The 112,814-nt window shown below is 59.3% G+C and carries 106 protein-coding genes and 1 riboswitch (2 of these 107 running past the window's edge); of the genes, 66 read left to right on the forward strand and 40 right to left on the reverse strand.

The features are described 5' to 3' along the window. The 6 genes from JOE33_RS21010 to JOE33_RS21035 form a co-directional block, all read right to left on the reverse strand. On the reverse strand, positions 1–3,112 hold the 5' portion of the coding sequence (locus JOE33_RS21010; RefSeq protein WP_187625910.1) for an STY4851/ECs_5259 family protein. It extends 209 nt beyond the left edge of the window; only the first 3,112 of its 3,321 coding nucleotides appear in the window; the start codon lies at positions 3,110–3,112; its stop codon lies off the left edge, out of view. A gap of 463 nt (positions 3,113–3,575) precedes the next feature. Continuing rightward, the gene (locus tag JOE33_RS21015) at positions 3,576–4,823 is read right to left on the reverse strand and encodes a ribonucleotide-diphosphate reductase subunit beta (protein ID WP_002554639.1); all 1,248 of its coding nucleotides are present in this window, start codon (positions 4,821–4,823) and stop codon (positions 3,576–3,578) included. A 669-nt stretch (positions 4,824–5,492) separates the two neighbouring features. Then, entirely contained in the window at positions 5,493–6,062 is a 570-nt protein-coding gene (locus JOE33_RS21020; RefSeq protein WP_187625911.1) for a GNAT family N-acetyltransferase, read from the reverse strand. 99 nt (positions 6,063–6,161) lie between these two features. Then, complete coding sequence (locus tag JOE33_RS21025) at positions 6,162–6,809, reverse strand: BON domain-containing protein (protein WP_187625912.1); 648 nt, start codon at positions 6,807–6,809, stop codon at positions 6,162–6,164. Positions 6,810–6,938: 129 nt separating this feature from the next. After that, entirely contained in the window at positions 6,939–7,388 is a 450-nt protein-coding gene (locus tag JOE33_RS21030; protein ID WP_046236511.1) for a potassium channel family protein, read from the reverse strand. Between the two features lie 25 nt (positions 7,389–7,413). Then, positions 7,414–8,043: a helix-turn-helix domain-containing protein gene (locus JOE33_RS21035; protein ID WP_187625923.1), complete on the reverse strand. Its 630-nt coding sequence runs from the start codon at positions 8,041–8,043 to the stop codon at positions 7,414–7,416. A gap of 16 nt (positions 8,044–8,059) precedes the next feature. On the opposite strand from JOE33_RS21035, the gene JOE33_RS21040 reads away from it, so the two are divergent. Continuing rightward, positions 8,060–9,430, forward strand: coding sequence for a phosphoketolase family protein (locus JOE33_RS21040; RefSeq protein WP_338125270.1), 1,371 nt, complete (start codon positions 8,060–8,062; stop codon positions 9,428–9,430). Positions 9,431–9,553: 123 nt separating this feature from the next. Here JOE33_RS21040 and JOE33_RS21045 read toward each other — a convergent pair whose 3' ends face one another. Then, complete coding sequence (locus tag JOE33_RS21045) at positions 9,554–12,466, reverse strand: ribonucleoside-diphosphate reductase subunit alpha (protein WP_122529930.1); 2,913 nt, start codon at positions 12,464–12,466, stop codon at positions 9,554–9,556. 712 nt (positions 12,467–13,178) lie between these two features. Between JOE33_RS21045 and JOE33_RS21050 the strand changes: the two genes are divergently transcribed. The 3 genes from JOE33_RS21050 to fhuF are packed head-to-tail and all read left to right on the forward strand — an operon-like array spanning position 13,179 to position 16,235. Further along, complete coding sequence (locus JOE33_RS21050) at positions 13,179–13,916, forward strand: response regulator (RefSeq protein ID WP_187625913.1); 738 nt, start codon at positions 13,179–13,181, stop codon at positions 13,914–13,916. Positions 13,917–13,920: 4 nt separating this feature from the next. Then, positions 13,921–15,531, forward strand: coding sequence for an ATP-binding protein (locus tag JOE33_RS21055; protein WP_054993510.1), 1,611 nt, complete (start codon positions 13,921–13,923; stop codon positions 15,529–15,531). Continuing rightward, entirely contained in the window at positions 15,489–16,235 is a 747-nt protein-coding gene (gene fhuF, locus JOE33_RS21060; protein WP_122694938.1) for a siderophore-iron reductase FhuF, read from the forward strand. The genes JOE33_RS21055 and fhuF overlap by 43 nt, the downstream gene beginning before the upstream one ends. Here fhuF and JOE33_RS21065 read toward each other — a convergent pair whose 3' ends face one another. Continuing rightward, on the reverse strand, positions 16,236–16,961 hold the full coding sequence (locus JOE33_RS21065; protein ID WP_209924130.1) for a 4'-phosphopantetheinyl transferase superfamily protein: 726 nt from the start codon (positions 16,959–16,961) through the stop codon (positions 16,236–16,238). An 883-nt stretch (positions 16,962–17,844) separates the two neighbouring features. Here JOE33_RS21065 and JOE33_RS21070 point away from each other — a divergent pair. Next, positions 17,845–18,378, forward strand: a complete 534-nt coding sequence (locus tag JOE33_RS21070) for a transposase (RefSeq protein ID WP_010432345.1) — start codon at positions 17,845–17,847, stop codon at positions 18,376–18,378. Positions 18,379–18,594: 216 nt separating this feature from the next. On the opposite strand, the gene JOE33_RS21075 is transcribed toward JOE33_RS21070, so the two are convergent. Continuing rightward, complete coding sequence (locus tag JOE33_RS21075) at positions 18,595–19,383, reverse strand: dienelactone hydrolase family protein (RefSeq protein ID WP_032612255.1); 789 nt, start codon at positions 19,381–19,383, stop codon at positions 18,595–18,597. Positions 19,384–19,556: 173 nt separating this feature from the next. Here JOE33_RS21075 and JOE33_RS21080 point away from each other — a divergent pair, with 173 nt between their 5' ends. From JOE33_RS21080 to JOE33_RS21095, 4 genes are all read left to right on the forward strand, one after another. Beyond that, positions 19,557–19,907, forward strand: a complete 351-nt coding sequence (locus JOE33_RS21080; RefSeq protein WP_003407754.1) for a hypothetical protein — start codon at positions 19,557–19,559, stop codon at positions 19,905–19,907. Positions 19,908–19,934: 27 nt separating this feature from the next. Next, positions 19,935–20,612, forward strand: coding sequence for a response regulator (locus tag JOE33_RS21085; protein WP_003407750.1), 678 nt, complete (start codon positions 19,935–19,937; stop codon positions 20,610–20,612). Next, complete coding sequence (locus JOE33_RS21090) at positions 20,609–21,955, forward strand: ATP-binding protein (protein ID WP_010432355.1); 1,347 nt, start codon at positions 20,609–20,611, stop codon at positions 21,953–21,955. Before JOE33_RS21085 ends, JOE33_RS21090 begins: the two co-directional genes overlap by 4 nt. A gap of 393 nt (positions 21,956–22,348) precedes the next feature. After that, positions 22,349–23,701 carry a dicarboxylate/amino acid:cation symporter gene (locus JOE33_RS21095; protein WP_010437384.1) on the forward strand — a complete coding sequence of 451 codons (1,353 nt, stop codon included), beginning with the start codon at positions 22,349–22,351 and terminating at the stop codon, positions 23,699–23,701. Between the two features lie 67 nt (positions 23,702–23,768). Here JOE33_RS21095 and JOE33_RS21100 read toward each other — a convergent pair whose 3' ends face one another. After that, positions 23,769–24,263, reverse strand: coding sequence for a SprT family zinc-dependent metalloprotease (locus JOE33_RS21100; RefSeq protein WP_032612253.1), 495 nt, complete (start codon positions 24,261–24,263; stop codon positions 23,769–23,771). 194 nt (positions 24,264–24,457) lie between these two features. Here JOE33_RS21100 and ttcA point away from each other — a divergent pair, with 194 nt between their 5' ends. Beyond that, positions 24,458–25,282: a tRNA 2-thiocytidine(32) synthetase TtcA gene (gene ttcA / locus JOE33_RS21105; RefSeq protein WP_010437380.1), complete on the forward strand. Its 825-nt coding sequence runs from the start codon at positions 24,458–24,460 to the stop codon at positions 25,280–25,282. A 6-nt stretch (positions 25,283–25,288) separates the two neighbouring features. On the opposite strand, the gene JOE33_RS21110 is transcribed toward ttcA, so the two are convergent. The 3 genes from JOE33_RS21110 to arsC form a co-directional block, all read right to left on the reverse strand. Beyond that, positions 25,289–25,960, reverse strand: a complete 672-nt coding sequence (locus JOE33_RS21110; RefSeq protein WP_187625914.1) for a DNA-3-methyladenine glycosylase I — start codon at positions 25,958–25,960, stop codon at positions 25,289–25,291. A gap of 99 nt (positions 25,961–26,059) precedes the next feature. Beyond that, positions 26,060–26,665 (reverse strand): NAD(P)H:quinone oxidoreductase, encoded by a 606-nt coding sequence (wrbA, locus tag JOE33_RS21115; RefSeq protein ID WP_096101285.1) that lies wholly within the window; start codon positions 26,663–26,665, stop codon positions 26,060–26,062. Next, entirely contained in the window at positions 26,662–27,015 is a 354-nt protein-coding gene (arsC, locus tag JOE33_RS21120) for an arsenate reductase (glutaredoxin) (protein ID WP_096140460.1), read from the reverse strand. The genes wrbA and arsC overlap by 4 nt, the downstream gene beginning before the upstream one ends. A 129-nt stretch (positions 27,016–27,144) precedes the next feature. On the opposite strand from arsC, the gene JOE33_RS21125 reads away from it, so the two are divergent. Continuing rightward, the gene (locus JOE33_RS21125) at positions 27,145–27,612 is read left to right on the forward strand and encodes a TlpA disulfide reductase family protein (RefSeq protein WP_096140459.1); all 468 of its coding nucleotides are present in this window, start codon (positions 27,145–27,147) and stop codon (positions 27,610–27,612) included. Positions 27,613–27,906: 294 nt separating this feature from the next. Here the strand turns inward: JOE33_RS21125 and JOE33_RS21130 are convergent, their stop codons facing one another. The 3 genes from JOE33_RS21130 to JOE33_RS21140 form a co-directional block, all read right to left on the reverse strand. Then, complete coding sequence (locus JOE33_RS21130) at positions 27,907–28,314, reverse strand: META domain-containing protein (RefSeq protein WP_032612249.1); 408 nt, start codon at positions 28,312–28,314, stop codon at positions 27,907–27,909. Further along, on the reverse strand, positions 28,311–28,748 hold the full coding sequence (locus JOE33_RS21135) for a hypothetical protein (RefSeq protein WP_010427897.1): 438 nt from the start codon (positions 28,746–28,748) through the stop codon (positions 28,311–28,313). Before JOE33_RS21135 ends, JOE33_RS21130 begins: the two co-directional genes overlap by 4 nt. 80 nt (positions 28,749–28,828) lie before the next feature. After that, entirely contained in the window at positions 28,829–31,582 is a 2,754-nt protein-coding gene (locus JOE33_RS21140; protein WP_010427896.1) for a response regulator, read from the reverse strand. 251 nt (positions 31,583–31,833) lie between these two features. Between JOE33_RS21140 and cysM the strand changes: the two genes are divergently transcribed. From cysM to JOE33_RS21165, 5 genes are all read left to right on the forward strand, one after another. Beyond that, positions 31,834–32,736, forward strand: coding sequence for a cysteine synthase CysM (gene cysM / locus JOE33_RS21145; RefSeq protein ID WP_010427894.1), 903 nt, complete (start codon positions 31,834–31,836; stop codon positions 32,734–32,736). Continuing rightward, a complete protein-coding gene (gene rlmD / locus JOE33_RS21150) occupies positions 32,736–34,091 on the forward strand; it encodes a 23S rRNA (uracil(1939)-C(5))-methyltransferase RlmD (protein WP_010427892.1) in 1,356 nt (451 codons plus the stop codon). Before cysM ends, rlmD begins: the two co-directional genes overlap by 1 nt. Before the next feature lie 156 nt (positions 34,092–34,247). After that, entirely contained in the window at positions 34,248–36,491 is a 2,244-nt protein-coding gene (gene relA, locus JOE33_RS21155) for a GTP diphosphokinase (RefSeq protein WP_032612245.1), read from the forward strand. A 27-nt stretch (positions 36,492–36,518) separates the two neighbouring features. Further along, a complete protein-coding gene (mazG, locus tag JOE33_RS21160) occupies positions 36,519–37,352 on the forward strand; it encodes a nucleoside triphosphate pyrophosphohydrolase (RefSeq protein WP_187625915.1) in 834 nt (277 codons plus the stop codon). A 30-nt stretch (positions 37,353–37,382) separates the two neighbouring features. Beyond that, entirely contained in the window at positions 37,383–37,922 is a 540-nt protein-coding gene (locus JOE33_RS21165; protein WP_003314606.1) for a DUF2058 domain-containing protein, read from the forward strand. Positions 37,923–38,000: 78 nt separating this feature from the next. Here JOE33_RS21165 and JOE33_RS21170 read toward each other — a convergent pair whose 3' ends face one another. From JOE33_RS21170 to purM, 4 genes are all read right to left on the reverse strand, one after another. After that, positions 38,001–38,180 carry a hypothetical protein gene (locus JOE33_RS21170; protein ID WP_002554613.1) on the reverse strand — a complete coding sequence of 60 codons (180 nt, stop codon included), beginning with the start codon at positions 38,178–38,180 and terminating at the stop codon, positions 38,001–38,003. A gap of 818 nt (positions 38,181–38,998) precedes the next feature. Next, entirely contained in the window at positions 38,999–39,712 is a 714-nt protein-coding gene (locus JOE33_RS21175) for a DUF3108 domain-containing protein (RefSeq protein ID WP_003305121.1), read from the reverse strand. An 8-nt stretch (positions 39,713–39,720) separates the two neighbouring features. Then, entirely contained in the window at positions 39,721–40,371 is a 651-nt protein-coding gene (gene purN / locus JOE33_RS21180; protein WP_187625916.1) for a phosphoribosylglycinamide formyltransferase, read from the reverse strand. Continuing rightward, complete coding sequence (purM, locus tag JOE33_RS21185; RefSeq protein WP_010434124.1) at positions 40,371–41,429, reverse strand: phosphoribosylformylglycinamidine cyclo-ligase; 1,059 nt, start codon at positions 41,427–41,429, stop codon at positions 40,371–40,373. The genes purN and purM overlap by 1 nt, the downstream gene beginning before the upstream one ends. A gap of 341 nt (positions 41,430–41,770) precedes the next feature. Between purM and JOE33_RS21190 the strand changes: the two genes are divergently transcribed. From JOE33_RS21190 to JOE33_RS21215, 6 genes are all read left to right on the forward strand, one after another. After that, positions 41,771–42,874 (forward strand): DUF2066 domain-containing protein, encoded by a 1,104-nt coding sequence (locus JOE33_RS21190; protein ID WP_054993517.1) that lies wholly within the window; start codon positions 41,771–41,773, stop codon positions 42,872–42,874. 39 nt (positions 42,875–42,913) lie between these two features. Continuing rightward, the gene (locus JOE33_RS21195) at positions 42,914–43,987 is read left to right on the forward strand and encodes an AI-2E family transporter (RefSeq protein WP_032612236.1); all 1,074 of its coding nucleotides are present in this window, start codon (positions 42,914–42,916) and stop codon (positions 43,985–43,987) included. 216 nt (positions 43,988–44,203) lie between these two features. Beyond that, positions 44,204–44,908: a DnaA regulatory inactivator Hda gene (gene hda / locus JOE33_RS21200; protein ID WP_003381589.1), complete on the forward strand. Its 705-nt coding sequence runs from the start codon at positions 44,204–44,206 to the stop codon at positions 44,906–44,908. After that, a complete protein-coding gene (locus JOE33_RS21205) occupies positions 44,902–45,666 on the forward strand; it encodes an NAD-dependent deacylase (protein ID WP_187625917.1) in 765 nt (254 codons plus the stop codon). Before hda ends, JOE33_RS21205 begins: the two co-directional genes overlap by 7 nt. A 75-nt stretch (positions 45,667–45,741) precedes the next feature. Beyond that, positions 45,742–46,470, forward strand: coding sequence for a C40 family peptidase (locus JOE33_RS21210; RefSeq protein WP_010434134.1), 729 nt, complete (start codon positions 45,742–45,744; stop codon positions 46,468–46,470). Positions 46,471–46,559: 89 nt separating this feature from the next. Continuing rightward, complete coding sequence (locus tag JOE33_RS21215; protein ID WP_010434136.1) at positions 46,560–47,105, forward strand: C40 family peptidase; 546 nt, start codon at positions 46,560–46,562, stop codon at positions 47,103–47,105. Positions 47,106–47,263: 158 nt separating this feature from the next. On the opposite strand, the gene JOE33_RS21220 is transcribed toward JOE33_RS21215, so the two are convergent. Continuing rightward, the gene (locus JOE33_RS21220) at positions 47,264–48,592 is read right to left on the reverse strand and encodes a sorbosone dehydrogenase family protein (protein WP_187625918.1); all 1,329 of its coding nucleotides are present in this window, start codon (positions 48,590–48,592) and stop codon (positions 47,264–47,266) included. Positions 48,593–48,711: 119 nt separating this feature from the next. Then, positions 48,712–48,926, forward strand: a riboswitch (cobalamin riboswitch). Between the two features lie 90 nt (positions 48,927–49,016). Between JOE33_RS21220 and cobO the strand changes: the two genes are divergently transcribed. The 13 genes from cobO to JOE33_RS21280 all read left to right on the forward strand — a co-directional run bounded on the left by cobO (position 49,017) and on the right by JOE33_RS21280 (position 59,867). Next, entirely contained in the window at positions 49,017–49,628 is a 612-nt protein-coding gene (gene cobO, locus JOE33_RS21225; protein WP_010433526.1) for a cob(I)yrinic acid a,c-diamide adenosyltransferase, read from the forward strand. A gap of 25 nt (positions 49,629–49,653) precedes the next feature. After that, positions 49,654–50,949 carry a cobyrinate a,c-diamide synthase gene (locus JOE33_RS21230; RefSeq protein ID WP_187625919.1) on the forward strand — a complete coding sequence of 432 codons (1,296 nt, stop codon included), beginning with the start codon at positions 49,654–49,656 and terminating at the stop codon, positions 50,947–50,949. Further along, positions 50,946–51,596, forward strand: coding sequence for a 5,6-dimethylbenzimidazole synthase (gene bluB / locus JOE33_RS21235; RefSeq protein WP_187625920.1), 651 nt, complete (start codon positions 50,946–50,948; stop codon positions 51,594–51,596). The genes JOE33_RS21230 and bluB overlap by 4 nt, the downstream gene beginning before the upstream one ends. Further along, the gene (cbiB, locus tag JOE33_RS21240) at positions 51,593–52,501 is read left to right on the forward strand and encodes an adenosylcobinamide-phosphate synthase CbiB (protein WP_122590430.1); all 909 of its coding nucleotides are present in this window, start codon (positions 51,593–51,595) and stop codon (positions 52,499–52,501) included. The genes bluB and cbiB overlap by 4 nt, the downstream gene beginning before the upstream one ends. Next, positions 52,494–53,498 carry a threonine-phosphate decarboxylase CobD gene (cobD, locus tag JOE33_RS21245; RefSeq protein ID WP_010433540.1) on the forward strand — a complete coding sequence of 335 codons (1,005 nt, stop codon included), beginning with the start codon at positions 52,494–52,496 and terminating at the stop codon, positions 53,496–53,498. The genes cbiB and cobD overlap by 8 nt, the downstream gene beginning before the upstream one ends. Continuing rightward, entirely contained in the window at positions 53,495–54,955 is a 1,461-nt protein-coding gene (locus JOE33_RS21250) for a cobyric acid synthase (RefSeq protein WP_096125615.1), read from the forward strand. The genes cobD and JOE33_RS21250 overlap by 4 nt, the downstream gene beginning before the upstream one ends. Next, positions 54,956–55,477, forward strand: coding sequence for a bifunctional adenosylcobinamide kinase/adenosylcobinamide-phosphate guanylyltransferase (gene cobU, locus JOE33_RS21255; RefSeq protein ID WP_010433545.1), 522 nt, complete (start codon positions 54,956–54,958; stop codon positions 55,475–55,477). Then, positions 55,474–56,526, forward strand: coding sequence for a nicotinate-nucleotide--dimethylbenzimidazole phosphoribosyltransferase (gene cobT, locus JOE33_RS21260; RefSeq protein ID WP_054993522.1), 1,053 nt, complete (start codon positions 55,474–55,476; stop codon positions 56,524–56,526). The genes cobU and cobT overlap by 4 nt, the downstream gene beginning before the upstream one ends. Then, positions 56,523–57,095 (forward strand): alpha-ribazole phosphatase family protein, encoded by a 573-nt coding sequence (gene cobC, locus JOE33_RS21265; protein WP_209924131.1) that lies wholly within the window; start codon positions 56,523–56,525, stop codon positions 57,093–57,095. Before cobT ends, cobC begins: the two co-directional genes overlap by 4 nt. Before the next feature lies 1 nt (position 57,096). Then, positions 57,097–57,828: an adenosylcobinamide-GDP ribazoletransferase gene (locus JOE33_RS21270; protein ID WP_010433554.1), complete on the forward strand. Its 732-nt coding sequence runs from the start codon at positions 57,097–57,099 to the stop codon at positions 57,826–57,828. A gap of 107 nt (positions 57,829–57,935) precedes the next feature. Further along, positions 57,936–59,135 carry an MFS transporter gene (locus tag JOE33_RS21275; RefSeq protein ID WP_187625750.1) on the forward strand — a complete coding sequence of 400 codons (1,200 nt, stop codon included), beginning with the start codon at positions 57,936–57,938 and terminating at the stop codon, positions 59,133–59,135. Next, on the forward strand, positions 59,132–59,254 hold the full coding sequence (locus JOE33_RS26025; protein ID WP_003404263.1) for a hypothetical protein: 123 nt from the start codon (positions 59,132–59,134) through the stop codon (positions 59,252–59,254). Before JOE33_RS21275 ends, JOE33_RS26025 begins: the two co-directional genes overlap by 4 nt. A gap of 61 nt (positions 59,255–59,315) precedes the next feature. Further along, positions 59,316–59,867: a glutathione peroxidase gene (locus tag JOE33_RS21280; RefSeq protein WP_187625748.1), complete on the forward strand. Its 552-nt coding sequence runs from the start codon at positions 59,316–59,318 to the stop codon at positions 59,865–59,867. Positions 59,868–60,124: 257 nt separating this feature from the next. Here the strand turns inward: JOE33_RS21280 and JOE33_RS21285 are convergent, their stop codons facing one another. The 3 genes from JOE33_RS21285 to JOE33_RS21295 all read right to left on the reverse strand — a co-directional run bounded on the left by JOE33_RS21285 (position 60,125) and on the right by JOE33_RS21295 (position 62,653). Further along, the gene (locus JOE33_RS21285; RefSeq protein WP_033832659.1) at positions 60,125–61,399 is read right to left on the reverse strand and encodes an outer membrane protein transport protein; all 1,275 of its coding nucleotides are present in this window, start codon (positions 61,397–61,399) and stop codon (positions 60,125–60,127) included. A 248-nt stretch (positions 61,400–61,647) separates the two neighbouring features. Then, positions 61,648–61,866 (reverse strand): hypothetical protein, encoded by a 219-nt coding sequence (locus JOE33_RS21290; RefSeq protein ID WP_002554588.1) that lies wholly within the window; start codon positions 61,864–61,866, stop codon positions 61,648–61,650. A 481-nt stretch (positions 61,867–62,347) separates the two neighbouring features. Next, positions 62,348–62,653 (reverse strand): hypothetical protein, encoded by a 306-nt coding sequence (locus JOE33_RS21295; protein ID WP_010433566.1) that lies wholly within the window; start codon positions 62,651–62,653, stop codon positions 62,348–62,350. A gap of 751 nt (positions 62,654–63,404) precedes the next feature. Between JOE33_RS21295 and rmuC the strand changes: the two genes are divergently transcribed. Together rmuC and JOE33_RS26030 are read left to right on the forward strand one after the other, a co-directional pair. Then, complete coding sequence (rmuC, locus tag JOE33_RS21300) at positions 63,405–64,769, forward strand: DNA recombination protein RmuC (RefSeq protein WP_187625749.1); 1,365 nt, start codon at positions 63,405–63,407, stop codon at positions 64,767–64,769. A gap of 199 nt (positions 64,770–64,968) precedes the next feature. Next, positions 64,969–65,091, forward strand: coding sequence for a PA1414 family protein (locus JOE33_RS26030; RefSeq protein WP_003418154.1), 123 nt, complete (start codon positions 64,969–64,971; stop codon positions 65,089–65,091). Positions 65,092–65,177: 86 nt separating this feature from the next. On the opposite strand, the gene JOE33_RS21305 is transcribed toward JOE33_RS26030, so the two are convergent. Continuing rightward, positions 65,178–65,474, reverse strand: a complete 297-nt coding sequence (locus JOE33_RS21305) for a hypothetical protein (RefSeq protein WP_096102227.1) — start codon at positions 65,472–65,474, stop codon at positions 65,178–65,180. 225 nt (positions 65,475–65,699) lie between these two features. On the opposite strand from JOE33_RS21305, the gene JOE33_RS21310 reads away from it, so the two are divergent. Continuing rightward, positions 65,700–66,299, forward strand: coding sequence for a DTW domain-containing protein (locus JOE33_RS21310; protein ID WP_096125609.1), 600 nt, complete (start codon positions 65,700–65,702; stop codon positions 66,297–66,299). 100 nt (positions 66,300–66,399) lie between these two features. Beyond that, the gene (locus JOE33_RS21315; RefSeq protein WP_187625747.1) at positions 66,400–67,359 is read left to right on the forward strand and encodes a DMT family transporter; all 960 of its coding nucleotides are present in this window, start codon (positions 66,400–66,402) and stop codon (positions 67,357–67,359) included. Positions 67,360–67,379: 20 nt separating this feature from the next. Here JOE33_RS21315 and JOE33_RS21320 read toward each other — a convergent pair whose 3' ends face one another. Next, positions 67,380–67,994, reverse strand: coding sequence for an NAD(P)H-dependent oxidoreductase (locus tag JOE33_RS21320; RefSeq protein ID WP_011268572.1), 615 nt, complete (start codon positions 67,992–67,994; stop codon positions 67,380–67,382). Beyond that, a complete protein-coding gene (locus JOE33_RS21325) occupies positions 67,987–69,381 on the reverse strand; it encodes a class II fumarate hydratase (RefSeq protein ID WP_003342769.1) in 1,395 nt (464 codons plus the stop codon). The genes JOE33_RS21320 and JOE33_RS21325 overlap by 8 nt, the downstream gene beginning before the upstream one ends. 169 nt (positions 69,382–69,550) lie before the next feature. Here JOE33_RS21325 and JOE33_RS21330 point away from each other — a divergent pair, with 169 nt between their 5' ends. The 7 genes from JOE33_RS21330 to JOE33_RS21360 all read left to right on the forward strand — a co-directional run bounded on the left by JOE33_RS21330 (position 69,551) and on the right by JOE33_RS21360 (position 77,368). Continuing rightward, a complete protein-coding gene (locus tag JOE33_RS21330; protein WP_003314637.1) occupies positions 69,551–70,078 on the forward strand; it encodes a DUF2059 domain-containing protein in 528 nt (175 codons plus the stop codon). Between the two features lie 15 nt (positions 70,079–70,093). Then, positions 70,094–70,387, forward strand: coding sequence for a BolA/IbaG family iron-sulfur metabolism protein (locus tag JOE33_RS21335; RefSeq protein WP_002554579.1), 294 nt, complete (start codon positions 70,094–70,096; stop codon positions 70,385–70,387). A gap of 187 nt (positions 70,388–70,574) precedes the next feature. After that, a complete protein-coding gene (locus tag JOE33_RS21340; protein ID WP_163031873.1) occupies positions 70,575–71,513 on the forward strand; it encodes a rhodanese-related sulfurtransferase in 939 nt (312 codons plus the stop codon). Between the two features lie 3 nt (positions 71,514–71,516). Further along, complete coding sequence (locus tag JOE33_RS21345) at positions 71,517–72,149, forward strand: DsbA family protein (protein ID WP_122694951.1); 633 nt, start codon at positions 71,517–71,519, stop codon at positions 72,147–72,149. Next, positions 72,142–73,968, forward strand: a complete 1,827-nt coding sequence (locus tag JOE33_RS21350; RefSeq protein ID WP_122694952.1) for an ABC transporter ATP-binding protein — start codon at positions 72,142–72,144, stop codon at positions 73,966–73,968. The genes JOE33_RS21345 and JOE33_RS21350 overlap by 8 nt, the downstream gene beginning before the upstream one ends. Before the next feature lie 123 nt (positions 73,969–74,091). Beyond that, positions 74,092–76,554 carry an EAL domain-containing protein gene (locus tag JOE33_RS21355; RefSeq protein WP_122694953.1) on the forward strand — a complete coding sequence of 821 codons (2,463 nt, stop codon included), beginning with the start codon at positions 74,092–74,094 and terminating at the stop codon, positions 76,552–76,554. A gap of 31 nt (positions 76,555–76,585) precedes the next feature. Next, positions 76,586–77,368, forward strand: a complete 783-nt coding sequence (locus tag JOE33_RS21360; RefSeq protein WP_187625746.1) for an iron-containing redox enzyme family protein — start codon at positions 76,586–76,588, stop codon at positions 77,366–77,368. Positions 77,369–77,395: 27 nt separating this feature from the next. On the opposite strand, the gene JOE33_RS21365 is transcribed toward JOE33_RS21360, so the two are convergent. The 5 genes from JOE33_RS21365 to JOE33_RS21385 form a co-directional block, all read right to left on the reverse strand. Then, positions 77,396–78,322 carry a GGDEF domain-containing protein gene (locus tag JOE33_RS21365; protein ID WP_010433601.1) on the reverse strand — a complete coding sequence of 309 codons (927 nt, stop codon included), beginning with the start codon at positions 78,320–78,322 and terminating at the stop codon, positions 77,396–77,398. A gap of 207 nt (positions 78,323–78,529) precedes the next feature. After that, positions 78,530–79,270, reverse strand: coding sequence for a YciK family oxidoreductase (locus JOE33_RS21370; RefSeq protein ID WP_010433604.1), 741 nt, complete (start codon positions 79,268–79,270; stop codon positions 78,530–78,532). A 12-nt stretch (positions 79,271–79,282) separates the two neighbouring features. Then, positions 79,283–79,954 carry an N-acetylmuramic acid 6-phosphate phosphatase MupP gene (mupP, locus tag JOE33_RS21375; RefSeq protein WP_010433607.1) on the reverse strand — a complete coding sequence of 224 codons (672 nt, stop codon included), beginning with the start codon at positions 79,952–79,954 and terminating at the stop codon, positions 79,283–79,285. A gap of 3 nt (positions 79,955–79,957) precedes the next feature. Beyond that, complete coding sequence (ubiG, locus tag JOE33_RS21380) at positions 79,958–80,656, reverse strand: bifunctional 2-polyprenyl-6-hydroxyphenol methylase/3-demethylubiquinol 3-O-methyltransferase UbiG (protein ID WP_187625745.1); 699 nt, start codon at positions 80,654–80,656, stop codon at positions 79,958–79,960. Positions 80,657–80,741: 85 nt separating this feature from the next. Further along, complete coding sequence (locus JOE33_RS21385) at positions 80,742–82,073, reverse strand: TRZ/ATZ family hydrolase (protein ID WP_122694955.1); 1,332 nt, start codon at positions 82,071–82,073, stop codon at positions 80,742–80,744. A 120-nt stretch (positions 82,074–82,193) separates the two neighbouring features. On the opposite strand from JOE33_RS21385, the gene mtnA reads away from it, so the two are divergent. The 14 genes from mtnA to JOE33_RS21455 all read left to right on the forward strand — a co-directional run bounded on the left by mtnA (position 82,194) and on the right by JOE33_RS21455 (position 100,491). Continuing rightward, the gene (gene mtnA, locus JOE33_RS21390; protein WP_187625744.1) at positions 82,194–83,270 is read left to right on the forward strand and encodes an S-methyl-5-thioribose-1-phosphate isomerase; all 1,077 of its coding nucleotides are present in this window, start codon (positions 82,194–82,196) and stop codon (positions 83,268–83,270) included. 304 nt (positions 83,271–83,574) lie between these two features. Next, a complete protein-coding gene (gyrA, locus tag JOE33_RS21395) occupies positions 83,575–86,355 on the forward strand; it encodes a DNA gyrase subunit A (RefSeq protein ID WP_010433620.1) in 2,781 nt (926 codons plus the stop codon). Positions 86,356–86,559: 204 nt separating this feature from the next. Then, positions 86,560–87,645: a 3-phosphoserine/phosphohydroxythreonine transaminase gene (gene serC / locus JOE33_RS21400; protein ID WP_003393775.1), complete on the forward strand. Its 1,086-nt coding sequence runs from the start codon at positions 86,560–86,562 to the stop codon at positions 87,643–87,645. Continuing rightward, a complete protein-coding gene (gene pheA / locus JOE33_RS21405) occupies positions 87,645–88,739 on the forward strand; it encodes a prephenate dehydratase (RefSeq protein ID WP_010433626.1) in 1,095 nt (364 codons plus the stop codon). The genes serC and pheA overlap by 1 nt, the downstream gene beginning before the upstream one ends. Positions 88,740–88,796: 57 nt before the next feature. After that, entirely contained in the window at positions 88,797–90,401 is a 1,605-nt protein-coding gene (locus JOE33_RS21410) for a prephenate dehydrogenase/arogenate dehydrogenase family protein (protein ID WP_010433628.1), read from the forward strand. After that, positions 90,398–91,087: a (d)CMP kinase gene (gene cmk, locus JOE33_RS21415; RefSeq protein ID WP_187625743.1), complete on the forward strand. Its 690-nt coding sequence runs from the start codon at positions 90,398–90,400 to the stop codon at positions 91,085–91,087. The genes JOE33_RS21410 and cmk overlap by 4 nt, the downstream gene beginning before the upstream one ends. A 121-nt stretch (positions 91,088–91,208) precedes the next feature. Then, positions 91,209–92,900 carry a 30S ribosomal protein S1 gene (gene rpsA / locus JOE33_RS21420; protein ID WP_002554562.1) on the forward strand — a complete coding sequence of 564 codons (1,692 nt, stop codon included), beginning with the start codon at positions 91,209–91,211 and terminating at the stop codon, positions 92,898–92,900. Positions 92,901–93,221: 321 nt separating this feature from the next. Further along, positions 93,222–93,518, forward strand: a complete 297-nt coding sequence (gene ihfB / locus JOE33_RS21425) for an integration host factor subunit beta (protein WP_002554561.1) — start codon at positions 93,222–93,224, stop codon at positions 93,516–93,518. Positions 93,519–93,542: 24 nt separating this feature from the next. Continuing rightward, positions 93,543–93,785, forward strand: a complete 243-nt coding sequence (locus tag JOE33_RS21430; protein WP_010433633.1) for a lipopolysaccharide assembly protein LapA domain-containing protein — start codon at positions 93,543–93,545, stop codon at positions 93,783–93,785. A 409-nt stretch (positions 93,786–94,194) separates the two neighbouring features. Next, complete coding sequence (locus JOE33_RS21435; protein ID WP_122694958.1) at positions 94,195–95,637, forward strand: MBL fold metallo-hydrolase; 1,443 nt, start codon at positions 94,195–94,197, stop codon at positions 95,635–95,637. A 250-nt stretch (positions 95,638–95,887) separates the two neighbouring features. Then, positions 95,888–96,868: an SDR family oxidoreductase gene (locus tag JOE33_RS21440; protein WP_122590411.1), complete on the forward strand. Its 981-nt coding sequence runs from the start codon at positions 95,888–95,890 to the stop codon at positions 96,866–96,868. Further along, positions 96,861–97,871: a glycosyltransferase family 4 protein gene (locus JOE33_RS21445; RefSeq protein ID WP_122578679.1), complete on the forward strand. Its 1,011-nt coding sequence runs from the start codon at positions 96,861–96,863 to the stop codon at positions 97,869–97,871. Before JOE33_RS21440 ends, JOE33_RS21445 begins: the two co-directional genes overlap by 8 nt. Positions 97,872–97,974: 103 nt before the next feature. Further along, complete coding sequence (locus JOE33_RS21450; protein ID WP_025991003.1) at positions 97,975–99,969, forward strand: nucleoside-diphosphate sugar epimerase/dehydratase; 1,995 nt, start codon at positions 97,975–97,977, stop codon at positions 99,967–99,969. Positions 99,970–100,128: 159 nt separating this feature from the next. Beyond that, complete coding sequence (locus tag JOE33_RS21455; RefSeq protein WP_122578677.1) at positions 100,129–100,491, forward strand: helix-hairpin-helix domain-containing protein; 363 nt, start codon at positions 100,129–100,131, stop codon at positions 100,489–100,491. Positions 100,492–100,592: 101 nt separating this feature from the next. On the opposite strand, the gene JOE33_RS21460 is transcribed toward JOE33_RS21455, so the two are convergent. Both JOE33_RS21460 and JOE33_RS21465 read right to left on the reverse strand, forming a co-directional pair. Continuing rightward, positions 100,593–101,162: a TetR/AcrR family transcriptional regulator gene (locus JOE33_RS21460; protein WP_010433648.1), complete on the reverse strand. Its 570-nt coding sequence runs from the start codon at positions 101,160–101,162 to the stop codon at positions 100,593–100,595. Between the two features lie 120 nt (positions 101,163–101,282). Next, the gene (locus tag JOE33_RS21465; protein WP_122694960.1) at positions 101,283–102,074 is read right to left on the reverse strand and encodes a TlpA disulfide reductase family protein; all 792 of its coding nucleotides are present in this window, start codon (positions 102,072–102,074) and stop codon (positions 101,283–101,285) included. Between the two features lie 414 nt (positions 102,075–102,488). Between JOE33_RS21465 and JOE33_RS21470 the strand changes: the two genes are divergently transcribed. After that, positions 102,489–103,766 carry an aromatic amino acid transport family protein gene (locus JOE33_RS21470; RefSeq protein WP_122694961.1) on the forward strand — a complete coding sequence of 426 codons (1,278 nt, stop codon included), beginning with the start codon at positions 102,489–102,491 and terminating at the stop codon, positions 103,764–103,766. A gap of 72 nt (positions 103,767–103,838) precedes the next feature. On the opposite strand, the gene JOE33_RS21475 is transcribed toward JOE33_RS21470, so the two are convergent. The 3 genes from JOE33_RS21475 to JOE33_RS21485 form a co-directional block, all read right to left on the reverse strand. After that, complete coding sequence (locus JOE33_RS21475; RefSeq protein WP_002554553.1) at positions 103,839–104,045, reverse strand: hypothetical protein; 207 nt, start codon at positions 104,043–104,045, stop codon at positions 103,839–103,841. A 123-nt stretch (positions 104,046–104,168) separates the two neighbouring features. After that, positions 104,169–104,651 carry an elongation factor GreAB gene (locus tag JOE33_RS21480; protein ID WP_010433657.1) on the reverse strand — a complete coding sequence of 161 codons (483 nt, stop codon included), beginning with the start codon at positions 104,649–104,651 and terminating at the stop codon, positions 104,169–104,171. Between the two features lie 3 nt (positions 104,652–104,654). Further along, on the reverse strand, positions 104,655–105,053 hold the full coding sequence (locus tag JOE33_RS21485; RefSeq protein WP_010433661.1) for a hypothetical protein: 399 nt from the start codon (positions 105,051–105,053) through the stop codon (positions 104,655–104,657). A 266-nt stretch (positions 105,054–105,319) separates the two neighbouring features. On the opposite strand from JOE33_RS21485, the gene JOE33_RS21490 reads away from it, so the two are divergent. From JOE33_RS21490 to JOE33_RS21505, 4 genes are all read left to right on the forward strand, one after another. Continuing rightward, a complete protein-coding gene (locus tag JOE33_RS21490; protein ID WP_010433664.1) occupies positions 105,320–106,729 on the forward strand; it encodes an AAA family ATPase in 1,410 nt (469 codons plus the stop codon). Positions 106,730–106,731: 2 nt separating this feature from the next. Beyond that, on the forward strand, positions 106,732–108,060 hold the full coding sequence (locus tag JOE33_RS21495; protein ID WP_122694963.1) for a hypothetical protein: 1,329 nt from the start codon (positions 106,732–106,734) through the stop codon (positions 108,058–108,060). A 145-nt stretch (positions 108,061–108,205) separates the two neighbouring features. Further along, positions 108,206–109,342 (forward strand): elongation factor P maturation arginine rhamnosyltransferase EarP, encoded by a 1,137-nt coding sequence (gene earP, locus JOE33_RS21500; protein WP_122529964.1) that lies wholly within the window; start codon positions 108,206–108,208, stop codon positions 109,340–109,342. A gap of 99 nt (positions 109,343–109,441) precedes the next feature. Then, positions 109,442–110,011: an elongation factor P gene (locus JOE33_RS21505; protein WP_003373297.1), complete on the forward strand. Its 570-nt coding sequence runs from the start codon at positions 109,442–109,444 to the stop codon at positions 110,009–110,011. Between the two features lie 102 nt (positions 110,012–110,113). On the opposite strand, the gene JOE33_RS21510 is transcribed toward JOE33_RS21505, so the two are convergent. Then, the gene (locus JOE33_RS21510) at positions 110,114–110,533 is read right to left on the reverse strand and encodes an organic hydroperoxide resistance protein (RefSeq protein ID WP_032612183.1); all 420 of its coding nucleotides are present in this window, start codon (positions 110,531–110,533) and stop codon (positions 110,114–110,116) included. A 228-nt stretch (positions 110,534–110,761) separates the two neighbouring features. Then, a complete protein-coding gene (locus JOE33_RS21515) occupies positions 110,762–111,235 on the reverse strand; it encodes a MarR family transcriptional regulator (protein WP_010433678.1) in 474 nt (157 codons plus the stop codon). A 188-nt stretch (positions 111,236–111,423) separates the two neighbouring features. Here JOE33_RS21515 and JOE33_RS21520 point away from each other — a divergent pair, with 188 nt between their 5' ends. Continuing rightward, positions 111,424–112,170, forward strand: a complete 747-nt coding sequence (locus tag JOE33_RS21520) for a sulfite exporter TauE/SafE family protein (protein ID WP_054993559.1) — start codon at positions 111,424–111,426, stop codon at positions 112,168–112,170. On the opposite strand, the gene JOE33_RS21525 is transcribed toward JOE33_RS21520, so the two are convergent. Continuing rightward, positions 112,160–112,814 carry the 3' portion of a LysR family transcriptional regulator gene (locus JOE33_RS21525; RefSeq protein WP_010433683.1) on the reverse strand. It continues 200 nt past the right edge of the window, so 655 of the gene's 855 nt are visible here — the last part of the coding sequence; the start codon falls outside the window, past its right edge — the gene reads right to left on this strand; the stop codon is at positions 112,160–112,162. The genes JOE33_RS21520 and JOE33_RS21525 overlap by 11 nt on opposite strands.

Genomic DNA, 112,814 nt, shown 5'->3' on the forward strand with positions numbered 1-112,814 from the left:
GGGTGATCTCTCTCAAGAATGCAGGTATCGGATTCTGAAAGAGCCAGCTAGTCAATTCTGCAGTAAGATCGGTAGGCCACTGTCTGTCGGTAGCGTGTTGTTGGCGTAAGGCTTGATTCCAGCCTGGTACCACCAATTGAGGAGGGATTTTGGTCAGACTGCTTTTATTGCCAGTACTTAAGTAGTCGCCCAAATAATCAAAGCCGGAAACCACAAGTCGCAACACGGCCGCGCGATTCGTTTCAAGGTTCTTGATAAGAATCTCCGGCAAGCCACATGCTATCAGTCCTTGTAAAAATCGTGCATGTGCTTCGGCCCAAATTGGGAGAGGGATTGCTTCCCAGATCACCGCCAGCTCATCGCGAATTCGAGCGCAGAACGCTTCGTCCATTTCTAGTCGGAGCACCGCGAACGCCAACGCCTCTGGTTGCTTTGACAGTGCTTTCCAGCTTTCAAATGAGGACAACGGCAGGTGCGCGTAATGTTGCTTCAAATCCGCTAAATATTGCCAACCACTGTGTCCGAACTCTTTTGCCATAACGGTGATTTGTTGACTGATAGCGTTTGGGTTGGTTTTTGGGTGGAAAACCTGTGTCGCTCTGTGCAAGGAAAAAACTTGATTTTGAATTTCAGTAATCGACGAATCCGACACGAACAGTGCAGGGCGAAATTGAGTTTTACTATCTTTGGCTGGATAGATTAGCCATGGGCCGTCACGTTGCACGGTGTTGGGTAAAATAAATCGCCCGGTGCTAACAGCCTGGCTCTTGAGATCCTCAATTTTGACTGGCGCTTGTTTAGGATCAGAAAGTAACATTGCTTCAACTTCTGTGTCATTCAAAATTGTCGCGTTACTTATTTCGCAGATCGTGAATGTGTCTCGACTTTCCCATTGTAAGCGGCCGTTGTACCGTCTGATATTCAGGCTGAGCGCACGCTGTTCGGTTTCTAAGGTTAGCTTAATAAACGCATCTTGTTCGTCGACAGCTCCCAGCATTTGAAGCATGTCATTTTGGTAGCTAAACAAATTTAGCAGCGTGGGCGATGAGCCTACTTTGATCTCATATTGCCGTTTTGGATGTGGCAGCGCCTCGCACACCAGTTCCAATAGCATGTAGAAACTTTGCCCTTGAGTTTGTCCTGAGGTCAATGCGATGCGATGACCTATCAGCTCAGGAAACGTAAGCTCGTGTGCTCGTGAGGGCCGGTCGTCTGGTCCAATGAGCCTTGCTCCTTGGTACGGATATGGCAGACGAAGCAGCAGGGGCTGATTGCTATTTTTCTTGTCGATCTCCAGCGCAAAACCAGCAGGAGGTGTGTCGGACAGATGAACAAGGCTGAAAGTGGTTACGGAGTGATCAGACTCCAGTCGCTTCGCCATTAGCAGCGCACTGTCGATTTTCAAGTCAAGCTGGAGCGCACCTTTGACCTGCAGTCGAGCAGGTTTTTCGGTGGTTTCTGGAAGCAACGAGGTACTGAATTCTTTGGGTAGGACCGCAAAGCGGCGTGTTAAAAGCGTTTTTCCCGTGCGGCTTTTCAGGGTGTAATGAACGACCCCTAACGGTCCAGCACGGCGAAGAGTGTCCAAGGGTTGCCCATTAGCAAATTCTAGAATATCGCCCAAACCAAATTCATAGTATTCGGGCAACTCCAGTCGTGGCCAACCCAAATATACAACACCTGGGTTACTGTCATAGAGTCCCTGAACACCGGCCAGAGCGGGCTTTCGGTGCTCGTTTTGATTTTTATTTAATTCGATTTGATAGAGATCAGGGCCGTTTTGGAGCGATAAATTGGCCCGTAGATCCAGCCAGTGACCGCTCTCTTTGTCGGTAGTGAGCAGCGATGGTGTAAGACCGTCTGATGAAAAACTAAATTTGGTCGGAATGCGAATACGTGCGGACTCACCAGCGACACCGCAAGAAGATGTTCCGACCAATTGCCAGTAATCATCCCGCTGCTCAAAAATCAACGGCGTTTCTTCGTAATCCAACTCGCTGCCGTCGAATTGGTAACATTGAACAACTCGTCCATTGTCGAGTAAGCGCAGCGTGACAGGTTCGCCTAACCGGCGACGCTCTACCGATGTTGACGGGTTTGAGAAGCGGACCGTTAGACGAGACTCGTTCAGCTGGGCATACACCGCAGGCCCACGAGCTAAAATGTGCTCACCTTCGTAATAGGCTTGATCGAGCCGAGTGCTACCTAACTGCTGGGCATCAATGTTAAATGAGTGTTCCTTTGGCAAGGCCAGCTCTGTCCTGATCCTCCAGTCCGGTAGTGTGCCTAATAGAAAATGCTCGCAGGTGAATGCTCTGGCTTGAATAAGCGCCTCTTTTCTATCAAGCCGCTGCTTGCCAGCATCATGTAGCCAATCATTAATCAGGCCTCTAGCGTTAGTTTCATCAAGAGGAATTGGAAAGGCTTCTGTCCACTCAGGAGCGACTTTATCCAGGTAAGCAGCAGGATCTTTCTGATCCTTTAACGGGTATTGCGCCGCTAGATACATCAACTGTTCAACAATGCCGGCAAGCAGCTGTCTGGTTTCTAGATTTCGAAAGGAAATTGGCAATTCCTCTTCGTGCGCGGCAATTAGGTCAGCAGTTGTTCGGTGGCTGCTCCCTGCACTGAAGAGATTAATACCTCGATTGACTGCTTTGCCAAAGCCATGCGATTCCTTTTGAACTAGGGGCCAAGGTAACCCACCTTCTGCGAAAAGGGACCCTAGCCAATCTCTGCCGTTTTCACGGTACCGAATAGGGCGTTTCCAGTATTCCAGTCCTTTGCTGGTCAAGGTTGCATGCTTATTGTGTGAAAGTGAGACGGCTAACTCGCTTTCAGCGCCTGACCAGGACCATGAGCTGTTGTAATTTCTACGGTACTGCTCACTTACGAATAAACAAAAACATGCTCCCAGGTGTATGGACTGGACTGGACTGGACGCTAGGCGAAGGTACTTTTGAAGTAAGTCGCGTAGGGATGCGTACTCTTGTTCGGACAGCTGGTAGCTGTATAGAGGTTTGCCGTTAGGTCCTTTGAATAGCTCGCGGGTGAGCAAAAACTCGCTAAGCCAGGCTTTTATGGGATTTACAACAGTAGTGAACACGGTCATTGACGCAAATCCTTATGCTGAAAATTCAAAAGCGTGCAACGCAGTGCAGACCGTTGACGACGCCTACAGCTGCACCAGCCCAGTTTTTGAGACGGGTATCACTGTGCCATCTTGACGAATCGCCGTCGACATTTGAATTTTGATAGGCCGGAGCCTTCAATCGGCATTTCTGCTCGCAACAACGCCGCTGTTCATTCGGCTGACGATGTTCAAGGCAGCGAGCTATGTCAGCAATAGAGTCTATCGTTAATGCGATATCGCGGTTAGCACCCTCTGGACATGGATGGTTGCCTTGGATGATTTACAGATACAGACGCCAGTATTCTTCCTGAATCAACCGAGTGAAGTCTCATGTTTCCGCCGAAACAAAAAAGGGCTGCCACTTGGCAACCCTTTTCGCAGAAACCATTTCATGCAGGATGAAATGGCTTCAGGTCTTGATACGGTTCTACAAGCGAGGCCATCAATCCCAGCTCAACGCCCCACCAGTCTGATACTCAATCACTCTCGTCTCAAAGAAATTCTTCTCTTTCTTCAGGTCCATGATCTCGCTCATCCAAGGGAACGGGTTGGTCGTCCCTGGATACTCTTCCTTCAAGCCAATCTGGCTCAAACGACGGTTAGCGATGAATTTCAGGTAGTCCTCCATCATCGCTGCGTTCATGCCGAGTACGCCGCGGGGCATGGTGTCGCGGGCGTATTCGATTTCCAGCTGGGTGCCTTGCAGGATCATCTGCGTGGCTTCTTCTTTCATCTCGGCATCCCACAGGTGCGGGTTTTCGATTTTGATCTGGTTGATCACGTCGATGCCGAAGTTCAGGTGCATGGACTCGTCGCGCAGGATGTACTGGAACTGCTCGGCGACGCCGGTCATCTTGTTGCGGCGGCCCATGGAGAGGATCTGGGTGAAGCCGCAGTAGAAGAAGATGCCTTCCAGTACGCAGTAGTAGGCGATCAGGTTGCGCAGCAGCTCTTTGTCGGTTTCGACGGTGCCGGTTTCGAACTTCGGATCGGAGATCGAACGGGTGTACTTCAGGCCCCAGGCTGCTTTTTTAGCGACCGATGGGATCTCGTGGTACATGTTGAAGATCTCGCCTTCATCCATGGCCAGCGATTCGATGCAGTACTGGTAGGCGTGGGTGTGGATCGCCTCTTCGAAGGCCTGGCGCAGGATGTACTGGCGGCACTCCGGGTTGGTGATCAGGCGGTACACGGCCAGCACCAGGTTGTTGGCAACCAGCGAGTCGGCAGTGGAGAAGAAGCCCAGGTTGCGCATGACGATGCGGCGCTCGTCGTCGGTCAGGCCTTCCGGGTTTTTCCAGAGGGCGATGTCGGCGGTCATGTTGACTTCTTGCGGCATCCAGTGGTTTGCGCAACCGTCCAGGTACTTCTGCCAGGCCCAGTCGTACTTGAAAGGTACGAGCTGGTTGAGGTCGGCGCGGCAGTTGATCATCATTTTTTCATCAACGGCGACGCGGGCGCTGGCGCCTTCGAGTTCGGCCAGGCCTTCAGCGACGTCCAGTGCGTCCAGCGCTTTCTTGGCGCGGATCAGGGCAGCGGAGTCGGCGGCGGTTACTGCGCGGGCTTCCTGTGCAGCCAGGCCACCGGCGCTGTCGAGGCGGTCCATGTTGGCTTCGTTGGCATGACCGGCGTTGGTCGCTTTGGCGACTACTTCGCCGTCTTCCTTATCGAATTCGTCCCAGCTCAGCATGGTGTACGTCTCCTGCCTGAGGGGTTGCCTGTGGCACCCCTGTTGGATTTTCAAAGTATGGGCTGCCAGCGTCGCGCTGAACGTGCGCTGGCAATGGAATTTTTTACTCGGGGTCTGTTGTCGCGATCGGCCGGCTTATGAGTGTGCCGGTCGCTCTTTGAATGTGCTGCCGAGGCTGTGCCTCACAGGCGAGCAGATCGAAAACTCGAGGTTGCTTTCAGACAAGCCAGGTTTGCTTTTGCAAATGGTCATTTGAGTACCCTTGAGCGAGCGCGGATTATACAGATTTTCTCCGGCTCTTGTGCGTGCGTGACTGACTTTGATGCGGGAATTACACCTGTTTTTCGATAATCTCGCCGTCCGGTGAACCGGCTCGTGAATGCGCGATGTCGAGGCGTAAATCCCTTATGTAGTGTTTTTTTAGAATCTGGGGCGCAGCATATAGTGATGCGAGAATTGCTGCAATCGGCCCGGCAAGGAGATTCGAGGTCATCCTTCAGGATGTGATGTGCGTCAATGCATCCCTGCTGCATGCAGATCGGGGGCTGTGAAGGACAAGGGCTGATCGCAGGCATGGGATCGGCCTGAATGACAGGCGACGAATGGTTATGGGCGGTGCAATTGTGCATCGCTCATAACCGGCGCGTTGGTCATGTCTGACGTGCTCGCTCACAGCGCCAGAATATACTCATGAAAAACTCTGGGCCCGTGTTGTTCATCCTTGAAACGGGTGAAGCCTATGCTCGTGGCCAGCCCGTCCATAGCCAGATTTCCGGACGTGTCCATCGACGATATTTTGCTGAAACCCTCACTCGTCGCCGTTTCCATGAGGTGCCTCATCAACGCTGTCGCCACGCCGCGACGTTGCCAGCTTTCGGAAACCGCAATGGCAAACTCGCAATGAGCGTCGCCTTCATAGGCACCGTAGCGCGCTACGCCGATTTCGGTCAGCTCATCGTTTTCAAAGGCCAGTGCGATGTAGGCCACGCGATTGTGCAAATCGACGTCCATAAGTTGATCGTGCACTTTTGCGTATTTGCTGAACGACCCCAGAAAGCGAAAATGCGCCATGCCCTTTCCCAGGTCATTCAGGAAGGAGAACTCCCGGTCGCGGTCTTTATCGACCAACTGACGAATCAGCATCGGGGTGCCATCGCGTAGCTTCTCGACCCAGAACCCGTCGACCAGATCGTCAGTGTCTTCGTTGAAGCGTTTGAGGATGTCTGCTGTGTAGGGCATGCGAGTAGCTCCGGATGAACGAGGGGAATGTCCATTGCAGCCTGGTCCGGCCAACGCACCGCGGTTATCGGCTCGCTAAACCGGTCTGCAGACAGTCGGTCAATTGATGAGCAGATGGTTGTCCACGTTCTTTACACTTGGCACTGCCCAGGCGGCATGTTCGACCGCTTTGCGTTCACGCCAGCGGTGAACGTAGCCTTCGAGCTTCACTTGATTGCCTTCGGCGGTAACGCGAATTGTGCTGGCATCCAGCTCCGAGCTTCGTGCCAGGGCCTGCTCGATCAGTGTCTTGATGTCCAGGGCTGCGGCTTGGGGTTTGACGATCAGGCTGTTGTCGAGGCCAGTGACCCCACCAAGGGTGTTGATGGCTTTTTGTGCGGCTTCTTTCTGGTATTGCCACTCCACATCGCCCTCAAGCGTTACACGTCCCTGCTGCACTTTGACCTGTATGGCCAGGTCGGGCGATATCGCGTTCCAGCGAATCAGGTCCAGACAGCGCGCTGCGATCACACTGTCGTCGATGTAGAGATCACTCGGTACCCGCACTTCGAGTTCCTCAGCCACAGCTCTTACGCCTTTGACGCTTTTGACTGCGCGCTCGGCCGCGTTTTTTTCTGCGAAGGTTTTCACATGCCCGCTGAGGACCACCACGCCGTTATCTATCGCAACGCCAATCGCGCCAGCATCGATGTGAGGCAGAAATTCAAGCTCGTCCAGTATCGTTCTGCGTAACGTCAGGTCGTTCATGCTGAGTACTCTGATGATTGACGATGCGGCTGTTTATGAGTGCCGCAGTCACGCCATTGAATACCCTTCTGCAGGTCAAACATTGAGTTTTGTCAGTTAAAGCGCGTTGCAGCACAACGGCCCGTCTGCTTATCGTCTTCGCTCCACGCGGTTGGCGTGTGTGCCCCAGTACTTCTGCATCTCGATAAACAAGAAGGAAGCCGTCCAGGTGATGAGCACCAGCCCTGTCAGGGCTTCGAGTCCTGTGAGGTATTTGAGCGGGCCAGTGGGCGTGATGTCGCCGAAACCGATGGTGGTGAACGTGGTGAACGAGAAGTACACAGAATCCATGAAACTGCCGTCGAAGTTGCCCGTCAGGCGACCGAGTGAGTCGGAGCGGTTCATCAGGTAATACCCTAGTGCGAATATCCAGACTTCGACGGCGTGGGCGGCCAGCGCGCCCAAGACGCCGAACACCATCCTGAACCGGTGCCAGAGAATCAGTCTGGGCATCAGCCCGTTCAGGCGCAGCAGGCATTCGTAATGAACAATGACCACCGTGGTGATGATCAGAATATTGATCAGTGTGATGGCGATCATCGGAGGATTTCCCGCCCAGGCTGATTCACAGGCTTTTTGCGCGGTAGCTGCACCCGTGGATCAATGCCTGCAGGCGGTGCAGGTCGAGGATTTCTACCTGGCGTCCGGAAATACTGACGATGTGCAGACTGCGCAGATTGGCGATGGCGCGACAGATGGTTTCAAGTCTTAGCCCAAGGTAGGAGCCAATGTCTTCCCGGGTCATGCGCAACACGAACGCCGTGGCCGAATAACCTCGGCTGGTCATTCGGCCTGACAGGTTGAGCAGGAAGGCGGCCATGCGTTCTTCGGCGTTGAGGTTGCGCAAGAGCAGCAACATCTCATGGTCGCGGACGATCTCTTTGCTCAGTACGCGATTGAGGTTGTGTTGCAGTGAGGGCAGTTCTCGCGACAGCTGTTCAAGATGGGTGAAGCGAATAGGGCACACTTCGCTGTCTTCCAGCGCAATGGCGTCGCACACGTGGCGGTTATCGCTGATTGCGTCGCAGCCCAGCAACTCTCCCGACATCTGAAAACCGATCAGTTGGTCCCGCCCGTCCTGTGAAGAGATCGTGGTTTTGAAAAAACCGAAACGCACCGCGTAGAGCGACCGCAACGGATCACCCGCGTGATAAAGCGCCGCGCCTTTCTTCACCTTGACGGGCTGAGGAATGATTGCGGATAAACGATCCGTGTCTGTATGGGGCGCCGTACCTTACGTGAACGGCGGACGCGTGCTGGTGGCGCTGGACCTGCCGAACTTTGCCGACTATGGACTGGAAGTGCCGGGCCCCGGTCAGGTCATCGCCGAAGCACCACGTCGGCTGGGCGAATACCTGCGTGATGTGATGCGCAATAACCCGCACAACTTTCGTGTCTTCGGGCCTGACGAGACCAACTCCAACCGACTCAACGCCGTGTTCGAAGCCAGCAACCGCACTGCACCAGGCCCGTGTCTGGAGATTGACGATCACCTGGCAAGCGATGGTCGGGTGATGGAGGTGCTCAGTGAACACCTGTGTGAAGGATGGCTGGAGGGTTATCTGCTCACCGGTCGACACGGTATGTGGTCGACCTACGAGGCGTTCGCCCAAGTGGTCGACTCGATGGTCACCCAGCATGCCAAATGGTTGCAGCAGAGCCGCGAGTTTGCCTGGCGTCGCCCGCTGGCCTCACTCAACATTCTGATCAGCAGCCATGCCTGGCGTAACGATCACAATGGTTTCAGCCATCAGTCCACCGGGTTCGTCGACAACGTCTTGCAGCGCCGAGCCGACGTGGTGAGGGTGTATTACCCGCCGGATTCCAATTGCCTGGTCAACGTTTTCGACCATTGTCTGCGCAGCCGCAACTACATAAACGTTGTGACCTGCGGCAAGCAACCGGACTTTCAATGGCTGGACTTCGACGCGGCGCTCAAACATTGCTCGCAAGGGGCGTCGATCTGGGACTTCGCAGGCAGTGACGACAGTGAGACGCCGGATGTCGTGCTGGGCTGTGCGGGCGATGTACCGACCACCGAAGCAGTGGCGGCAGCCTGGTTGCTGCAAAAACACGTTCCGGGTATTCGCGTGAGGCTGGTCAATGTCGTCGACCTGGGCATTCTGAGCGCCCCTGAAGATCGGCCTCATGGCATGGACCATGTGTCGTTCGAGGCCTTGTTTACCCGTGACGCGCCGGTGATGTTCGCCTTTCACGGTTCGACCTGGGTGATCCATTCCATGGTTCATGGCCGCGCCAACGAGGCGCGCTTTCATGTCCGTGGTTTCAGTGATCGTGGGACCACGACGACGCCATTCGACATGGTGGTGCTCAATCGCCTTAGCCGTTATCAGCTGGCCATCGACGCATTGAGCCACGTACCGCGTTTACGCGCGCAGAGTCTGGATGCGGTGCATTTTTTCGAAAGTCAGTTACGCAAGCATCACACCTGGATACGCGAACACTTCGAAGACATTCCGGAGATTCGCAATTGGTGCTGGACAGCCGATTTCAGCGAATCGCAGACGCCTCCGCCATTGGCCAGGGGGCACAGCCGAGGGCAGACGTTTACGGATGCGTGAGTGGTTGCGTGAACGAGTGGACGTGTTGCGCAACGGCGGGGAGCCGTTTGAAGGCGGTTGAGGGCGGGGCAGTTTGCCCCCACGTTGGCATTACCAACGTGGGGGCAAGTCAGGCGTTAACGGTTACTGGCAAGCCTCACAATCCGGCTCGTCGATTGCGCAAGCCTTTGGCACTGGGGCCGGGCCGGCCGGTGCTGCTTCGGTTGGACGCGGGGCGGTGATCGCCGAGTCGTCCGGGCCGTGGCCGCCGCTCGATACTGCGTTGAGCTTGCCGGTGTTGACGGTGGACTTCTCGGTGCTGGTCGCGGCCAGGGCACGGAGGTAGTAGGTGGTTTTCAGACCACGGTACCAAGCCATGCGGTAGGTCACGTCCAGCTTCTTGCCCGAGGCGCCAGCGATGTACAGGTTCAGCGACTGAGCCTGGTCGATCCACTTCTGACGACGGCTTGCCGCGTCGACGATCCACTTGGTGTCCACTTCGAAGGCAGTCGCGTAAAGCTCCTTGAGCTCCTGCGGGATGCGCTCGATCTGCTGTACCGAACCGTCGTAGTACTTCAGGTCGTTGATCATGACCGAGTCCCACAGGTCGCGAGCCTTGAGGTCGCGTACCAGGTACGGGTTGATCACGGTGAATTCGCCGGACAGGTTCGATTTCACGTAGAGGTTCTGATAAGTCGGTTCGATCGACTGCGACACGCCAGTGATGTTGGCGATGGTGGCGGTCGGTGCGATGGCCATGATGTTCGAGTTACGGATACCTTTCTGCACACGGGCACGAACCGGCGCCCAGTCCAGGGTTTCCTTCAGGTCGACGCTGATGTACTTCTCGCCACGCTGCTCGATCAGGATCTGTTGCGAATCCAGCGGCAGGATGCCTTTGGACCACAGCGAACCCTGGAACGTCTCGTAGGCACCGCGCTCGTCGGCCAGGTCGCAGGACGCCTGGATCGCGTAGTAGCTGACCGCTTCCATGGAGGTGTCGGCGAACTGCACGGCAGCATCGGAACCGTACGGGATGTGCTGCAGGTACAGCGCGTCCTGGAAGCCCATGATGCCCAGGCCGACCGGACGGTGGCGCAGGTTGGAGTTCTTGGCCTGCGGTACCGAGTAGTAGTTGATGTCGATCACGTTATCGAGCATGCGCACGGCTACATCGACAGTGCGCTTGAGCTTGTCGGTGTCCAGCTTGCCGTCGACGATGTGGTTCGGCAGGTTGATCGAGCCCAGGTTGCAGACCGCGATCTCGTCCTTGTTGGTGTTCAGGGTGATCTCGGTGCACAGGTTCGAGCTGTGAACCACGCCCACGTGCTGCTGCGGGCTGCGCAGGTTGCACGGGTCCTTGAAGGTCAGCCAAGGGTGGCCGGTTTCGAACAGCATCGAGAGCATCTTGCGCCACAGATCCTTGGCCTGGATGGTCTTGAACAGTTTGATCTTGCCCGGGTATTCGGTCAGCGCTTCGTAGTACTCGTAACGCTCCTGGAAGGCCTTGCCGGTCAGGTCGTGCAGGTCCGGTACTTCGGATGGCGAGAACAGGGTCCACGGGCCGTCGTCGAAGACGCGCTTCATGAACAGGTCAGGGATCCAGTTGGCGGTGTTCATGTCGTGGGTACGACGACGGTCATCACCGGTGTTCTTGCGCAGCTCGATGAACTCTTCGATGTCCATGTGCCAGGTTTCCAGGTAGGCACAGACAGCGCCCTTGCGCTTGCCGCCCTGGTTGACCGCAACGGCGGTGTCGTTGACCACTTTCAGGAAGGGTACGACGCCTTGTGACTTGCCGTTGGTGCCCTTGATGTACGAGCCCAGCGCACGAACCGGTGTCCAGTCGTTGCCCAGGCCGCCTGCGAATTTGGACAGCATGGCGTTGTCGTGGATCGCGTGGTAGATGCCCGACAGGTCATCCGGCACGGTGGTCAGGTAGCAGCTGGACAGCTGTGGACGCAGGGTACCGGCGTTGAACAGCGTCGGGGTCGACGACATGTAGTCGAACGACGACAGCAGGTTGTAGAACTCGATGGCGCGGTCTTCACGGGCTTTCTCTTCGATTGCCAGGCCCATGGCCACGCGCATGAAGAAGATCTGCGGCAATTCGAAACGCACGCCATCCTTGTGGATGAAGTAACGGTCGTACAGGGTTTGCAGGCCCAGGTAGGTGAACTGCTGATCGCGCTCGTGGTTGATCGCCTTGCCGAGTTTTTCGAGGTCGAATTCGGCCAGCACAGGGTTGAGCAGTTCGAACTTGATACCGGCGGTGACGTAGGCAGGCAGCGCCTTGGCGTACAGGTCGGCCATTTCGTGGTGGGTGGCGCTGTCGGCGACACCGAGGAAACCCAGGCCTTCGGCGCGCAGGGTGTCCATCAGCAGGCGGGCGGTGACGAACGAGTAGTTCGGCTCGCGCTCGACCAGGGTACGGGCGGTCATCACCAGCGCGGTGTTGACGTCTTTCAGCGCCACGCCGTCGTACAGGTTTTTCAGGGTTTCGGTCTGGATCAGGTCGGCGTCGACTTCAGCCAGGCCTTCGCACGCTTCGGTGACGATGGTGTTCAGACGACCCATGTCCAGCGGCGCAAAGCTGCCGTCGGCGCGGGTGATGCGGATCGACGGGTGAGCCTGGACGTGCTCTTCGGGGGCACGAACGGCACGCTCCTTGGCGCGCGAGTCACGGTAGATGACGTAGTCGCGAGCCACTTTCTGCTCGCCGGCACGCATCAGCGCCAGTTCGACCTGATCCTGGATTTCTTCGATGTGGATTGTGCCGCCCGAAGGCATGCGACGCTTGAACGTGGCGCTGACCTGTTCGGTCAGGCGGGCAACGGTGTCATGGATGCGCGACGAGGCAGCAGCATTGCCGCCTTCAACTGCAAGAAACGCCTTGGTGATGGCAACGGTGATCTTGTCGTCCGTGTAGGGAACGACAGTACCGTTACGCTTGATCACGCGCAGTTGACCGGGGGCAGTGGCAGACAGATCCTGCTGGGTCTGGCTTGCCTGCGGCGCGCCGGTCGGCGAGTTCTCGCGAGTTGTGTCTGTTTGCATGTGTGACTCCACGTTCTTTAAGTTTGTTCGGGCATTGCTGCCCACCATTTCGTTTAGAGCAGTCAGTCGCAAAAGGCGACTGGAAGGCTCCAAAACGAAGGTGAAAGCGGGGTCTGTCACCGCTTCCAGGTTTTGAAGCCAAAAAGGACCGGGCTATGCCCGATCCTTCGAAAATCTGATCAAGAGTGCGGTTTCGATGTTGCAAAACGTATACGGGACAGCTCTGGTTCACGCGCGAGCGTCTTGGTGCCTAAACTGGCTTGAAGTTCAACCCCTCAGACGCAACAAAAATGCTTGAAATTCCCATTTGAGTTGTGCTGGCGTTTTTGTTCAAAACCCCACATGTAGGGTGTGTCTCGTCGTCGGGCTACAAGATAATGCGTTTTGGACATGAATTGCAACGCACCGCTTGTGGATAAAGTGTGTGTAGTTTGTGTATGAATCGCACACCATGCGTGTAGGCCGCATAACTACTGGATCGTGACCGTTTGTCACCGATTTCTGTAGGCACTGGCGATGCACTGCTGATTTTTGAGGGCGCGAACCCTATCACAAAAAAACATAGCTGCAAGGCCGATCTGGCATGTCATGTGCTACGCCGCATGCAGTGCGTGTGATCCGCGCGAGGGTTGCTACACTCGCCTGCGACGTGGTGCCGCAACCCCTGCGTTTCAAAAACAAAAAGCGGTCGATAACGACAAGGAAGATTGCTGTGGAGCCACACACCTGGCATGTGCTGATCGTCGAGGATGACCAGCGACTGGCCGAACTGACCAGCGATTACCTGCAGAACCACGGCCTGCGCGTGAGCATCGAAGGCGACGGCGCGCTGGCGGCGGCGCGGATCATCGCCGAGCAGCCGGATCTGGTGATTCTCGACCTGATGCTGCCCGGCGAAGACGGTTTCAGCATCTGCCGCCGCGTGCGTGACCGCTACGACGGGCCGATTCTGATGCTCACCGCGCGCACCGATGACACCGACCATATAGAAGGGCTCGACACCGGCGCCGACGACTTCGTCTGCAAACCGGTGCATCCGCGCGTGCTGTTGGCACGTATCAAAGCCTTGCTGCGCCGCAGTGAAGCGCCGCATGTGCCGGCCGCCGAACTGCGCCGTCTGGTGTTCGGCCCGTTGGTGGTGGACAACGCATTGCGTGAGGCCTGGCTGCGCGAGCAGAGCATTGAGCTGACCGGTGCCGAGTTCGACCTGCTGTGGCTGCTGGTGGCCAATGCCGGGCGCACGCTGTCCCGCGAAGAGATCTTCACCGCGCTGCGCGGCGTGGGGTATGACGGGCAGGATCGCTCCATCGATGTGCGCATCTCGCGTATTCGCCCGAAAATCGGCGACGATCCCATTCATCCGCGTCTGATCAAGACCGTGCGCAGCAAGGGCTATCTGTTTGTGCCCGAAGCGGCGCAGGACATGAGCGGCCACGTGTTCAGCGGCTGACCTGATGAATTCGATCTTTCTGCGCATCTACGGTGGCGTACTGGGCGTGTTGGTGCTGGTCGCGCTGCTCGGCGTGTTGGCCCTGCATGTGCTCAATCAGTCGCGCGGCGAGCAGTACCGCGAGCGCCTGGCTCATGGCACCTTTACGATCATGGCCGACAATCTGGTGCCGCTCGATGGCATCGAACGGCGTCGCGCCCTGGCGATCTGGGAGCGCCTGCTGGGCATTCCCCTGAGCCTGCAAAGCCTTGAACAGGCCCACCTCGACAGCAGCGCGCTGGGGCAACTGGCGCGCGGCAAGGTGGTGGTCGAACAGATCGGGCCGCACGCTGCCAGGGTTTACCGTCAGTTGAGCGACAAGGAGCCGCTGCTGCTGACCGGCGAAGTGCAGCAGATCACCGAACAATTGGCGCGGGCCACTATTTACCTGCTGATCGATGAACTGGTGCGCTTTCCGGTCGACGAGCAACCGGCGCGCCTGCAGGCCCTGCGTAGCGACAAAGGGTTCGGTTTCGATCTGCACTTGCTGGCGCTGGATCAGGCGGATCTGGACGATGACCAGCGTCGCCGCGTCTATGAGGGCGATACGGTCATGGCGCTGGGCAAGGGCGGCGATTCGATCCGCGTGCTGGCCGGGATCGTCGACACCAACTGGGTGCTGGAAATCGGCCCGCTGTACCAGATGAACCCTTATCCGCTGCATTGGCTGCTGCTGATCGCCTTGATGGGCCTGTGCCTGATCGGTCTGGTGGTGTACTTGCTGGTGCGGCGTCTGGAGCGCCGCGTGCTGGAACTGGAAGCGGCGGCCACGCAAATTGCCCGGGGCAGCCTGCAAACCCGCGTGCCGACCGAGGGCTCCGACTCGGTGGGGCGTGTGGCAGCGGCGTTCAACAGCATGGCTGAGCACTTGCAGCGCTCATTGATGATCCAGCGCGAACTGGTGCGCGCCGTGTCTCACGAATTGCGCACGCCGGTGGCGCGTCTGCGTTTCGGTCTGGAGATGGTCAGCGACGCCGCGACTCCCGAGGCGCGGCGCAAATACATGCGCGGCATGGACAGCGATATCCAGGACCTCGACAAGCTGGTCGATGAGATGCTCACCTACGCGCGTCTTGAGCAAGGCGCGCCGACCCTGAATTTCCAGCGTGTCGATCTGGATGCGCTGATCGATCAGGTAATCGCCGAACTGGCGCCATTGCGTGCCGATGTACGGGTTTCGAGGGGCGAATGCCGGAGGGCCGAAGACGGTGAGGCTGCCTGGGTCGAAGGCGAGCCGCGCTATCTGCACCGCGCCGTGCAGAACCTGGTGAGCAACGCGCTGCGCCATGCCGAGAACGAGGTGCGTATCAGCTATCGGCTGGAGGCGCAGCAGTGCCGTATCGACGTGGACGACGATGGTCCTGGCGTGCCGGAGCAGGCCTGGGAGCAGATTTTCACGCCGTTCATGCGCATCGATGACAGCCGCACCCGAGCCTCGGGCGGGCATGGGCTGGGCCTGTCGATCGTGCGGCGGATCATCCATTGGCACGAAGGCCGCGCGCTGATCGGGCATAGCGTCAGCCTGGGCGGGGCATGCTTCAGCCTGGCCTGGCCGCGCACGCAGGTGCCGCGTTGAGCTTGCCGTTGTTTGCCGGGCCATTTGCGCGGTTCGGGCAGACATTGCTGACGGCGGATGATGCGCGCCCGGCGGTGACATTGCCTGATCTGCTGCACCCCGAGCGTCTTGATCAACTGCTGCTGAGTGTCTACGGGCCGCAACTGATGCCCGGTCAATTGCCGGTGCTGGTGTCGCAGTGGGCCAAGTTTTACTTCATGCAACTGATTCCGCCGGTGCTGGTGGCCAGCCTGGTGCATGACTGGCATTGGCCGTTGCAGCTGGAGCAGGTGGCGCTGGCGCTGGATGAGCGCGGCGTGCCGAGCGGTATCAGGCTGACGGGGGAGGGACGCGTCTGGCGGGGTATCCCGGTTGATCCGTTTCAGCGCTTTGCCGGGTTGCTCGATGACAATCTGCAGCCCTTTATTACCTCGCTGAGCGCTTATGGTGGACTGCCTGCCGCGGTGTTATGGAGCAGCGCCGGGGATTACCTGGAAGGCTGCCTTGCGCAGCTGGCCACCTGCAGTGACGTGTCGCTGGCTGCGGGGCTGGCGTTGTTAAGCGAGAGGAAAAGGCCGGACGGGCCGGCCAATCCTCTGTTTCAGGCCGTGCGTTATGTGCCGCAGGCGCAAGGTGGTGAACCACGCAGGCAACGGCGTGTGTGCTGCCTGAGTCATCGGGTCGAGTGGGTTGGGCGTTGCGAGCATTGTCCGCTGCCCGGCTGATCAACCTTCGACGGCGACCAGGCTCAACAGGTGATCGTCCTGCACACTGAACTGACCGTCCAGCTCTTTGCCCGCATGCCACTCGCTGGACAGATCGATCAGCAGCTTGAGTCGGGCGTGGCCGTCGGCGGACCATTCCAGCAGTTGCGCGTCTTCGAAGTAGAAGCGCTTGTGCACGATGGGGTAGAGCGCCTTGAACAGCGCTTCCTTGATCGAAAAGGTCAGGGTCACGCGCAATGCGATCTGATCTTCCGGACCCGTCGCCATCTCTGCCAGCTCGGCCGCCGTCAGAATTTCCCCGGCCAGCCGCGAGGCGCGGTCGTGGCTAAGCAGGTTTTCCGTGTCCAGCCCCAGCCCGCGCCACTGCTGCTTATGCGCAACCACGGCGGCGGCCCAGCCGGTGCTGTGAGTGATCGACCCGCAGACATCCGCGGGCCAGATCGGCGCGCGGTCTTCACCCACTGCAGGAACGTGCAAACGGCCATCCAGCTGACGCATGGCTTCGCGAGCGCAGAGACGACCGGCAAGGAATTCAGTCTGACGCTTGGCGACCGAGCGCTGAATGCTCGCGGGCATCTGTAGCTCACAACGCTGAAAGTCGCCGTCGACCAGCTTGAGCGGATCAAAACGCCCACTCACCAGCACCGCCCCCGGCAATGCTTGCGGCAACGGCCAATGCCGGATCAGTTCCGGGCAGCAGACGGGAAGGTGGGATAGTCGAGTCATGGACGGCATTTTGCCGGGGGAATGGGTTGGAGGGAAGGGCACAGTAACTATCTTGCCGATGCTCCGCGTCGTCATGCCTTTCCGGACGCTCCGTTTCCTCTTGACGACGCAGAGCGTCGAGCACTGCATTCCCAGGCTGGAGCGTAGGGAACGATCATCGCAACTATCGTGCGGCGCTCCGCGTCGCATGCCTTTCCGGACGCTCCGCGTCCTCTTGACGACGCAGAGCGTCGAGCACTGCATTCCCACGCTGGAGCGTGCGGAACGATAATCTCAACTATCGTGCGACGCTCCGCGTCGCATGCCGTTCCGGACGCTCTGCGTCCTCTTGACGACGCGGAGCGTCGAGCACTGCATTCCCAGGCTGGAGCGTAGGGAACGATCATCGCAACTATCGTGCGGCGCTCCGCGTCGCATGCCGTTCCGGACGCTCCGCGTCCTCTTGACGACGCAGAGCGTCGAGCACTGCATTCCCACGCCGGAGCGTGAGGAACGATGATCGCAACTATCGTGCGGCGCTCCGCGTCGCATGCTGTTCTGGACGCTCCGCGTCCTCTTGACGACGCAGAGCGTCGAGACCTGCATTCCCGCGCTGGAGCGTGCGGAACGATCATCGCAACTATCGTACGACGCTCTGCGTCGCATGCTGTTCTGGACGCTCCGCGTCCTCTTGACGACGCAGAGCGTCGAGACCTGCATTCCCGCGCTGGAGCGTGCGGAACGATCATCGCAACTATCGTACGACGCTCTGCGTCGCATGCCTTTCTGGACGCTCCGCGTCCTCTCAACGATGCAGAGCAAAAAAACTGGTCACACTTTCATTATTTCCACGTACTCGGTCGGACGGTACCTTTCGCGCCTCTGATGATTCAAGGATGAACACATGGGCCGGAGTCGATACACCATCACCGAACCTGAAAAGCCTCACTTCCTGACCTGCACAGTGGTGGAGTGGTTACCGCTTTTTACCCGGCCTGTTCTGGTAGACATTCTGTTGAACGCCTGGCGCTATCAACAGGCTCATGAGGGACTGCAGCTCTTCGGGTATGTCGTTCTGGAAAACCACTTGCACTTCGTGGCCCAGGCGCCCGCCTTGGACAAATGTGTGAGCAGTTTCAAGTCGTTTACGGCTCGACGGATAATCGACGCTCTTGAGAGCGCCAATGCCGAGAGCACGTTGGAGCGCCTGCGGTTCGTCAAGCGCATGCACAAGACCGACAGGGTTTATCAGATTTGGCAGGAAGGGGCTCATGCCGAGCTTGTGTGGAATGAAAAGGTTATGCGGCAGAAGCTCGATTACATTCACCATAACCCGGTAAAGAGAGGTTATGTGGATGTCGGTGAGCATTGGAGGTACTCCAGCGCTCGTGATTATGAAGGGCAGCGCGGTCTGATCGATATTCAGCGCTGGTATTGACGCATTGTTGCGACGCAGAGCGTGCGGAACGAGATATCAACTATCGTGCGACGCTCTGCGTCGTCATGCCTTTCCGGACGCTCCGCGTCCTCTTTGCGACGCAGAGCGTCGAGCACTGCATTCCCACGCTGGAGCGTGAGGAACGATGATCTCGACTATCGTGCCGATGCTCTGCGTCCTCCCAGGTTCGGGTGGACGCGGAGTGTCAGCTGTCGCTCAACCAAATATCTTCTTGAAAAACACTTTCATGTCCGCCCAGGAGCTCTCATCGGCGGCTTTGCTGTAGCCGATGTCCGGGCCGCCGTGTTCGCCGTGGCTCAGGCGGTCGGCGTCCGGGTTGCTGAAACCGTGTTTGGCGCCGTCGATGCTGACGAATTTGTAGTCGGCCTTGGCGTCGTCCATTTCCTTCTTGAACGCAGTGACGTTTTCAGGGGTGACCATGCTGTCCTTGGCACCGTGCTCGACCAGCATTGGCACCTTGATGCCCGGTTTCGCCGGTGTATTGGTGACCAGTGCGCCGTGGAAGCTCACCACGCCCAGCAGCGGTTCACCGCGGCGTGCCGCATCGAGCACGATCTTGCCGCCGAAGCAGTAACCGATCGCTGCGATCTTTTTCGGATCGGTCTGTGGCTGCTTTTTCAGTTGCTCCAGCCCGGCGTCAAAGCGCTTGTCGGCGGCATCGCTGTCCTTCAGAGCGGCCTGCATGAAAGCCATCGCGTCTTTCGGGTGCTCGGTGTTCTTGCCTTCGCCGTACATGTCGATGGCCATCGCGCTGTAACCCAGCGCAGCCAGGTCGCGGGCGCGGCGCTTGGCGTAGTCGTTCAGGCCCCACCATTCGTGAACCACCAGGACGCCGGGGCGCGGGCCTTTTATAGCGTCGTCGTAAGCGTAGTAGCCCACCAGCTTGGTGCCGTCGGCACTTTTATAATCGATCTGCTCGGTCTTGATCGCCGCCTGGGCGAGGCCGGTCAGGCCCATCATGATCATTGCAATCCACACACGCATGGTCAGCTCCTTGTTGATGTTTTGAAGTGGCAAACAACGATAGCCGATTCTGCTGCCTTGGGTGTGGATGACTGTTCAGCGCCGGTTCATGCAGTGTTCAGTCGGGGTTCAGCCCGGCGCGATTACTGTTGCCCCATACCTTGACAGCGTCCCCGAGCGCAAAAGGAGTCGATATGTTGAATCTCAACAAGTTTTTCCTGGCCCTGGCTTTTCTGGGCGGCAGTGCTGCGGTGCAGGCGGGTGATGGTCGACTTGATGTGGCCCGTATCGAGTTCAGCAAGACCAGCGAAAGGCTTGACGATACCAATAGCTGGGGACACGCACTCGGGGAGCAGGCGCATTCCAACGTCTCGGTGGGGACGCTTTATTCGCCACCGGTTTACGGCAGCCTGACGGGCACTCACAATGGTGCGCCTGTCAGCCGCGAAATCCTGCTGGGCAGCTATGATGTGACACAACATGTGCCCGTCAGCGCCCGCCTGTTGAGTACTGATGCGACGATGTCGTTTCATTCTTTGTCTTGAGGCTGCGATTGTGCCTGGGAGAGCTGCATGAAGTTGTTGGTAGTTGAGGATGAAGCGCTGCTGCGCCACCACCTGCGAACCCGTCTGACCGAAGCCGGGCATGTGGTGGAAGCAGTGGCCAACGCCGAAGAGGCGTTGTATCAGGTCGCGCAATTCAATCACGACCTGGCGGTGATCGACCTGGGCTTGCCGGGCATCGGCGGCCTGGACCTGATCCGCCAGTTGCGCACGTTGGGCAAGGCGTTTCCGATCCTGATTCTGACCGCGCGCGGCAACTGGCAGGACAAGGTCGAAGGCCTGGCTGCCGGGGCTGACGACTATGTGGTCAAACCCTTCCAGTTCGAGGAGCTGGAAGCACGCCTGAACGCTTTGTTACGGCGTTCCAGCGGCTTCATTCAGTCAACCATCACAGCGGGCCCGCTGTTGCTGGACCTCAATCGCAAGCACGCCGCACTGGCCGAGCAGCCATTGGCACTGACGGCTTACGAGTACCGCATTCTCGAGTACCTGATGCTCCATCATCAGCAAGTGGTGCCCAAGGAACGCCTGATGGAGCAACTGTACCCCGATGACGACGAGCGTGACCCGAACGTGATCGAAGTGCTGGTGGGTCGTCTGCGTCGCAAACTGGACAGCAGCGTGGCATTCAAACCTATCGAAACCGTGCGCGGCATGGGCTATCTGTTCAATGAGCGCTGTACGTGATTCGTTCGCTTCGCCTGCGCCTGATGCTGGGGGCCGCCACGCTGGCGGTGATCTTCATGCTGCTGATGCTGCCTGCTCTGCAGGGGGCATTCAGCCTGGCGCTACGCGGGGCAATAGAGCAACGTCTGGCCTCTGATGTCACCACCATGATTTCGGCCGCTCGCGTCGAAGACGGCCACCTGTTAATGCCGTCTGTACTGCCGGGCGAGCAATTCAATCTGCCCGGCAGCCGTCTGCTGGGCTACATCTATAACCGCCAGGGGCAGATGGTCTGGCGTTCGTTGTCGACCGAAGGCGAGAACATCGACTACCGCCCGCAATACGACGGGCAGGGCAGCGAGTTCACCAAGATCAAGGAAATCAATGGCGATGAGTATTTCGTCTATGACGTCGAGATCCGGCTGCTCGGCGGGCGCAACGCTGCGTTCAGTATCGTTGCCGTGCAACCGTTGCGTGGCTATCAGGAAACCATCGACGGTCTGCGCCGCAAGCTTTATCTGGGCTTTGGCGCAGCACTGGCGGTGCTGCTCGGGTTGCTGTGGATGGGCCTGACCTGGGGGCTGCGGGCCCTGCGCGGCTTAAGCCAGGAACTGGATCAGGTGGAGGCCGGCGTGCGCGACAGCCTCAGCGAAGAGCATCCCAGCGAACTGCTGCGCCTGACCGACTCGCTCAACCGCCTGCTACGCAGCGAGCGTGAGCAGCGGATTCGTTACCGCGACTCTCTGGATGACCTGGCGCATAGCCTGAAAACCCCGCTGGCGGTCTTGCAGGGCGTAAGCGAGAACATCGCCAAGCGCCCCGAGGATGTCGAGCAGGCGTGGGTGCTGCAATCGCAGATCGAACGCATGAGCCAGCAGATCGGCTATCAACTGCAACGGGCCAGCCTGCGCAAAAGCGGTCTGGTACGCCACCACGTGATGTTGCGCCCCGTGGTTGAAAGCCTGTGCAACACGCTGGACAAGGTGTATCGCGACAAACAGGTCAAGGCCACGCTGGATCTGCCCGAAGACTGTCAAGTGCACATGGAGGAGGGCGCGCTGCTGGAAATGCTCGGCAACCTGCTGGAAAACGCCTATCGGCTGTGCCTGAGCGAAGTGCGCGTCAGCTTCACGCGTTCGGCGACCGGCGATGAACTGTGCGTCGAAGACGACGGCCCCGGCGTCCCGCAGAGCCAGCGTGCCCGCATTCTCGAACGCGGCGAACGGCTGGACCGCCAGAACCCCGGGCAAGGCATCGGCCTGGCGGTGGTCAAGGACATCATCGAAAGCTACGGCGCGCAACTGACGCTGGGCGATTCCCCGCTGGGCGGCGCGGCGTTCAGGATTCATTTTCTGGCGCAGTGACGACAGTGTTCTCCCGGACACCTGTCGTTCCTCACGCTCAAGCGTGGGAATGCCGTTCTTGACGCTCTGCGTCACACCTCTGCGCGTCATCGAACACTCCCGTCGCCACCGAAAGAAGGCGGATACCCGCCACTGTGTGCCTGTTTTTCCCACCATACGGCGGAAAACCGCCACCTCTCCTGTCAGATCCCGGCTACCGTTACCAGTGTGCGCCTTATACAGCGGGGTTTTGATATCAAAATGACTCCATGGCACGCGTATTGCTATCTACATGGCAGAGACCTGCCTTGCGCAGCTCGACAAAACAAATCCCTCCAGTGCAGGAGGGTTAGCGCTTTATAGGCTCGCGCGCATCAGGTGAAGATGCCGACGACGCCCTTGAGGAAAACTGCAATGACGACTCGTCAGCCCATCTACAAATCCCTCTATTTTCAGGTAATCGTAGCGATTGTCATCGGTATCCTGATCGGTCACTTCTACCCGGACACCGGCAAGGCGTTAAAACCGCTGGGTGACGGGTTCATCAAACTGATCAAGATGGTCATTGCCCCGATCATCTTCTGTACCGTGGTCAGCGGCATCGCCGGCATGCAGAGCATGAAGTCGGTCGGCAAGACCGGCGGGTATGCGCTGCTGTATTTCGAGATCGTTTCGACCATCGCCCTGCTGATCGGTCTGATCGTGGTCAACGTGGTTCAGCCGGGTGTCGGCATGAACATCGACGTCAGCACGCTCGACGCTTCGAAGATCGCCGCTTATGTCACTGCCGGTCAGGATCAGAGCATCGTCGGCTTTATCCTCAACGTCATTCCGAACACCATCGTCGGTGCGTTTGCCAACGGCGACATCCTGCAAGTGCTGATGTTCTCGGTGATCTTCGGTTTCGCCCTGCATCGTCTGGGCGCCTACGGCAAGCCGGTTCTGGACTTCATCGATCGCTTTGCGCATGTGATGTTCAACATCATCAACATGATCATGAAACTGGCCCCGCTGGGTGCGTTCGGTGCCATGGCCTTCACCATCGGCGCCTACGGCGTCAGCTCGCTGGTGCAGTTGGGTCAGTTGATGATCTGCTTCTACATCACCTGCGTTCTGTTCGTTGTGTTCGTACTGGGCGCCATCGCCCGCGCTCACGGCTTCAGCATCTTCAAACTGATTCGCTACATCCGTGAAGAGCTGTTGATCGTACTGGGTACGTCTTCTTCGGAATCCGCTCTGCCGCGCATGCTGATCAAGATGGAGCGCCTGGGTGCCAAGAAGTCTGTTGTAGGTCTGGTTATCCCGACGGGCTATTCGTTCAACCTGGACGGTACGTCGATCTACCTGACCATGGCCGCTGTGTTCATCGCTCAGGCGACCAACACGCACATGGACATCACGCACCAGATCACCCTGTTGCTGGTGTTGCTGCTGTCGTCCAAAGGTGCTGCTGGCGTAACCGGTAGCGGCTTCATCGTACTGGCTGCGACCCTGTCGGCTGTAGGCCACCTGCCGGTTGCCGGTCTGGCGCTGATTCTGGGTATAGACCGCTTCATGTCCGAAGCCCGCGCCCTGACCAATCTGGTCGGTAACGCTGTTGCTACCGTCGTGGTTGCCAAGTGGGTTGGCGAGCTGGACACCGACAAGCTGCAGTCCGAGCTGACTTCCGGTGGCTCTGCCATTCTGGAAACCCGCCCTGAAGACGACCTCGGCGTTGCCGAAGGCCCGACTCCAGCCGCTGCGGTGAACACCACCAAGACCGTCTGATAACCCTCAGGCCATAAAAAACCCATCTTCGGATGGGTTTTTTTTATGCCTGACGTTTACCGGAGGGTTATTCCGTGCGCGTCTCGCCGCTGAACACCAAGGGCTCGCGGCACCGGCGGCACAGGTAGCGCCGCCCTTTGCGAACCATACTGTGACGCTGCGCGGTGAACGGGAAGTCGCTGTCGGGGCACGGGCAGCGGTAGATGTAACGGATTACGCTGCGCCGCTTGACCGCATAGGTGTGGCAGCGATTGGGCGGCAGTTCATAGACGCCGCGCATGATCAATTGCCATTCTTCGCCATGCGGCTGGATGCTGCCACCGAACAACTGATGAGCGATCAGGTGCGCGACTTCGTGAGGCACGGTCTGGCGCAGGAAGTCTTCGGCGTTTTCCTTGTAGAGCTGCGGGTTGAAGCGCAACAGATTTTCATGCAGATGAGCGACACCGGCCTTCTGACCGCGCAACTGGAAACTGACCACCGGGCGTTTGAAGGTGCGCTTGAAGAAAGCTTCGGCTTGTTGGTAGCAGGTTTCGACGCGTGAATTGAGTTGTTCGGGCATGCTTTAGGGTTCTCCAGTGCGCCAAGTATGCCGCAATGTGGCTACGCTCTGAACAGGCCAGCTGCCCGGTGGTCATTTTTGATCCAGCGTGGTCGCCTGTCTGAACAGCACGGGCGCAGCATATTTAACGAATGGTCGGTTACGGGTAAAATGTCCGGCTTTTCTCAAGCTACCGTCAGCGGATATTTCCATAAATGGGCACCCTTTCAGTCAATCAGAACAAACTGCAGAAACGTCTGCGTCGGCTGGCCGGCGAAGCGGTTGCCGACTTCAACATGATCGAAGAGGGTGACAAGGTCATGGTCTGCCTGTCCGGCGGCAAGGACAGTTACACCATGCTCGATGTGCTGATGCACTTGCAGAAGGTCGCGCCGATCAAGTTCGACATCGTGGCGGTCAACATGGACCAGAAGCAGCCCGGCTTTCCCGAGCACGTGCTGCCTGCCTACCTGAAAGAGCTGGGTATCGAGTACCACATCGTCGAGAAAGACACCTATTCAGTGGTCAAGGAACTGGTCCCCGAAGGCAAGACCACCTGCTCGCTGTGTTCGCGGCTGCGTCGCGGCACGCTGTATACCTTCGCTGACGAGATCGGCGCCACCAAGATGGCGCTCGGTCACCACCGTGACGACATCGTCGAGACATTCTTTCTCAACATGTTCTTCAATGGCTCGCTCAAGGCCATGCCGCCCAAGCTGCGCGCCGATGACGGCCGTAATGTGGTGATTCGTCCGTTGGCGTACTGCCATGAAAAGGACATTCAGGCCTATTCGGACTTCAAACAGTTTCCGATCATCCCTTGCAACCTGTGCGGCTCGCAGGAGAACCTGCAGCGTCAGGTGGTCAAGGAAATGCTGCAGGACTGGGAGCGCAAGACGCCGGGCCGGACGGAGAGCATCTTCCGCGCCCTGCAGAACGTACAGCCCTCGCAGCTGGCTGACCGCAACCTGTTCGATTTCAGCAACCTGCGCATCGACGAAACCGCTGCGTCGCGGTTCGTCAATGTGGTCAATATCTGACGTTGCTCAGTGGTTGACGGTGAAAGCCAGCATGGCTGACAGCTGGCACATCGGCCGACCGCTTTCTGCGTGCCACTGGTTGAAGACGTCCTGCACGATCGCCTGATCGCGTTTGCTGCTCGGCACACGGTCGACGATATCCTGAGCGTTCAGGGCGGCGACCACATCCCAGGTCGGAATGAAGGTGTCCTTGCCGATCATGCGCAGAAAGCGCGGCGCTGAAAGACCGCCCATCTGGTTGCCGTGTTTGGCGATGTACTGCCACAGGCCGGTGATGTTATCGACCGGCCATTCGGCGATGAACTTGCCGAAACTGCCATGCTCCTGCTCGATGTCCAGAATCAGCTGCGCATTGCGCGGCACGCTTTTGAGCTTGCCCAGATGACGAATGATGCGTGCGTCCTGCATCAGTCGTTCCAGGTGATCGGCGCCCATCAGTACGACCTTCTCCGGGTCGAAGCGAAAGAACACTTCTTCGAACGCTGGCCACTTGGCGTCCACCAGGCTGTGTTTCAGGCCTGCGCGGAAAACCCGCAGGGCCATGGTCGACAGGTAGCGGTCGGCGCTGATGGCTTGCAGTTGTCTGGGTGTCTTGGGGGAGGGCAGATGAGCTTCCAGAGCTTTGACGGAGCCGAATCGATTCAGGCAATACTCGTTCAGCCATTTGTAGTCGTGCATCGGTTCTCCAAAGAAATTCAACAGGCAGGACAAGGGGTCAGACCGACCCTTGCCCTGCAAGTTTACGATTTAACTGAAAGCATCCGGCGCGCTGCCGATTCAGCTGCGCGGCGCGTCCAGTTGCAACGCAGTCTTGGCCAGACGCTGGCCCAGGGCGCGGCACAGGTCGGTTTCATGACGGTCCAGTGCGCGCTTGCCGTCGGCACCCGCGTGATGGCTGGCGCCATAGGGCGTGCCACCCCCGGTGGTTTCCAGCAGCGCCGACTCGCTGTAGGGCAGGCCCATGATCAGCATGCCGTGGTGCAGCAGTGGCAGCAGCATCGACATCAGCGTGGTTTCCTGACCGCCGTGCAGGCTGGCGGTGGAGGTAAAGACGCCAGCGGGTTTGCCGACCAGTGCGCCGGTCAGCCACAGGTTGCTGGTGCCGTCGAGGAAGTATTTCAGCGGAGCGGCCATGTTGCCGAAGCGCGTCGGGCTGCCCAGCGCCAGGCCGGAGCAGTTTTTCAGGTCGTCGAGGGTCGCGTACAGCGCGCCGCTTTCCGGAATCTCGGGGGCGGTCGCTTCGCAGTCGGCGGAAACGGCGGGTACGGTGCGCAGCCGCGCTTCCATGCCGCCCAGTTCGATGCCGCGGGCAACCTGCCGGGCCATTTCGCTGGTGGAGCCGTTGCGGCTGTAATAGAGGACCAGAATGTAGGGTGTGCTCACGGCAGCAGCTCCAGAATGTTCTCGGGTGGGCGGCCAATGACAGCCTTGTCGCCGGCGACCAGAATCGGCCGCTCGATGAGTTTGGGGTGAGCAGCCATGGCGGCGATCAGTTGCTCGTCGCTCAGGCTCGGGTCGGCCAGATTGAGTTGCTTGTAATCGTCCTCGCCGGTACGCAGCAGTTGCCGGGCACCGATGCCCAGCTTGCCGAGCATGTCGCGAACACGATCGACGTCGGGCGGTGTTTCCAGGTACAGGACGATGTCCGGCGTCAGGCCGCGGGCCTGAAGCAGTTCCAGCACGCCGCGGGACTTGCTGCAGCGCGGGTTGTGATACAGCGTCAGATCGGTCATTTGCACGTCGCATCTTGTGTGGGGTGGCGTATTCTAACCAGCGATGGCACTGTCCGACATATCGAATGGTCAATAGTCGTGGCTTGGGTATAAGTAATTGCAGGTTGAACGGGGCGAGGAAACAAGCGAATGGCAAGGCGATTAACAGCAGCGGCAATACTTTTCGGCAGTTTGCTGCTCAGCGGCTGTGGCGTGGACCTGGGCAATGATCAGAATGGCCAAAAGGTCGCCAGCGAGCGCATCAAGGGGCACTGGCTGGTGGTCAACTACTGGGCCGAATGGTGCGGTCCTTGCCGTATCGAGGTTCCGGAGTTCAATGCACTGTCCGAGCAGCTCAAGGACAAGAACGTCACTGTGCTGGGGGTCAACTTCGACAACCTGCAGGGTGACGAGCTGAAAAGCGCTGCCAATGCATTGGGTATCAAATTCACCGTGCTCGCACAGGACCCTGCCGAGCAATACAGCCTGCCGCCCTCCGAGGCGCTGCCGGTGACCTACATCATTGATGACAAGGGCAAGATGCGCGAACAACTGCTCGGCGAGCAATCAGCTGCGACCGTGATCCAGAAGCTCAAGACGCTGCGTGGCGAGGGCTGATTGCGATGCTCCGCACCCGATCTTGACTATGCGGTGTAACGCAGACTTGTGACGCAGAGCGTCACGAACTGCATTCCCACGCGGAGCGTGGGGACGATAGTCAGCTACCTGATATCGAAGAAACGCTATGTGACGCAGGGTGCCACGATAGTCAATCCCTGTGGGAGCGAGCTTGCTCGCGAAGGCAGTGGTTCAAAGGCCCCTATTCTGAGGGGCTACCACCTCTTCGCGAGCAAGCTCGCTCCCACAAGAGTTACGTGCAGCCGTGAGCGCGGAGCATGGGCACGACAAGCCTCAGCTATCTTCCAGCCAGAAACGCAGCGGCTTGCCCTGGGTCGGCCACAGGCGCAACTGCTCGATGGGCGAGATGTCCCAGCGCTGCACGCTGCTCATCGCCTTGATAAAACGCTGTTCCTGCTCCATCAGCGCCGGCGCGCACATCTTGCGAGTCTTGCCTACCGGGCCGAAACTGATGCTGTGGTCGTTCAGTGTGTAAGGCGCGAACCAGTGGTTGCAGCCCGCATTGCCATACGCACGGCCATCGGCACCCAGCGTCATGGTCAAGCGACTGTTATCGATCAGCGGACGTTCGCCGATCCACTCGGTTACATAGCTGTGATCCTCGTGGATCGGCAGCGGGTCAGCAGTACAACCGGCCAGCAGCGCGCCGCCGATCAGGCTCAGGAGCGCAAACTGTTTCATGCCGCTTTCTCCTGGCACTTCTTGCAGAAGTGCTTCTCGCCATCGGTTTTCCAGCCCAGCTCTGCGATGCGCGCGGTAGCGGCCGGTTTCTGCGCCTTGACGCCCAGCTTGCTCTCCACCATGAACTCGAAGTTCAGCTCGGCGGCGCAGCTGTCGCAATTCACTTTCCACTGGTGAATCGCCAACTCGTCGAATACCGGGCCTTTGGCCACTGCAATCCATTGCCCGGGCGGGTTGATCAGGTGCCGGACTTTCTCGACGGTGAGGCGCATGTGCAGGCTTTTGCTGCCTTTGATGGTCACCAGCAACTGGTCGCTGTCGTGAATCGAGCCGCCGTTGCCGGTGACCTGATAGCGACCGGGTGCCAGAGTGCGGCATTCGGTCAGTGTGTGCTGGGGGTTGAGCATGCTGTAGCGAAAATCGTGTTCGACCATGGGTCCTCCAAAATTGCGCGCATCCTAACATGCTCCGCCGACCCTTGAGCGTCAGGCACGAAAGGTGTCCCGCCGCACGCTCAAGCCATGACCCGCGCCTCGGCTTCCAGGCGGATGATCGCCTTGTCCAGATCATTGAGGGCGTCTTCGGTGTGCGGGGCATTTTGCTTGAGCAGGGTTTCGGCGCGTTGGCAGGCACTGCGCAGCTGGGGAACGCCGCAATAACGCGTTGCGCCGTGCAGGCGGTGGATGCGTTCGATCAAGGCGTTTACATCCTGGCTGGCACGCGCCACCCGAATGGCTTCGCGGTCGGCGTCCAGTGAGGCCAGCAGCATGGCCAGCATGTCGGCGGCGAGATCCGCCTTGCCCGCAGCCAGGCGCAACCCTTCCTCATGATCCAGTACCAGCGGGCCGACATGCACCTCAAGCGCTTCATTCTGGCGTTCCGGCGCAGGGTTGCGCAGCGCCAGTCCGGTCCACTTGAGCACCACCTGCGCCAGTTGCCGTTCGCTGATCGGCTTGGTCAGGTAGTCGTCCATGCCGCTTTGCAGCAGTGAGCGTTTTTCATTGGCCATCGCATGCGCGGTGAGGGCCACGATCGGCAGCGAGCTCTGGTTGCGTTCGGCCTCCCAGGCGCGGATCGCCTCGGTGGCCTGACGACCGTCCATGCCGGGCATCTGCACATCCATCAACACCAGGTCGAATGCTTCTTGCTGTACAGCGTTGACCGCTGCATAGCCACCCTCGACAGCGACCACTTCAGCGCCCATGTCTTCAAGCAGGGTCTGCACCAGCAGCAGGTTGGCCGGGTTGTCGTCCACGCACAGCACTCGCGGCGCGCGGCTCGACAATGGCGGGCCGATGTCGGCACGCACCGCTCGCGGCGCGATCAGCTCGGACAGGGCTTTTTGCAGCTTGCGGGTGCAGGCGGGCTTGGCCTGCAGTTGCGTGTAGACATCGTGGACCGCCAACTGGAACAGCGCATGCTCGGTAGTCGGGCACAGCACCATGACCTTGCAGTTGAGGTTTTCCAGGTCCCAGATGTGCTGGCGCAGCCGTTCCGGAGAGATTTCCAGCGCCGTAACGCCAAGTACCGCCAGATCGATGGCCGCTGGCGTCTCGTGCGCTGCCGTCACGCCGTTGAGCAGGTTTTCCAGGTTATTGAACACGATGGTCTGCAGGCCGCAGTCTTCCAGTTGATGCTCCAGCGCCTGACGCGCCAGGTCATGATGTTCAAGCACTGCGGCGCGCAGGCCTCCGAGCGGAATGTTGAGCGACTCTTCCTTGTCTTCGCGGGCCTTGGGCAGTTTCAGGCTGATCCAGAATTCCGAACCTTCGCCCGGTGTGCTGTCAACACCGATTTCGCCGCCCATCTGTTCGATCAGGCGTTTGGAGATCACCAGACCCAGCCCGGTACCGCCCGGTTGGCGCGAGAGCGAGTTGTCGGCCTGGCTGAAGGCCTGGAACAGTGCCCGCACATCCTGGCTGGACAGGCCGATCCCGGTGTCCTGCACGCTGATGCGCAGTTGCGCGTGCTCTTCGGTTTCATCCTCGAGCATGGCACGCGCGACGATCGTGCCTTCGCGGGTGAATTTGATCGCGTTGCTGACCAGATTGGTCAGGATCTGCCGCAGACGCAGCGGGTCGCCGGACAGCGCCAATGGCGTATCGCGGTACACCAGACTGACCAGCTCGAGCTGTTTGGCGTGCGCGGCCGGGGCGAGGATGGTCAAGGTGTCCTGCAACAGGTCGCGCAGGTTGAACGGGATATTGTCGAGCACCAGCTTGCCGGCCTCGATCTTGGAGAAGTCGAGAATCTCGTTGATGATGCTCAACAGGTTGTCGGCGGACTTTTCGATGGTGCCCAGGTAGTCGAACTGGCGCGGGGTCAGCTCGCTTTTTTGCAGCAGATGGGTGAAGCCCAGAATGCCATTGAGCGGCGTGCGGATTTCATGGCTCATGTTGGCCAGGAATTCGGACTTGATCCGGCTTGCTTCAAGTGCTTCCTTGCGCGCCAGGTCCAGTTCGATGTTCTGGATCTCGATGGTCTCCAGATTCTGCCGGACATCTTCGGTCGCCTGATCGATGCTCAGTTGCAGTTCTTCCTGCGCGTTCTGCAGGGTTGCCGCCATGCGATTGATGCCTGACGCCAGTTCATCCAGTTCCCGGCTGCCCAGCGGTGGCAGGCGGGTTTCCAGATTGCCGTCCTTGAGTTGCGACACGGCCTGCTTGATCTGGCTCATCGGCCGGTTGATGGTGCGGCTCATGCGTACCGCGAGGGTCGCGGTAAACGCCAGCCCGGTCAGGATCAGCAGCAGGCTGGCAAACAGGCTTCGGTAACCGCGCAGCAGCGTGCCGTTATGGGATATTTCAAGCTCGACCCAGCCCAGCAGGGTGTCAGCTTCGGCAGGAATGATCGGGCTGGTCAGGTGGCGTTGACTGCCGAATACCGGCAGCAGGTAGCGCGTGGCGTCGGTGCCGGTCGAGCTGAGCAACTGCGAGGCGCTGCCAATCGGCGACGGGCTGATCATGGTCGGCCCGGCGTGGGCCAGTGCCGTGCGATCGGTGTCGAGAAACGACACGGCGCGCACGTCATTCTGCTCCAGGGTCTGGGCGGCGATGCGACTGAGCAGCACTTTATCCTTGCGCCCCAGTGCATTGGCGGCCAGCGGCGCCAGATCCTGAGCGATCATTTCGCCGCGTTGCAGCAGCTGGCTTTGCAGCTCGCTCAACTGCATCCAGGTGAAATAGCCACCGAGCATCGCCGCCATCAGGCTGGCAGGCAAAATAGTCAGTAGCAGCACACGGCCTTTTATACCCAGCTTGGTCAGCACGCTCTTACTCCGGCAACACGTATCAGTCCGTCGATATCAGGCATCGGCTGCCTTGCTGTATCGGCACAAGGGGACAAGTTTAGCCATTTACCGCCGACATGGGCACATAACTCTCTGTGCAGGGAGGGGGCGGCAGCGGAAAAATAAGCGTTTATTCTTTTTGGGAATAAGCAGCGCACTTTGCGTGATATGGGCTTTGGGCGTTTGCCGTTATGATAGGCACCCCCCGCAGTCTGGATTGCGAAGACGCCATGACCCTGCAGTATCAAACCATTGCCGATTGCGTCGGCAACACCCCGCTGGTGCGTCTGCAACGCATGGCGGGTAACACCAGCAATACCCTCCTGTTGAAACTCGAAGGTAACAACCCCGCTGGCTCGGTAAAAGACCGCCCGGCCTTGTCGATGATCACCCGCGCCGAGTTGCGCGGCCAGATCCGTCCGGGTGACACGCTGATCGAAGCCACCTCCGGCAATACCGGGATCGCGCTGGCCATGGCCGCAGCAATCAAGGGCTACCGGATGATTCTGATCATGCCGGACAACTCCAGTGCCGAACGCAAGGCCGCGATGACCGCCTATGGCGCCGAGCTGATTTCGGTCAGCAAGGACGAAGGCATGGAAGGTGCCCGTGATCTGGCCGAGCGCATGCAGGCCGAAGGCCGCGGCAAGGTGCTCGATCAGTTTGCCAATGGCGACAACCCCGAGGCGCATTACACGTCCACCGGTCCGGAAATCTGGCGGCAGACGGGCGGCACCGTGACTCATTTCGTCAGCTCGATGGGCACCACCGGCACCATCATGGGTACCTCGCGCTATCTCAAGGAGCAGAATCCCGACGTGCAGATCGTTGGTCTGCAACCGATGGAGGGCGCTTCGATCCCCGGTATTCGCCGCTGGCCGTATGAATACCTGCCGAAAATCTATCAGTCGGACCGGGTCGACCGCATCATCGATATGGGCCAGACCGAAGCCGAAGACACCATGCGCCGCCTGGCCCGTGAAGAAGGCATCTTCTGTGGCGTGTCATCCGGTGGCTCGGTCGCCGGGGCGTTGCGTATTTCCCAGGAAGTCGAAAACGCCGTGATTGTGGCGATCATCTGTGACCGAGGCGACCGTTACCTGTCGACCGGCGTCTATGATTCGCCCAACTGATGGCCAAGCACGAAAGAGGTTTGCGCTTTCAGCCTGCGGGCGGCGTTAAAACTGTACAGATTCCTGCCGGTAAAAAGCAGCGGCTGACCATTGAGCGGCTGTCCGACGACGGCCGCGGTATCGCCTTTTTCGAGGGCAAAACCTGGTTTGTCGCCGGCAGTCTGGCGGGCGAAGAGGTCGAGGCGCGCGTGCTCAATGCACGCGGCAAGGTGGTCGAGGCGCGCACCGAGCGGGTCTTCACCGCCAGCGCCATGCGTCGCGCTCCGGCCTGTGAGTATTTCGGTCGCTGTGGCGGCTGCAGTGTTCAGCATGTGCCCCACGAAGAACAGCTTGCCCTGAAACAGCGCATGCTCGCCGAGCAGTTAATGCGCGTGGCGAATGTTGTGCCGGATGAATGGGCGGCACCTTTGAGCGGTGCCGAGCTGGCCTATCGCCGACGCGCACGGGTCGCGGTTCGCTGGGATGCCAAGGCCAAAAGGCTGGATGTGGGGTTCCGTGCAGCCGCCAGCCAGGACATCGTCAGCATTGAACACTGTCCGGTGCTGGTACAGGCCTTGCAACCCATCATGAATGAGCTGCCTGGCATGCTGAAAAGTTTCAGCAAGCCGCAGGCGCTGGGTCACGTCGAGCTGTTCAGCGGGGTCGCGACCGCCGTGTTGTTGCGCCACACCGCGCCGCTTGCCGAAGCCGATCTGGCGCTGTTGCAGGCGTTTTGCTCCAGGCATGGCGCGCAGTTGTGGCTGCATGGCGACGGCGAGCCCCAACCGGCCAGCCCCGGCGATACGCTGGGCTACCGATTGGAGCCGTGGAACCTGCAACTGGCCTGGCGACCGGGAGATTTCATTCAGGTCAACGCGGCGGTCAATACCGCGATGATCGAGCAGGCCCTGCAATGGCTGGCGCCTGCAAAAGACGAGCGTGTCATGGACCTGTTTTGCGGTCTGGGTAATTTCGCCTTGCCGCTGGCAGGTATGGCCAGGGAGGTGGTGGCGGTCGAAGGCGTTGCGACCATGGTCGAGCGTGCAGCTGTCAACGCAATGAGTAATGATCTGCACAATGTGCAGTTTTTTCAGGCGGATCTTTCCCAGCCGCTGACACATGCCGACTGGGCGGCAGAAGGGTTTTCTGCGGTACTCTTGGACCCGCCGCGTGACGGAGCCTTTGAAGTGGTCCGCCAGATCAGCAAGACGGGGGCCCGGCGACTGCTCTATGTTTCATGTAATCCGGCAACTTTGGCTCGTGACGCGGTCGAACTGATCCGTCAGGGCTACCGATTAAAACGTGCCGGAATCCTCGATATGTTTCCGCAGACGGCGCATGTCGAGGCGATGGCTTTATTTGAAATGAGTAAGTGAGCAGCGTTCACTGGAACGAGGTCGTTGCTGACAGGGAATCTCATTTAATCCGACTGGCCCGCGAATGCCGGTCCTTGCTTGCCCGGCAAGTGGCATTCGCTCAGAAGGCTGGCGACTGATGGCGCTATTCATCGCGCCGTAGGGAAGGTAAGCAGCATGGTACAGGTGAGAGCGAACCAGCCGATAAACACAGACGGCAGTATCAATCTCGACGCGTGGCTCGATCATATTGTCAGCGTCGACCTGGTCCTGGACCGGGAAGTCATGAAAAAGGCCTGTGAATTTGCCCGGGAAGCCGAGCAGACCGACAAGGCCCACAAGAATCATTGGGCAGAGGGCACCTCCAGTTTTCAGACCGGTCTGGAAATCGCGGAGATCCTGGCTGACCTCAAGCTGGATCAGGACTCGCTGATCGCTGCGGTCATTTACCGTGGCGTGCGTGAAGGTCTCATTGCGCTGCCGGAAGTCGAGCAGCGCTTTGGCGCAACGGTCGCCAAACTCATCGACGGCGTGCTGCGCATGGCCGCGATCAGCGCCAGTCTCAGCCCTCGTCAGTCACTGGTACTCGGCAGCCAGGCGCAGGTCGAAAACCTGCGCAAGATGCTGGTGGCGATGGTCGACGACGTGCGTGTTGCGCTGATCAAGCTGGCCGAACGTACCTGCGCAATTCGTGCGGTGAAGAACGCCGACGACGAAAAACGCAACCGTGTCGCCCGCGAAGTCTTCGACATCTATGCACCGCTGGCCCACCGTCTGGGCATCGGTCACATCAAGTGGGAGCTGGAAGACCTGTCCTTCCGCTACCTGGAGCCCGATCAATACAAGCAGATCGCCAAGCTGTTGCACGAGCGCAGGCTGGACCGCGAGCGCTTCATCAGCGACGTCATGTCCCAGCTCGACAACGAGCTGCAGGCCACCGGCGTGACCGCCGACATCAGCGGGCGTGCCAAGCATATCTACTCCATCTGGCGCAAAATGCAGCGCAAGGGCCTGGCGTTCAGCCAGATCTATGACGTGCGTGCGCTGCGTGTGCTGGTCCCGGAAATGCGCGACTGCTACACCGCGCTGGGTATCGTGCACACCTTGTGGCGGCATATTCCCAAAGAATTCGACGATTACATCGCCAACCCCAAGGAAAATGGTTATCGCTCGCTGCACACTGCCGTGATCGGGCCGGAAGGCAAGGTGCTGGAAGTGCAGATCCGCACCCACGCCATGCATGAAGAGGCCGAGCTGGGCGTATGTGCGCACTGGCGCTATAAAGGCACCGACGTCAAATCCGGCTCCAATCATTACGAAGAGAAGATTTCCTGGCTGCGTCAGGTGCTCGAATGGCATGAAGAGCTGGGCGACATCGGCGGCCTTGCAGACCAGCTGCGAGTCGATATCGAGCCTGACCGCGTCTACGTCTTCACCCCGGACGGCCACGCCATCGACCTGCCCAAGGGCGCGACACCGCTGGACTTCGCCTATCGGGTGCACACCGAAATCGGCCATAACTGCCGGGGTGCGAAGATCAATGGCCGCATCGTCCCGCTCAACTACAGCCTGCAGACCGGCGAGCAGGTCGAGATCATCACCAGCAAGCACGGTACGCCGAGCCGTGACTGGCTGAACTCGAACCTGGGGTACATCACCACCTCGCGCGCGCGAGCCAAGATCGTTCACTGGTTCAAGTTGCAGGCCCGTGACCAGAACGTCGCCGCCGGCAGAACCCTGATCGAACGCGAACTGGCGCGCCTGGCATTGCCGCAGGTCGACTTCGACAAGCTGGCGGACAAGGCCAATCACAAGACGGCCGACGACATGTTTGCGGCCCTGGGTGCAGGCGATCTGCGTCTGGCTCAGTTGGTCAATCTGGCTCAGCAGCAGGTCGAGCCTGATCGCGTCAATGAACAGCTGGAGCTGATCCCGCGCAAGGCCACCGGCTACAAGCCCGGCAAGCGTGGCGATATTCAGATTCAGGGCGTCGGCAACCTGATGACGCAGATGGCCGGCTGCTGCCAGCCACTGCCTGGCGATGCCATCGTCGGTTACATCACTCAGGGTCGTGGCGTCAGCATTCACCGTCAGGATTGCGCTTCAGTGCTGCAACTGGGCGGTCGCGAGCCCGAGCGGATCATTCAGGTCAGTTGGGGGCCGGTGCCGGTACTCACTTATCCGGTGGACATCATCATTCGCGCCTACGACCGTTCCGGCCTGCTGCGAGACGTCACCCAGGTGCTGCTCAACGAGCGGATCAACGTGCTGGCGGTCAATACCCGGTCGAACAAGGAAGACAACACAGCGCTCATGTCCCTGACCATCGAGATTCCGGGCCTGGACGCGCTGGGGCGGTTGCTGGGGCGTATTTCCCAGTTGCCGAACATCATTGAAACGCGCAGGAACAGGACGCCATAAGCGTCGCCTGCGCTCACAGGGAGCCCCATGTATACAGTTCAAGACCTGCTGAACCTCATGGCCCGGCTGCGTGATCCGCAGTTCGGCTGCCCGTGGGACCTGAAGCAGACCTACGCCAGCATTGTGCCGCACACGCTGGAAGAGGCCTATGAAGTGGCTGATGCCATCGAACAGGGTGATCTCGACCATCTGAAGGGCGAGCTGGGTGACCTGCTGTTTCAGGTGGTCTTCTATGCCCAGTTGGCCCGGGAAGAAGGCCGGTTTGAATTCGACGATGTCATCGACGGTATTACCCGCAAGTTGCTGCGTCGCCATCCGCACGTGTTTCCGACTGGCGAGCTGCATGCACCGGCAGAAACGACGCGCCTGACCGACGAGCAGGTCAACCGTCGTTGGGACGAAATCAAGGCCGAGGAGCGTGCCGAGAAGGGCGGTGCACCCGAGCAGTTGTCGCTGCTCGACGATGTGCCCCGGGCCTTGCCCGCATTGAGTCGTGCAGCCAAACTGCAGAAGCGTGCGGCGCAGGTGGGCTTCGACTGGCCTGCGGCATTGCCGGTGGTCGACAAGGTACGTGAAGAACTCGATGAAATTATCGAGGCCATGGTCGACAATGACGCCGAGGGCATTGCCGAGGAAGTCGGCGACCTGCTGTTCAGCGTCGTCAACCTGGCCCGACACCTCAAGGTCGACCCGGAAACTGCGCTACGCTCGGCCAATAGCAAGTTCGACAGACGCTTCCGATTCATTGAACAGGCTTTGCGTCACCTGCAGCGTCCTATCGAAGAGTGCTCGCTTGAAGAAATGGATGCGTTGTGGGGCGAAGCCAAACGTCAGGAAAAGAGCACGCCCGGCTGCGGCTGAGTGTGCGGTAACGGTATAAGTGAGTAGACAATGAGCCTTTCCCTTCGCGATCAGTTGCTCAAGGCAGGTCTGGTCAACCAAAAGCAGGCCAAGCAGGTCGGCAAAGAAAAGCAGAAAGAGCAGCGTCTGGTGCACAAGGGTCAGGCGCAGGCCGACGACTCGCAAAAGCGTGCGGCCCAGGAGGCCATGGCCGAGAAGGCCAAGCGTGATCAGGAGCTGAACCGTCAGCAGCAGGAGAAGGTCGAGCAGAAGGCCCGCACCGCTCAGGTCAAGCAACTGATCGAAGTGTCGCGCCTGCCCAAGCTGATCACCGAGGATTACTACAACTTCGTTGACGACAAGAAGGTCAAGCGCATTCCGGTCAACGCCATGGTGCGCAACAAGCTCAGTAGCGGTTCACTGGCCATCGTTCATCACGGTGGCGGTTACGAGATCATCCCGCGCGAGGCCGCGCTGAAGATCCAGGAGCGCGATCCGCGCCGTATCGTGTTGCTCAATACCCCGACCGAAGCGCCGGATGCAGATGACCCGTATGCGGCGTATCAGGTGCCTGACGATCTGATGTGGTAAGCCCGCGGCGCCGTCAATGAGTTGTCAAAACAAAACCCGCAATCAGCGGGTTTTGTCTTTTCCTGTTCTCAGTATGGGTCAGTGGTTGCCCTGGCTTTCCAGCGCTTCCAGCTCTTCCTTATAGCGAAGGGCATCGGACTCAACGTGGAACATGCCTACCAGTTGGTCCTGTTGGTGCACGTCCCAGATCTGGATGCCGTCGGCAACGGCTTCGTGAGAGAGGTGGGCGTCGTCGCGTTCAGTAACTCTGACAGTCATAGTAGTAAGCTCCTGACTTTGATGGCCTTGATGGTTAGGCCTCTGGATACTGCGGCGATGTGTCGCAGGACTCTTTTATAGGATTTGTTAGCTGCCTAAGTAAATAGCCTGTTCAGGTTCCCAGGTGACCGGAAAGTGATCGATCCTCTGCAGCCCTTGCATGGCGAGGCTTGCAGCGGAGTGGTGGCAAAATGAAGGATGTTTCATGTGCTTCGGGTGCGTTGTCTGACCGTCCGAACGCGCGTGAAAATGCCGTTCCAGACGCTCCGCGTCCTCTTGGCGACGCGGAGCGTCGAGAACTGCATTCCCACGCTGGAGCGTGAGGAACGAGAATCCCGACTATCGTGCGACGCTCTGCGTCGCATGCCTTTCCAGACGCTCCGCGTCCTCTTGACGACGCGGAGCGTCGAGAACTGCATTCCCACGCTGGAGCGTGAGGAACGAGAATCTCGACTATTGTGCGACGCTCTGCGTCGCATGCCTTTCCGGACGCTCTGCGTCCTCTTGACGACGCGGAGCGTCGAGAACTGCATTCCCACGCTGGAGCGTGAGGAACGAGAATCCCGACTATCGTGCGACGCTCTGCATCGCATGCCTTTCCGGACGCTCTGCGTCCTCTTGACGACGCGGAGCGTCGAGAACTGCATTCCCACGCTGGAGCGTGAGGAACGAGAATCCCGACTATCGTGCGACGCTCTGCGTCGCATGCCTTTCCGGACGCTCCGCGTCCGATGTTGAGTGGGCGTGGCGCGAGATCGTGCAGCCAATAAAAAGCCCCGCTGAAAAGCGGGGCTCTGTGGCGCGGGCAGTCAGGGCGATCAGCTACCTTTGACGGCCTTGCCGTTGACGGTGCCGTCCAGCAATACGATGTTGTATTCCTTGCCGTCGGTTTCGACCTGTTGCAGGCGGACCAGCAGGTAATCCCAGTCCTTGGCGAACCACAGCACGGTGGTGCGCTTGCTTTGCGTCGGGTCACGTACGCGCTCGACCTTGATCGCATCGACCTGGCCTGTCTTGGTGGTGACTTTTTCCGAACCCAGTACGCGGAAGTCGTAGGTGTCCACTTCATCACCGTCGACAACCTGGTAGCTCATGCTCTTCTTGCCCTCAGCGATGTCGTGTTGCAACGCCAGCTGATAGGTGGACTTGTCGAGGATGCCACGGTTGAGCGGCAGCTTGATCGCATCGCCACGGTCGGTGCCGGTGACGAACTTGGTGTTCCAGTCGAAGGCCAGATCGACCTTCTTGGATTTACCCAGGCCACTGCGCTCGAAGCTGTAGGTCTGTGGCAGCAGGGTGTCCTTGTCGACCTTCAGCGTGCTGACTTCAGTCAGGCTGGCGATCATCATCGAGGCCTTGAAACTCAGGGTCCAGGTGCCATTGGCGCCGGCTTCCAGGCTGCGTTCAGCCGTGCCGCTCATGGGCAGCTGTTTCCAGTCGGCGGTGTAGCTGGCGGAGAAGGGTTGAAGGTCTGCGGCCTGTACGGCAGGCAATGCGAGCAGAGCGAAAGCGAAGAGCAGAGCGCGACGCATAGTATCTCCTAATGTCGAATCAGATGGCCGCTGGCCGGGAGTAACTGGCTATCGAGTAACGCACCTTGTTCACCAAGGCTCAGTCGGCCTTCGGCAAACCAGCGAATGGCCAGTGGGTAAATACGGTGCTCTTGAACATGGACCCGTTGCGCGAGCGTTGCGGGCGTGTCGTGCAACTGTACCGAAATAACTGCCTGTACGACCAGTGGGCCGCCATCGAGTTCCTCGGTAACGAAATGCACGCTGCAGCCATGCTCGGTGTCGCCGGCTTCCAGTGCACGCTTGTGCGTGTGCAAGCCTTTGTAACGCGGCAGCAGGGAAGGGTGAATATTCAGCAGGCGGCCATGATAGTGGCGGACGAACCCGGCGCTGAGAATGCGCATGAACCCGGCCAGTACCACCAACTGTGGCTGAAAGGTGTCGATCAGTTCGATCAGCGCTGCATCGAAGGCCTCACGACCGTCGTATGCGGTGTGATCCAGCACGCAGGTTTCGATGCCTGCGTCCCGGGCGCGTTGCAGGCCGAACGCATCTGCGCGGTTGGAAATCACCGCGCGGATGCGGACGGGGCTGGCCCCGTCCTTGAAGCTGTCGATCATCGCTTGCAGGTTGCCGCCGGTGCCTGACAGCAGCACCACGACGTCGCAGATGGCTGGCATCAATGCGCCTTGAGGTTTTTCAGCTCGACTTGCGCTGCGCCTTCGGCAGCGGTGGCGATCTGGCCGATCACCCAAGGCTGTTCGCCTGCGTCACGCAGCACCTTCAGTGCCGCTTCAACGTGCTCCTGAGCTACGCAGATCACCATGCCCACGCCGCAGTTCAGCACGCGGTGCATCTCGTTTTCCGCAACGTTGCCTTGCTGCTGCAGCCAGTCGAACACGGCCGGACGCTGCCAGCTGGCGACGTCGACCACGGCCTGAGCGCCTTCCGGCAGCACGCGTGGAATATTGTCGAGCAGGCCGCCACCGGTGATGTGGGCCATGGCCTTGACTGCGCCGGTTTCCTTGATCAGCTTGAGCAACGGCTTCACGTAGATGCGAGTCGGCGCCATCAGCAGTTCGGTCAGCGGTTTGCCGTCCAGCTGGATGTTTTCGATATCGGCACCTGCCACTTCGATGATCTTGCGGATCAGCGAGTAGCCGTTGGAGTGCGGGCCGGACGATGGCAGGGCGAGCAGGGCGTCACCGGCAGCGACTTTCGAACCGTCGATGATTTCGGCCTTTTCCACCACGCCGACGCAGAAGCCTGCCAGGTCGTAGTCTTCGCCTTCATACATGCCCGGCATTTCAGCGGTTTCGCCGCCGACCAGCGAGCAGCCAGCCAGTTCGCAGCCGGCGCCGATGCCGGTGACGACCTGAGCGGCGGTGTCGACGTTCAGCTTGCCGGTGGCGTAGTAATCGAGGAAGAACAGCGGCTCTGCACCGCAGACCACCAGGTCATTGACGCACATGGCGACCAGGTCGATGCCGATGGTGTCGTGCTTGTTCAGGTTCAGCGCCAGACGCAGCTTTGTGCCCACGCCGTCGGTGCCGGAAACCAGAACCGGTTGCTTGTAGCCGGCCGGGATTTCGCAGAGGGCGCCGAAGCCTCCCAGGCCGCCCATGACTTCCGGACGCTTGGTGCGCTTGGCGACGCTCTTGATGCGTTCGACCAATGCTTCACCGGCGTCGATGTCTACACCGGCGTCTTTATAGCTCAGGGAGGGTTGCTTGCTCATAGAAAATCCAGGCCTTTAGGGGGGATTCGGAGGTATCGACCGCTGCGTTAGGGCCCGTTCAGCACCGCGCTGTCATGCGGTGGTAATGTTGGGGCCATGGCGATTGCCGGTCTGCGAAGGCGCGCGATTTTATCAGGCTTGCTCACCAGGGGCCATCCTTGCGCCGACAACAGGGCGGTGTTGCACCAAATAAACCTCAACCAGGTGGCCTGTCAGTGCGAGCCTGGACGTTTAAGGTGTACTTTATGCGCGAACTGAAGGATGGGTGGCTCACGTCTGTCCCAGACTTGTACACCTACTGAAACAGCTTCTTTTTACTTTTTTCCGTTCGGGAACTGTCCATGCGTTTTTCCAGAATTCTTTTAATCGGCTGTTTGTCCCTGATCAGCCTTCCCAGCCTTGCCGAAACGGTCAGCAACCTTTATCAGGTCCGCGAGCCGGTCAATGGCCAATCGCCCGATGAACGTACGCGGGCCACGCAGGCCGCCGTCGAAACCCTGGTGCTGCGCCTGACCGGCGACGCCAAGGCCGTGCAGGGTTCGGCCATCGCCGCGCTGCGCAAGGACCCACAGCAGATCATCAGCCAGTTCGGCTACGAGGCCGGACCGCCGGAAACCCTGCTGGTGGACTTCGATCCGGCAACCACCGACCGTGCCTTGCACGATGCGGGTCTGTCGATCTGGGGCAGCAATCGTCCATCGATTCTCGGCTGGTGGCTGAATGACTCGGTGGAAGGCTCGAATCTGGTCGGCGACGGTCAGGCCGCCGCCGAACCCTTGCGCCAGGCCGCTCAGCACCGCGGACTGCCACTGCGTCTGCCGCTGGCTGATTTGAGCGAGCAGGGTATCGGTAACGCCAAAACCCTGGAGGGCACTGACCCTGCGCCGCTGAAGGAAGCCTCCGAGCGCTATGGCGCTGACGCGATACTGGCCGTGCATGCCAGGGAAGATGGCGGTCAGTGGCAAGGCAAATGGCGCCTGTGGCTGGGTGATCAGCGCGAACAGGGCACCGCAACCGGTGCCACCTCCGAGGCCTTGGCTGACGCGGTGCTGCTGTCGGTAAGCGAGCGTCTGGCGCCGCGCTTCGTGGCCAAGCCCGGTGCGTCGACCGGCATGCTGATCCAGGTTCAGGGCATGACGCTCGAGCGCTATGCGCAACTGCTTCAGTTACTCGAACCGTTCGGCGTGCGTCTGAGTTCTGTCGAAGGCGATAAAGTGGTGTTTGAGGTCAGTGGCAGCACCGAGCAGCTACGCTCGCAATTGTCGCTGGCCAAACTGCAGGAAGTGCCTGCAGCCGAGGCAGCCGCTACCGCCACACCGCCTGCTGCGCCTGTCGATGCGACTGCACCGGTTGCGCCGGCGAATGGAGCTGCTGCTGTTCCGGCACCTGCGCCCGCACCGATGATTGTTCCGGCGTCCGCGCCACAGCTTTATTTCCGCTGGTAACCCGGCAAGAACGCTTTTCCATTGGCTTGAGGGATGTTGATGACTGATATGCGGCGTTGGTTCTGGATCGGCGGCCTGGCCTTGCTGGTCGCATTCGTGGTGCTGTTGCACCCAATCCTCACTCCTTTTCTGGTGGCGTTGTTATTGGCCTACATGGGCGATCCGCTGGTGGATCGCCTGGAGCGCGCCGGACTGTCCAGAACCCTGAGCGTGGTGGTCGTGTTCGGACTGTTCACGCTGGTGCTGATGGCGTTGCTGCTGGTTCTGGTGCCGATGCTGGCCAAGCAGTTGTTCCGACTCTACGAGCTGGCGCCGCAGATTCTCGACTGGCTGCAACACGCCGCATTGCCTTGGGTCCAGGCTAAATTCGGGCTGGCAGACGGGTTCTGGAAGTTCGACAAGATCAAGGCAGCCATCTCCGAGCACATGGGCCAGGCCGGGGACATCGTCTCTATCGTGCTGTCCCAGGCCACGGCTTCCAGTCTGGCGCTGATCGGCTGGTTGACAAACCTGGTGCTGATCCCCGTGGTGTGTTTCTACCTGCTGCGTGACTGGGACATCATGACCGGCAAGATCCGTGGCCTGCTGCCGCGTCAGCGTGAAGCGCAAATCGTCAAGCTGGCGGGCGAATGCCACGAAGTATTGGGCGCGTTCATACGCGGTCAGTTGCTGGTGATGGTGGGCCTGGGTGTGATCTATGCGGCCGGTCTGATGCTGGTCGGGCTGGAACTGGGCCTGTTGATCGGCGTCATTGCCGGTCTGGCGGCCATCGTGCCTTACATGGGCTTCGTGATCGGTATCGGTTCGGCGCTGGTGGCCGGGCTGTTCCAGTTTGGCGGTGACCTGTACCCGATGATGGGGATCGTGGCGGTGTTCATGATCGGTCAGGCCCTCGAAGGGATGGTGCTGACGCCGTTGCTGGTCGGCGATCGCATCGGTCTGCACCCGGTTGCAGTCATCTTCGCGATTCTGGCGGGTGGCGAGCTGTTCGGTTTCACTGGCATTCTGCTGGCCCTGCCGGTGGCGGCGGTGATCATGGTGCTGGTGCGCCACATGCACGATCTGTACAAGGACTCGGAAATCTACGCAGGCGCGGAAGATCCAGAGCTGTAGGAACGATGCAAGCCTCTTCGCCGCCCGGTGAAGAGGCTCATGCCTTGAGTGCATACACACCTTCAAACGCTCTTTCCTGAGCGGCGCTTTACTCACCCTGACGCAAACCTTTGATTTTGCTTGAGGTCTGTCGCATTGTGCGACCAGCGTCACGGGTATAAACTTTGTGCTCTTTACACAGAGGCCCTTGACGGTTTGCATGAGCCGTTAGTCAGCATGAAACCGATTCAGCTGCCCCTGAGTGTGCGTCTGCGTGATGACGCCACTTTCGTCAATTACTATCCAGGCGCCAACGCCGCTGCACTCGGCTATGTCGAGCGGCTGTGCGAAGCCGACGCTGGCTGGACCGAAAGCCTCATTTATCTGTGGGGCAAGGACGGAGTAGGGCGCACGCACCTGCTGCAGGCTGCCTGCCTGCGTTTCGAGCAGTTGGGCGAGCCTGCGGTGTATCTGCCGCTGGCCGAGGTCATAGACGAAGGCATCGAGCTGTTCGATCATCTGGAGCAGTACGAGCTGGTGTGTCTGGACGACCTGCAGGCGATAGTCGGCAAGCCGGAATGGGAAGAAGCGCTGTTTCACCTGTTCAATCGTCTGCGTGACAGCGGGCGTCGTCTGCTGATTGCCGCATCCAAATCGCCCCGCGAGCTGCCGGTAAAGCTTCCCGATCTGAAATCGCGCCTGACCATGGCGCTGGTGTTCCAGATGCGCGGGTTGTCCGACGAGGACAAGCTGCGTGCCCTGCAACTGCGTGCTTCACGGCGTGGCCTGCATCTGACCGACGATGTCGGGCATTTCATCCTGACGCGTGGTACGCGCAGCATGAGCGCGTTGTTCGAATTGCTCGAGCGCCTCGATCAGGCGTCACTCCAGGAAAAGCGCAAGCTGACCATTCCCTTCCTTAAAGAGACCCTCGGGTGGTAGATCAGGCGTTGTTGATGCAGACGGCGGCTGCCTTGCGCCATGCACGACGGATTCTGGTGATCACCGGGGCGGGTCTGTCTGCCGATTCGGGGCTGCCTACCTATCGCGGCGTGGGCGGGCTCTACAATGGCAAGACCGACGACGGCCTGCCTATCGAAATGGCCCTGTCCGGGCCCATGCTGCGCCGTGACCCTGAGCTGTGCTGGAAATACATCGCTGAGCTGGGCAAGGCGTGCCTGGGTGGCGAGCCGAACGTCGCGCATTACGCCATCGCCCAGTTGCAGCGCATCAAACCCGAGTGCTGGGTGCTGACCCAGAACGTCGACGGTTATCACCGCGCGGCGGGCAGTCCGCCGGAGCGCCTGATCGAAATTCACGGGCAGCTCTCGCCACTGTTTTGCCAATCCTGCGGTGCTGAAGATCCGCAATTGAGTGAGCACTTGCAGCGTCCCTTGCCCCCCTTATGCCCGGCATGTAGTGGCATTTTGAGACCGTCCGTCGTTCTTTTTCAGGAAATGCTTCCCGAAAAAGCGCTGGAAACACTGTATGAACAGCTGGCTATAGGCTATGACGCAGTGCTGAGTATCGGCACCACCGCAAGCTTCCCCTATATTCACGAACCGGTCATTCGCACCAGAGTTTCCGGGGGGTTCACCGCCGAAATCAATCCGCAGCCGACTGATCACAGTGCGCAGATGGACGTCTTTTTGCCGTACCGCGCGGCACATGTCATGGCCGAACTCATAAGTCACATCTAGTTCGATTGAATTTGCAAATCACTTTCATAAAAGGCATAGTCTCGCCATCTTAACTAGTCAGCCACGGTTGTGCCCATGCAAGTTGTTCGCTTCGCACCCCTCGTGCCTCTCGCACTCGTTACATTCCTCTTCGGTTGCTCGGCCAATATGCCGGTCGCACAGCAGGAACAGGCCCAGCCGGTTCCACGCTACCAGAGCGCAATCAACGCCAATGCCCAGTCCGCAGCCCGTCGCGCCGACGCAGCAGTTTTGCAGGACGAGCTCGCGACCGAAGACGAACTGGCCCAGTTCGCTGATAACAAGTCTTACCAACTGCCGGCCCTGGCCGACAGCATCCTTGAGCGTGGCAAATCCCTGATCGGCACACGCTACAAGTTCGGCGGCACGTCGACTTCTTCGGGTTTCGATTGCAGCGGTTTTATCGGTTATCTGTTTCGCGAAGAGGCCGGCATGAGCCTGCCACGTTCGACGCGCGAAATGATCAACGTCAACGCACCTTTGGTGGCGCGCAACAAGCTCCAGCCGGGCGATGTGCTGTTCTTCAGTACTCGCGGTCGCGGTCAGGTGAGCCACGCAGCGATCTACGCCGGTAATCAGCAGTTCATCCACTCCAGTAGTCGCCGCAGCGGCGGTGTGCGCATCGACAGCCTCGATGACGCCTACTGGAGCAAGACCTTCATCGAGGCCAAGCGGCCTCTGGCGATGGCGCCGGGTACTGTTGCAGTAAAATCGACACCTGAAGTAACGCAGACAACGGCGATGACTTCGACTACAGTCAAGACCGCGCCCAAGCGGCGTAAATAAATAGAACGCGCAGTACAAGACCTTCGGGTCTTTCTGCGTTTTTGAGCTTCTCGGCAGCGTAAGCCGCATCCGGATAGGTTGTTGTGGTTATGTCGATTGCGTTGCGCCTGTTAGTCATCTCTGTTGCTGCGTTGCTCGGTGCCTGCGCCAGCGCGCCGCCTCCGCCCAAAGCGCCCCGGATCGTTCAGCGTCCGGTGGTCACCGCACCTCCCCAGATTCTTTCTCCTGCTGCCGAAGACGTGCTGTTTCGTGCGTTGGGGCTGGTCGGCACGCCTTATCGCTGGGGTGGCAACACGCCTGACTCCGGTTTCGATTGCAGCGGTCTTATAGGTTATGTCTATCGTGATGCGGCGGGGATTTCCCTGCCGCGTTCCACGCGCGAGATGATCGTGATGGGCGCGCCGAATATTCGTCGCGAGCAATTGCAGTCAGGTGATCTGGTGTTCTTCGCCACATCGGGCGGTTCGCAGGTGTCCCACGCGGGGATCTATGTTGGCGAAGGCCGCTTCGTGCATGCCCCGGCCAGCGGCGGCACGGTGAAGCTCGACAGCCTCGACAAGCCTTACTGGCAGAGAGCCTATCTCAACGCCAAACGCGTGATTCAGCCGTCCAGTCTGGCGCAGAATCGGCCGTAGCGCTTCGCCTGCCCGCGATCTGGCCAGAACTTATCGTGCGACGCTCCGCGTCCTCTTGACGACGCAGAGCGTCGAGAACTGCATTCCCACGCTGGAGCGTAGGGAACGATGATCTCAACTATCGTGCGACGCTCCGCGTCAAACCTCTACGCTCCGCGTTACTGAGCTGCCTTGGCTGATGTCACACGCCAGATCTTGTTGCCGACATCGTCGGCCACCAGCAATCCGCCGCGCTGGTCATTGACCACGCCAACCGGACGACCCATGGCTTTTTCATCCTTGTTGAGGAAGCCGGTCAACACATCGACCGGTGTGCCGTTGGGTTTGCCGCCACTGAATGGAATGAACACCACCTTGTAGCCGCTGTGCGGTTTGCGGTTCCATGAGCCGTGCTGGCCAATGAACAGGCCTTCGTTGAACGGTGCAGCCAGTGTCTTGCCGTCGGCGAACACCAGGCCCAGCGAAGCGGTGTGCGGACCGACTGCGTAATCCGGGGCAATCGCCTTGGCGACCAGTGCCGGGTTCTGCGGCTTGACGCGCTCGTCGACGTGCTGGCCGTAGTAGCTGTAAGGCCAGCCATAGAACGCGCCGTCCTGTACCGAGGTCACGTAGTCAGGCACCAGGTCACTGCCGATCTCGTCGCGCTCGTTGACCGCTGTCCACAGCTTGCCGGTCTTCGGTTCCCAATCCATGCCGTTGGGGTTGCGCAGGCCGGAAGCGAAGATCCGGTGGTTGCCGGTCGCCGCGTCCACTTCCCAGATCGCTGCACGACCTTCTTCCTTGTCCATGCCGTTCTCGGCCACGTTGCTGTTGGAACCCACGGTCACGTACAGCTTGCTGCCATCCTTGCTGGCGATGACGTTCTTGGTCCAGTGGTGATTGAGCGTGCCGCCTGGCAAGTCGACTACCTTGGTCGCCTGCGCGCTGATCGAGGTCTGCCCGGATTCATACGGGAAGCTGATCAGGCGGTCGGTGTCGGCGACATACAGCTTGTTGCCCACCAGGGTCATGCCGAACGGCGAATTGAGGTTTTGCAGGAAAACCGTGCGGGTCTCTGCAATACCGTCCTTGTCCACGTCGCGCAGCAAGGTAATGCGGTTGGCGCTGGGCACACCGGCACCGGCGCGGCCCATGACTTTCTCCATCACCCAGCCGCGGATGCCCTTGGAATCATCCGGTTTGGCAGGCGAATTGGTTTCCGCCACCAGCACGTCACCGTTGGGCAGCACATACAGCCAGCGCGGGTGGTCGAGGTTCTCGGCGAATGCAGCCACTTGTGTGCCCGGCGCAGCAACCGGCTTGGCGCCTTTTTCCCAGCCTACGGCGGGTGCGATGTTGACGGTCGGGATCAGCGTCTTGTTGGGCTCCGGCAGCTTGGGCGAGGGGCCTGTTCCATCCGAGACTTGCAGGGTCGACGACTCGCCGCAGGCAGCGAGGCCGCCGGCGACCAGAAGCAACACTGCATAGTGGGGTCTGAGTTTGAACATGATCGATCTCCATAAACAAGGGCGTGGTCCAGTAACTGATAGAGGCGTCGCCAACCCGCTAGGTTCAATCACGTTCCGCGGCGACGGTGTCGATTGACGCTCCCGGCCCAACCCTCTACCCTTCGCGGTTTGTTTCAGGTGCTCTGCAATCCTCGATTGGCAGAGTGAAACAGGGAAGCCGGTGTGGGTCGACAGATCCGATCCCGGCGCTGCCCCCGCAACGGTAAATGAGTCAAGGCTGTGCCTGACGCCACTGTGTTTCGACATGGGAAGGCGCACAGCCGGGGTGACCCGCTCATGAGCCCGGAGACCGGCCTGAATCACTCAATGGCATCACGGAGGGTGATGTTCTGTGCAGGGCGTTGCCGTGCTGTCCAGTGCTGTCCTTCCGTCTGTTGTCGCCTGCCCCGAGCGGAGAACCCAGATGAACGAATCCCCCGAACGCGACGAACGCCATCTGGCGCGCATGCTGCGCAAGAAAGCCGTCATGGACGAGCGTATTGCCAGCTCGCCCAACGAGTGCGGCCTGCTGCTGGTATTGACCGGCAATGGCAAGGGCAAGAGCAGCTCTGCATTCGGCATGCTCGCCCGAGCCATGGGTCACGACATGCAGTGTGGTGTGGTGCAGTTCATCAAGGGCCGTAACAGCACGGGCGAAGAAATGTTTTTCCGCCGTTTCCCCGAGCAGGTGCGCTATCACGTGATGGGCGAGGGCTTCACCTGGGAAACCCAGGATCGCCAGCGCGACATCGCCGCCGCTGAAGCCGCCTGGGCCGTGTCTCGGGAAATGCTTCGCGATCCGGCCATTGGTCTGGTGGTGCTCGACGAACTGAACATCGCCCTGAAACATGGCTACCTCGACCTTGAACAGGTGCTGAGCGACCTGCAGGCCCGTCCGCCGATGCAGCATGTGTTGGTGACTGGCCGCGGTGCCAAACCCGAATTGATCGACCTGGCCGATACCGTTTCCGAGATCGGCGTGGTCAAGCACGCGTTTCAGGCCGGTATTCGTGCGCAGAAAGGTATCGAGCTGTGAACCCTTCATCATTGAGCACATTGCAATGAGAGCCCCGCGTGATTGTCCGGCGGTATTGATCGCTGCGCCTGCCTCCGGGCAAGGCAAAACCACGGTGACCGCTGCACTGGCACGCCTGCACCGCAACCAGGGGCGCAAGGTTCGGGTCTTCAAGTGCGGACCGGACTTTCTCGACCCGATGATTCTCGAGCGGGCCAGTGGCGCGCCGGTCTATCAGCTGGACATGTGGATGGTCGGCGCCGATGAAAGCCGTCGCCTGTTGTGGGAAGCGGCCGGCGAGGCGGACCTGATTCTGATCGAAGGGGTCATGGGCCTGTTCGATGGCACGCCGTCGAGCGCCGACCTGGCCCGGCATTTTGGCGTGCCGGTGCTCGGTGTGATCGACGGCACGGCCATGGCGCAGACGTTTGGCGCACTGGCGCTTGGTCTGGCGCGCTATCAGCCTGATCTGCCGTTTGCCGGCGTGCTGGCCAATCGCGTCGGCACGGTACGCCATGCGCAGTTGCTGGAGAACAGCCTGACCGAAGGCCTGCGCTGGTACGGCGCACTGTCCCGGGAAGTCGGCTTCGAACTGCCCAGCCGTCATCTGGGGCTGGTCCAGGCCAGTGAGCTCAACGATCTGGACGTGCGTCTGGACATGGCCGCTGCGGCGCTGGCCAGTACGTGTGAAGTGGCCTTGCCGCCGGCCGTGACCTTCACGGCGCCCGACCCGGTTCAGGTCGAGCCGCTGCTGCGCGGCGTACGCATTGCCATCGCGCGCGACGAAGCCTTCGCCTTTCTGTATGGCGCGAGCCTGGACCTGCTGAGGAATATGGGCGCCGAGCTGAGTTTCTTCTCGCCGATCCATGATCGCCAGCTGCCCGACGCCGACAGCCTGTACCTGCCAGGTGGCTACCCGGAGCTGCACCACGTTGCGCTGGCCGTCAACGGCACGATGCAGGCTTCGATCAGGGCTCACCATATAGCCGGCAAGCCGATTCTGGCCGAGTGCGGGGGCATGCTCTATTTGCTCGAAGCCTTGACCGATGTCGAGGGCGTGCGCGTCGAACTGGTCGGCTTGCTGTCCGGTGAAGCGGTCATGCAGAAGCGTCTGGCCGCGCTGGCCTTGCAAGCCGTCGAGCTGCCCGAGGGCACGCTGCACGGTCACACCTATCACCATTCGCTGACCAGCACCGAGCTGCAGCCGATTGCCCGTGGCGTCAGCCCCAATGGCGGGCGCGGCGCAGAAGCGGTTTATCGCCTGGGTCGCCTGACCGCGTCCTATGTGCATTTCTATTTTCCTTCCTGCCCCCTGGCGATAGCGGCGCTGTTCAAACCATGACCGAGCAAGCGTTCAGCCCCGAAGAGCGGGCTGCGGTGTACCGCGCTATCGCCGAACGTCGCGACATGCGCCACTTCATCGGCGGCACGGTCGAGCCCGAACTGCTGGCACGCGTGCTGGCGGCCGCGCATCAGGCTCCCAGCGTCGGGCTCATGCAGCCGTGGCGCTTCATCCGCATCAGCGACCCGTTATTGCGCGGCAGGATGCAGGCGCAGGTAGAGGAGGAGCGTATTCGTACCGCCGAGGCGCTGGGTGAGCGAACCGACGAGTTCATGAAGCTCAAGGTCGAAGGTATCAATGACTGCGCAGAAGTGCTGGTCGCCGCGCTGATGGAAGGGCGTGAACAACATATTTTCGGCCGGCGCACCTTGCCGGAAATGGACATGGCGTCGCTGTCCTGCGCGATCCAGAACCTGTGGCTGGCCTCGCGTGTAGAAGGCCTGGGTATGGGCTGGGTATCGCTGTTCGATCCCGAGGCGCTGGCCGAACTGCTGGGCATGCCCGACGGCGCCAAGCCGCTGGCGATCATTTGCCTGGGGCCGGTCAAGGAATTTTATCCTGCGCCAATGCTGGCGATGGAAGGCTGGGCGCAGGCGCGTCCGCTGCATGAGCTGCTGTATGAGAATCAATGGGGAGTGAGTCAATGAGTGTGGCGCTGCTGAGCGTCGCCGGGGTCGCGCTGGATGCGCTGCTCGGTGAGCCGAAACGATGGCATCCGCTGGTGGCGTTCGGCAACTTCGCCAGTCGGGTCGAGCAGCGTTTCAACAGTGGCGGCCGCGGCTGGCGCAGTCACGGCGTCACCGCCTGGGTCATTACCGTTGTGCCGTTGACGCTGCTGGCAACGTTGCTGAGCTGGTTGCCTGGCGTGGGCTGGCTGTTCGAGATTCTGGCGTTGTATTGCGCGCTGGGCATGCGCAGCCTGGGCGAGCACGTTCAGCCAGTGGCGCAAGCGCTGCGCAGTGATGATCTGGTCGAAGCACGTCAGCGGGTCGGTTATCTGGTCAGTCGCCAGACCACTGAGCTGGACGCTACCGAAGTGGCCCGCGCAGCCACCGAGTCGGTGCTGGAGAACGGCAGCGATGCGGTGTTCGCTGCGCTGTTCTGGTTTGTCGTGGCCGGTGCGCCCGGCGTGGTGCTGTACCGGCTGAGCAATACGCTGGACGCCATGTGGGGTTATCGCAACGAGCGCTTTGAGCGTTTTGGCTGGGCTGCGGCGAAGATCGACGATCTGCTCAACTACATTCCCGCACGTCTTGTGGCACTGACCTACGCCTTGCTGGGCAAGACCCGACTGGCGCTGCGTTGCTGGCGTACGCAGGCTCCGGCCTGGGACAGTCCGAATGCCGGTCCGGTGATGGCCGCTGGCGCTGGCGCACTGGGTGTCGAACTGGGTGGCGCGGCGATCTATCACGGCGAGTTGCATCAGCGTCCGCAACTGGGGGAGGGTGCGCCTGCCGATGCGGATTCGATCGATCGCGGCTGGCAACTGGTGCAGCGTGGCGTCTGGTTGTGGCTGCTGGTCATCTGCGTGGCAGCTGATTTTTATGCTTGAGCACGGCGGGCGCTTGCGCGCGGCGGCGCAGCATTATGGTATCCATCTGGCCGACTGGCTGGACCTGTCCACCGGGATCGCGCCGTGGTCGTGGCCCATCCCGGAGATTCCGACGCGTGCCTGGGCGCGGTTGCCCGAGACCGACGATGGCCTTGAAGCAGCGGCCTGCACTTATTACGGCGTGTCCCGGTTATTGCCGGTGTCCGGTTCGCAGGCTGCGATTCAGGCGCTGCCCAGGGTGCGCAGCGGAGGGCGGGTCGGCGTACTGTCGCCATGCTACGCAGAGCACGCGCATGCCTGGCGCAAGAACGGTTTCGTGGTGCGTGAGGTCGGTGAGCAGGAGGTCGAATATTTTCTCGACAGTCTGGACGTGCTGGTGGTAGTCAACCCCAACAATCCGACTGGTCTGCACGTGAGCGCCGAGCGCCTGCTGGAGTGGCATGCGCGACTGGCCGAGCGCGGTGGCTGGCTGGTCGTCGATGAAGCGTTCATGGATAACACGCCGGGCATGAGCCTGGCGGCCGAGACCTGGCGTGCCGGGCTGATCGTCCTGCGTTCGTTTGGCAAGTTTTTCGGCCTGGCGGGCGTCAGGCTCGGTTTTGTCATGGCCGAGCCGGTACTGTTGAGAATGCTGGCGCAGGAAATCGGCCCCTGGTCGGTCAGTGGGCCCACGCGGATCATCGGTCAGGTGTGCCTCAGCGATCAGCAGGGGCAGGCGCGCCAGCGTGAGCGCTGTGAACAGGCCCGCGCCCGGCTGGTGGCGTTGCTCGACCGCTACGGCCTGAGCCCGCAAGGCGGCTGTGCGCTGTTCCAGTGGCTGGTGACCCCTGAAGCGCAGACGCTCTATGAGTTTTGTGCGCAGCGTGGCGTGCTGCTGCGCCTGTTCAAGGGGGATACCCCCGAGACTTCCAGTCTGCGTTTCGGTCTGCCGTGCGACGAGGCCGACTGGCTGCGGCTGCACGATGTTCTGCTTGAATACCGCAAGGAATACCCATGAGCACGCTGATGGTACAAGGCACCACCTCCGATGCCGGCAAGAGCACTCTGGTGACGGCCCTGTGCCGCTGGCTGACCCGCCAGGGTGTCAAAGTCGTGCCGTTCAAGCCGCAGAACATGGCGCTCAACAGCGCGGTGACCGCAGACGGCGGCGAGATCGGTCGCGCACAGGCCGTGCAGGCCCAGGCGTGCTACCTCGAACCGCACACCGACATGAACCCGGTGCTGCTCAAGCCCAACAGTGACACCGGCGCGCAGGTGATCATTCACGGCCGCGCCGTGACCACCATGAATGCGGTGGCGTATCACGGCTACAAAGAGATAGCCATGCAGGCTGTGCTGGAGTCGCATCGGCGCTTGGGTGAACGCTATCCGGTGATCGTCGTCGAGGGCGCGGGTTCTCCGGCCGAGATCAATCTGCGCGCCAACGATATTGCCAACATGGGCTTTGCCGAAGCGGTCGATTGCCCGGTGCTGCTGATTGCCGACATCAATCGTGGCGGGGTGTTTGCCCATCTGGTCGGTACGCTCGAGTTGCTGTCGCCCAGCGAGCAGGCGCGGGTCAAGGGTTTCATCATCAACCGTTTTCGTGGCGACATCGCCTTGTTGCAGCCGGGCCTGGACTGGCTGGAAGCACGCACCGGCAAGCCGGTGGTCGGCGTGCTGCCCTACGTGATGGATCTGCACCTGGAGGCCGAAGACGGCCTGGACCAGCGTCAGACCGACAAGGTCGAGCATGTGCTGAACGTGGTGGTCCCGGTGCTGCCTCGCATCAGTAATCACACCGATTTCGACCCGCTGCGCCTGCACCCTCAGGTCAATCTGCAATTCATCGGCCCCGGCCAGGCGATTCCGCCTGCGGACCTGATCATTCTGCCCGGCTCCAAGAGTGTGCGCAGCGATCTGAACTACCTGCGCAATAATGGCTGGGACACCGCCATCGATCGACATTTGCGTTACGGCGGCAAGCTGATGGGGATTTGCGGCGGTCTGCAAATGCTCGGTGAGCAGGTACATGATCCACTCGGGCTGGAAGGCGCAGCCGGGTCCAGCGCCGGGTTCGGCTTGCTGGCCATGAGCACGGTGCTGGAAGCGGAAAAGCAATTGCGCAATGTGCGCGGTCGTCTGACCCTCGAAGACGCCGAGGTCAGCGGTTACGAAATTCATGCCGGTGTCACGACAGGGCCGGCGCTTGAGCAGGCTGCCGTGCAACTGGACGACGGGCGTTGCGACGGCGCGCAGAGTGTCGACGGGCAGGTGCTGGGGACTTACCTGCACGGCCTGTTCGAATCACCTGCTGCCTGTAGCGCGTTGCTGCGCTGGGCGGGGTTGGCGAACGTGCAGTCCGTCGATTATCACGCCCTGCGCGAGCGCGACATCGAACGCCTGGCGGACCTGGTGGAAAAGCACCTGGACGGCCCATTGCTTCGCGAACTGTGCGGCCTGGAGGCGAACTGAATGCTGCAATTGATCCTCGGCGGCGCGCGTTCCGGCAAGAGTCGCCTGGCGGAAAAACTGGCCGCCGACAGCGCGCTGAGGGTGGTCTACATCGCCACCAGTCAGCCTCTGGACGGCGAAATGAATCAGCGTGTTGCCAGCCATCGCGCACGCCGTCCCGAACATTGGGGACTGGTCGAAGAACCGATCGAGCTGGCGCGCGTGCTGCGCGAAAACGCGGCGCCCGATTGCTGCCTCTTGGTCGATTGCCTGACCCTCTGGCTGACCAATCTGCTGATGCTCGACAACCCCGAGCGCCTGCTTCAAGAACGTGAATCCCTGCTCGACAGTCTTGCCGGGCTGCCGGGTGAAATCATTTTTGTCAGCAACGAAACCGGGCTTGGCGTCGTGCCGCTCGGCGAACTGACCCGTCGCTATGTCGATGAAGCCGGCCTGTTACATCAGGCGCTGGCCGAGCGTTGCCAGCGTGTCGTGTTGACCGTTGCCGGCTTGCCCCTGACGTTGAAAGGAACCGCGCTATGAGTAATTCCTGGTGGCTCAAGCCTGCACAGGCCATTGATGTGCCAATGCGCGAGGCGGCACTGGCCCGTCAGCAGCAACTGACCAAACCCGCCGGTTCGCTGGCGCAACTGGAGCGTCTGGCAGTGCAGCTGGCCGGCTTGCAGGGGCGTGAGCGTCCGGCCGCCGATCAACTGTGGATCTCGATTTTTGCCGCGGATCACGGCGTCGTCGCTGAAGGCGTGTCGGCGTACCCGCAGGAAGTCACCGGGCAGATGCTGCACAACTTCGTCAATGGCGGCGCCGCGATCAGCGTGCTGGCGCGTCAGCTCTCCGCGCAACTGGACGTGGTCGATCTGGGCACCGTGTCGCCAATGGATTTGCCCGGGGTGCGCCATCTGCGCATTGGCGCGGGCACCGCCAATTTTGCCCAAGGGCCGGCCATGAGTGTCGAGCAGGGGCTCGCCGCCCTGCAGGCCGGGCGTGACAGCGTATTGCGCGCCAAGGCTGTCGGCACCGAACTGTTCATCGGTGGCGAGATGGGCATCGGCAACACCACAGCCGCCAGCGCAGTCGCCTGCTCGCTGCTGGAGTGTGCCGCGCCATTGCTGGTCGGTCCGGGCACCGGGCTGAACGCCGAGGGTATTCAGCACAAGACTCATGTCATCGAACGCGCGCTTGCATTGCACGCCGAGCAGGCCGGTGACCCGTTGAATAGCCTGTTCTGTCTGGGTGGCTTCGAAATCGCCGCGTTGACGGGCGCTTACCTGGCCTGCGCGCAGGAAGGTATCGCGGTGCTGGTCGACGGTTTTATTTGCAGCGTGGCCGCGCTGGTGGCGGTGCGCCTGAACCCTTCCTGCCGCAACTGGCTGCTGTTCGGTCATCGGGGTGCCGAACCGGGCCACCGGCATCTGCTGGAAACGCTGCAAGCCGAACCGCTGCTGGACCTCGGTTTGCGTCTGGGCGAGGGCAGTGGTGCCGCACTGGCGGTGCCGCTGGTGCGCCTGGCGTGCGAGCTGCATAACGGCATGGCGACGTTTGCCGAAGCGGCTGTGGCGGATCGCCCCGCATGACCTTGCACCTTGATCTGTTGCGTCATGGCGAAACCGAACTGGGCGGCGGCCTGCGCGGCAGTATCGATGATGCCCTGACCGAGTCTGGCTGGCAGCAGATGCGTGCAGCAGTGGCCGACGGCGGACCCTGGACGCGGATTGTCAGCTCGCCTCTGCAACGTTGCGCACGTTTCTCCGAAGAGCTGGCGCAGCGCTTGTCGTTGCCCCTGCACCTGGAACCCGGTTTGCAGGAGCTGCATTTCGGTGACTGGGAAGGGCACAGCCCTGCGCAACTCATGGAAACCGACGCCGAGGGCCTGGGTCTGTTCTGGGCTGATCCCTATGCCTTCACGCCTCCCGGTGGCGAGCCGGTGCTGTATTTCTCGAATCGGGTATTGAGTGCCGTTCAGCGTCTGCATCAGGCTTATGCCGGCGAGCGCGTGTTGCTGGTCAGTCACGGCGGTGTCATGCGCCTGCTGCTGGCGCAGGCGCGTGGCTTGCCGCGTGAACAACTGTTGCAGGTGGTGGTCGGGCATGGCGCGCTGTTGTCGATTCAGGTCGCTGCTGATCGCGTACTCACGGAGATCTGAGATGCTGCCGTTCTGGATCGCCCTGCAATTTCTCGGCAGCCTGCCGATCAGACTGCCCGGCATGCCGCGCCCCGAAGAGCTTGGACGTTCCTTGCTGTACTACCCGCTGGTAGGCGCGGTGTTCGGCACGCTGCTGCTGGGGTTCAACACCCTGCTCGGTGGTGCGCCGCTCATGCTCCACGCCGCGCTGGTACTCAGTGCCTGGGTATTGCTCAGCGGCGGCCTGCACCTGGACGGGCTGGCCGACAGTGCTGACGCCTGGCTGGGCGGCTTCGGTGACCGTGAACGCACCTTGAAGATCATGAAGGACCCACGCAGCGGGCCTATCGCCGTGGTCACGCTGGTCTTGGTGCTGCTGCTCAAGTTCGCCGCGATTCTGGCGCTGATCGAGAGCCATGCCAGTGTCTGGCTGCTGTTGGCTCCGGTGATCGGGCGCGCGGCCATGCTTGGACTGTTTCTGGGCACGCCGTATGTGCGTTCCGGCGGGCTGGGGCAGGCACTGGCCGATCACTTGCCGCGTGGCCCTGGACGCAAGGTTTTGCTCGCCACTGCCATTGCGTGCGTGCTGCTCGCCGGCTGGTCAGGGGTAGCCGTGTTGCTGGTCTGCGCCGCCTGTTTCTTCTGGCTGCGGCAGTTGATGATGCGCCGGCTGGGCGGATGCACCGGCGATACGGCCGGTGCATTGCTCGAGCTGCTGGAGTTGGCGGTGCTGCTGACGCTGGCGCTGCTTTGAGACCCTGCTCAATGCGTTGTTGACAGCTTTTATCGGCACCGCGTAGCTTCGCGAATCGCGGGTAAAACCATGTAACACAAAGCGCAGGGAGCTTAACCATGACATCGATCTGGCGTACCAGTGGCTGGGTTCTGCTGGGCAGTGCGTTGATTCTTGCGCTTTCGCTGGGTACGCGGCACGGCTTCGGTCTGTTTCTGGCGCCCATGAGCGCCGAGTTTGGCTGGGGGCGTGAAGTCTTTGCCTTTGCCATTGCCTTGCAGAACCTGATGTGGGGTCTGGCGCAGCCATTCGCTGGGGCGCTGGCAGATCGATTTGGTGCGGCGAAGGTCGTCTTCGTCGGTGGTGTGCTGTATGCCGCAGGTCTGTTGTGCATGAGTACCGCCGATTCTTCCCTCAGCCTTTCACTGAGCGCCGGTCTGCTGATCGGTATCGGTCTGTCCGGCACATCGTTTTCGGTCATCCTCGGTGTCGTGGGGCGCGCGCTGCCCGCGGAAAAACGCAGCATGGGCATGGGGATCGCCAGCGCAGCCGGCTCATTCGGTCAGTTCGCCATGCTGCCCGGTACATTGGGATTGATCAGTTGGCTGGGCTGGTCCGGTGCCTTGCTGGTACTGGGCGTGATGGTGGCGTTGATCCTGCCTTTGGTGGGCATGCTCAAGGATACGCCGAGCGTATCCACCGGCGTCGAACTGACCCTCGGCGAGGCGCTGCGTGAGGCGTGCTCGCATTCAGGATTCTGGCTGTTGGCGCTGGGGTTCTTTGTCTGCGGCTTTCAAGTGGTGTTCATTGGCGTGCATTTACCGGCCTATCTGGTGGATCAACACTTGCCCGCCAAGGTCGGCACTACGGTGCTGGCCCTGATCGGCCTGTTCAATATCTTTGGCACCTACACCGCAGGCTGGCTGGGCGGACGCATGTCCAAGCCCCGACTGCTGACCGTGCTTTACCTGTTGCGTGCGGTGGTGATCGTGCTGTTTCTCTGGATACCCTTGAGCCAGACCACAGCGTATCTGTTCGGTGTGGCGATGGGCTTGCTGTGGCTGTCCACCGTGCCGCTGACCAACGGTACGGTGGCGACACTGTTTGGTGTGCGCAACTTGTCGATGCTGGGCGGCATTGTCTTCCTGTTTCACCAGTTGGGCGCCTTCCTCGGTGGCTGGCTGGGCGGGCTGGTGTATGACCGCACCGGCAGCTACGACCTGATCTGGCAAATCTCGATACTCCTGAGTCTGCTCGCGGCGGCGCTCAACTGGCCGGTACGCGAGCGCCCGGTGGCACGGTTGCAGGCGCAGGGCAGTCTGGCGTGAGTCGGCGCTGGCCTCTGCTGGCGGCGCTGCTGGTGGGCGCGGTGGTGCTGGGATTGCTCTGGTGGGCCTGGCAGCATGTCGGGCTGGCCGCATTGCAACTGGGAATGGGCGCTTGCTAGGCAGACGCTCCGGCATGGGGTAGCGTGTCGGCAGACGACAACAATATTCAGGGCTGCCATGATGAACATTCGCTTTTTTTCGATCCCTCTTTTGCTGCTGGCCATGAGCGGTGCTGCAATGGCTGCCGACTGTCCGCCGTTGCTGCAAGGCGAGCTGCCCAAGCTGCGCGCCAAGGAAAACATCGACCTGTGCAAGCGCTTTGCCGGCAAGCCGCTGGTGGTGGTCAATACTGCCAGTTTCTGCGGCTTCGCCCCGCAGTTCAAAGGCCTTGAAGAACTGAGTCAACGATACAAAGGGCAGGGGCTGGAGGTGCTGGGCGTGCCGTCCAATGACTTCAAACAGGAAGCCAAGGATGGTGAGGAGACCGCCAAGGTCTGCTACGTCAATTATGGCGTGACCTTCACCATGACCGAGCCGCAGGCCGTGCGCGGTGATGATGCGACTCATTTGTTCAAGGTGCTGGCCGAGCAGAGCAGTGCGCCGCGCTGGAACTTTTACAAGTACGTGGTCGACCGCCAGGGCAAGGTCATTGCCAACTTCTCCAGCGTGACCAAGCCGGATGATCCGGAGCTGATCGCAGCCATTGAAAAGGCGATTGCGTCGAAGCCTTAGGGGGCAAAAAAGGGCGGCTTGAGTCTTGTCTGAATCGACCTGGCATCGCAAAAAACTGGTGTGACGCGGAGCGCCACATAGAGGACGCAGAGCGTCCAGAACTGCATGCCGACGCGGAGCGTCGGCACGATAGTCAGTCAATGACGCGGAGCATCTGCACGATAGTCAATCAATGCAGGTCTGAGCGCACCAGACACGCAATAAAAAGCCCGCAACCATCACTGGTTGCGGGCTTTTTTCAGCCTGGCAGTTGCTTATCAGAAGCGATAGGTAACCGAAGTGCCCAGGCCGTGAGCGGTGTTGCGATAGTCGGCGCTGTACGAACCTTTGGTCGCGCTGGAATCGCGGATCTTGGTTTCGTCTTCACGCAGGTACGAGTACGCCACGTCGATGGTCAGGTCGTCGGTCGGGCTCCAGCCTGCACCGAAGCTGATGATCTTGCGATCGCCAGTCGGGATGCGTGGGGAGCGGTTGACGTTGTTGGTCGGCGACTGATCAACGGAGAAGCCGGTGCGCAGCGTCCACTCTTTATTGACCTTGTACGAAGCACCGATGGCATGTGCCCAGGTGTCGTGCCAGTTCTGTTCTTCGCTGATGGTGCCGATAGGGCCGGCCGAGCCGCCCAGCAGGGCAGGGACGCCATCGTTGTTGACGGTGATGTCTTGCAGGCGACTCCAGCGAGTCCAGGTGCTGCCGGCATAGACCGTCCAGTTCTCGTCGATCTGCTGGGTGATGGAGAAGTCCACGGACTCAGGCGTGGAAATGTCCAGCGAAGCGTCATACTTCTGACCGCCGAAAGGACCGAAGCCCGAACCTTCGATCTTGGTCTTGCCCTTGAGCTTGTAATCGACCTTGGAGTGGTAAGTCAGCCCCAGACGAGTGGTGTCGGTTGCCTGCACCAGGATACCGGCATTGAAGCCGATTGCGGTGTCATCGCCTTCGATCTTCACCTTGCCGTCGTTACGGCCGGGTGTTGCGGCGTTCAATGTTGCCGAGGTCAGCTCGCCGTCGATACGGTTGATCGTCGGGCCGAAACCGATGGAGACCTTGTCATTGAATGCATAGCTGACAGTCGGCTGGAAGGTCACGACCTGGACGTGACTCTTGTCACCCCAGTAGCGGCCAGCGAAGCCTTTTTCGTAATCGGTGACCAGGCCGAACGGTACGTACACGCCCAGACCAAATGCCCAGTGATCATCGATTGGTTTGACGTAGTAGCCCATGGGTACGCCGACCACCGGAACCATATCGCCGTCGTTGCTGCCGCCAAATGTGCCACGACCGTTGTCGATATCGGTCTTGGCGATCACGGCAGCCGCGCCGCCGCTGATTTGTTCACGTTTGAGGCGGGACATACCGGCAGGGTTGCCGAATACGGTGCTTGCGTCATCTGCTGACGAGGAGCGACCTGCAAAGCCGGTGCCCATGCCGCTGATGCTTTGTTCGTTGAGGGCAAAGCCGGCAGCGAGCAGTTGAGAAGAGGCCAGACCCAGTGCGAGTCCAAGTGTTGTCCGGTTCAATGCTTTTGTCATTATTTTCATTATTAGAACTCCTTGTTGTTCACCGGTCGAAAATTACCAACATTTTCGACGGCGCGCTATAGGCTGAGGAGCCCGATTTAGAGCTATTCTTGTAGGACAATCCTGGCCAAGGAGTAGGAACTGTGAATTAGTGCAGGTTCAGAGCCTTATCCTTGGATGATGACGCTGTTATAAAGCGCGCATAAAAAAAGCCCCGCCTTTGCAGTGCGGGGCTTTCGGCTTGCGGTGCAGCGTTTTCGTCAGGCGATGAGGGCCTGACGGGTACGCTCGATCACGGCCTGCAGCGGTTCGGCGCTGGCGTACTGATCGGGGTACAGGCGTTCGCTGTGGCGGGCGATGCCGTGTTCATTGACGATGGTGAAACTGAAGCAGCCTTTGCGAGCGGCCATGATCAGGCAGTTCATTGGAGCAAAAGCGTTGGTCAATGTGTGAATTGCATGTTGAGTCTGAGTATTCATATTCAAGGTGTTTCCTGAAGCAACACGGAACAATACCGTGCAAAAATAAAGATTCCAGTAAACGCGGGCCGACATTTGATACAAAAGCCTGGCTGGGCGGAGAACCTGACTGGAACAAAGACAGGCAGTTGAAGCGCGCTTTATCGTATGGCGCTCTGGCTGACCGGTAGGTACTTAGGAGGGCAGGCAACACAACAGGAGCAAAGGTTCTACGCTCCGGGTGAAGATCCTGATCAATTGCAGGCTGGTTGAAGCAGACCATGAGAGCCATGACTGCACTGTCACCCCAAATGGTGCATCAGCGCGAAAGGTTCATGTCTGGAAACCATCGAGGTGGTCGATCCCTTGTTGCCAACATTCTCGTCGCATGGAGGAGTGTCTGTCGGGGGACTTGTCGACCGGAATTGATTTTCAGCTTGGTACTAACGGCGGCGATATTACCCGCCTCATCAGGACATTGCAAGTGGCAGTGAATAAATCTTCACCAATGCCCTGCCAGGCGATAGATCAGCACGGTGACTGACGCAACCATCGAGCAGCCCAGCAGGTAGGCAGTAATGGTAAGCCGCAGCGACCTGCGGCTTTCGATGGCGCGCATGATATCGCCTGTCGCGTTGATACGCCCGTTGCTCAAGTCACTGCAGATGATCAGCATCAGGGCGATCGCTGACAGCAGCACGCTGTAGGCGAACACGCCGCCGTCCGGGGGTGGCAGTACGATACTGACCGCCAGGGCGACGAGACAAACGGCCAACAATAGCAGGAAGAACTTGGCTATCTCCTTCATGGATTCCTTCACTGAATCGTTGGTGAATTAGAGTGGGGGTGCATTTTTGGCAGTGCTTGGACCGCAAAATGTGCAATTTGTCGCCCGCTTCGCTTCGTTGCCCTGAATAATGCGCGAAATGCGTCGTCACACATCTCGAACCGGAAACTGAAAACCTGCTGAAAGCCTTGTATTCATTGAGAATGCGATGCAATTGGACATGCAATATATGATGCATGAAATGACGAAAAACGGCCTTGAGGATGAGTTGTGCACATTAGCGGCACAAGCTGCCACATCACTGTCACAAGCGCAGCTAAGGGTTTGATTTATGATGGTGAATTATTAAGTCAATGAAAAACATCGTTTTTTTTAGCTGGTGAAAAAATCGTCAGTTTGAGCGCAGGCCCCATGCTGCTTGCGTTTGCGGAAGTTAAAGGGGGGTTGTCCACTGAGTTATCCACAGCTTCTGTGGATTGTCCCGAGCAAAATGTCCCCCTAATAGGGGCTGTGTGCTTTGCTGAAAACGCGTACAATCCGTTCCCCCGATTTGCCCCCGCCTGTTGATCCCGTCTCACCCGAGACGATGTTTCTGCTGCACTATCACGCTCTACCCAATCTGCCGCTGGCTTTATTATTCAGCCCGCATGGAGTCTTTATGGCACTGGACCTGAACAGCCTGTTACTGGGGCTTGCCGCAGCAGCGTTGCCCTTGCTGGCCCTGCTCTGGCATCTGCAGCGCCGCCTGGCTGCTCGTCAGGCTGAGAGCGCACTGCTCGATGAGCGTCTGAGCATGGCGCAAATGGCGCAGGAAGGTCTCAATGCCCAACTGGATGCATGCCGTGACGAGGTCAGCGACCTCAGCCAGGCCAACGCGGCCAAGCAGGCTGACCTTGCTGCGTTGCGCCGCGAGGTCGAGTTGCTGCGCCATGAAAGCGATAGCGCCCGCGAAACGGCACAGGACTGGAATCACGAGCGTGCCGCCAGAGAGGCAGAGTTGCGTCGTCTTGATGCGCAGTGTGCAGCGCTTAACGCTGAGCTGCGTGAACAGCAGGATGGCCATCAGCAGCGCCTGAACGATCTGCAGGGTTCCCGGGATGAGCTGCGCGCGCAGTTTGCCGAGTTGGCGGGCAAGATTTTCGATGAGCGCGAGCAGCGCTTCGCCGAGACCAGTCAGCAGCAGTTGGGCCAATTGCTCACGCCGCTCAAGGAGCGTATCCAGTCGTTCGAAAAGCGTGTCGAGGAAAGTTACCAGAACGAAGCGCGCGAACGCTTTTCCCTGGCCAAGGAACTGGAGCGTCTGCAGCAGTTGAATCAGCGTTTGAGTGACGAGGCGACCAACCTGACACGCGCCTTGAAGGGGCAGAAGACCCAGGGCAACTGGGGCGAGCTGATTCTGGAGCGTGTGCTGGAGCATGCCGGGCTTGAAAAGGGCCGTGAGTACCAGACGCAAATCAGCCTCAAGGGGCCGGACGGCGAGCGCTTTCAGCCTGACGTGTTGATCATGTTGCCGGGCGACAAGCAGGTGGTGGTCGACGCCAAGGTCAGCCTGACGGCTTACCAGCAATATGTGTCTGCTGATGATGAGGTCATTGGTCAGGCTGCGCTGAAGCAGCACGTCCTGTCGTTGCGTAACCATGTCAAAGGCTTGTCGGGCAAGGATTACAAGCGTCTCGAGGGGCTTCACAGTCTGGATTTCGTTCTGCTTTTCGTACCGATCGAAGCAGCCTTCTCTGCCGCCTTGCAGGCCGAGCCGAACCTTTTCCAGGAAGCCTTCGACCGCAATATCGTGATTGTCAGCCCCACGACCTTGCTTGCCACCTTGCGGGTAATTGACAGCCTGTGGAAGCAGGAGCGTCAGAGCCAGAACGCCCGTGAGATTGCCGAGCGGGCAGGCTGGCTTTATGACAAGTTCGTGTTGTTCATCCAGGACTTGGATGAGGTAGGCAACCGCCTGCAGCAGTTGGACAAGGCCTATTCGGCAGCGCGCAACAAGCTGACGGAAGGGCGCGGCAACCTGATCAGCCGCAGCGAGCAGCTCAAACTGCTGGGCGCGCGGGCCAGCAAGAGTCTCCCCGCCGATCTGCTGGAACGGGCGATGACCGATAATGATGGCCTGATCAGCCCGCCTGATTGAGCCGTAGGGCTCGTCGGCGTAATGTTCAGTAACAGGCCGTCCGTCGCAAAGACTAGAAGCGATCCTGCACAAATGTCACATTGACTCCATCGGGAAAATTGTTTCCCGGTGCACTCGGCTAACAGTTCATTTGCTTCTATGATCTCTAGTGAGTGATGAGTACGGATCGACTGCCGAGTATTTCCCTCAAGGGGGCTCTATGAATAGCAAACTGCAAGAATGGCTCCACGATGTAGGCGTTGCATTGGGTTTGATAGAACGCCCAAAACTGCAACCGATTCCGGTTCGTGCCGATGATGATCGTCGCCGCCAGCGCCGGTAAGCCTTTCGCCTGACCCTGGCCACAGGGTAATGCGCATGTTGAATTTCGTCGGGGCGCACCAGGCGTCCCGATAAAAGGGCCTGCTTTCAATGCTGATGCCCTGGCCCTTTCTCCGACTTTGCCGATCCCTTTTTCGTCTCCTGCAAAACCAGCTTGATGATCCTGTGCAGCGCAAACTGCTCAGGTCTGGCGATTGCCTGTCTCCTGATGGCTTCAGGCAGGGTGAAATCGAAGGCTGCCTCCAAAGCGAGGAAAAAGCGCTCGATATCATCGTCATCAAGGGCCAGATCGACGAGCGTGGCGTCATCCTGAATGGCGCTCTTGTCCACTAGAATGATGCCTAGGGCGTCGAATACCTTTTGCCTGATCTCTTCGCGATTCATGGAAGCCCCTGATGTGGATCTTGTCAGATACAGCAGGCGTACTTCATTTCTCCAGCCCAGATCCATGAGGCTAGCTCAAATCGTTCTTGCAGCTAGGGATTGATCCGCCGTTACGGTGATGATTTGTTTAAAATGCCTGGCTGTTCGACAGGCGGTTTGCGACAACGCTGATTCGTCGCGCAGCGCAGCCTCTTTAACCTTGTGAGATTGACCGAGTACAGATCGATGTCCCGCGCCCGTTGTGAACGTTGTCTGCGTCCTGCCACGCATTGTCTGTGCGCCCTGATTCCCCGGCTGGACAGTCGCACGCGGGTATTGATCCTGCAGCATCCCGATGAAGTCGGCCACGCCTTGAACACTGCGCGACTGGCCGCGCTAGGTCTGGTCAATGCGCAGTTGCTGGTGGGCGAAGTGTTCGATGATCTGCAAGCGCTTCTGAATCTGCCGGGCTATCAACCGCGATTGCTGTTTCCGGGTGACGCTGCGCAGACGCTGACGCCCTATGCTCAGGATTCGCTGCCCATGCTGCTGGTCGTGCCGGATGGCACCTGGCGCAAGGCGCGCAAATTGCTGCACCTCAACCCCTTGCTCGCCGAGCTGCCTAGGGTGACGCCGGGCGCCGCGCCTGTTTCGCGTTATCGCTTGCGCAAGGCGCCGGGACCGGAGGCCTTGTCGACGCTCGAGGCCATCGTTCATACCTTGCAGACGCTGGAAGCACCTAACTCGTTCGAAGCGTTGCTGAAGCCGTTCGACGCGTTGATCGAAGGTCAGATTCAGGCAATGGGCAGTGAGACCTACCTTCGCAATCACAGCGGCCAAAGTTAAAGAACACAATTCGCGCCGTTAACTGCGCCCAGCTGTAACTGTCACTTTGCCGATCAGCGCCTAGAATGAGTGTTCTGTTCTATCTCTTGCGGAAGTTGCGATGCACATCTCGTCTGGTCGCTGGGTCTATGGCCTTTGTCTGTCACTGTTGACCGCGCTGCTGTGGGGCATTTTGCCGATCAAGCTCAAGCAGGTGCTGCAGGTGATGGATCCGGTGACCGTGACCTGGTTCCGCCTGGCTGTGTCTGGTGCGCTGTTGTTCATCTGGCTGGCCTCGGTCAGGCGCCTGCCCAGCTTCAAATTACTGGGGCGCAAGGGCAGGGTGCTGGTCGGTCTGGCGGTGTTCGGTCTGGTCGGCAACTATGTGCTGTACCTCATAGGCTTGCGGCTGCTGAGCCCGGGTACCACGCAATTGCTGGTTCAGGTCGGTCCGATTTTTCTGTTGATCAGCAGCATCTTTCTGTTCAAGGAGCGTTTCAGTCTGGGACAGGGCATCGGCCTGATGGTGCTGCTGGTGGGCTTCGGGTTCTTTTTCAATCAGCGTCTGGTTGAGCTTTTCACCTCGTTGGGCGATTACACCCTGGGCGTGCTGGTGGTGCTCCTGGCCTCGACCATATGGACGTTCTACGGGCTGAGCCAGAAGCAGCTTCTGACGGTATGGAATTCGCTGCAGGTGATGATGGTGATCTACCTGTTTTGCGCCCTGTTGCTCACGCCGTGGGCACACCCCGCCGAGGCTTTGCTGCTGAGCCCGTTGCAAGGCTGGCTGCTGCTGGCTTGCTGCCTGAATACGCTGGTGGCCTACGGCGCCTTTGCCGAAGCGCTGGCGCACTGGGAGGCCTCGCGAGTCAGTGCGACGCTTGCGCTGACGCCCTTGGTCACGCTGACCGCTGTGGCGGTTGCCGCCTGGCTGTGGCCGGATTACGTGCAGGCTGAAGAGTTGAACATGTTGGGTTACGGCGGTGCGCTGCTGGTGGTGACCGGGTCGGCGCTGACTGCGCTTGGCCCTTCGCTGGTCGCCGGCCTCAGGGCACGCAAGGCCCGGCTGGCGCAGGCCTGAATGGCGGGGGCTCGAGCCGCTCAGCGCCTGCCCAGGCCCTGCGCCTGAATAATCCATTCCTGGCGCTGCTGCTCGCTGGCACTGTGCACCGGTGCGAACTCGGTCAGGCGTTTGGTCTTTATCCCGCAAAAACCGAGAATGGTGCGCACCATCTGCCGGTGCGCTGGCGCGCCGTAAATCCAGTGAAAATAGCGCGGCGGTGTGTCCATGGCGACCAGCAGTTCCGCCGTCCGGCCCCGGAGCAGTTCATTGGATGAGTGCTTGCGGCCATGCACCTTGAACGCAAAACCGGGTGTCAGTACCCGGTCGAAAAAGCCCGTCAGCAATGCCGGCAAGCCGCCCCACCAGACCGGATAAACGAAGACCAGATGCTCGGCCCAGTGAATCTGGCGCTGAGCTTCGAGCAGATCTGGCTCAAGTGTCTGTGTCTGATCGTAGCCGTTGTGCAGAATCGGATCGAAGTCCAGTTCGCCGAGCTTGATGACCCGCACCACATGCCCTTCACCGCGCGCTGTCTGCGCATAGGCGTCACCCAGGGCATGACAGAAACTGATGGCCTTCGGCGTGCCGTAGACCATCAGGATTCGTTTGCCATTCCCTTCCAGTGGCGTTGCGCCGCTTCTGGCATCAGCCATTACTGCCTGCCTCGAGCATTTTGTCCGGCCGCACCCAAGCGTCGAACTCTTCATCGGTCAGGTAACCCAGCGCCAATGCCGCTTCGCGCAAAGTCAGACCTTCGGTGTAGGCTTTCTTGGCAATCTGCGCCGACTTGTCATAGCCGATATGCGGATTGAGTGCGGTGACCAGCATCAGGCCGCGCTCCAGGTGCTCGGCCATTTTTTCGCCATCCGGCTCCATGCCCGCGATGCAGTGTTCGTTGAAATTGCTGCAGCCGTCGGCCAGCAGTCGAATCGACTGCAGAACGTTATGAATGATCACCGGCTTGTACACGTTCAGTTGCAGGTGACCCTGACTGGCGGCGAAGCCGATGGTCACGTCGTTGCCCATGACCTGACAGGCGAGCATCGACAAGGCCTCGCACTGCGTCGGGTTCACTTTGCCGGGCATGATCGAGCTGCCTGGCTCATTGGCGGGCAGTCTGACTTCTGCCAGCCCGGCACGCGGGCCTGAGCCCAGCAGGCGCAGGTCGTTGGCGATTTTCATCAGCGTACCGGCCAGCGTCTTCAATGCACCGGACAACGCTGCAAGTGGCTCATGACCGGCCAGCGCGGCGAACTTGTTGGGAGCGGTGACAAACGGCAGGCCGGACAGCGCAGCCAGTTCTGCGGCAATGGCCTCGGCAAAGCCTTTGGGTGCATTGAGCCCGGTGCCGACTGCCGTCCCGCCCTGAGCCAGCTCGTAGACGGCGGGCAGGGCGGCGCGAATGGCCTTTTCAGCGTAATCGAGTTGCGCGACAAACCCCGACAGCTCCTGGCCGAAGGTAATCGGCGTCGCGTCCATCATGTGCGTGCGCCCGGTCTTGACCAGCTTCATGTGCCGCGCGGCCTGTTCGGCCAGCCCGCTGGACAGTTCGGCGATGGCGGGCAGCAACTGCTCCTTGACCGCCTGGGCAGTGGCGATGTGCATGGCCGTCGGGAAGCAGTCATTGGAGCTTTGCGAGCGGTTGACATGATCGTTGGGGTGGACTGGCGACTTGCCGCCCCGACCCTGGCCAGCCAGTTCGTTGGCGCGGCCTGCGATCACCTCATTGACGTTCATGTTGCTTTGCGTGCCACTGCCGGTCTGCCAGACCACCAGCGGAAATTGCGCGTCATGCTGACCGTCGAGCACTTCGTCGGCAGCCTGCTCGATCAGGCGGGCGATGTCGGCAGGCAAATCGCCATTTCGATCGTTGACACGTGCAGCGGCTTTCTTGATCAGGGTCAGCGCGTGCAGGACGGGCAGCGGCATTCGCTGGTCGCCAATCGCAAAATTGATCAGTGAGCGTTGGGTCTGCGCGCCCCAGTAGGCATCTTCGGGGACTTCGATCGGGCCAATGCTATCGGTTTCGGTGCGGCTCACTGGTCTTACTCCTTTAAGTGCGTTGCAGGGTTAGGTGTCCATATGCCCACAGGGTTCCCGCGCAGTGCTTTTTAACCGCTGGGTGAACCGGGGGTTGAGCCAAAAGCCCAGATAAGCGCAGAATGGTCGGCCCTGGGGTAATGCCTCGTTTGCTAGATAAGGAAACTCGATGACCCGTCTTCGTGCCATTTGTACCGCGGTAGCCCTGGTCTGTGCCAGCGGCCAGGTCTTCGCCGACACCGCCAGTCACAACGCGAGCGCCGAAACGTTCCTGAAGCTTGCCAACGCCGATCGCTTGGGCGCTCCGGTCTACGCTCAGGTTCAGCAGATGTTCGCTCAGCGTTTTGCTGAAACCAAGGCACCTGCATCGAAAAAAGCCCTGCTTGAAACCTATCAGGCCAAGGCCAACACTGCTCTGGACCAAGCCATTGGCTGGAACAAGCTCAAGCCCGAGATGGTCAAGCTGTACACCGCCAACTTCACTGAAAGCGAGCTGAAGGATCTGGTTGCGTTCTACCAGTCGCCACTGGGCAAGAAAGTGATGACCAAAATGCCTGAGCTGGCTCAGCAGTCGGCCCAGCTGACCCAGAGCAAACTGGAAAGCGCTGTTCCGGTTGTCAACAAGCTGCTGGCTGACATGACTGCCGAACTGGAACCTGCCAAGGCAGCTGCTCCTGCTCCGGCCAAAAAGCCCTGACAGGCGATTTCCATCATGACCATGCAACAACGAATCGAGTCAGCGCTTGCGCTGCTGCAACCGCATCATCTGCAAGTGCTCGACGAGAGTCATATGCACAGTCGTGGTCAGCAGACCCATTACAAGGCTGTTCTGGTCAGTGATCAGTTTCAGGGCCTGAATTCGGTCAAGCGGCACCAGAAGGTTTACGCCACGCTGGGGGCGCTCATGGGCGAGTTTCATGCACTGGCGTTGCACACCTACACGCCTGAAGAATGGTCGAAGGTAGGTGCGGCGCCTGCTTCGCCGACCTGCGCCGGCGGGCATTGATCAGGGCTTTTTACTGATCCTGCCCCCTTGCCGGGGCGATTGCCCCGCCGAGCTGTCTGCTGTACTCCGGTTTTTGCTAGAATCCGCACCGCGCCGCCTGGCCGGTGCGTTTTTTTGGTCCGCAATTTTTTACCCGGTAGGCCCTTTGCGAGGGTCGCCACTGGAGAAATACATGACTCAAGAGCCGATGACTCAGCCGATCGTCGTGGCCGCGCTGTACAAGTTCGTCACCCTCAGCGATTACGTGGAGCTGCGCGAGCCGCTGTTGCAGGCGATGGTCGACAACGGCATCAAGGGCACGCTGTTGATTGCCGACGAGGGCATCAACGGCACAGTGTCCGGCACTCGCGAAGGCATCGATGGCCTGATGGCGTGGTTGAAGAACGACCCGCGCCTGATCGATATCGACCACAAGGAATCCTACTGCGACGAGCAGCCGTTCTATCGCACCAAGGTCAAGCTCAAGAAAGAGATCGTGACCCTGGGTGTCGAAGGCGTCGACCCGAACAAGAGCGTCGGTACTTACGTCGAGCCCAAGGACTGGAACGACCTGATCAGCGATCCCGAAGTGCTGCTGATCGATACTCGCAACGATTACGAAGTCTCGATCGGCACCTTCGAGGGCGCCATCGATCCGAAGACCACGTCGTTTCGAGAGTTTCCGCAATACATCAAGGCGCATTTCGACCCGGCAGTGCACAAGAAGGTCGCCATGTTCTGCACCGGTGGCATCCGTTGCGAAAAAGCCTCGAGTTACATGCTGGGCGAGGGCTTCGAAGAGGTCTATCACCTCAAGGGCGGCATTCTCAAGTACCTGGAGGAGGTCCCCGAGCAGGAAAGTCATTGGCGCGGCGAGTGTTTCGTGTTCGACAATCGGGTCACGGTTCGCCATGACCTGACCAAAGGCGATTATGATCAGTGCCACGCGTGTCGCACACCTATCAGTGCCGAGGATCGCGCCAGCGAGCATTACTCGCCCGGCGTCAGCTGCCCGCATTGCTGGGATTCGCTGAGCGAGAAGACGCGCCGCAGCGCCATCGACCGGCAAAAGCAGATCGAACTGGCCAAGGCTCGTAACCAGCCTCATCCGATCGGTCGCAACTATCGTTTACCCTCCGAGGCCTGAGCCATGTCTGCCCGCCTGATCTATGTCATGGACCCGATGTGCTCCTGGTGCTGGGGCTTTGCTCCGGTTGCCGACGCGTTGGTGCAACAGGCTCGGGCGGCGGGCGTGCCGCTGCATCTGGTCATGGGCGGGCTGCGCTCCGAAGGTGCTGCGCTGGAGCCGGCCAAGCGTCGCTACATTCTCGAGCACTGGCAGGCGGTCGAAGAGGCCACCGGCCAGCCGTTTCGTCGCGAAGGTGCGCTGCCGGAAGGATTTGTTTACGACACCACGCCTGCCTGTATGGCCGTCACGGCGGCTCGGCAGTTGGACCCGGACCGCGCCTGGGAACTGGTCGGACTGATTCAGCGAGCGTTCTACAGCGAGGCCCGGGATGTGACGCGTCCGTCGCTGCTGGCTGAACTCGCGGAGCAGACGGGGCTGTCGCGTCAGGCATTTGCCGATGAGTTCGAAAGTCCCCAGCGCCAGGCGGCCACTGCCGCCGATTTCGCCTGGGCACAGGATCTGGGCATTGCTGGCTTCCCGACGCTGCTGGCCGAGCGCAACGGTCAGCTGGCGCTGCTGACCAACGGTTACCAGCCGCTGAGCAGCCTTTCGCCTTTGCTGGGTCGATGGCTGGAGCGTGCAGCCAGTGCATGACGAAGCGCCAGAGGCTGGCCGGTCGTCGCACGCTGTTCGCAGTGATGCGCTGAGCTGGGCCGAAATTCGTCGTCTCGCACTGCGGCATAAAAAAGCCCTGTGGCTGGCCAACGGTGTCGCGGTTCTGGCCACGTTGTGCAGTGTGCCTATTCCGTTGCTGCTGCCGTTGCTGGTCGACGAGGTCCTGCTCGGCCGTGGCGATGCTGCGCTCAAGGTCATGGATCACCTGCTGCCTGGCAACTGGCAGAAGGCGGCGGGCTACATTGGCCTGATGCTCTCGTTGACGCTGGTGCTGCGGGTCGGGGCGCTGGTGTTCAACGTTCTGCAGGCGCGGCTGTTCGCCGGGCTGGCCAAGGACATCGTCTATCGTATCCGGCTGCGGCTGATCGAACGGCTCAAGCGCATTTCCCTGCGTGAATACGAAAGCCTGGGCAGCGGTACGGTGACCACGCATCTGGTGACCGATCTGGATACGCTGGACAAGTTCGTCGGTGAAACCCTCAGTCGTCTGCTGGTGGCCACGCTGACACTGGCTGGCACTGCAGGCATCCTGATGTGGATGCACTGGAAGCTGGCGCTGCTGATCATGCTGTTCAACCCGCTGGTCATCCTGCTCACGGTGAAACTGGGCAAGCGCGTCAAGCACCTCAAGAAGCTGGAGAACGACAGCACGTCGCGGTTCACTCAGGCACTGAGCGAAACGCTGGATGCGATTCAGGAAGTCAGGGCTGGGAACAGGCAAGGCTTCTTTCTGGGACGCCTGGGCGTACGCGCGCAGGAAGTGCGTGACTACGCAATCAATTCACAATGGAAAAGCGATGCCTCCGGACGTGCCAGCGGGCTGCTGTTCCAGTTTGGCATCGATATCTTTCGCGCCGCGGCAATGCTTACGGTGCTGTTCTCGGACCTGTCCATCGGGCAGATGCTCGCGGTGTTTAGCTACCTGTGGTTCATGATGACGCCAGTCGAGCAACTGCTGAACCTGCAATACGCCTACTACGCGGCGGGCGGGGCTCTGACGCGCATCAACGAGCTGCTGGCGCGTGCCGACGAGCCGCAATATGCCGGTGGCACCGACCCGTTCGAGGGCAAGGAAACCGTAGGGGTCGAGGTGCGTGGCCTGAGTTTCGGCTATGGCGAAGACCTGGTCCTGGACCAGTTGAACCTGAACATCGCGCCGGGAGAAAAGGTCGCTATTGTCGGTGCCAGCGGTGGCGGCAAGAGCACGTTGGTGCAGTTGCTGCTGGGGCTCTATACAGCCCGTACCGGCGTGATCCGTTTTGGCGGCGTCAGCCAGCAGGACATCGGCCTGGAAACTGTGCGCGAGAATGTCGCCGTGGTGCTGCAGCATCCGGCCCTGTTCAATGACACCGTGCGCGCCAACCTGACCATGGGCCGCGACTGCAGCGATGAAGCCTGCTGGCGCGCACTGGAAGTTGCACAACTCGATCCTGCGATCCGCGATCTGCCACAAGGCCTGGACAGCGTGGTCGGGCGCTCCGGGGTCAGAATGTCGGGTGGCCAGCGCCAGCGCATGGCCATCGCACGCATGGTGCTGTCCGATCCCAAGGTGGTGATCCTCGATGAAGCCACCTCGGCGCTGGACGCTGCCACCGAGTACAACCTGCATCAGGCGCTCGCACGTTTTTTGCGTAGCCGCACGACACTGATCATTGCCCATCGCCTGTCGGCCGTTAAGCAGGCTGACCGGGTAATGGTGTTCGATGGCGGGCGTATTGTGGAAGATGGTGACCATCAGCAGCTGATTGCCGATGGAGGTCTGTACGCCAAACTGTACGGACATTTGCAACAAATCTGATGCGCGAAGCCTCGATCAGCGCACAGGTTGGCTCGATTGCGGGAGAATCACCTGCCATCACGGGCGAATTTAGCCTAGTCTTTGCGCTAGACGTTTATTCAGGCATGTGGTGACGTGAAACCCATGAAGCAAGCATGGACCTTCTCCAAGCCCCGTCTGTTGGGCATCGTGTGGCCTTTCATTGCCGTCGCCCTGTTTCAGGCGTTGCTGGGGTGCGTCAGTCTCTACACCATGTCTGCGGTACGCAGCTATGTGGCGGGGGAGAGTCTTTGGTCCAAGGGACAGAAGGACGCCATTCACTATCTGAGCCTGTACGCCAGCCGTCACGATGAGCGTGACTATCTCAAGTATCAAAAAGCCTTTTCCGTACCTCAGGGCGGTCAGGCGCTACGCAAAGCCCTTGATCAGCCCAACCCGTCGCTGGCCGATGCCAGAAGTGGAATCATTCAGGGCGGCAATCACCCGGATGACGTAAACGGCATCATCTGGATGTACCTGAATTTCCACAACTTCAGTTTCATGAAGCAGGTCATTCACTTCTGGGAAGTGGGTGACGGCTACCTCATGCAACTTGATGAGCTTGCGCGGCATATTCATGAGCGGGTCGTTCAGGGCGCTGTGAGCGCCGCCGAGGTCGATCAATGGCGCGAGCAGATCAATGTCATCGATGAAGGCGTAACGCCTGCTGCGCGCGCGTTCAGTGATGCACTGGGCGAAGGCTCCAGGCTGATCCTCAACCTGTTGATAGCGGTCAACCTGGTGACCGCTGTGGTACTAATTCTCCTGGCGCTGCTGCGGGTGCGACGTCTGATCGTTCAGCGGCGCGTATTTGCCGATGCCCTGCAACTGGAGAAGGAGCGCGCACAGATCACGCTGGAGTCTATCGGCGACGGGGTGATCACCATCGATGTGGCCGGCGCCATTGTTTACATGAACCCCGCCGCCGAGGGCCTCACCCACTGGAAAAGTACTCAGGCCAGCGGGCTTCCCCTGGCTGCACTGTTCAATCTGCTGGATGAAAACGATCAGAAGGACCAGTCAACGCTGGTCGAGCAGATCATCACCGGCAAGCTCAAGGGCGGCAGCGCCAACAGCAAGCTCATTCAGCGGCTTGATGGCAGCACGGTGTCGGTCGCGCTGGTAGGGACGCCGATCTACACCGAAGGCGTGATCAGTGGTGCGGTGCTGGTGCTGCATGACATGACTCAGGAGCAGCAGTACATCGCCGATCTGTCGTGGCAGGCTGCCCACGATCCGTTGACCGGTCTGGTCAACCGCAGCGAGTTTGAGCGCCGCTTGCAGCGAGTGCTCGACGAGGACTGCAGTCAGTGCCGGAGCCACTGCCTGATGTTTCTCGATCTGGATCAGTTCAAGCTGGTCAATGATACCGGTGGCCATGCGGCGGGTGATGAGCTATTGCGGCAGCTTTGCCGGGACTTGCCGCATGGCTTGCGTGACGGGGATACGCTGGCCCGGCTGGGAGGTGACGAGTTCGGTGTGTTGCTGGTCGATTGTCCTGCCGAAACGGCGCTCGATATTGCCGAGGCGTTGCGCGAAGTGGTGCAGCGTCTGCATTTCATGTGGAAAGGTCGGCCATTCATGACGACCGTCAGTATCGGCCTGGTGCACCTAGGCGATACACCTGCGAGCCTGGAAGGGTCATTGTCTGCCGCTGATATGGCCTGTTACATGGCCAAGGAAAGAGGTCGCAACCGGGTCCAGGCCTATAGCGTGGATGACCTGACGCTGTCGATGCGTTTTGGCGAGATGGCCTGGATACAGCGGTTGCACATGGCAATGGACGAGAATCGCTTTTGCCTTTATGCGCAGGAAATTGCATCGATAAAGGGCGAAGTGGGCGAAGTACGGCACATTGAAATTCTCCTGCGTCTGCGCGACGAGTCCGGGCGAATGGTCGTGCCGGATAACTTCATTCCGGCCGCCGAGCGCTACGGACTCATGACTACGCTGGATCGCTGGGTAGTGCACAATGTGTTCAAAGTCATCGCCCAGTGTCAGAGTGATGATCGGCATCAGGTGCCGCAGGCACTATGTGCTATAAATTTGTCTGGATCGAGTATCGGGGATGATACGTTTCTCGAATACCTGAAACAGCAATTCGAGACGTTTGCGGTATCGCCCGAGATGATCTGCTTCGAGATCACCGAGACCAGCGCGATTGCCGACCTGCAAAGTGCGATCAGATTCATCAACGATCTGAAGGGGTTGGGTTGTCAGTTTTCCCTTGATGATTTCTGCTCGGGCATGTCGTCTTTTGCCTATCTCAAGCACTTGCCGGTGGATTTCCTGAAGATCGATGGCAGTTTTGTAAAGGACATGCTCGACAACCCGATCAACAAGGCGATGGTCGAGGTGATCAATAACATCGGTCATGTCATGGGCAAACGCACCATTGCAGAGTACGTTGAAACGCCGCAGATCGAATCTGCGTTGCAGGAAATGGGCGTGGATTTTGCACAAGGCTATCTGATTTCCCGCCCTGAATTGTTCACTTGCGAGAGTCTTTATATTCAGCCCGTACGGCCTGACCCCCTGATGTTCGGCGCGCCAGGAACGCTACGTTAATCAGTTGAAACCCTCATAAGGAGATACCCCAGTGATCGATGCTTTCGATAGAACCGGTCCGCTCATGGATGCCAGCAGTTATCCGGCCTGGGCGCAGCAGTTGATCAAGGATTGCAGCGCTGCAAAAGCACGGGTGGTCGAGCACGAGTTGTACCAGCAGATGCGTGACGCGAAGCTGAGTCCGCAGATCATGCGCCACTACCTGATCGGCGGGTGGCCAGTCGTTGAGCAATTCGCGGTGTACATGGCCAAGAACCTCACCAAGACCCGTTTCGGTCGTCATCCTGGTGAAGACATGGCGCGCCGCTGGCTGATGCGCAATATCCGCGTCGAACTCAATCATGCCGACTACTGGGTGAACTGGTGTGCGGCCCATGAAGTGACGCTTGAAGACTTGCATGATCAGCGAGTAGCACCCGAGTTGCATGCGCTGAGCCACTGGTGCTGGCAGACCAGCTCTTCGGATTCGCTGGCAGTGGCTATGGCGGCAACCAACTACGCCATTGAAGGGGCGACCGGCGAATGGTCGGCCGTGGTCTGCTCCAGCGGCGTTTACGCGGAAGCGTTTCCCGAAGAGACCCGCAAGAAAGCCATGAAGTGGCTCAAGATGCATGCACAGTACGACGACGCGCACCCTTGGGAGGCGCTCGAGATCATTTGTACGTTGGTGGGTAACAAGCCGAGTGTGCAATTGCAGGCCGAGCTGCATCAGGCCGTTACCAAAAGCTACGACTATATGTACCTGTTTCTTGAGCGTTGCATGCAGCTGGACAGGGTCAAGCCGCGAGGACGTGTTGCCGCGCTGGAGGCGTAGGGGCGGGCGAGAAGGCGGGAGAGAGTGCTAGCTTGCCATGGCGATACGATTGCGGCCTTCGCGCTTGGCGACGTAAAGAGCATTGTCGGCACGGCGCAGCAGGCTGTCGGCTGTTTCAGTCGGCAGCAGTGTCGAGCAGCCCAGGCTGACCGTCATGGTCAAGGCCGGGCTAAGCTCGCGAAACTCGAGGTTTCGCACGGCCTGGCACAGACGCTGACCAATCAGCTCTGCGGAATCGGCACCGGTGTTGGATAGAATTACCACGAACTCTTCACCGCCATAGCGGAACACCCGATCAATATTGCGCAATTGTGCTTTGAGGCTCTGTGCGACGGTTTTCAGCACATCGTCACCGGTGTGATGACCGTATTCATCATTCACTTTCTTGAAGTGGTCGATATCCAGCATCAGCAGGGACAGGGGTTGCTTGTGGCGACGCGAAATTTCGATTTCACGGGCCAGGCCCTGATCCATGGCGATGCGGTTGCCGGTGCTGGTCAGCGGGTCACGCAGGGCGGTCTGTGTGGCAATGCGATACAGCAGCGCATTCAGCAGCGGGTACACCAGGCACACCAGCAGGGATTCAAGGTCGCTCAATTGCCGCGTGTCGAAGGGTTTGGTGCCCTGAAACTCCAGTTCGCCGATGCATTTGCCTTCGTGACGCAGGTGAAAACTGGCGCTGTCGGATGACATCTCGCCCAGACGCAGGTGCAGGTCGCTTTCGATATGTCGATACACCAGACCGCTCAAGGGCAGGAACCGTTGTACGCCTTGAAAGAACAGGGTCAGTATCCGCTCGGCTTCCAGACTGGTCTGCAATTGTCGCCCAAGCTGATAAACCAGCTCGGGCAGTGACGGGGGTGGAAGCACGGCGTCAGGTCGATTTCTAAAACCGAGGCGTTGCAGTTCAGCCGTATCGAAGTCGATTGCATGGGTCTGGGTAGGAAAATTCATCTCTTCGCTCCTCAGCACATATTGCTGGCTTGGCTGGGTTAGAGGGGACGTGGCGCCATTCGGTTCATTTTTGGCCAGACTTATTAAAATCAGTGGTTTAGCTGACGCCATCTCTCTGACAGTGGCGCCAGATCGGCAATTCATTGACTTTAAAAGCCGCTTGAAACGGCCTTTGTGACGGTTTTTCGTCACAACAGTCTTCTTATGTCACTGAGCATTCAATGCCTGCCCGTTGATGCCTTTACTGTCCGGCCCTAGAAGGTACAGATAGACAGGCATGATCTCTTCGGGTGCCGGATTGTTCTGCGGGTTTTCATCCGGATAGGCCTGCGCGCGCATGCCGGTCCGGGTTGCGCCCGGGTTGATGCTGTTGGCGCGTACCGTACTGACGCCTTCCAGCTCGTCAGCGAGGGTTTGCATCAGGCCTTCGGTGGCAAACTTCGACACGCCGTAAGCGCCCCATTGCGCGCGTCCCTTGCGGCCCACGCTGCTGGAGGTGAAGGCTATCGACGCATCCTCCGAACGCTGAAGCAGCGGCAGCAGTGCCTGAGTGAGCATGAAGGTGGCATTGACGTTGACGTGCATGACCTGCATGAAGTCTTCGCCGGGCAGATGTTCCACTGAAGTGCGCGGTCCGATGATCGAGGCATTGTGCAGCAGCCCGTCAAGACGGCCGACGGTGCGCTCGATCATGGCTGCCAGGGCGTGGTACTGCGCAGGGTCGGCGCTCTCCAGATCGAAGGGGATGACCAGCGGCTGCAGCAGACCTGCTGCCTTTATCTCGTCATGGACCTGAACCAGGCTGGCTTCGGTCCTGCCCAGCAGCAACACGGTGGCGCCATGCGCTGCACAGGCTTTGGCGGCTGCGGCACCGATGCCGCGAGCGGCGCCGGTAACCAGAATGATCCGGCCCTTGAGCAGTTCCGGGTGCGCGGAGTAATCAAACATGTAAAGCCTCGTTTAGCAGCTGCACAGTGCGTTATCCAGCACCTTGCGCAATTCCAGCGGATGATCGACCACCACGTCGGCGCCCCAGTGATCGGGGTTGTCGTCGGGGTGGATGTAGCCGTAGCGCACCGCGGCGGTTTTAGTGCCGGCGTCGCGCCCGGACTCGATGTCGCGCAGATCGTCGCCTACGAACAGAACACTGGCCGGGTCCAGGTCAAGCATCCGGCAGGCCAGCATCATCGGTTCCGGGTGTGGCTTGCTGTGTGTGACATGGTCAGGGCAGATCAGCAGCGCCGAGCGTTCCGCCAGGCCGAGCCGCTCCATGATGGGCTGAGCAAAGCGCACCGGCTTGTTGGTAACCACTCCCCAGATCAGGCCGGCCTTTTCGATGTCGGCCAGCAGTTCGTCCATACCGTCGAACAGTTTGCTGTGGACGGCGCAGTCACGCTGATAGCGTTCCAGAAACTCCAGGCGCAATGCCTCGAATTGTGGATCCTCGGGGGACATCGCAAAGCTGGCCGCGACCATGGCTCTGGCGCCGCCGGAAACTTCGTCGCGGATCAGTTTTTCCGGCACCGCAGGCATGTTGCGATCGGCAAGCATTGCCTGGGCGATGGCGATGAAGTCCGGTGCGGTGTCGAGCAGGGTGCCGTCCATGTCGAATAAAACTGCTCTCAGGCGCATCTGTCATGCCTCCCGCAGGGTCTGGATCATGTAGTTGACGCCAACATCGGAGGTCAACTTGTAGTGCTTGGTCAGCGGGTTATAGGTCAGACCGATGACGTCCTTGACCTGCAGGCCGGCATCACGGCTCCAGGCGCCCAGCTCGGAAGGGCGGATGAATTTCTTGAAGTCGTGGGTGCCGCGCGGCAGCAGGTTGAGGATGTATTCGGCGCCGACCACGGCGAACAGATAGGCTTTCGGGTTGCGATTGATGGTCGAGAAGAACACCTGGCCGCCAGGCTTGACCATGCGGTAGCAGGCGCGGATCACCGAGGATGGGTCCGGTACGTGCTCGAGCATTTCCAGGCAGGTCACCACATCGTATTGCTCGGGCATTTCTTCGGACATGTCCTCGGCAGTGATCTGCCGATACTCGACGCTGACACCCGATTCGAGCTGATGCAGCTGCGCGACTGCCAGCGGCGCTTCGCCCATGTCGATGCCAGTCACCGTTGCGCCGCGCAGGGCCATCGCCTCGCTGAGGATGCCGCCACCGCAGCCGACGTCCAGCACCTTCTTGCCCGCCAGACCGACACGCTCGTCGATCCAGTTGACGCGCAGCGGGTTGATGTCATGCAGCGGCTTGAATTCGCTTTCGCGGTCCCACCAGCGATGGGCCAGGGCCTCGAATTTGGCGATTTCTGCGCGGTCGACGTTGCTCATGGGTGTCCCTCTTGAACTCAAAATTCTTTTTCAGCAGTCAGACTTATAGATAAGCCTGACTGGCATGTGTTCGGTCCGAATCGTATTATTCGGCTTTACCGGAAATACGTTGACCCCACGCAATCGCGGTATCGCGCAGTGCGTGTTCATCCATACGGGTCAGCTGGCGAGCGTCGAGCAATTGCTTGCCGGCCACCCAGACATGGCTCACGCAATCGCGGCCAGTGGCATATATAAGTTGCGATACCGGGTCGTAGACTGGCTGCTGGGCCAGACCCGACAGGTCGAAAGCAACCATATCCGCCGCCTTGCCGATCTCCAGCGAGCCGGTCTCGGCCTGAATACCCAGGGCGCGCGCGCCATTCAGCGTCGCCATACGCAGCGCGCGGTGTGCATCCAGCGCCGTGGCCGAGCCGGCGACAGCCTTGGCCAGCAAGGCGGCAGTGCGGGTTTCGCCGAGCAGGTCCAGGTCATTGTTGCTGGCGGCGCCGTCGGTACCCACTGCAACGTTCACACCGGCCTGCCACAGTCGTTCGACCGGGCAGAAACCGCTGGCCAGCTTGAGATTGGATTCGGGGCAATGAATGACGTTTGTGTTGCTTTCTACCAGCAGGGCCAGATCGTCGTCGCTGATCTGTGTCATGTGCACGGCCTGGAAGCGCGGCCCGAGCATGCCCAGCCGGTTGAGGCGGGCGAGGGGACGTTCCTGACGCTGTTCGACAGCCTGCTCGACTTCAAATGCGGTCTCGTGGACGTGCATCTGGATCATGGCGTCCAGTTCGTCGGCGATAACCCGGACCTTCTCCAGGTTCTCGTCGCCCACGGTATAGGGCGCATGCGGGCCGAAGGCGATCTTGATGCGTGGATGATGGGCAAGGTCGTTGAACAGTTCGATGCCGTTGTGCAGGGCTTCAGCCGTGGTATGGGCACCCGGAATCGGAAAATCCAGCACCGGGACGGTGATCTGCGCGCGCATGCCGCTGACGTGGACGCGTTCGGCGGCCACTTTGGGGTAGAAATACATATCGGAGAAACAGGTGATGCCGCCCTTGAGCTGTTCGGCGATGGCCAGATCGGTGCCGTCACGCACGAAGTCTTCATCGACCCACTTGCCTTCGGCAGGCCAGATATGGTCCTGCAGCCAGGTCATCAGTGGCAGATCGTCGGCCAGCCCGCGAAACAGGGTCATCGCCGCATGGCCATGGGCGTTGATCAGGCCGGGGCTGAGCAGCATGCCGGGCAGTTCCTGCACCTGCACGGCGTTTTGCCGCAGCGCTTCGGCGCGTGGGCCTATATAGACGATACAGCCATCGCGAATGCCGATGCCGTGGTCCTTGAGCACGACGCCTGCGGGCTCGACCGGCACCAGCCAGGCGGGCAGGAGCAAAAGGTCGAGCGGTGCTGTAGCGTTCGGCATGAGAAGGTTTCCATCGTTTATTACGTTGATGACGAAGTATACCCGAGCGTCTTCGCAGGCGGCTCGCTATAATCAGCGGCTTTTGATGCTGGGTTTCGGATGTTCAAGATGGAGTTGGCGATGCGCGATCGAATGTTGGCTGCGGAGAAAGTTAAGGCCATCGATTGGCGGGACGACGCTCTGTACCTGCTGGACCAGCGGGTACTGCCGTTCGAGGAAGTCTGGCACCGCTATACCACCGCCGAGGGAGTCGCCGAAGCGATTCGCGCGATGGTCGTGCGCGGGGCGCCGGCCATCGGCATCAGTGCCGCCTATGGTGCGGTGCTGGCCGCACGTGCGCGTATCGCGCAAGGTGCAGACTGGTATCCGGCGCTGGAAGAGGACATGCAGTTGCTGGCCGATTCGCGCCCGACGGCAGTGAACCTGTTCTGGGCGCTGAACCGGATGCGTGATCGTCTGATGCGCGTGAAGGACGGCGATGACCCGCTGGCAGCCCTCGAGGCCGAAGCCGTGGCGATTCACCTGAGCGACCGCGAGGCCAATCTGACCATGGCGCAGCTGGGTGCCGACCTGATCCGCAAGCATCAAGGCAACCTGCAGACGGTGCTCACCCACTGCAATACCGGGGCGCTGGCCACGGGCGGCTTCGGCACGGCGCTTGGCGTGATTCGCGCGGCGCATCTGGAAGGCATGATCGAACGGGTCTACGCCGACGAAACCCGGCCCTGGCTGCAGGGCTCGCGGCTGACCGCATGGGAACTGGCCAATGAAGGCATCCCGGTGACCCTGAACGCAGATTCCGCCGCCGCGCACCTGATGCGCACCAAGGGCATCACCTGGGTCATCGTCGGCGCCGACCGCATCACCGCCAATGGCGATGTTGCTAACAAGATCGGCACCTATCAGCTCGCCGTCGCCGCCATGCACCACGGGGTGCGCTTCATGGTGGTGGCGCCGAGCTCGACCATCGACATGGACATGGCCAGTGGCGACGACATCATCATTGAAGAACGTGACGGCCGCGAACTGCTCGAAGTGGGCGGTCAGCGGGTCGGTGCCGAGGTCGAGGCCTTCAACCCGGTGTTCGATGTGACGCCGGCAGACCTGATCGATGCCATCGTGACCGAAAAGGGCATTGTCGAACGTCCCGATACCGCACGCATGGCGCAATTGATGAGCCGTAAACACCTTCACTGATGCTCACAGGTCCGACCCGTTGCCGCTGTGCAATGCGGCTGGGCGGGCCTGTAAGCGTTTCTCAGGCGTGTTATGCGTCTGTGGCTCGCTTTCAGCGCCTGCAAAGGATGTGAGCGCCTCGGCGATTGTGGTAATATCCGGCGGTTATCGGGGACACTGATTGTGGTCGCCCACGCTGCGTAGATTCATGGCATAACTCGTTGATTTGTCGTAAGTCGCTGCCCTGCACATGCTGGCAGCGGCGAGCTTCGTATACCCCGAATGGGTTTGCGAGGTTTCACCAGAAAAAGGAATCAGGCTTCTCATGGGCGAACTGGCCAAAGAAATCCTCCCGGTCAATATCGAAGACGAGCTTAAGCAGTCCTACCTCGACTACGCAATGAGCGTAATCGTCGGTCGGGCACTGCCCGATGCGCGCGACGGCTTGAAGCCCGTGCACCGGCGCGTGTTGTTCGCAATGAGCGAGCTGGGTAACGACTGGAACAAGCCGTACAAGAAATCCGCCCGTGTGGTTGGTGACGTGATCGGTAAGTATCACCCGCACGGCGATACGGCTGTGTACGACACCATCGTTCGTATGGCTCAGCCATTCTCGCTGCGCTACCTGCTGGTAGACGGTCAGGGCAACTTCGGTTCGGTCGACGGCGACAACGCGGCCGCCATGCGATACACCGAAGTGCGCATGACCAAGCTGGCGCACGAGCTGCTGGCCGACCTGCACAAGGAAACCGTGGACTGGGTGCCGAACTACGACGGCACCGAGATGATCCCGGCGGTGATGCCGACCCGTATTCCCAACCTGCTGGTCAACGGCTCCAGCGGTATCGCCGTGGGCATGGCGACCAACATTCCGCCGCACAACCTCGGTGAAGTCATCGACGGTTGCCTGGCGCTGATCGACAACCCCGAGTTGACGGTCGACGAGTTGATGCAATACATCCCCGGCCCGGATTTCCCGACTGCCGCGATCATCAACGGTCGCGCCGGCATCATCGAAGCCTATCGCACGGGCCGCGGACGCATTTATATGCGTGCGCGCTCCATCGTCGAAGACATCGATAAGGTCGGCGGTCGCCAGCAGATCGTCATCACCGAGCTGCCTTACCAGCTGAACAAGGCGCGTCTGATCGAGAAGATCGCCGAGCTGGTCAAGGAAAAGAAACTCGAAGGCATCACCGAACTGCGCGACGAGTCCGACAAGGACGGTATGCGCGTGGTCATCGAGCTGCGTCGTGGCGAAGTGCCTGAGGTTATCCTCAACAACCTTTATGCCCAGACCCAGCTGCAAAGCGTTTTCGGTATCAACATCGTTGCCCTGATCGATGGTCGTCCGCGCATCCTGAACCTCAAGGACCTGCTGGAAGCCTTCGTTCGTCACCGCCGCGAAGTGGTTACCCGCCGTACCGTGTTTGAACTGCGCAAGGCGCGCGAACGTGGCCACATCCTTGAAGGTCAGGCGGTTGCGCTGTCCAACATCGACCCGGTCATCGCCCTCATCAAGGCTTCTCCGACACCTGCCGAAGCCAAGGAAGCGCTGATCAAGACGCCTTGGGAGTCGAGCGCAGTGGTCGAGATGGTCGAGCGTGCCGGTGCCGATTCGTGCCGCCCCGAGAACCTCGATCCGCAATACGGTCTGCGTGAAGGCAAGTATTTCCTGTCGCCGGAACAGGCCCAGGCCATTCTGGAATTGCGTCTGCACCGCCTGACCGGTCTGGAACACGAGAAGCTGCTGGGCGAGTACCAGGAGATCCTCAATCAGATCGGCGAGCTGATCCGCATCCTGAACAGCGCCACGCGCCTGATGGAAGTGATCCGCGAAGAGCTGGAACTGATCCGCTCCGAATACGGCGATGCCCGTCGCACCGAGATTCTCGATGCACGTCTGGACCTGACGCTGGGTGACCTGATCACCGAAGAAGAGCGTGTGGTGACCATTTCCCACGGCGGCTATGCCAAGACTCAGCCATTGGCGGTCTATCAGGCTCAGCGTCGTGGCGGCAAGGGCAAGTCGGCCACCGGCATCAAGGATGAGGACTACATCGCTCACCTGCTGGTCGCCAACAGCCACACCACGCTGCTGATGTTCTCCAGCAAGGGCAAGGTCTACTGGCTCAAGACGTACGAGATCCCGGAAGCGTCCCGCGCTGCCCGTGGCCGTCCGCTGGTCAACCTGTTGCCGTTGAGCGACGGCGAATACATCACCACCATGCTGCCGGTCGACCTCGAAGCCATGCGCAAGCGTGCCGATGAAGAAGGCGAGGCGCTGGAAGGCGAACTGGACGACGCGGAAAACAGCAGCGAGAGCGAAGAAGAGCGCAAGGCCCGTATCAAGGCTGCCGACAAGAAGAAGGCTCCGTTCATCTTCATGTCCACCGCCAACGGTACCGTCAAGAAGACCCCACTGGTTGCATTCAGCCGTCAGCGCAGCTCGGGCCTCATCGCCCTTGAGCTGGACGAGGGCGACATCCTGATCTCTGCGGCCATTACCGATGGCGAACAGGAAATCATGCTGTTCTCCGACGGTGGCAAGGTGACCCGCTTCAAGGAATCCGATGTGCGCGCCATGGGCCGTACCGCCCGCGGTGTTCGTGGCATGCGTCTGCCAGAAGGACAAAAGCTGATTTCGATGCTGATCCCGGAAGAAGGCAGCCAGATTCTTACCGCTTCCGAGCGTGGCTACGGTAAGCGTACGGCCATTTCCGAGTTCCCCGAGTACAAGCGCGGCGGTCAGGGCGTCATCGCCATGGTCAGCAACGAGCGTAACGGCCGTCTGGTCGGCGCGGTTCAGGTGCTCGATGGCGAAGAAATCATGCTGATTTCCGACCAGGGCACGCTGGTTCGTACCCGCGTCGGTGAAGTGTCCAGTCTGGGTCGTAACACCCAGGGCGTTACCCTGATCAAGCTGGCAAGCGACGAGAAACTGGTCGGTCTGGAGCGTGTTCAGGAGCCGTCGGAAGTCGAAGGCGAAGAGCTTGAGGGCGAAGAGGTTGTCGACGGCGTGATCGTCGATGCTGCTGAAGTGGACGATGCCGGTGAAGACCTGCAGGCGGATGCTGCGTCAGACGAAGACGAACCACAGAACTAAGCGGTAACGTAAATCAGGTAAGGGCTGGCTCGTCTGTGCATGCATCTGCATTCCAGGCAAGTCCAGCCCTTGCGGCATTCGGCCAGCCCGGCGGCCGGAGCAAAATTCCCGCAAGGAGCTGCCAGTCGCTGCGGCGTCTGTCTGCTCGTGGCAAGCAACCAGAAACAAGCGCATACAGACCCAACGTATTTGACGAGAGTGGATATGAGCAAGCGAGCCTTTAACTTCTGCGCAGGTCCTGCTGCGCTTCCTGAAGCTGTTCTGCTGCGTGCCCAGGCGGAACTCCTCGACTGGCACGGCAAAGGCCTTTCCGTCATGGAAATGAGCCACCGCAGCGATGAGTTCGTCTCCATTGCCACCAAGGCCGAGCAGGATCTGCGTGACCTGCTGTCCATTCCTTCGAATTACAAGGTGTTGTTCCTGCAAGGCGGTGCCAGCCAGCAGTTCGCCCAGATTGCGCTGAACCTGCTGCCTGAAAATGGCAAGGCCGATTACATCGACACCGGCATCTGGTCGCAGAAGGCTATCGACGAGGCTTCGCGCTACGGCGCAATCAACGTCGCGGCCAGCGCCAAGGCCTACGATTACTTTGCCATTCCCGGCCAGAACGAGTGGAAGCTGTCCAAAGACGCGGCTTACGTCCACTACGCGCCAAACGAAACCATTGGCGGCCTGGAATTCAACTGGATTCCGGAAACCGGCGACGTGCCCCTGGTTGCCGACATGTCTTCGGACATCCTTTCGCGTCCGCTGGATATCTCGCGTTTCGGCATGATCTACGCCGGCGCCCAGAAGAACATCGGCCCCAGTGGCATCGTGGTGGTGATCATTCGCGAAGACCTGCTGGGCCGCGCACGCTCGCTGTGCCCGACCATGCTCGACTACAAGGTCGCTGCCGACAATGGCTCGATGTACAACACGCCGCCGACCCTCGCCTGGTACCTGTCCGGGCTGGTCTTCGAATGGCTGAAAGAGCAGGGCGGTGTCGAAGCGATCGGCAAGCGCAACGAAATCAAGCAGCGCACGCTGTATGACTTCATCGACGCCAGCGAGCTGTACAGCAACCCGATCAACAAGCCTGATCGTTCGTGGATGAACGTGCCGTTCCGTCTGGCTGACGATCGTCTCGACAAGCCGTTCCTTGCCGGTGCCGATGCAAACGGGCTGCTCAACCTCAAGGGCCATCGCTCGGTGGGCGGCATGCGTGCCTCCATCTACAACGCAATCGATATCAACGCCATCAATGCGCTGGTGGCCTACATGAAAGACTTCGAGAAGGAGCACGGCTGATGTCCGAGCAAGAACTCAAGGCGCTTCGCGTCCGTATCGACAGCCTCGATGAGAAGGTTCTGGAGCTGATCAGCGAGCGTGCCCGCTGTGCCCAGGAAGTGGCCAGGGTCAAGATGTCCTCGCTGGCTGAAGGTGAAGTGCCTGTGTTCTATCGTCCGGAGCGCGAAGCTGCGGTGCTCAGGCGAGTCATGGACCGCAATCGCGGTCCGTTGAGCAACGAAGAAATGGCGCGTCTGTTCCGCGAGATCATGTCTTCCTGCCTCGCATTGGAACAGCCGCTCAAGGTCGCCTATCTTGGCCCTGAGGGCACGTTCACCCAGGCCGCCGCGATGAAGCATTTCGGCCACGCAGTCATCAGTCTGCCGATGGCAGCAATTGACGAAGTGTTTCGCGAAGTGGTTGCCGGTGCCGTGAATTTCGGCGTGGTTCCGGTGGAAAACTCCACCGAAGGCGCGGTCAATCACACCCTCGACAGCTTTCTTGAGCACGACATGGTGATCTGCGGCGAAGTCGAACTGCGCATTCACCACCATCTGCTGGTGGGCGAAAGCACCAAGACGGAAAGCATCACGCGCATCTATTCCCATGCTCAGTCACTGGCCCAGTGCCGTAAATGGCTGGATGCCCATTACCCGAATGTCGAGCGCGTCGCCGTTGCCAGCAACGCCGAAGCCGCCAAGCGGGTCAAGGGCGAGTGGAACTCGGCGGCCATCGCCGGCGATATGGCGGCAGGTCTGTACGGCCTGACCCGTCTGGCGGAAAAGATCGAAGATCGTCCGGACAATTCCACGCGCTTTCTCATCATCGGCAATCAGGAAGTCCCGCCGACCGGCGATGACAAGACCTCGATCATTGTGTCGATGAGCAACAAGCCGGGCGCGCTGCACGAGCTGCTGGTGCCTTTCCACGAGAATGGCCTGGACCTGACGCGGATCGAGACCCGTCCTTCGCGCAGCGGCAAGTGGACCTACGTGTTCTTCATCGACTTCGTCGGGCATCACAAGGATCCGCTGGTCAAGGCCGTGCTGGAGAAAATCAGCAGTGAAGCCGTGGCCTTGAAGGTCTTGGGTTCCTACCCGAAGGCGGTTCTCTGAGGGCGCGTTCCATGATTCGTTTGTTTTTTACCTTGCCGGGCTGTCAGGTATGTTCGCGTGGTTGAAGTGATTGCAGAGCAGTCAGTACGTCCCGTTATCGGTCGTCTGGTGGTTGTCGGGCTCGGGCTGATCGGTGGTTCCTTTGCCAAGGGCGTGCGCGAAAGCGGCCTGTGTCGCGAGGTGGTCGGCGTCGATCTTGATCCGCAGTCGCGGCAACTGGCGGTCGAGCTGGGTGTCGTGGACCGTTGTGAGGCTGACCTTGCCACCGCTTGCCGTGGCGCTGACGTGATTCAGCTGGCGGTGCCGATACTGGCCATGGAAAAGCTGCTTGCGCTGCTGGCGCCGATCGATCTGGGTCATGCAATCCTGACCGATGTCGGCAGCGCCAAAGGCAATGTGGTGAGGGCTGCGCGTCAGGCGTTCGGGCATATGCCGTCGCGCTTCGTGCCCGGTCACCCGATTGCCGGTTCCGAGCAGAGCGGCGTCGAGGCGTCCAACGCGGCGCTGTTTCGCCGCCATAAGGTCATTCTCACGCCGCTGGCTGAAACCGACCCTCAGGCGCTGGCGGTTGTCGACCAGTTGTGGTCAGCCCTTGGGGCCGACGTAGAGCACATGCAGGTCGAGCGCCATGATGAGGTGCTGGCTGCCACCAGCCATCTGCCGCATCTGCTGGCATTCGGTCTGGTCGACTCACTGGCCAAGCGCAATGAAAACCTGGACATATTCAGGTATGCCGCAGGCGGGTTTCGTGACTTCACGCGTATCGCAGGCAGCGATCCGACCATGTGGCATGACATTTTCATGGCCAACCGTGATGCCGTACTGCGCACACTGGACAGCTTTCGCACCGATCTCGACGCCTTGCGCGACGCAGTGGATGCCGGTGACGGCGCGCAGTTGATGGACGTATTCACCCGTGCGCGCGCAGCGAGGGAGCACTTCGGCAGAATCCTTGCCAGCCGTGCCCGTGTCGATACCACACCTGGCGAGCCGCGTGAAATTCACGGCGGATCTGCAGAGGGTGTCAGTCATCGCATCAAGGGGCCGGTGGATGTGACCTCGGCGGTGCTGTTCATGGTCGCGACGTCGATCAGTGAAGGTTGCGACCTGCTGCTGGAGGACGTTCCTGTCAGTTCCTCGTGCGAGGGTGCGATCGATATTTTGCGCCTGATGGGCGGCGATATCGTGCTGCAGAATGTCCGCAAACTGGCGGGTGAACCGGTCGCGGACCTGCACGTACGCTCGACCCGGCTCAAAGGCGCTGACATCCCCGAAGCGCTGGTGCCGCTGGCGCTGAATGCATTTCCGGTGCTTCTTGTTGCCGCAGCCTGCGCAGAAGGGCGTACCATTCTGCGCGGCGCGCAGGCCCTGCAAGCCGATGAGTCGGAGTGCGTCAGGCTGATGGCCGACGGCTTGCTGGCTCTCGGCATCGAGGCGGAGCCGGTGCTGGATGGCATCATTATCGAAGGCGGTGCGCCGGGCGGCGGCGAGGTTGATGCTCGCGGTGATCAGCGTATCGTCATGGCGTTTCGCGTTGCATCGTTGAGGGCTTCGGCGCCCATCCGTATTCAGGCGTGCGCGGATGCCGCCGCATTGTTTCCCCATTTTCTGGCGCTGTGCGCTCAAGTTGGCATGCGTGTAGCGCAAGAGGACAAAAAGTGAAAATCAAAGCTCCTGTTATTACCATCGACGGACCCAGCGGTTCCGGAAAGGGCACTGTCGCCGGATTGCTGGCCAGGAAACTCGGCTGGTGCCTGCTCGACTCCGGTGCGCTGTATCGCCTGCTGGCTTTTGCCGCGCGCAATCACGGCGTCGACCTGACCAATGAAGAAGCGCTCAAGCTTCTGGCCGCTCATCTGGATGTTCAGTTCGAAGCGACTGCGGCAGGGCAGGGGCAGCGCATCATTCTCGAAGGCGAGGACGTCACCCACGCGATTCGCAACGAGCAGGTCGGCAGTGGCGCATCGCAAGTGGCCTCGCTGCCGGCAGTACGCGATGCTTTGCTGTTGCGCCAGCGCGCGTTTCAGGAAGAGCCTGGCCTCGTCGCGGACGGTCGCGACATGGGCACAGTGATATTCCCGGATGCACCGCTGAAGATATTTCTCACCGCCAGTGCCGAGGAGCGTGCGCGTCGACGTTACTTGCAGTTGAAGGCCAAGGGCGATGATGTTAGTCTGTCGAGTCTGCTAGATGAGATATGTGCACGCGACGAGCGTGACACCCAGCGAGCGGTAGCACCGCTGAAGCCGGCGCACGACGCCATACAGCTGGATTCCACTGAATTGTCCATCGAACAGGTGCTGGAACGCATTCTGAGTGAAATCGCGCTTCGCGGTATTGCCGGATGACGAAGAAGCGTGTGGGAGACCAGTCATAGTCCCGCAGGCTTTCTTTTACTTGAACGAAACCCACGTTGTCTGGAGCGTGGCAGATGGGCGTATTCTTCGCCCTTGATCAACAGGAATTAAAATGAGCGAAAGCTTTGCAGAACTTTTTGAAGAAAGCCTAAAGACCCTCAACCTTCAGGCCGGTTCGATCATCACCGCTATCATCGTTGATATCGATTACCAGGCAGGTTGGGTTACGGTTCACGCCGGTCTGAAATCTGAAGGCCTCATCCCGCTGGAGCAGTTCCACAACGACGCTGGCGAGCTGACCATCAAGATCGGTGATGAAGTTCACGTTGCGCTGGACGCGGTCGAAGATGGCTTTGGCGAAACCAAGCTGTCCCGCGAAAAAGCCAAGCGTGCCGAGTGCTGGATCGTTCTGGAAGCGGCTTTCGCAGCTGAAGAAGTGGTCAAGGGCGTTATCAACGGTAAGGTTAAAGGCGGCTTCACTGTCGACGTTAACGGCATCCGTGCGTTCCTGCCTGGTTCTCTGGTTGACGTCCGCCCTGTGCGTGACACGACTCACCTGGAAGGCAAAGAGCTCGAGTTCAAGGTCATCAAGCTGGACCAGAAGCGCAACAACGTTGTCGTTTCCCGTCGCAGTGTCCTGGAAGCCGAGAACAGTGCCGAGCGCGAAGCTCTGCTCGAGTCCCTGCAGGAAGGTCAGCAAGTCAAGGGTATCGTCAAGAACCTCACCGATTACGGCGCATTCGTCGATCTGGGTGGCGTCGATGGCCTGCTGCACATCACCGACATGGCCTGGAAGCGCATCAAGCATCCATCGGAAATCGTCAATGTTGGCGACGAGATCGATGTCAAGGTCCTGAAGTACGATCGCGAGCGCAATCGTGTTTCCCTGGGTCTGAAGCAACTGGGTGAAGACCCATGGGTTGCTATCAAGGCTCGCTACCCGGAAAGCACCCGCGTTACCGCGCGTGTTACCAACCTGACCGACTACGGCTGCTTCGCAGAGCTGGAAGAAGGCGTGGAAGGCCTGGTACACGTTTCCGAAATGGACTGGACCAACAAGAACATCCACCCTTCGAAAGTCGTTCAGGTTGGCGACGAAGTGGAAGTCATGGTTCTGGACATCGACGAAGAGCGTCGTCGTATCTCCCTCGGCATCAAGCAGTGCAAATCCAACCCATGGGAAGATTTCTCTGGCCAGTTCAACAAGGGCGATAAAATCTCCGGCACCATCAAGTCGATCACCGATTTCGGTATCTTCATTGGTCTGGACGGCGGCATCGACGGTCTGGTTCACCTGTCCGACATCTCCTGGAACGAAGTGGGCGAAGAAGCCGTACGTCGCTTCAAGAAGGGCGACGAGCTCGACACCGTGATCCTGTCGGTTGATCCTGAGCGTGAGCGTATCTCGCTGGGTATCAAGCAGCTGGAAAGCGATCCGTTCTCCGAGTACGTCACTGTCAATGACAAGGGCGCTATCGTTCGCGGTATCGTTAAAGAAGTTGACGCCAAAGGCGCCATCATCACCCTGGCCGACGACATCGAAGCGACCCTCAAAGCTTCCGAAATCAGCCGTGACCGCGTTGAAGACGCGCGTAACGTTCTGAAGGAAGGCGAAGAGATCGAAGCCAAGATCATCAGCGTTGACCGCAAGAGCCGCGTAATCAGCTTGTCTATCAAGTCGAAAGACGTTGAAGACGAGAAAGAAGCGATCCAGAGCCTGCGTAGCAAGCCTGAAGTCGCTGAAAGCACTGGTCCTACCACTATTGGTGACCTGCTGCGCGCGCAAATGGAAAAACAGAACTAAGTTCTGCTTGACCAAAAAAAGGACGACTTCGGTCGTCCTTTTTTGTTTCTGCCGTTCAGGCCCTACAGATTAGGGTGCCCCCGGCTTGCTCTCACGCACAGTGTGAGTCGCAAAGTGCCTCCAGCGGCCTCTCAGGCCGTCCTGTTTTGTCTATTGTCCCGCCTCCCTTCCTATACCGCTTGCTTGTCATGTCGCTGTCATCTGTCCATGCCTGGTTAGACGGTGTTGAACATAAGTCAATAGATGGGCTGTTCAAATTCATCCGGTCATGCTAAAACCTTCCAAGCGCTGATCTAGCTGCTTGAAAAAGAAGGGAAAAATATGACGAAGTCGGAGTTGATCGAACGAATTGTCACCCATCAAGGGCTGCTCTCATCCAAGGATGTGGAGCTGGCCATCAAGACCATGCTTGAACAAATGTCCCAGTGCCTGGCTACCGGCGACCGAATCGAAATTCGGGGCTTTGGCAGCTTTTCATTGCATTACCGCGCACCGCGGGTAGGGCGTAACCCGAAGACCGGTCAGTCGGTCAGCCTCGATGGCAAGTTTGTCCCGCATTTCAAGCCAGGCAAGGAGCTTCGGGATCGGGTCAACGAGGACGAGGAAGAGGGCTTTTAAAGCCATTCACTACAGGATCACCAGATGCGTATCTTCAAACGAGTCATTTTGATCGTCGCCGTGTTGTTTGTTGTTCTGGCAACAACCGTTTTTGTGCTTGAAAACCGGCAGTCTGTCGCCGTGACGCTGTTCGGTTGGTCGGCGCCTCAGCTTCCGTTGGCATTGCCTGTCGTGCTTGCCTTGCTCGTCGGCATGGTCATCGGCCCGATACTGGCGTGGATAGCCAGCTTTCGTAAAAAGCGCACACCTTCCCCTCGCTCTGTCTGAGCAGCGCTGATCAGGCGTCGTCGGAGATCAATCTGGCGACACGGTAGCGCGTGTTTTTATTCCCTCCTGTTCAATGAAACAGCACGCGCTACTCCGAAGCTGGCGCGCTTGTTTGTCTTCAAACGGTTTTGTTGAAAAAAGAGTCTTATAATTCTGTCGGTTTATTCTTTGCTTGTATCAAGAATAGTTACTTCGCTGTGTAGGACTATTCGCTTTTTTAATTCATGTATCCATTCTAAAGGGTTAGCCGGTTATATTCATTTTCTGCGTCGATTGCTGCTGCCCTGAGAGGGTTGTGTCAAGACTTGAAAATGAGTCGTTCAAGTGCAGAATGCGCCAAACTTACTGTTCAGATTTCACTCCGGATGTTCCAGGCATTCAGAGCAGGCTGACAAGAAAAGGTGACTGCATGTCTTATCCGGAAATCACTCATCACGGCGCTGTCGATACCGTGACGGGCTCGTGCCACCAGTTGCATATGGATGCGTCGTGCAGCCTGTTGATTGATTGCGGGTCGGTGCAAGAGCGCGGCAGGCCGTCCGGGACCGCTTCGTTCGGCTTCGATCCCGAAGCGATCAGGGCCTTGATGATCACCCATGTGCACAATGACCATGTCGGACGTATTCCGGAGCTGCTGGCATTTGGTTACACAGGGCCGATATTGTGCAGCGAACCCAGTGCCCATCTGTTGCCACTGGTCATGGAAGATCTCCTGAACATTCAATTTGCACACGACCCCGGGCAGGCAGCGCGTTATTTGGAGCTCATCAGCAGGAGAGTCATCGCCCTGCCATTCGATGACTGGTTCAGCCTGGTCGAAAACGAATCCCTGCATTGCCGGGTCCGTTTGCAGCGTGCCGGGCACATACTGGGTTCGGCCTACATAGAATGCGATCTTCAATACCCTGCACAAGCGCGTTCTGTGCGAGTGGTCTTTTCCGGAGATCTGGGGGCGAGCAACACACCGTTTCTGCCTGCGCCGAAGCCGCCCGAGCGGGCGGATGTGCTGATTCTGGAAAGTACTTATGGCGATCGTATTCACGAAGATCGCAGCCTTCGCCAGCAAAGGCTCGAGCGGATCATAGACAAGGCGCTGGAGGATCAGGGCACCGTCCTGATCCCGGCGTTCAGTATCGGTCGAACCCAGGAATTGCTTTACGAGCTTGAGGACATCCTGCGGCGCAAGATGCAGTCGAATCACTCTGCCCAGAACAGTGCCAACCCGAGTGGCGGTGAAATAACCGCCGGCAACTGGTCGAGATTGCCGATCATCCTTGACTCACCTCTGGCGAACCGGTTCACGAAGGTCTACCAGTCGCTCGACGACTACTGGGATGAGGATGCACGGCTGAGGCTCGATGTTGGCAGAAAGCCGTTGGGTTTTGCGCAACTGGTTACTGTCGACACTCATGGGCAACACTTGCGCACGGTCAATTATCTGGCCAGCACTGCGCGACCGGCCATTGTGATTGCCGGTAACGGCATGTGTGCCGGAGGCAGAATCGTCAATTACCTGAAAGCCATGCTCGGTGACGCGCGTCATAACGTGGTGTTTGTCGGCTATCAGGGCAAGGGCACGCCGGGTGAGGCCATTCAGTTACACGGTCCACTGGGCGGCTATGTAGAGCTGGACCATGAGCGATTTGATATTCGCGCCGCTATCCATACCGCCAAAGGCTATTCTGCCCATGCCGATCAGAGCGAACTGGTGGAGTTCGTTACCGGCATGAACGAGTGGCCGAAACAGATTCGGCTGGTGCATGGTGAAGCGGCTGCAAAAAAGACGCTGGGCAATATTCTGGTTCAGCAGTACGCGCGCGAAAAACGCCACGTGGAAGTGATCATCCCTTGAACGGAGAGTGGGCGTGTTAGTTGTAAGCTGACGGTGTAACCGAAATTTTGCCGTGCGAGCTTCTTCACGCGATTATTGCGAATCACCTCCGACCGCGTTGAACACTGGCAAGGTATTGATGGCTGTAAGTCCGGTGCAATAACGGAAAAGAGCGCGGTCATGGCAAAGTTATAAAATGGATTGAAGATATTTCAGTTGTCAAAAAGCGTTACATAAGTAATATTTGGTCAATTTTGAAGGGCGTACTTGCATGAGCGGTGATGTTGCATTGGTTGCAATAACAGGTGCGACAGGTTTCGTGGGCAGTGCTGTGGTTCGCCGGCTGATTGAACGCACAGGCTGTACGTTGAGGGTTGCGGTCCGCGGCGCCTATGCTGCCTGCAATCCGCGCATCGATGTTGTCAGTGCGCAATCGCTGGCCCCGGATAATCAATGGGCAAGCTTTGTAACCGGCGCGGCTGTGGTGATTCACTGTGCTGCGCGGGTTCATGTGCTCAATGAGACCGCTGACGCACCGGATCAGGAATACTTTCGCGCCAATGTCACCGCAACACTTAATCTGGCAGAGCAGGCCGCAGCGGCAGGGGTCAGGCGCTTCATTTTTATCAGCTCCATCAAGGCCAATGGCGAGTCTACGCTTCCGGGTGCACCATTCAAGGCCAGCGACCCGTGCAAGCCGCTGGATTCTTATGGCGTGTCGAAGCACAGGGCTGAAGAGGGCTTGCGCGAGTTGGCTGCCCGTACCGGCATGCAGGTGGTGATCATTCGTCCGGTGCTGGTCTACGGTCCGGGGGTCAAGGCCAACTTCAGAAACATGATGCGTTGGCTGGACAAGGGGCTGCCGTTGCCGCTTGGGTCCATCAATAATCGCAGAAGCCTGGTGGCGGTTGATAATCTGGCAGACCTGGTCACGGTCTGTGTCGATCATCCCGCCGCAGCTGACCAAACGTTTCTGGTCAGTGACGGGGACGATCTGTCCACCTCCAGGCTGCTGCGCGAAATGGGCAAGGCCCTCGGCAAACCTGCCCGACTGCTGCCGGTGCCGGCCGTGCTGTTGAAGGCGGCTGCAGCAGTGTTGGGCAAGAAAGCTTTTTCGCAACGGCTATGCAACTCGCTGCAGGTCGATATCAGTAAAACCTGTACGATGCTGGACTGGCACCCACCTGTGAGTATTGAACACGCCATGCAGGACACCGCTCGATATTATCTGGAACACGACAAGCATGATTGAGTGGTTGTCGGTAATCGCTATTGCCTTTCTGTCTCTGATTCTGACGGCGCTGCTGCGAAAGTATGCGCTTGCCAAAAGTCTGATCGACATTCCCAACGCCCGAAGCTCACATTCCATACCCACGCCCAGGGGCGGTGGTGTTGCGATCGTCATCACCTTCATCATGGCGATGGCGGTCCTGGGGTGGGCCGGTTATCTGCCTTCCTCTGCGTTTGTCGCAATTGTCGGATCGGGAGGTCTGGTGGCTGTGATCGGTTTCATGGACGATCACGGGCATATCGCCGCACGATGGCGCCTGCTGGGGCATTTTGCTGCGGCTGCATGGGCCTTGTTCTGGCTGGACGGACTTGCTCCGCTCGACGTCATGGGCTGGACGTTCGACGCGGGCCCGCTCTGGCAGGTACTCGCGGCGTTCTATCTGGTGTGGATGCTGAACCTCTATAACTTCATGGACGGAATCGACGGTATCGCCGGTATCGAGGCGGTTACTGTATGCCTGGGCATGAGCATTACCTACGCGCTGGGCGGCCACGCCGGGCTGTCCTGGGAGGTACTCATGCTGGCTGCTGCCGCAGCGGGTTTCCTCTACTGGAACTTCCCTCCGGCGAAGATATTCATGGGCGATGCGGGCAGCGGTTTCCTCGGAATAGTGCTCGGCGTGCTATCCATTCAGGGTTCCTGGGCCTCACCTCAGTTATTCTGGTGCTGGTTGATTCTGCTGGGTGTGTTTGTTGTCGACGCGACCGTCACCCTTGTGCGACGTCTGTTACGCAGAGAAAGGCTCTACGAGGCGCATCGCAGCCACGCGTACCAGTTTGCGTCGCGTCATTACGGCAGGCATTTGCCGGTTACGCTTGCAGTGGGACTGATCAATCTTGTCTGGTTGCTGCCCATTGCACTATGGGTTGCGCTGGGCGATGGAGAAGGGCTTATATGGGCGGTAATTGCGTACTGCCCGCTGATTCTGCTGGCGCTAAGGTTTAGCGCCGGCAAGGCGGAATAAGGTAACGAAGTGTTATTCCGGTTGTCTCAGACAGTAATTGTTTCACAGGTACCGATTTCAAGTCATGTTGCAACCGGTAGCATAACGGAGCACTAAAAAATTGATGAGCAGGTTGCGAGCCAGACTACTGGCTCTACCACGTCGCAAAAAACGAATAATTCAGGTGGCTGCCGACGTCCTTTTGGTCTGGCTGGCCCTGTGGATGGCGTTTGTCGTACGACTGGGTATCGATGAGCTGATCAATCCCCTCGAGAAGCACACGTGGCTGTTCATCAGTGCGCCCGTTGCGGCTATCCCGCTGTTCATCCGGTTCGGCATGTATCGCGCAGTGATGCGCTACTTCGGCAATGACGCGCTGATCGCCATCATCAAGGCTGTCACGATGTCGTCGTTGATCCTTGGTTGCATGGTCTACGTTTACAGTAACCACCAGCAATTGGTCCCGCGTTCGGTGATCTTCAATTACTGGTGGCTGAGCATGGTCATGATCGGCGGTCTGCGACTGGCCATGCGGCAGTATTTTCTTGGCGACTGGTTCGCTGCGGCGCAGCACGTGCCTTTCGCCAAGAGCGACAACGGTTTGCAGAAGGTCGCCATTTACGGCGCTGGTGCAGCGGGAAACCAGTTGGTCGCCGCATTGCGCATGGGCCGTCTGATGCATCCGGTGGCATTCATTGACGATGATGAATCGATTTCCAACCGGGTCATTTCCGGCCTTCAGGTTTACAAACCGCGAAACATCCAGCGAATGATAGATTCCACGGGGGCTCAGGAAATCCTCCTGGCAATCCCGTCTTCGTCGCGTGGGCGTCGTCGGGAAATTCTCGGTTTTCTGGAAGGCTTTCCGCTGCACGTACGAAGCGTTCCGGGCTTCATGGATCTGGCCGCTGGCAGGGTCAAGGTCGATGACCTTCAGGAAGTCGACATCGCAGACCTTCTGGGGCGCGATGCAGTCCCGGCACGCGATAACCTGCTCGAGCACTGCATCAAGGGCAAAACTGTGCTGGTGACCGGCGCAGGCGGCTCGATCGGTTCCGAGCTGTGCCGACAGATACTGCTGCTCAAACCTACCCAGTTGCTGTTGCTGGACCATAGTGAATTCAATCTCTACAGCATTCTCTCGGAGCTTGAACAGCGCTCGGCTCGCGAGTCACTCTCGGTGAAATTGCTGCCCATACTCGGTTCCGTACGCAATCACCCCAAACTGCTGTCGATCATGAAAACCTGGAAGGTCGACACGGTCTATCACGCTGCGGCCTACAAGCATGTGCCCATGGTCGAGCACAATATTGCCGAAGGCGTCATCAACAATGTCGTGGGCACGCTCAATACCGCTCAGGCAGCGTTGCAGGCAGGGGTATCCAACTTTGTCCTGATCTCTACAGACAAGGCGGTCCGCCCGACCAATGTGATGGGCAGCACCAAACGCCTTGCCGAATTGATATTGCAGGCACTGAGCCGCGAAACCGCGCCAGTGATCTTCGGTGACAAGGCCAACGTCTATCAGGTCAACAAGACCCGCTTTACCATGGTTCGCTTTGGTAACGTGCTTGGATCGTCCGGTTCGGTGATCCCGCTGTTCCACAAGCAGATCCAGTCAGGCGGGCCGCTGACAGTGACGCATCCCAAGATCACCCGTTACTTCATGACTATCCCAGAGGCTGCTCAGCTGGTCATTCAGGCGGGCTCCATGGGGCATGGCGGCGATGTCTTCGTTCTAGATATGGGAGAGCCGGTCAAGATTGTCGAACTGGCCGAGAAGATGATCCACCTGTCGGGTCTGGCCATTCGCTCGGAGAAAAATCCACACGGTGACATTTCCATCGAGTTCACCGGCTTGCGTCCTGGCGAAAAGCTCTATGAAGAACTGTTGATCGGAGACAACGTAGTTGCCACCGAGCACCCGATGATCATGAGCGCAAACGAAGATTGCCTGCCGTGGGATGTATTGAAAGTCCGCCTGACAAAACTGCTGGATGCGGTCGACCAAGACGATTACAACAGCGTGCGCCAGTTGCTGCGCGAAACGGTAAATGGTTATACGCCAGAGGGTGAAATCGTTGACTGGATGTATCAGGAGCGCAGCGGCGAAACGTGATTCCACAAGCATTTTCGGGTGTGTAGGCAGAGGTAGAAATACGCTGAACGATCTGGCAACAGGCAGCAACGCTCGGCTGCTTCTCCAGGAGGGGACGCTGGTCTAAGTTTCAGGCACAGCATGTGGAATGCTGCCTTGAACTGCTATGGAGCTTTATCTATGCGAACCCCTATCTTCAGTGCCTTGATCTTTGCCTTGCTCACCACTGCCTCGGTGGCGGTCAACGCCGCCCCTGCGTCCCAGCCCGCCATATCAGAGCCTGCGGTGTCCCCTGCGCCGACGATGCAGGACAAAACGTCCACTACTGCGGATGAACAACGCAAGGACAGGGTCAATCTCAATACCGCCGATGCCCAGACACTGCAGAAAGAACTGGCGGGAATCGGGAAGAACAAGGCTGATGCAATCGTGGCTTACCGGGAAGCCAACGGCGACTTCACATCGATTGATGAGCTGATCGAGGTCAAGGGGATCGGCAAGGCCATTCTGGACAGGAATCGCGAAAAACTTGCAATTGACTGACAAGGGTTTCACTCATTAAACACACAGGCCGATCATTGATCGGCCTGTGCGTTTATAAACCTTCGCCGAGAGCTGGCCTCGGGAAAGCGAGTTCTCAATGGTCAGTTGGTGCTCTTTTTTATCTCCTGTTTGAGATAGTCGCGGGTCGTTTCCAGAATGCGCTGTGACAGCTCCTCGTCAAAAGCGCTGCGGGCGAGTGCCAGGCCACCTACTAGTGCGGACAGCACCGGCAGGCTTTTGGACTCCAGACCCTTTTCCGCAAGGGTCTTGTCGAACAGTTCCAGGAGGTGAAGGATGATTTTATCCGTCGTCATGCTGGGCTGATCGCGCTGGCCCAGTTCCAGGCACATTGTCGGTAACGGGCATCCGCCGTCTTCCGCGTCGCGGCTGGATATCGATAGGTAGAGATCAATGAATTCACTGAGCGAGTCCTGCCTGGCGAAAACGTCGCTGGTGATTCCTTTTACATTGTCGAGGGCGTGACTCAATGCCTGTTCAACAAGATCATCCTTGGATTTGAAATGCGCGTAGAAACCGCCATGGGTCAAGCCAAGTGCCTTCATCAAAGGTTGCAAGCCCGTAGCACCAATGCCGTCGCGACGGAAGCGCATGGACGCTTCCTTGACAATGCGTTGGTGCGTTTGGGCCTTATGATCGAGCGCGTAACGCATGCGCTGAGTCTCCAGAGAGGGCCAATGTGTCAGCGCATTTATACATGGATAGGTGAAACGATGCAGCAGGCTTTCGCTCACTATGAGAACTTCAGCTCAATAAGACAGGTGAATACCTGCCTATTTATCCAGGTAATGAGTGAGGCTGGCTCTGGACAATTCACCCAGATGACTGACGGTCAGCCGTCCGTCCGGCGAATAGAAGAGGGTTGTGGGCAGCGCCACTGAACCGACCTTTCGGGCGAATTCGCCGTCCGGATCCAGAAAACTGTTGCTCAGCACCAGTTGCTGTTTCGACAGGTAGTCGCTGACGGTTCCGGCGCTTTCGGCCTGATTGACGAACAGAAAAGTAATGTCCTTGCGTTCCAGCTGCATATCGCGCAGCACTGGCATTTCGCGACGACATGGAGGGCACCAGGTCGCCCAAATGTTGATGACCACTGGTTTGCCCCGATAGTCGGAGATCCTGACCGGCTCTCCAGTCAGCGTCTGAAGTGTTGTATCAGGCAATGAAATGCGCTGTTGATAGTTGTCCAGAATCAAACCGCCCGCCACCCAGATGGCCAGTCCGATGCTCAGCCCGAACGTCAGGGCACGACGCTGTTCGGGACGACGCCAGCCGATGATCAAGCCGCCCAGCAGGGCGCAGATAACCCCGGGCCAGACCAGAAAACCGCCATCACGGATATCCAGTGCCTTCCAGGGGGAGTCGCTGTACTGCGCGAAATAGGTCAGGACGAACGCGATACGTGCGGTGGCGATACCCAGAATGAAGAGCCCGAATACGGCGGTCTTTTCGGCCCGGGTGTGCCGGACAAGCCGGGCCTCTACCAACGTGGCCGTTATCAAGGCGCCCAGTAGCAACAGATGGGATATTGCGAGAGCGAACGGTCCGGCGTTGATGCTCAACATCGTTTTTGGTCCTTGAAAGGCTTTTTACCGGGATCGCATTCAGTTGCAGGTGCACGTGTCTGCCTGGCAACGATCCATTTCGTACTGTAAAGGCGCGGCATGGTATCGCCGCTGCCTCTTCAGTGAAAACGCGGAACTGTTCCCGAATGTTAAGCAGCATGGGCAACCGGTATTGGCTCGCGGTCAGTCAAACCGCACTTTCATCGACAAGAGGTCGATCGTCCTCCAGCCCTTTGTGCAAAAGGCGTGCACTCGAATGCCAGCATGCTGTGGAAAAAACTATTGTCCTACAAGGCTTTGACTTCTGGCGTCAATCCCGGAGAATCTCGCCCGCTGTTTTCGAGGGGGCGCTGAACTGCCGGTTTTTTCGAGGCGTTTCCCTTTTTGATAAACCGGCCACGGAGAGTCGACCGGATGAATGATCAGGCTAATGGCGTCGTAGAACGTCTGGATGTAGCTCCCGAGAGCATCGCCTCGTGGAATCGCAATGACACCACCTGGATGCTCGGATTGTTCGGTACCGCCATCGGTGCGGGTACCCTGTTTTTGCCAATCAACGCAGGTATCGGTGGTTTCTGGCCATTGATGGCGCTGGCACTGCTGGCGTTTCCCATGACGTTTTACGCCCACCGCGGATTGACGCGTTTCGTGCTGTCAGGACGTGAAGGTGCCGACATCACCGATGTGGTCGAAGAGCATTTCGGCAAGAGCGCCGGCGCGATGATCACCTTGCTGTATTTCTTCGCAATCTTTCCGATCCTGCTGATCTATAGCGTGGCCCTCACCAACACGGTAGGCAGTTTTCTCGAGCACCAGATGCACATCACGCCGCCACCACGCGCCGCATTGGCGTTAGTGCTGATCATGGGCCTGCTGGCCGTGGTGCGTTGCGGCGAGCGGTTCATCGTCAAGGCCATGAGCCTGATGGTTTACCCGTTCATCGTCGCACTGTTGTTTCTGGCGATATTCCTCATCCCGCACTGGACCGGCGGCATTCTGAGCACTGCCACGACGTTCCCTGAGCTGTCGGCGTTCATACCTACGCTGTGGCTGGCCATTCCGGTGATGGTGTTCTCTTTCAACCACACGCCGATCATCTCGGCCTTTGCCGTTGATCAGAAGCGCCAGTATGGCGAAAACGCCGAAGTGCGCAGTTCGCAGATTCTGGCCCGCGCCCACGGTCTGATGGTCGTGATGGTGCTGTTCTTCGTGTTCAGTTGCGTGTTGACACTGTCGCCTGCCCAACTGGCCGAGGCCAAGGCGCAGAACATCTCGATCCTGTCCTACCTGGCCAATCACTTCAATAACCCGACCATCGCCTTTGTCGCACCGCTGATTGCGTTCGTGGCTATTTCTAAGTCGTTTCTCGGCCACTACATCGGTGCAAGCGAGGGCTTGAAAGGCCTGGTTCTGAAAGCGGGTCGTCGTCCTGCGCCCAAGGCGCTTGACCGCATGACAGCAGCGTTCATGCTGGTGGTGTGCTGGCTGGTTGCAACGCTTAACCCAAGCATCCTGGGCATGATCGAAACCCTGGGCGGGCCGGTGATTTCGGCTTTGCTGTTCCTGATGCCGATGTACGCCATTCACAAAGTACCGGCCATGCGTAAATACGCTGGCGCCTGGTCCAACTACTTTGTGGTTGCCGCCGGTGTGGTAGCGATTTCAGCACTGATCTTTTCGCTGACCCGCTAAATCGGGCAGGCGAGATATCGAGGTCTGCGCCGATCCAACGGCGCAGACTGCGATCAGGTTATGCGATCGTGATCAATCCACCGGCTCGGGATACAACGGCCTGGACAAGTGCATGATGCTCGCATAGTCGTAAACGTACTGCCGTCCCGCATGGCTGGTCGAACGCAGTTGGTCGATCAGTTGTCGTTCTTTCTTGTTCAAGTATCTCAACGCCGGATCTTGGCTGGACTTCAGGCGATCACGTTCATGGGCGTCAGGGAATGCGATGACGTTCGTCATGAAAAATCTCCTTGGGTTTTAGTCCTTGTTTGCTTTGATGTTGCCCCGGTTGCGGTGGTTATGGCGACGGCTCACCTTACCCACAAAAACTTGATGCGATCAACCCTGCAGATGCCGGGTGTGTCACAACGTCTGTGTTATCTCGTAGGATTGTCCGCTGCCGTTGATGACAATCTGTACAGCATCGTCTTCGAATTTGCCCAGTAGGCTCTGCCCGAGCGGGGCCCTGGCAGTAATGACGGTGACCAGTCGATTCCCTTCACTGACCTTCAGGCCGGCAGCATCGGGGCCAAGGAACAGACAGTGCGTCTGCCCGCCGGCATCCTCGACAACCACCAGATCACCGGTCTGAATACCGCGTGATTCATCGAATGGCTTGAGCGGCCATTTCCGATAAAGCGCCAGCGACTGCCGAATCTCCTCGACGCGCCGAGCCTGGCCGGCGGCCAGGTAAGACGCTTCCAGTCCCAGCGTGTCGTACTTGTTCTCGGCGATATTCTCTTCGTGGGTGGCCGTTTCGTAGGCGGTCTGCGCCGCTCGTTCTGCGATGTCCAGATCGATTTTCAGTTTCTCGACGATCAGTTGCAGTACATCCCGTTTGTTCATGGTTTATCCGCAGTACTGATAGATGCTGGCACGGCTTTTCTCACTCGGCGCGGTGCGATCCTGCTGCATCCAGAAATCACACTTCGAACGGTTGAAGGTGCGCTGTTGTTGCTCCTGAGCCTGTTCGCGTGCCTGACGAGCCTCGCTTTCACGCAGGCTTTGCTCATATTTGCGAAACATCTCGGTCTCCGGCGCAGAGGGGGAGGCAGCTTTTTGCGCGGGAGGGGCGGTCAGCTGGGCGGCTGCATTGTCCAGCGCCTGGGTCTGGGCCGGTGGCAGGCTTTTGTAATACAGCAAGCCGGTCAGAAACACGGCCAGAGCGCCCAGCCAGATGCCGAGGGCAATGCACACGATCAATTTCAACGACACGTACAGGTCGCGACGGCGGGTAGGGAATGACATGACTTACTCCTTGCAGGGCAACGGTGCTTGCAGTCTGGTATGAACACTGCACAGCGACCGGATCCTTCTGATGTCGACGGGTATGCGGATTGCTTTAAGCCAATTGGCCTGGCAGTCATGCAGGAACTGCCAGGCGATTCAAACTATTCATCTTTGATGTTACTTTGCGCTGGGTTTGCATGGCTGGCAACGCCGATGATACGAGGCAGCCTCATGGTCGAGGCGTTGTTTCAGCATAGACATTCGCTCAAGGAGAGAGATCGTTCATGGTTGAGCACCAATTGATTTTGTTCGGCCCGCCGGGCACCAGCAAGAGTCACCGGGCACGAGCGGAAAAAGCCCTGGCACTTGGCGTGGACAAGCCGCGTATTGTACCGGTTACCTTTCATCCTGATTACAGCTATGGCGAGTTCGTCGCGCGGCTGCTGCCCAGAACACTGGGTGGGCAAATCGAGTATCACGTCCAGTCAGGCCCCTTCATTCGGGCGCTTGCAATGGCTTTTGGTTACCAGCTTGGTGAGTCTTCCGACGGTGAGGTGAAAAACGTCGTGCTGTTGCTGGATGAAATCAACCGGGGCAACTGCGCGGAAATATTCGGTGATGTCTTTCAACTGCTGGACCGTGACGAATCGGGTTGGTCAAGTTACGAAATCAGTGTTTCCGAGCTTGTACTTACTGCGCTGGAGACCGAGCTGGAACTTGTGCTTGGTCATCCCGGGCCTTTTCCGGAACTGACCGAAAGGCTCAAGCAGTGCCTGAAGAGTCGTCAGATATGCCTGCCGCCCAACCTGCACATGATCGGCACCATGAACACCAGTGACGAGTCCATATTCTTCATGGATTCGGCGTTCAAACGGCGTTGGCATTTCGAGTTCTGCGCCGAAGGTTTCCTTCAGGTACCGGCCGAGCAGCGCGATGCCCTTATGCCGTGGCGTCCGAACCTGACCTGGCAGTCGTTTGTGACGGCCTTGAACCAGTTCATCCGTGAGCGATGCACCGCCCCCAGGCTTGATGACAAACTGGTCGGTCCCTGGTTCATCAAGGCCCGCTGTCAGGTCGACAAGCAGACATTGCCGCAAGCCTATCCCAAGCACCTGGCTGCGCTGGAGGCCAGTGCCAGCAAGTTTGGTGATCTGGTCAGTGGTGTGCCGGAGAGCAGGACGTTCGATGAACAACTCAAGGCGTTGGCTGAAGAACTGTCTGACCTTGATAAAAAAAGGCTACTTGAACATGGCGGTTATGACGAAAGCGCCCAGCTCAAGTTCACCAAGGTTCGTTCCAATCCTGGCCTTGCCAATCATTATTACTGCTCCAGGCGCAGCCGCAAGAAGTTCAAGTCCGATGACACTGGCCTGATCATTGAGGATTACCTCGAGACGCTGTCTGTCTTTGAGGTGCACAGGTTCTCTTATCACATTGATCGCGCCGACATTGTCGGCAAGTTGTTCTTCTATTTGTGGGACAACGTTTTCGATCGGGACAAGTCGCCCCTGTGTACCCTGCTGGGTCTGGATCTCCAGAAGCTGCGTACTTTCGGCCAGTTCGCAGACCAGGCTGAACGCTTTGTCGAGTGCTTGTGCCCTGAGACGATGGAGACTGCTGCATCGCCAGTCCTGCCTGCCGAGAACACGACCAGCGCTCCCGAGACGGAAAATGTCGCAGCCGAAGAGGTCTGAAGATGCGGCTCGACGAGATCGAACGGGTCGAAAGCGGTAATGAGGTCGGGCTTGTACGCAATCCCGATGGTCGTTACCTGCTGAAAGTGCCTTACGGTATGGCGGCGATGGACAGCCGAGAGGCTTTATCGTTGCTCTACCGCTGTTTTGTGGTATTTCGTCGAACCCGGTACGAGCGCAATGCAATGTCTCCACGCGATGGCATGGAGGTTCGTGAGAAAGGCCGTACGAGGGACGGTGATGGCGTGGCGTTTTGTGATGCGCTTGGACTTGATGAGCTGTTCGATACGGCCGATCCACGCAGTCTGCTGTCGCTATTCGAGCGTAACTGCCGCACTGCCGAGGATCCGTATCGCCGCTTTGAGCGGCATCTGTACCGCGCGGTATTCGACCGGAACGGGGCGGCCCATCTTGACTGTGTCCGGGGCGTGCGCAAGACCGGGCAGTTTGGCAAGGCCGATATCGTCGGGCTGTATTGCTTTCTGGCTCTGGATTTCTACCGAGAGCTGCTCAAGGTCGATCCTGTTTGCGCGTGGGGCGGTTTTCTTGGCGAAGGGCTGGCGCTGGCAGAGGCGTTTCGTCACCGCTACCTGAGTGCCGAGGACTCGCTGTATCGGGGCGATGCCCGGTCACGCCAGCGAAGTCTGAGCCATCTGCGTCACCTGTTGCAGTGTATCGACCGATGCGCGTCGCCGCGTGACGCGCACTATCATCAGCTGCATGGCGCTCTGGAGTCTTACTTGAATGCCGGAAGTCAGATGGATGGCAATTGTGGTCTTGTATGGGGAGTCAATGAGTTCTGGGCGGTGTGGGAATCGATTTGCCTGTGCCATGCCCTGAGTGAAAAGGACGGTGGCGAGAATCGCTTCGAGACCTGTGACGACAAGCACCTGCCACATGGCCTGTCCAGTCACGCGTCGCAGTCTCGCTGGAGCAGGCAGCGGCGAAAACTGTTCGCCCGCAACCACATCGAGCGACGTCCCGATCTGGTGACCCGGGACGGCAATGTGTGGACGGTCGTGGACTTCAAGTATTACGCGCAGCCATCGCTCGTCCGACCCAAGTGGGCCGAGGATACCGTCATTGCAAAAGAGGAGCGTGACTTCCTGAACATGGAGGCCTATGGATTGCTGCTCTATAACCATCTTTCCAGAGAGGGGCCGGGTGAGCCTGAGGTGAAGTTGGAAATGTGGCTGCCGGGCGAGCGCGCACAGTGTATCGAGCCTGCGGGTGAGCCAGCATGGAGCCCACCCCTTGCTCTGCGCTCACTGCCCACCATTGACTTGATCAAGGCGTACGCCGACCGCTATCAGCGTTCCATCCTGGTCTGAAAAGCCCGGATATCAAACGTGCTCTACCTCCAAGACAGGGCTCAGGTTCGGTGCGTACCGGGTCATGGCTGTCGCGAGGGTAGTGACAATGTGCCGTTCTGAACGACAATCAGCGTTTTTTGCCATCCAGCCTCAGGGAGCCAGGATGAAAGCCTCGTGGGACATTTTTTGCAGCGTAGTCGACAACTACGGTGATGCGGGCGTGACCTGGCGTCTGGCGCGCCAGCTGGTTGCCGAGCATGGCCTGCAGGTGCGTCTATGGATCGATGATCTGTCGGCCTTCGTTCGCTTGTGCCCTGGTGCCGAACCCCTGGCCCGGCAGCAATGGCAAGAGGGCGTAAGCGTTTGCCAGTGGCCGACCGAATGGGTGAACACCGATATTCCTGATGTAGTCATCGAAGCCTTCGCCTGTCGCCTGCCGACGGGCTACACCGAAGCGATGCTGCAGCGTTCGCCCAGGCCGCTATGGCTGAATCTCGATTACCTCAGCGCCGAAGACTGGGTGTCGGGCTGCCACGGCCTGCCTTCGCCACAGTCGAACGGTTTGAAGAAGTTCTTTTTCTTCCCGGGTTTTTCCGCGGCCACGGGTGGTTTGCTGCGCGAAACGAGCCTGATCGAGCAGCGTCATGCGTTCCAGCGTGACATAGTCGCGAGACAAGACTTCCTGAAGGGATTGGGTATCGAAGCGTTGCCCGATGCACGGCTGATCTCGGTATTCGCCTATGAAAATCCCGCGCTCGGCAGTTGGCTCGATGCCTTGGCCAGCGATAGCCGGCCGACGCATCTTCTAGTGCCGGAGGGACGCATCCTCGGCGACCTGCAGCGCTGGCTGGGTATCGACGATCCGCTGCGCGCCGGGCTCATTCAGGTACGCGCAGGGCTGACGGTTCAGGTCCTGCCGTTCATCCGTCAGGAGCTTTACGACCAACTGCTCTGGAGCTGCGATTTCAACATCGTACGCGGCGAGGACTCGTTCGTGCGTGCGCAGTGGGCGGGGCAGCCGATGCTCTGGCACATCTACCAGCAGGAAGACGACGCGCATCTGCCCAAGCTCGACGCGTTTTTAAAGCTCTATCTCGCGGGTCTTACCCCGGCGGCCGCTCAGGCGGTGAATCAGTTCTGGCAGCGCTGGAATGTCGGTGGCGACCTTGGCGAGTGCTGGGCGGCGCTGGCCGAACACTGGCCGCAGATCGAGCGACATGCCGAACGCTGGTGCCAGCAACAAGCCGCACAGACTGATCTTGCCACGGCGCTGGTGCAGTTTTATGTAAATTCGCTATGATACGCGGCCTTGATACAAGGCTCTGTACGAAAAAGGCCTGCGCAGGTTGTTTCTCGTACAGAGCCTTTGGTTAATTCCATCCAAATTCGGATATATGCAATGAAAACTGGTAAAGAGCTGAAACCCGGTACCGTGATCCGTCTCGAAAACGATCCTTGGCTGGTTCAGAAAGCTGAGTTCACCAAATCCGGTCGTAACAGCGCGATCATGAAGACCAAGCTGAAAAACCTGCTGACCGGTTACAAGACCGAGATCGTTTACAGCGCTGACGACAAGCTGGACGACGTGATCCTGGATCGCAAGGAAGCCACCCTGTCTTTCATCAGCGGTGACACCTACACGTTCATGGACACCACTGACTACACCATGTACGAGTTGAACGCCGAAGACATCGAAAGCGTTCTGCCTTTCGTTGAAGAAGGCATGACCGACGTCTGCGAAGCCGTGTTCTTCGACGAGCGCCTGGTTTCCGTAGAGTTGCCGACCACGATCGTGCGTCAGGTTGACTACACCGAAGGCTCCGCTCGTGGCGACACGTCGGGCAAGGTCATGAAGCCTGCTAAACTGAAAAACGGCACCGAGCTGAGCGTTGCTGACTTCATCGAAATCGGCGACATGATCGAGATCGATACCCGTGAAGGCGGTTCCTACAAAGGCCGTGCGAAGTAAGCACGGTTTTGTAACCCCGTTACGCAAGAAACCCGCATCGCTGCGGGTTTTTTTGTGCCTGAGATTCTTGCCGCACAGCCGTTACTCAGGCGTCGGACAGGATCAGACTGTTACATGCAGGCGCACATCGACGTTACCGCGAGTGGCGTTGGAGTAGGGGCATACCACGTGCGCAGCATCGACCAGTTGCTGGGCTTCGGCTTGTTCCAGGCCTGGCAGGCTGACATGCAGATCGATGTCCAGACCGAAACCCCCCGGAATCTGGCCGATGCCTACGTGGGCGGTGATCGAGGTGTCTGCCGGAATGCTGCGTTTGCTCTGGCCGGCCACGAACTTCAATGCACCGATGAAGCAGGCCGAATAACCGGCAGCGAACAGCTGCTCAGGGTTAGTCGCTGCACCGCCAGCACCGCCGAGTTCTTTCGGGGTCGCCAGCTTGACGTCGAGAATCTTGTCGTTGGAGACAGCACGACCATCACGGCCGCCGGTGGCGGTTGCAACTGCGGTGTAAAGAGTGTCCATGATCTTTCCTCGTTCGATAAAGGTTTGATTGCGCAAAATACTTGCGCGCTAACTAATCGCAGGGCAAAGGTAGTCCAAGGATAGTTTGCGCGCAAGTTAATTTTTCAGAAAAGTGCGAGGCCTGTCGTTGGCGGGCAGGGCCACCGCTCTGGAAAGCCTGCCAGGCCTCACGCACGGTAGGTCGTGCATGACGAGGACAGGTCTGCCGGACTTGGGGGAGGGCTTGTCCTAGAGGCTATGGTGCAGATGCTCGCGCAGCTCCAGCAACTGGGCTTGCAGGTCGCGAAGCTTTTCCATGGTCAGTCCGCTCGACGAGAGAACACAGCCAGGTACGGTCAAGGCCTTTTGCTGCAATTCGCGGCCCTGTGCGGTCAGGTGAAGCAACACCACCCGCTCGTCTTCCTTGCTGCGCGTACGGCTGATGAAGCCCTCACCTTCAAGGCGTTTGAGCAGAGGCGTCAATGAGCCAGGATCGGTGAGCAGGCGGGTGCTGACGTCTCCCACGGTAAGCCCGTCCCGTTCCCACAGCACCATCATCGCCAGGTACTGCGGATAGGTCAGCCCGAGCGCCTGCAACAGCGGCTTGTAAACCTTGGTCATCATCAACGAGGTGGAATACAGAGCGAAACACAATTGGTTATCCAGCAGCAGCGAATCGCAATCGGCAGGTGCGGAGCGGGTCGGGCTTTCGTCGGCACTCATATCAGGTCCTCAAACTCAGTCGAATGAGTTTAACTTAGTGTTGCACTCTTTAATGCGCCAGATAATTTCGTTCATGCGCGCTCAAAGCGCTGGCATCGTGCGTGATGCGCGAAAAAAACCGCGTCATCGGGTGTCGGTCCAGAGCAGGACTGCGTAGCATTTGGCCATTGACCGGGTGGGGACGCAGTGTGATTGAAATTGTGATGTTTGTGTTGCTGGGTGCAGCGATGGGCACCCTGGGAGGGTTGTTCGGTATCGGTGGTGGTCTTGTGGCAATTCCCGCCCTCGGGGTGCTGTTCGGTCTTGATCAGCAACTCGCTCAAGGGACCGCGTTGTTGATGGTCCTGCCCAATGTGCTGCTTGCCTTGTGGCGTTACAACCAGCGCAACCGGATTCTGTTGCGTAATGCGCTGATGCTGATCATCCCCAGTTTCATTTTTGCCTGGCTGACCTCGCTGCTCGCGGTCCGCGTCGACCCGCAAGCTATGCGCCTGGGCTTTGTCGGCTTTCTGGTGGTGCTCACCGTGTTCAATGTCGCGCAGATGTATTGGCGCAGCAAGCAGGCTGCTGCCGGGTTGCGTCATGAAAAGTGGCTATGGCTGCTGGGCGTCGGATCCGGCGTGACGGGTGGTCTGTTTGGGGTCGGCGGCGGTGTAGTGGCAACGCCGATCCTTACCAGTTTTTTCGGCACGAGCCAGGTCGTGGCCCAGGGGCTGGCGCTATCCCTGGCGGCGCCGAGCACCGGTATCACGCTGGTCACTTACGCACTGCACGATCACGTCAACTGGTCGATGGGTATTCCGCTGGCCATCGGCGGCCTGGCCAGCATCAGCTGGGGCGTGAAGCTGGCGCATTCGTTGCCTGAGCGAACCCTGCGCTTGATGTTCTGCGTGTTTCTGGTGCTCTGTGCGGTCATTCTCGCGCTCAAGGTTTGAAGCCGGCGATGATGTAATCGGCCATGCATTCGGTAATGGGCGAGGGGGTTTCAGGGTTGCGCAGCAAGACGATGCTGGCGGTCGGCAACTGTGGCAATTGTTCCGCCTCGCCGAGGATGCGCAAGTCCGCTGTGGCCAGACTCTGGAACTGTGCGGTGACAGCCAGTCCCGCACTGACCACTGCGGTGATCGCCGCCATGCTTGAGCTGCTGTAGGCGATGCGGTAATCGCGCCCCACGCTGTCCAGCGCATTGCAGGCCCAGTCACGACAGAAGCAGTGTGTGTTGAACATCGCCAGCGGCATGGGCGTTTGCTCATGCGGGGCAAAGCCGATGGCCTCCATCCACATCAGGCGTTCCTGACGCAATAGTGTGCCGATCTCGGTGCCGGGCTTGCGCGTGACAATGGTCAGATCAAGGTCGTGACGTTGCAGCAGAAGGTCCGATGGCTCGCAATGCACTTCCACCTGAACCAGCGGATAGGCCTGCGCGAACTGCGCCAGAATGCCGGGCAAAAAGCGCATCACGTAGTCGTCCGGCGAGCCGATTTTTACTACGCCGATCATGTGCGGCTCGCGCAAGGTATTGAATACCTCGCTATGCAGCTTGAGGATCCGCCGCGCATAGCCGAGCAGTACCTGACCC

The sequence above is a fragment of the Pseudomonas sp. PvP027 genome, assembly GCF_017833005.1.
Taxonomy (GTDB): domain Bacteria; phylum Pseudomonadota; class Gammaproteobacteria; order Pseudomonadales; family Pseudomonadaceae; genus Aquipseudomonas; species Aquipseudomonas congelans.

What these genes read in the sequence shown, in the direction of transcription:
- JOE33_RS21290 (WP_002554588.1), bottom strand. Translation starts at nt 61,866, where the DNA reads ATGAATACTCAGACTCAACATGCAATTCACACATTGACCAACGCTTTT.
- earP (WP_122529964.1), top strand. Translation starts at nt 108,206, where the DNA reads ATGAAAGCCTCGTGGGACATTTTTTGCAGCGTAGTCGACAACTACGGT.
- JOE33_RS21370 (WP_010433604.1), bottom strand. Translation starts at nt 79,270, where the DNA reads ATGTTTGATTACTCCGCGCACCCGGAACTGCTCAAGGGCCGGATCATT.
- JOE33_RS21490 (WP_010433664.1), top strand. Translation starts at nt 105,320, where the DNA reads ATGGTTGAGCACCAATTGATTTTGTTCGGCCCGCCGGGCACCAGCAAG.
- JOE33_RS21365 (WP_010433601.1), bottom strand. Translation starts at nt 78,322, where the DNA reads ATGAATTTTCCTACCCAGACCCATGCAATCGACTTCGATACGGCTGAA.
- cobT (WP_054993522.1), top strand. Translation starts at nt 55,474, where the DNA reads ATGAGTAATTCCTGGTGGCTCAAGCCTGCACAGGCCATTGATGTGCCA.
- JOE33_RS21085 (WP_003407750.1), top strand. Translation starts at nt 19,935, where the DNA reads ATGAAGTTGTTGGTAGTTGAGGATGAAGCGCTGCTGCGCCACCACCTG.
- cysM (WP_010427894.1), top strand. Translation starts at nt 31,834, where the DNA reads ATGACCCTGCAGTATCAAACCATTGCCGATTGCGTCGGCAACACCCCG.
- cobD (WP_010433540.1), top strand. Translation starts at nt 52,494, where the DNA reads ATGCTTGAGCACGGCGGGCGCTTGCGCGCGGCGGCGCAGCATTATGGT.
- JOE33_RS21020 (WP_187625911.1), bottom strand. Translation starts at nt 6,062, where the DNA reads ATGCCCTACACAGCAGACATCCTCAAACGCTTCAACGAAGACACTGAC.
- JOE33_RS21030 (WP_046236511.1), bottom strand. Translation starts at nt 7,388, where the DNA reads ATGATCGCCATCACACTGATCAATATTCTGATCATCACCACGGTGGTC.
- hda (WP_003381589.1), top strand. Translation starts at nt 44,204, where the DNA reads ATGAAACCGATTCAGCTGCCCCTGAGTGTGCGTCTGCGTGATGACGCC.
- cobC (WP_209924131.1), top strand. Translation starts at nt 56,523, where the DNA reads ATGACCTTGCACCTTGATCTGTTGCGTCATGGCGAAACCGAACTGGGC.
- JOE33_RS21470 (WP_122694961.1), top strand. Translation starts at nt 102,489, where the DNA reads ATGAATGATCAGGCTAATGGCGTCGTAGAACGTCTGGATGTAGCTCCC.
- bluB (WP_187625920.1), top strand. Translation starts at nt 50,946, where the DNA reads ATGACCGAGCAAGCGTTCAGCCCCGAAGAGCGGGCTGCGGTGTACCGC.
- JOE33_RS21215 (WP_010434136.1), top strand. Translation starts at nt 46,560, where the DNA reads ATGTCGATTGCGTTGCGCCTGTTAGTCATCTCTGTTGCTGCGTTGCTC.
- JOE33_RS21430 (WP_010433633.1), top strand. Translation starts at nt 93,543, where the DNA reads ATGCGTATCTTCAAACGAGTCATTTTGATCGTCGCCGTGTTGTTTGTT.
- JOE33_RS21025 (WP_187625912.1), bottom strand. Translation starts at nt 6,809, where the DNA reads ATGAACGACCTGACGTTACGCAGAACGATACTGGACGAGCTTGAATTT.
- JOE33_RS21460 (WP_010433648.1), bottom strand. Translation starts at nt 101,162, where the DNA reads ATGCGTTACGCGCTCGATCATAAGGCCCAAACGCACCAACGCATTGTC.
- JOE33_RS21315 (WP_187625747.1), top strand. Translation starts at nt 66,400, where the DNA reads ATGCACATCTCGTCTGGTCGCTGGGTCTATGGCCTTTGTCTGTCACTG.
- JOE33_RS21355 (WP_122694953.1), top strand. Translation starts at nt 74,092, where the DNA reads ATGAAGCAAGCATGGACCTTCTCCAAGCCCCGTCTGTTGGGCATCGTG.
- JOE33_RS21495 (WP_122694963.1), top strand. Translation starts at nt 106,732, where the DNA reads ATGCGGCTCGACGAGATCGAACGGGTCGAAAGCGGTAATGAGGTCGGG.
- ihfB (WP_002554561.1), top strand. Translation starts at nt 93,222, where the DNA reads ATGACGAAGTCGGAGTTGATCGAACGAATTGTCACCCATCAAGGGCTG.
- mupP (WP_010433607.1), bottom strand. Translation starts at nt 79,954, where the DNA reads ATGCGCCTGAGAGCAGTTTTATTCGACATGGACGGCACCCTGCTCGAC.
- JOE33_RS21345 (WP_122694951.1), top strand. Translation starts at nt 71,517, where the DNA reads ATGTCTGCCCGCCTGATCTATGTCATGGACCCGATGTGCTCCTGGTGC.
- JOE33_RS21475 (WP_002554553.1), bottom strand. Translation starts at nt 104,045, where the DNA reads ATGACGAACGTCATCGCATTCCCTGACGCCCATGAACGTGATCGCCTG.
- JOE33_RS21285 (WP_033832659.1), bottom strand. Translation starts at nt 61,399, where the DNA reads ATGACAAAAGCATTGAACCGGACAACACTTGGACTCGCACTGGGTCTG.
- JOE33_RS21280 (WP_187625748.1), top strand. Translation starts at nt 59,316, where the DNA reads ATGAACATTCGCTTTTTTTCGATCCCTCTTTTGCTGCTGGCCATGAGC.
- ubiG (WP_187625745.1), bottom strand. Translation starts at nt 80,656, where the DNA reads ATGAGCAACGTCGACCGCGCAGAAATCGCCAAATTCGAGGCCCTGGCC.
- JOE33_RS21210 (WP_010434134.1), top strand. Translation starts at nt 45,742, where the DNA reads ATGCAAGTTGTTCGCTTCGCACCCCTCGTGCCTCTCGCACTCGTTACA.
- purN (WP_187625916.1), bottom strand. Translation starts at nt 40,371, where the DNA reads ATGCCAGCCATCTGCGACGTCGTGGTGCTGCTGTCAGGCACCGGCGGC.
- JOE33_RS21445 (WP_122578679.1), top strand. Translation starts at nt 96,861, where the DNA reads ATGATTGAGTGGTTGTCGGTAATCGCTATTGCCTTTCTGTCTCTGATT.
- JOE33_RS21095 (WP_010437384.1), top strand. Translation starts at nt 22,349, where the DNA reads ATGACGACTCGTCAGCCCATCTACAAATCCCTCTATTTTCAGGTAATC.
- JOE33_RS21175 (WP_003305121.1), bottom strand. Translation starts at nt 39,712, where the DNA reads ATGCGTCGCGCTCTGCTCTTCGCTTTCGCTCTGCTCGCATTGCCTGCC.
- mazG (WP_187625915.1), top strand. Translation starts at nt 36,519, where the DNA reads ATGTATACAGTTCAAGACCTGCTGAACCTCATGGCCCGGCTGCGTGAT.
- fhuF (WP_122694938.1), top strand. Translation starts at nt 15,489, where the DNA reads ATGCTTCAGCCTGGCCTGGCCGCGCACGCAGGTGCCGCGTTGAGCTTG.
- JOE33_RS21055 (WP_054993510.1), top strand. Translation starts at nt 13,921, where the DNA reads ATGAATTCGATCTTTCTGCGCATCTACGGTGGCGTACTGGGCGTGTTG.
- JOE33_RS21295 (WP_010433566.1), bottom strand. Translation starts at nt 62,653, where the DNA reads ATGAAGGAGATAGCCAAGTTCTTCCTGCTATTGTTGGCCGTTTGTCTC.
- JOE33_RS21515 (WP_010433678.1), bottom strand. Translation starts at nt 111,235, where the DNA reads ATGAGTGCCGACGAAAGCCCGACCCGCTCCGCACCTGCCGATTGCGAT.
- JOE33_RS21080 (WP_003407754.1), top strand. Translation starts at nt 19,557, where the DNA reads ATGTTGAATCTCAACAAGTTTTTCCTGGCCCTGGCTTTTCTGGGCGGC.
- ttcA (WP_010437380.1), top strand. Translation starts at nt 24,458, where the DNA reads ATGGGCACCCTTTCAGTCAATCAGAACAAACTGCAGAAACGTCTGCGT.
- purM (WP_010434124.1), bottom strand. Translation starts at nt 41,429, where the DNA reads ATGAGCAAGCAACCCTCCCTGAGCTATAAAGACGCCGGTGTAGACATC.
- JOE33_RS21100 (WP_032612253.1), bottom strand. Translation starts at nt 24,263, where the DNA reads ATGCCCGAACAACTCAATTCACGCGTCGAAACCTGCTACCAACAAGCC.
- JOE33_RS21335 (WP_002554579.1), top strand. Translation starts at nt 70,094, where the DNA reads ATGACCATGCAACAACGAATCGAGTCAGCGCTTGCGCTGCTGCAACCG.
- JOE33_RS21270 (WP_010433554.1), top strand. Translation starts at nt 57,097, where the DNA reads ATGCTGCCGTTCTGGATCGCCCTGCAATTTCTCGGCAGCCTGCCGATC.
- JOE33_RS21455 (WP_122578677.1), top strand. Translation starts at nt 100,129, where the DNA reads ATGCGAACCCCTATCTTCAGTGCCTTGATCTTTGCCTTGCTCACCACT.
- JOE33_RS21435 (WP_122694958.1), top strand. Translation starts at nt 94,195, where the DNA reads ATGTCTTATCCGGAAATCACTCATCACGGCGCTGTCGATACCGTGACG.
- arsC (WP_096140460.1), bottom strand. Translation starts at nt 27,015, where the DNA reads ATGACCGATCTGACGCTGTATCACAACCCGCGCTGCAGCAAGTCCCGC.
- JOE33_RS21190 (WP_054993517.1), top strand. Translation starts at nt 41,771, where the DNA reads ATGCGTTTTTCCAGAATTCTTTTAATCGGCTGTTTGTCCCTGATCAGC.
- JOE33_RS21070 (WP_010432345.1), top strand. Translation starts at nt 17,845, where the DNA reads ATGGGCCGGAGTCGATACACCATCACCGAACCTGAAAAGCCTCACTTC.
- JOE33_RS21480 (WP_010433657.1), bottom strand. Translation starts at nt 104,651, where the DNA reads ATGAACAAACGGGATGTACTGCAACTGATCGTCGAGAAACTGAAAATC.
- JOE33_RS21220 (WP_187625918.1), bottom strand. Translation starts at nt 48,592, where the DNA reads ATGTTCAAACTCAGACCCCACTATGCAGTGTTGCTTCTGGTCGCCGGC.
- cobO (WP_010433526.1), top strand. Translation starts at nt 49,017, where the DNA reads ATGAACGAATCCCCCGAACGCGACGAACGCCATCTGGCGCGCATGCTG.
- JOE33_RS21015 (WP_002554639.1), bottom strand. Translation starts at nt 4,823, where the DNA reads ATGCTGAGCTGGGACGAATTCGATAAGGAAGACGGCGAAGTAGTCGCC.
- pheA (WP_010433626.1), top strand. Translation starts at nt 87,645, where the DNA reads ATGTCCGAGCAAGAACTCAAGGCGCTTCGCGTCCGTATCGACAGCCTC.
- gyrA (WP_010433620.1), top strand. Translation starts at nt 83,575, where the DNA reads ATGGGCGAACTGGCCAAAGAAATCCTCCCGGTCAATATCGAAGACGAG.
- JOE33_RS21250 (WP_096125615.1), top strand. Translation starts at nt 53,495, where the DNA reads ATGAGCACGCTGATGGTACAAGGCACCACCTCCGATGCCGGCAAGAGC.
- JOE33_RS21340 (WP_163031873.1), top strand. Translation starts at nt 70,575, where the DNA reads ATGACTCAGCCGATCGTCGTGGCCGCGCTGTACAAGTTCGTCACCCTC.
- JOE33_RS21230 (WP_187625919.1), top strand. Translation starts at nt 49,654, where the DNA reads ATGAGAGCCCCGCGTGATTGTCCGGCGGTATTGATCGCTGCGCCTGCC.
- JOE33_RS21195 (WP_032612236.1), top strand. Translation starts at nt 42,914, where the DNA reads ATGACTGATATGCGGCGTTGGTTCTGGATCGGCGGCCTGGCCTTGCTG.
- JOE33_RS21465 (WP_122694960.1), bottom strand. Translation starts at nt 102,074, where the DNA reads ATGTTGAGCATCAACGCCGGACCGTTCGCTCTCGCAATATCCCATCTG.
- JOE33_RS21130 (WP_032612249.1), bottom strand. Translation starts at nt 28,314, where the DNA reads ATGAAACAGTTTGCGCTCCTGAGCCTGATCGGCGGCGCGCTGCTGGCC.
- JOE33_RS21485 (WP_010433661.1), bottom strand. Translation starts at nt 105,053, where the DNA reads ATGTCATTCCCTACCCGCCGTCGCGACCTGTACGTGTCGTTGAAATTG.
- JOE33_RS21385 (WP_122694955.1), bottom strand. Translation starts at nt 82,073, where the DNA reads ATGCCGAACGCTACAGCACCGCTCGACCTTTTGCTCCTGCCCGCCTGG.
- serC (WP_003393775.1), top strand. Translation starts at nt 86,560, where the DNA reads ATGAGCAAGCGAGCCTTTAACTTCTGCGCAGGTCCTGCTGCGCTTCCT.
- JOE33_RS21320 (WP_011268572.1), bottom strand. Translation starts at nt 67,994, where the DNA reads ATGGCTGATGCCAGAAGCGGCGCAACGCCACTGGAAGGGAATGGCAAA.
- JOE33_RS21125 (WP_096140459.1), top strand. Translation starts at nt 27,145, where the DNA reads ATGGCAAGGCGATTAACAGCAGCGGCAATACTTTTCGGCAGTTTGCTG.
- JOE33_RS21135 (WP_010427897.1), bottom strand. Translation starts at nt 28,748, where the DNA reads ATGGTCGAACACGATTTTCGCTACAGCATGCTCAACCCCCAGCACACA.
- JOE33_RS21305 (WP_096102227.1), bottom strand. Translation starts at nt 65,474, where the DNA reads ATGAATCGCGAAGAGATCAGGCAAAAGGTATTCGACGCCCTAGGCATC.
- JOE33_RS21450 (WP_025991003.1), top strand. Translation starts at nt 97,975, where the DNA reads ATGAGCAGGTTGCGAGCCAGACTACTGGCTCTACCACGTCGCAAAAAA.
- JOE33_RS21170 (WP_002554613.1), bottom strand. Translation starts at nt 38,180, where the DNA reads ATGACTGTCAGAGTTACTGAACGCGACGACGCCCACCTCTCTCACGAA.
- relA (WP_032612245.1), top strand. Translation starts at nt 34,248, where the DNA reads ATGGTACAGGTGAGAGCGAACCAGCCGATAAACACAGACGGCAGTATC.
- JOE33_RS21310 (WP_096125609.1), top strand. Translation starts at nt 65,700, where the DNA reads ATGTCCCGCGCCCGTTGTGAACGTTGTCTGCGTCCTGCCACGCATTGT.
- JOE33_RS21330 (WP_003314637.1), top strand. Translation starts at nt 69,551, where the DNA reads ATGACCCGTCTTCGTGCCATTTGTACCGCGGTAGCCCTGGTCTGTGCC.
- cbiB (WP_122590430.1), top strand. Translation starts at nt 51,593, where the DNA reads ATGAGTGTGGCGCTGCTGAGCGTCGCCGGGGTCGCGCTGGATGCGCTG.
- JOE33_RS21065 (WP_209924130.1), bottom strand. Translation starts at nt 16,961, where the DNA reads ATGACTCGACTATCCCACCTTCCCGTCTGCTGCCCGGAACTGATCCGG.
- JOE33_RS21110 (WP_187625914.1), bottom strand. Translation starts at nt 25,960, where the DNA reads ATGCACGACTACAAATGGCTGAACGAGTATTGCCTGAATCGATTCGGC.
- JOE33_RS21510 (WP_032612183.1), bottom strand. Translation starts at nt 110,533, where the DNA reads ATGGACACTCTTTACACCGCAGTTGCAACCGCCACCGGCGGCCGTGAT.
- JOE33_RS21440 (WP_122590411.1), top strand. Translation starts at nt 95,888, where the DNA reads ATGAGCGGTGATGTTGCATTGGTTGCAATAACAGGTGCGACAGGTTTC.
- JOE33_RS21165 (WP_003314606.1), top strand. Translation starts at nt 37,383, where the DNA reads ATGAGCCTTTCCCTTCGCGATCAGTTGCTCAAGGCAGGTCTGGTCAAC.
- JOE33_RS21505 (WP_003373297.1), top strand. Translation starts at nt 109,442, where the DNA reads ATGAAAACTGGTAAAGAGCTGAAACCCGGTACCGTGATCCGTCTCGAA.
- rlmD (WP_010427892.1), top strand. Translation starts at nt 32,736, where the DNA reads ATGGCCAAGCACGAAAGAGGTTTGCGCTTTCAGCCTGCGGGCGGCGTT.
- cobU (WP_010433545.1), top strand. Translation starts at nt 54,956, where the DNA reads ATGCTGCAATTGATCCTCGGCGGCGCGCGTTCCGGCAAGAGTCGCCTG.
- mtnA (WP_187625744.1), top strand. Translation starts at nt 82,194, where the DNA reads ATGCGCGATCGAATGTTGGCTGCGGAGAAAGTTAAGGCCATCGATTGG.
- JOE33_RS21075 (WP_032612255.1), bottom strand. Translation starts at nt 19,383, where the DNA reads ATGCGTGTGTGGATTGCAATGATCATGATGGGCCTGACCGGCCTCGCC.
- JOE33_RS21045 (WP_122529930.1), bottom strand. Translation starts at nt 12,466, where the DNA reads ATGCAAACAGACACAACTCGCGAGAACTCGCCGACCGGCGCGCCGCAG.
- rpsA (WP_002554562.1), top strand. Translation starts at nt 91,209, where the DNA reads ATGAGCGAAAGCTTTGCAGAACTTTTTGAAGAAAGCCTAAAGACCCTC.
- JOE33_RS26030 (WP_003418154.1), top strand. Translation starts at nt 64,969, where the DNA reads ATGAATAGCAAACTGCAAGAATGGCTCCACGATGTAGGCGTTGCATTG.